This window comes from Myxococcus sp. SDU36, assembly GCF_030168875.1.
In the GTDB taxonomy this organism is placed as follows: domain Bacteria; phylum Myxococcota; class Myxococcia; order Myxococcales; family Myxococcaceae; genus Myxococcus; species Myxococcus vastator.
In genome coordinates this window covers 6431477-6544393 of sequence record NZ_CP077414.1, presented here as the reverse complement: position 1 = coordinate 6544393, position 112917 = coordinate 6431477, and the positions used below count along the sequence as shown (strand labels likewise).

Sequence of the window (112917 nt, the reverse complement as noted above, 5' to 3'; positions counted from 1 at the left end):
GAGCTGCACATCCAGCATGGGGCGGTAGTGGTCATCCACCCAGTCACGGAAGAAGCGGTCCGGAACGCCCATCACCAGGGCGCCGTCACGCACCTCCAGGGGCCGCATCCGCTCCAGCCACCTCAGCGCGTAGTCGAACTTCTCCTGGCGGATGGCGTCCAGCATCCGAGCCCAGAGAATTCCAGCACTTGGGAGGGGGGTAGCGGCTTGGGCGAGGGCGTTCACGCGTGTCTCAAACGTGCGGATGCAGGGGGAAAACGAGGCGTTCGGCGGTGCTAACAGACGGTTCCTGGTGGATCAAGCAACCGGCCAAAACCGCCGTAACCTCAAGGGATTTTCCCAACACGGATGATCCGCAACGGGCATGCCAGCCGGACCCGGTTGTGGATCATCCCCGCCCCTACCCCAAGCGCTGGGGGACCCCACCGGAGGCTTCACGCCAGGTGAAACCTCCGGCGTCCCCCCGTCACGTCCCGAGCAGGCCGCGGATGCGCATGTGGAGCTGCGCGTCCGCCGCGTCGTGAGTGAGCAGGTGCTGGAGGAGCTGGCGCACCTCCGGCGTGCGCTGGACGTAGGGCTCCACCACCGACACGAGGGTGTGGTGGTTCTCCAGGGGCACGTTGCCGGCGAGCGCCAAATCACGCAGTTGCCGCAGGGCGGAGTCGTCCAGGGGGCGGCGGCCCAGCGCCGTCAGCGCGGAGGACTGCACGGGGGCTTGAGGGTCCTCGGCCAGGGTGAGGAGCGAGCGCAGGGCCTGGGGCGTCTGAATCTTGCGCAGCGCGCGGGCCGAGGCGCGGCGGACCTGCGCGTCCGGGTCCTGGGTGTAGCGGGTGATGACGTCCACCTGCGCCTCCAGGCCCGCGTTGCCCAGCGCGAGCAGCAGGTGGGCCTTCGACTCGGGCGTGCGCGCGGTGTGCAGCTCGGACTCGAGCCGCTGGACGGCGGCCAGCGCCTCCCCGTCCTGCTGCTGCCGGTAGAGGGCGCCCGCGGTGGCGCCCAGGGCGTAGGAGGTGGCCACGCGCGTGTCGTCACGGGCCGTGAGGTGGGCGCGCTCGATGAAGCGCACCGTGTCCGGCGTGGGGCTGGTCAGCAGTGAGAGGCGGCTGAGCAGCATGCCGTAGCCGGGCTCGGCCAGCGCCTGGGGGCTGGACAGGGCGCGCACCAGCGCCGCCTGCGCGTCCGGCGTGCCCGCGCCCGCCAGCAAATCCAACACCAGCGCCCGGCCGCGCGGCTTCAGGGTGGACTGCTGGAAGAAGTCGGCCAGCCGCGCGCACAGCTCGGGCTGCTGCTCCAGCAGGCCCGTGGCCTGGAGGAGGAAGTGGTTGTGCTCAGGGAAGGTGCCGCCGTTGGCGTACTTCTCCATCAGCTCGAAGAAGCGCTCCGGGGTGAGGCCATCCACCTGCTGCGCCAGCATCCGCTCCTGCACGCGGGCGTCCGTCACCAGCTGGCCCGGCGCCAGCCGTTGGAGCGCCACGTCCGCGGGCGCCTGGGCCACGGTGAAGCGCCCCCGCGCGCCGGGCTCCAGGCGGAGCTGGACGTGCGCGGTGGCGGTGGGCTCGCCGCCACCGGCCGGGCGGCGCAGCACGCGCTCCTCGCCCACGAGGCGCTCCAGGACGCCGCTGGCGTCCAGCGTCACCTCGAAGCGCGAGTCCACCTCCACGTCGCCGCCTCCGGTGCCCAGGCCCCGAGGCTCCGGGTAGGCCAGGCGCCGCTTGAGGAAGCGCGCGGGCAGGGTGTCTCCCTCCAGCCGCGTGTACTCCGCGCGCGCCACGCCCCGCGACGTCGTCTCGTCCACCTGGAAGGTGTCTCCGTCGCGCAGCGCCCACTGGAGCTCGCCCGCCAGCGCCTGCACGGTGTTCTTGAAGAGGGACGGGTCCGCCTCCTGGAAGGCGACGGCGCGCAGGGTGCCGTCGGCGTCCAGCTCCAGCAGGGCCTCGCGGCCGGCGAAGGTGGCCTCCACGGCCGCGGCGTCCGGCAACAGCGCGTGGCCGAACAGCTCCAGCGAGTGGGTGCGGAGGTTCTCCAGGCTCAGCCCCACGCGCAGGGCGGTGCCCTGCGCGGGGTGGCTGCGCAGGACCAGGTCCCCGGCGAAGTGGGCCTGGCCCGCCATGGCGGCGCCGTCCCGAGGTGCGCCAGCGAGGCGCACCTCGGTCCGGGCCGTGTAGTCCAGGTGGTACGTCCGGCGCTCCCCCACCGGGAAGCGGAGGTGGAGGGGCGTCGTCGCGGGAGACGCCCCGGTGACAGGGGCCTGGGCCAGGTGGAGCCAGGTGGCCCCCAGGAGCAGCAGTGCCAGCAGGGCACCGCCAGTGATGACCTTGCGTGCGTTGTTCATGGGGCGTCTCCAGCGGGTGGGTTACAGCAGCGAGCGGATGTCCACGAGGTCGACGTTGAAGGCGTGGTCGAACAGCTTCACGTCCTCCTTGATGCCGTTCCAGCTCACCAGCGTCTGCTCGAACTCCACCTCGAAGGGCCAGATGCCCACCTCCACGTAGGCGGAGATGCGGCCGGCCAGGAAGGTGAAGCGCAGGTGGGAGTTGCCCTCCATGCGCAGCTTCAGCCTGCCGCCGGAGGACGTCAGATATGCGCTGGCGTCCAGCGGGACGGCGGCGTGGACCAGTTGGAGGCGTCCCTTCACGCCGGCCTCGATGATGAAGAGGTCGACGGCCGCGTACATCTCCCCGTCCACCCGGGCGAAGGGCTCCAGGTGTCCGGCGACGCCCAGGCTCGTCACGCTGCACTGCGTGGTGCCCGTCACCTGGTGCTCCGCCGTCAGCCGGTAGTCGAGCCCCACCACGCCGGCCACCTTGGCCCCGAGCGTCACGGGGACCACGACGATGACGAAGGTGGCCTGGGCGCTCACCAGCGTGGCGGACTTCTCCTGCTTGCCGGACACGATGTTGAACTGGCCCAGCGCCAGGTCGCGGTGGACGTCCACCAGCGGCACGGTGTTGTCGAGCACGTCCAAATCAATGTCCGCGCGCTTCTGCGTCACCTGCGTCTGGGCGTGGATGAGGTTGGCGCTGATGCCCAGGGCGCTGCCGGTGGCGTCGAAGCTGCCCGTCACCTCCGGGGAGAGGCCGCAGTCGGGCGTGTTCTTCACGTTGTTGATGGCGACGGCCACCTGGTAGTTCGCGGTGGCGCCGAAGGTGTCATTGCCCAGGCTGTAGCTGTCACCGGACTCCCACCGCAGGCGGGGCTGCGCCGTCTTCGGGTCCAGCATGGTGCCCACCGTGGTGGACAGGGCGCGCAGGTACTGGTCGCGGCGGGTGAAGTACGTCTCCAGCCGAGAGGGGCTCGTCGTGTAGTTCTGCGCGGGGAAGTTGACGCCGCCGTGCACCAGGGCCTTCGCCTTGAGGTCGGCGAAGTCGTCGCGGGTGTAGCGCGCGCACTTCTGGAAGTCCTGCTCGCGGGCGCCCTGGTAGAGGTTCATCACGCGCCGGGCGAAGCGCTTGGGGGACCAGTCGCAGGGGGCGGGCATCTTGCCCGTCTGGAAGGCGAGGCAGCCGCGCGCCTGGGCCTGCTGGAGCGCCGCCTCGATGACGTCATCCAGCGCGGCCAGCTCGTAGGCGCGGGTGATGATGGGGTCCTGGGGCTCGTCGCCCGACAGGTTGCTGGACGTGTCCGTGGACGGGGCCTGGAGCATCCCCGGAATCGGGCGGAAGCGCAGGGCCAGCTCCGACTGGATGGCGGCGACCCGGTCCTTGCGCTGCTGGATGAGCGCGGCGAAGTCCTCCTGGAGCTGGTCCAGCGAGTAGAGCTGTTCGTCCAGCACCGCGGCGTTGCGCGTGCTCATGGCGCGGTGCCACGACCAGCTCTCGTTGTAGTAGCTGGCGCCCTGGGACAGGGTGGTCCGCATCGCCGCGGGCAGGACGGTGCCGTAGAGGTTCAGGCTGCGGTGCAGGTCCTTGAGCTCGATGATGGCCCCGCCCATGACGCCGGGCAGCGGCACCACGCGGTCCTGGTTGCTGGAGCTGATGATGACCTTGCCCTGGGCCGGGGCGGGCACGGTGAAGAACTCGTTCTTCGGCGCGCCCGCCGGGAACTGGATGGCGGGCTGGATGGGCGTGCCGTCCTTGCCGCGCTGCACCGGGTCCTGAATCGCGCGCGTGCCAATGGCGGTGGCGGGGACGGCGCCTCCGCTGGGCGCCGCGGCGAAGGCGAGCCCATGGATGCGGCGGTAGTCGGTGCCGACGGAGGCGGTGGCGAACTCGAAGACGCTGTAGTCGTAGTACTTCTCGTGCACGTACTCCTGGCAGGAGTCGACGGTGGTGCCGCTGTTGTCCCACCCGGCGAGTTGGAGCGCGCGCAGGAACTTGATCCACCCGGCGGACTGGGACGTGGCCGGGAAGTAGGTCTGGTCGCGGTGCGCGGTGCCCAGCAGGAAGCCGGCGAGCCCGTTCATGCTGCGCCCGTTCGCGTCCTCTTCGATGAAGGCCACCGGCTTGGTGGCGACGTCCGGCTCCACCGTCTGGCCGCTCGCGTTGCGCGTGACGGGCACCAGCACGGTGCGCTCGGGCAGGCTGGCCACGGCGTCCAGCGCGGCGTCGCGCACCAGGACGTTGCAGGTGGCGTTCGGGTTCGTCTTCGCCGAACTCCGCGCCAGCTGGGCGCAGAAGGTGGTGCCGGTCTGGCAGTCCTGCAGCGTGGGCACATAGCCCACGCAGAGGTTGTAGATGGGCGGCGTGGGGATGGTGGGAATCGGCGTGAAGGCCAGGGCGGGCGCCGCGGACATGACGAGTCCGAGCACGGCGACCTGGGGTCGCGTGAGTGACATGGTGTGGACACCTTCTGTGTGGGTTTCCCGGAGAACGGTGCTCTCAGATTTCCTTCGCCGGAAAAAAGCGGTGTCGCTGGACGGGTGCGAGAGGCCCCAGGGCGCTCTCAGGTGTTGCGAGCTTGAGGCGGGCCTGGGGTGGCTGCGCGGTGAGTGCCGTGAACGTCGCTCAAGTCGACTGGTGGATGGCCGCGGGACGGCGGTTCCCCAGTCGCGCCACGGCTTGGGCCACTTTCGGTGGCGCCCTTCGGGCAGCCCTGACCCGACCGGAGAACCGTAGGATGGGCGCAATAGTCCATCAACCAGGGCGCTCGAAACCGGGCGTCCATCAAGCAACATGCGCGGCAACAGGTGGGGCCGGGCGGCTCGCGTAGGCCGCCGTTCGAGAATCACAATCCTTGATTCAGGCGCGCCGCTTCAGTGGTTTGAAGAGGCGAACCACATCGACCTCGAAGCCTTCGCAAACGCGGGCAAGCGACGTGAAGGTGAGGTTGGCTTCTTCTCCCTCCACGCGCTGGTAGAGGCGCGTCGTCATGCCGCAGCGGTGGGCCGCTTCTTCCTGCGTCCAGCCCTTCTGTTCGCGGAGGCGCCGGACCGCCGCGGCCAAACGCTGCTGGAGCGCGCGGTAGGCGTCGCTCTCGTACTGCTCCGCCCGCTCAGGCCGGCGTTTTCTGTCGACCCGGGGCCCCATCTTGCGGCGGGACCGTAGGAGCGTCTACAAGAGCTTAACCACGTCGCTAAAGACGTGTCGCTAGCGTCGTTCATTGACGCTGGGTCCAGCTGACGAGGCCGCGAATGGCTCCGGTGAAGTGCGGGAAGTGCGGCAGTCGGGTCGAAGGCTTGCTGATGAACGTGCTGATGAGGCGCTGCGAGTTCAGCGGGCTCTGACCACGTGCCCGGTTCCTTGAACCCGTTGCCGTTACTGCTGTTGCTGCTGGCAGGCGCGGCGGCCGCCCAGTCGCAGCCTGGCGGCGAGCGCAAGCTGCGGCAGCGGACCCTCTCATTGCCCGCTGCAGGTGAGGACGTGACGGTGCGGGTCGCGCGAGGAACGCTCACCACCCTCACCTTCGATTCGAACCTCGGCATGAAGGGCGTGCAGCTCGGGGGACGTGAGTCGCACTTCGAGCGAGTTGATGAGAACGAGAGGTTGGTCGCCTTCAAGCCGAAGGTCGACCTGGTGCCCGGCGAGCGGCTGCTGCTCACCGTGCGTTTCGCGGACGGCGCCGCGCCGTCAGAAGCCACGTTCGAGCTCATCGCCGCCGAGGATGAAGTGGACGCATCCGTGGAGGTGATTCGCCGCACGCGTTCCGTCGAGGCGCTCCAGGTGGAGCTGCGCGAGCTGAGGGCCAAGTACGCGGCGCTGCGGGACGGCAGTGGCGATGGGGGGCCGGAGGGCATGGTCCTCTCCGGCTGGCTCACTCAGGACATTCGAGTCCGGCGATTCGACGCTCGCGTGCCACCCGACAATTCGAGCGGGCTCAAGGTGGAGGATGGCGTGGGCTACCGCACCGGCAAGTGGGCGCTGGTGGCTGTTCGACTCCGCAGCCAGCCAGGAACACGTCGCTGGACGTTGGGTGAGGTGAAGCTGTCGTCCGTCCGCGGAGCCCCTGTGAAGGTGCTCTCCGTGCGCATGGACAGGCCGCAGTTGGCTCCCGGAGAGGAAGGGCTCCTCCTCGTACGCACCGAAGCCCCCTGGTGGGAACTGGGCGAGGAGTTGCGCCTCGAGCTGAAGGACAAGGAAGGCAGCGGTTCGCTGCCCTTGAGCGGAGTGGTTTTCTGACCGCGCCGCAGGCGGCGCAGGGGCATTGGCCATGGCGATGATTCCGATTCACCCCGACCAACTCGTGCCCGGAAGCCGCGTTGGCCCCTGGCGCGTGCTCGCGCCATTGGGCGCTGGCGGCTTCGGCCGCGTTTTCAAGGTGGAGCGCGAAGAGCAGCCAGGGAGGACCTACACGCTGAAGGTCGCGCTTCGACCTTCCAGCGCCCATCTCCCGGAAGAGGAGAACGTGGAGGAGCGCATGTCCCGCGAGGTGGCCATCCACATGGCCTACGACACGGGGCTGAAGGTTCATGCTGTCGACCACTGACCCATCCTCAGTGGCTTCCCCTACTTCGTCACGGACTACGTCGAGGGAGAGACGCTCCACGAGTGGCGCTGGCGCACCGAGCCTTCTGCCGCGCGGCTGCTCACCGTCTTCACGGAAGTGGTGCGCCAGGTCAGCGCTCTGCACCAGCGTGGGGTGTGCCACCGCGACCTGAAGAGCGACAACATCCTCATTCGCACGGAGGACGAGAAGCCGCTCGTCTTCGACTATGGCGTGGCCCGCCTTCCGGGCATGACGACGTTGACGGTGGGGGTGCCGCCAACCTCGCCGTACCTGCTCCCTCCTGAATGCGTGACCTTCTTGGGAAAGGAGACCTGGAAGCAGGGCGCTCACTTCGACCCGGGCGTACCTGGGGACCTCTATGCGCTCGGGATGCTGCTCTTCGAGGCGCTCACCGATGGCTATGCCTTCCATCCGAAGTTGCCGTACGACCTGCTGATGGTGGCCATCGCAACGCGGGTGCCGGCCGCGCCGCACATGCTCAACCCGAAGGTGCCGCGCGTGTTGAGTGACATCACCCTGCGCCTGCTGGAGAAGCGGCCCGAGGCGCGCTACCCCAGCGCCGAGGCGCTGCTCCAGGCCCTCTGGGATGCTGCCAAGGAGCGAAAGCAGCCCGAGTGGCAGACCTCCCTGGCGCTGCCTCCGCCGGAGGAAGAAGCGCCCGAAAGCCCTACCCCGGCCGCGCACCTTCATGCCGCCGAGGAATCGTCTGCGGTCGAATGCGTGGAACGGGCAGCAGCGGCGGATGAACTGGCGCAGGTGAAGGCGGAAACGCCAGGAGCCCCGATGCTGGAGGGGACCGACGGCGTCTCCGTGGAAGCGCCGGTCCTCCCACGGTGGCGTTCTGTGCTGTGGTCCTTGTGCTCCCTGCTGGTGCTTTCTCTGGCCCTCTGGCTGGGACTGAGCACACTTGCGACTACATTGGATAAAGGAAGCCCGCACGTGCCCACCGCGACCCCCGAATCCCCGCTGACTGCTCTTCGCTCTGGCCCATCCAGGTTCCTGACAGCCACGCTCTGCGCTGTCGCAGGGCTGGCTTGCTCCGCGGCCCAGGTGCGGCCTGAGCCCGCTGAGTGCCCCGAGGAGGCCCGTGAGGCCATGTCCCGAGTCCTGGCGGTGGACACCACGAAGGGGCTCAAGGCCGTCATCGACATCAACCAGCCCGGAGATCAGAGCCAGCTCGGCACGTACCGCAACGGCGCCGTGGTCGGCCGAATCGCGGGCTACTCCTGGGCGGATCCCTCATTGCCCGATGGGACCTTGCTGTACGGACGACTCTGGACAGGCCTCGTTGATGAGTACGGTCGCCCGGCGGCGATGGCCCGCTACTCCGAGGCGAAGCTTCCGGATGGGCGCACCTTCCCGGTGTGCATCGTCGTTGGGAACCCGGATGGCCGCGTCAGGACGCAGCCAGGCTCCAACCCGGATACCGCCGTGTTGCCTCGGGAGTTGCCGGTGAGCGCCGTGGAGCGCTGGCCATGACGGCCCGCCTGGCCGCCTCTCCGTGCGGGTGGAAATGCCAGCCCAGAGGGTCATGTGAGTGCAGGTAGGGCACGAGGCCGCCCGGCAGTCAGGGCGCTGCTGGAAAAAACCGCCGGGGAAACAGACGTCCGCGCCGGTCGCGATTAAACTCCCGCCGCCGTGCGTTGGGCGGTGGTCAGCACCGTTAGTATCACCCCAGCCTTCATCGCCCTACCTCAAGCAGCCCGATCGGGCCTCCTGGGGTGGTCTCCACGGTGGGCCGGGGTGATCCAACGTTGACTTACCCTGGAAATGGGGGTACGGACCCGCCCCTTTCCCTAGTTCAGGTCGCGCCGGAGCGGTAGGAGGCGCCGCCGTCATCACCAAGGAGTCAGAGCCGTGTCCAAGCGCACGTACCAGCCGTCGAAGGTCCGCCGCAATCGCGCCCACGGGTTCCGCAAGCGGAACGCCACCAAGGGCGGCCGGGATGTCCTCAAGCGTCGTCGTGCGAAGGGTCGCAAGCGGCTCGTCGTGTCCGCTCCCAAGAAGTAGGCGAGTTCGCGTGTGAGGGCCGAGGGTGCGACGCCGGGCGAGCCCCGCCCGGCAGACCAGCGCTTCCCCAAGGCCCTGCGCCTGCTTCAACGGCGCGAGTTCCTCGAGGTCCAGGAAGGCGGGCAGAAAGTCCCTTCGGACTGCCTCCTGGCCCTCGTGAAGCGCAATGGCCGGCCGTACTCGCGTGTTGGCCTCACCGTGTCGAGCAAGGTGGGCAACGCCGTCGTCCGAGCGCGCTTGAGGCGCGTCCTGCGGGAGCTCTTTCGCAAGCGCCGCATGCAATGGCCGCCGGGCCTGGACGTCGTCCTGGTGGCACGCTCCTCCGCGAAGGACGCCTCCTCTCCGGCGCTGGCGCGTGCCTTTGACGGTGTCACCCGTAAGCTGCAGCGGCTGCCCCGCGCGGAGACGAAGCCGAAGGAGCCGCCCAGATGAGCCCCCTGGCCTTCGTCCTCTCGCTGCCCATCCGCTTCTACCGGAAGTTCCTCGGACCGCTGCTCCCTCGGGTGTGCCGGTTCCATCCTTCGTGCTCCACGTACGCCATGGAGGCGCTGGAGAAGCACGGCGGCCTCAAGGGGTCGTGGCTCACTCTCTGGCGGCTCATGCGCTGCCAGCCCTTCCACCCCGGCGGTATCGACCCGGTGCCGTGACGAGGGGTTCCACCCATTGCCGCCCTCTCCCCCGTGGAGGGGGGAGTCTATGAACGATCCGCTCTCGCCCCAGTCGAACGATTCGCAGAAGCGACTGCTGGCGGCCCTGGCCCTCTCGTTCGCGGCCACTGCCGTCTACACCTTCTTCTTCGCCCCCACGCCGCCGCCCGACTCGGAAGTCCCCGACGCGGGCGTGGTGGCCGCGGCGCCCGCCGATGCCGGCACGCCCCCGGCCCTCCAGCCTCCCGAAGGCGGCCCGGAGTCGGGCGCCACCGCGGAGGCCCCGCCGCCTCCGGCGCGCAAGACGGAGATGCTCCGCGACGAGTCCGTCTACACCTTCTCCTCCGAGGGCGCCGGCCTCACCGCCGCCGTGCTCAAGGGCGCGAAGATGCGGGAGCAGCAGGAGCTCAGCGCCGCCCAGGGCTTCCAGAAGCTGGTCGGCAAGGAGATTCCCCCCGCGCCGCAGATGGACCTGGCGCGCCCCACCCCGGGGCAGCCGCTGCCCCTGGCCGTGTCCATCACCGGCCCCAGCCCGCTGCCCGCGGACCTGAACTACGCCATGGATGAAGGCGCCCCGGGCAGCGCCGACGGCGTCACCTTCACCGGCCGCCGCGGCCCGTGGGAGGTCGTGAAGACGGTGAAGTGGCCCCAGGACGGCTTCGAGCTGTCCTACACCCTCCAGGTGCGCAACACCTCCGGCCAGCCGCAGAGCGGCGAGCTGCAGGTGCACCACAACCGCGCCATCGACCCCAACTTCGAGCACGCGCCGTCCTTCTTCGGCGGCGTGGGCAACCTGAGCCGCGCCGCCTGCTGGGTGGGTGACGAGCTCCAGAAGATGAGCCCGGGGGATGACGCCCCGGACGCCGAGGAGGCCCGCGGTCAGGTGCAGTTCTTCGGCATCGACCAGCAGTACTTCCTGTCCGCGCTCTACCCGCTGGAGGGGCCGCGCGCCGGCTCGTGCTCCTTCGAGGCCACGCCCACCCTGCGCAAGGTGACGGCGTCCTTCCCGCTTACGGCGGCCCCGGGGGAGACGGTGACGCTGCGCTTCGGCGGCTACTTCGGCCCCAAGGACCCGGACATCCTGGCCCTGGTGCCCGGCGCCTCGCTGCGCGCGTCCACCGGCCTGGGCGAGACCGCCTTCCACCCGCCGCTGGCGGAGACGGTGGACTTCGGCATCTGGGCCGTCATCTGCAAGGTCCTGCTGACCGTCATGAAGTTCTTCCACGGCCTCACCGGCAACTGGGGCGTGGCCATCATCCTGCTCACGGTGGTGGTGAAGCTCGTGCTGCTGCCCCTCACCTACCGCTCCATGGTCAGCATGGAAGAGGTGAAGAAGCTCCAGCCGCGCATGGAGGAGATTCGCAAGAAGCACGCGGACAACCGCGAGCAGCAGAACCTCGAAATCATGAAGCTGTACCAGGAGGCCAAGGTGAACCCGCTGGGCGGGTGTCTCCCCCTCCTCATCCAGATGCCGGTGTGGATTGCGCTGTTCACCGCGCTGCGCAACAGCTTCGACATCTACGGCGAGCCCTTCATCGGGCCCATCTGGCGTGACCTGACCTACAAGGACCCCACGTACCTGTTGCCGCTGGCGCTGGGCGTGTCCATGGTCATCACCCAGAAGATGCAGCCGCAGATGATGGATGCGGCCCAGGCCAAAATCATGACCTGGTTCCTGCCCATCATCTTCACGCTGACGCTGCTCCAGTACCCGGCCGGCCTGTCGCTCTACATCTTCACGAACAACATCCTCTCCATCGCGCAGCAGTACGGCCTGCGGAAGTGGCTGGACCGGAACAAGCCCCAGACGGGCGGTGGGACGCCGGCGGTGGCCGGTGCGGGAGGCAGGCGCAAGTGAGCGAGCAGGTTCCCCAGCAGACGCCGTCCACCCCGGACTCCGGCGCTTCGTCCGAAGCGTTCCGGGGCCGTGTGGAGAAGCTCCTCGGCGACATCCTCGGGCTGATGGGCTTCCCGGCGCGCCTGGACATGAAGGACGGCGCCGACGGCAGCCTGTCGGTGGCGCTCCACTTCGAGCCCGCACCGCCTCCCGGTGTGGAGGCGGGACGGCGCAGCCAGGTGGTGGACTCGCTCCAGTTCCTGTTGAACAAGATGCTGCACCGCCCGGGCGCTGACCGGCGCTGGGTGATGCTGGGCGCGGGGGTGCATCCGGAGCCCCGGCAGCGCCGTGAGCCCCAGGCCGCGGCGGCGCAAGCCTCGGCTCCGGCCGCGCCCGCCCCCGCCGCGCCCCGTGCCGCGGCAGCCCAGGCGCCAGCGCCTGCTCCGGCGAAGGGTGGCCAGCGGGGGGCACAGGCGTCCGCCGCCAAGGCCGCTCCCGCCAGCAAGGGCGAGGGGGATGAGCGCTCGGTGACGGTGGAGGAGGATGCCGCGCTGAAGGCGGCCGTCCGCACGCTGGCGGAGAAGTCGGGCAGCCTGGGCCGCTTCTACGCGATTGCCGCCATGAAGCTTGAAGACCGCGCGCGCGTCCTCACGTCAGTAGAAGGAGTGGGTGGCGTGAGGGTGTCGGCGGAGGGCGAAGGCCGCAACCGCCGCGTGGTGTTCACTCCGGACAAGCCCGCCCCGCTTCCCAAGCGGAGCATGCTGCCGGACGACGACGAGGACGACTTCGACGCGTGAGCCGCTGAGCGCGCCGCGCGCGCCGGGGCTCCCGAAGCGAGACCAGGGATGGGCAAGGCGAAAGCTCTGAAGGACAAGCTGTACGGCGCGGCGGTGCTCAAGATGAGCTTCCGCCTTCGCGGGGACGAGGAGTCCCCCGCGTTCCGCTTCGTCTACCCGGGCGTCCTGCGAGATTTGGAGCTCGAGGACGAGGCGGTGGAGCGGTACATCGAGGAGCACCGCGAGGCCGTGGAGAAGGCCGCCCGCGGCTCCACGCCGCCCCTGGGCACCCGCTGACGCAGCGGGGCCCGCGCTGCTTCAGGTTCCAGGTGGCTTCGCTCCCCTGGCCGCGTATGACGTCTTCCTCCGTATGACGTCTCCCTCCATGACCATCGCCGCCCTGGCCACCGCGCCCGCCGCGGGCGCCGTGGGCATCCTCCGGCTGTCCGGCCCTGACGCGCTGGACGTGGGCCGGCTGCTGGCCCCGGGTGTGCCCGCGCAGCCCACGCCGCGCCATGCGTACCTCGCGTCCTTCGTGGACGCGGAGAAACGCGCGCTGGACGAGGGCCTGTTCCTCTACTTCCGCGGGCCCCAGTCCTTCACGGGCGAGGACGTGGTGGAGCTGCAGGCGCACGGCAGTCCGCGGCTCTTGCGGCTGCTGCTGGCTCGGGCGCTGGAGGACGCGCGCGTGCGCCACGCCGCGCCCGGTGAGTTCACGCGTCGCGCCTTCCTCAACGGGCGGTTGGACCTGACGCGCGCGGAGGCCGTGGCGGACCTGGTGGCGGCGGACTCGGAGGCCGCGGTGCGCGCCGCCGCCGCGGGGCTCTCCGGTGTGCTCGCCTCGCGGGTGCGGGCGCTGGAGGAGCCGCTGCGCGCGTTGCATGCGGACATGGAGGGCGTGCTCAGCTTCCCTGATGAGGCAGAGGGCGCGGACGAGGACGTGGGCGAGCGTGTCACCGCGCTGCGTGCTCAGGCGGAGGCGCTGCTGTCCGAGGCGGGCCGGGGCCGGCTGGTGCGCCGGGGCGCGCGGGTGGCGCTGTTCGGTCCCGTCAACGCGGGCAAGTCCACGCTGTTCAACCGGCTGGTGGGCGAGTCCCGCGCGCTGGTGGATGACGAGCCCGGCACCACGCGCGATGCGCTGGAGGCCCGCGTCGAATGGGACGGGCTGGCGGTGACGCTCTTCGACACCGCGGGGCTGCGGGAGACGCCGGGGCGCGTCGAGGCGCTGGGCATCGCGCGCACGCGTGAGCTGCTCGCGGGCGTGGACCTGGCCGTGCTCGTGCTTCCCCCGGGCGTCACGCAGCCAGAGGCCGCCGCGTGGATGCGTGACGCGGGTGGAGCGCCCGTGTTGGTGGTGGACGGCAAGTGCGACGTGGCGGAAGCGCCGGGCTCGCCGCGCCAGCGCGTGAGCGGCCTCACCGGTGAAGGTGTGGACGCGCTTCGCGACGACATGCTCGGGCGACTGTGGGGCGGGGGCACGCCCTCCGCGGTGGCCCTCGTCTCCGAGCGTCACGCGGATGCCCTGCGTCGCGCGTCCGAGGCGCTGGGCCGCGCGGAGAGCGCCTCGCGCGTGTCCACCCTGGAAGTCGTCTCCGGTGAAGTGGGGCTCGCGCTGGAGGCGCTCGGCGAAGTGTCCGGCACCGTGGTTTCGGAGGCCCTGCTGGACGCAATCTTCCAGCGTTTCTGCATCGGGAAATGACGCCTTCCGTCGAGCGGAGGACGTGTCAGACGGCTCCCTAGAATGCCCGCCTCAACCGGTGATTCTCGGAGGCGCTGTGATTGAAGGAACCATCCCCCTGGCGAACCATTCGATGCTCTCGGCCCTGCCCTCGGGCTGGGTGGGGGAGATTCTGGACGAGGAGCTGGTCGCCTCGCCTCGTCCCACCGCCGCGCAGACGCGCGCGGCCTTCATGCTGGGCGTGGAGTTGGGAGAGCAGCTCGACAAGCGCCGTGGCGGCAGTGGCCGCTGGTGCTTCCTGCGCGCGCCCGAGCTGCACCTCGGCCACGACATGCTCGTGCCGGACATGGCCGGCTGGCGCCGCGAGCGCCTGGACGTGCCCTTCGAGCCGGACGTCCCCTTCCTCACGCTGGTGCCGGACTGGGTCTGCGAGGTGCTGACGCCCTCCACCGCCGCGCTGGACCGCGCGCGCAAGCTGCCGCTCTACGCGCGCGCGGGCGTGTCACACGTGTGGCTGGTGGACCCGGCCGCGCGCACGCTGGAGGTGTACCAGCGCGTCAAGCGGGGCTGGCTGCTGACGGGGAGCTACGAGGATGACTCGCTGGTGCGGGCCGACCCCTTCCCGTCCTCGACGTTGGAGCTGGGCTCGCTGTGGCTGCCCGAGGGCTCCGAGAAGCCCTCCCTGCTGGCGGCTGTTCCGTGAGGCGTATGGGCGCCCGCGAACGCGCCGTCACGCGGCGGCTGCCACCACCGGCTTGAGGACGTAGCGGCCGTACGTCACGAAGGCGAGCAGCACCCCCATCACGAGCGACCAGAGCATCGGGTTCTCGGGCGTCAGCTTCGTCGAATGACGCGCATACAGCACGGCGAGCGCGAACGTCTCGAACGTGAGCACCGCGGCCGCGTGCGCGGTGAGGCTGGGCATCCACTTGAACGCCGCCGGGACAATCAGCAGCACGCCGCCGGCCATCTCGAGGAAGCCGAGTGCCCGCCAGGCCCCGAGGGGGACCTCGCTGAACTGGCTCGCGAGCTGCTGAAACGAGAACGCCTTGTACGAACCGCCCGCGAGGAACAGCAGCGCGAGGACGGCCTGAAGAATCCAGATGACGATGTTCATGGGGGTGGCTCGGTGTTCAGGCCTTGAGGGCCGGGTTGTTGGATTCCTTCTCGAGTGTCTTGGCGAGCTTTCCGTGCATCAGCTTCCAGCCGAACTCGGCGCCGTGGAACGCCTGGTCCTCCTTGAAGCCGGAGTGCTCGAAGAGCACGCGCGTCCCTTCGCCATCGGCTTCGAGGCGGTAGCGGACGCGGGTGTCCAGCCAGCCCTCGCCAACGACCCAGGTGAACTCGAGCTCGGACGGAGGCGCGCACTGGAGCACCTCGCAGTGCACGGTGAGTCCGTCGAATTTGGCCCGAGCGTCTGGCGGCACGCGGAACGTGAAGCGATGCCCGACGCGCGGCTCGAAGTCGTTCGGGTACATCCAGTCGGCGAGCGCCTCGCGGGTCGCGAGCGCGCGCCACACGGCGGCGGGCGGCTGGGTGAACTTCAGCTCCCGTCGGATGGTCTTGGTCGTCATTGCTGCTTGTCGCCTTTCTCGAGGTGTCGCCGCAGGCGGGCGAAGTTGTCGTCCCAGAACCGCTCGTAGTGGGCAATCCAGTCGCGCACCGGCTCCAACTGCTCCGGCACGAGGCGGTACCGCCGCTCCCTGCCATGCCGTTGCTCGGTGACGAGGCCCGCGTCGAGCAGCACGCGCAGGTGCTGAGACACCGCTGGGCGGCTCATCTCGAAGTTCTCGGCGATGGCGTTCACCGGACGGTCGCCGTCGACCAGCAGGTCGAGCATGCGGCGCCGCGCCGGATGGCTGATCGCTCCGAACACCCCTGGCTCGGTGTGCATCATCGTGCGGCCATAATGCGTAAGGAGATGCTTACGTGTCAAGCAGCAGAAGGACCCGGGCGGAGACGCCGTCGGCGACGATGAAGTTCGGGGTGCTTGAAGCGAAGCAGCTCGCCGGGGCTCAGGGCCTTGAAGCACCTGGAAGCCGCGCGGCTGCCCATGCCAGCGAGCGGTGGCCCCGGGGGATTGCCTCGGTGGGCTCGTCGAAGCGATTCACGGCCGGGCGCTCCACCGATGATGGAGCGCCGCTCGGCTATCGCCTGGCGCCTGCTTGAAGTTCACGGCGACCTGGCAGAAGCCCCCGTCGCCGTCTCTGGATGCGCCGCGTGACTTTCAGCTGGCCCGCTTGAGGTCCGCGCCCCCCGCGGCCCGCGCCAACCGCCGCACGGCGCGCAGGAGCAGGTCTGGATCCACGGGAGCGGCGAGGAAGCCCCGGGCGCCCACCGCCTGCGCACGCGGCAGGTCCTGCTCCGGCGTCTTGCCCGCCACCAGCACTCGCGCGTGAACCTGCTGGCGCAGCGCCTCCATGGACGGCAGCGGCGCCACCACCACCTGCGCCTCGTTCGCCGCGAGCAGCTCCGCCGTGCTGGCGACGCGCGCGCTCAGGTCCGCCTCGGACAGCACGCGCACGATGCCCGCGCTGGCCTCCGCGCCCCAGCCGTACACGAGCACCTGCGCCATGGGCACCGGCTGCGCGGCCGTGAGCACGGGCACCGCGGGCGCACGCGTCCTCGCGGCGAGCTGCACGGCCTGCGCGGAGAACGTGGCCTTCGGGGACAGCGGCCGAGACGCGCGGACGACGTGCGCCCCCACCTGGAGCGGAGCCGACGCGGAGCTCAGCGGCAGTGACTGCGCGAGGTGCGCTCCCACCGTTGAACCAGCAGGCACGGCCCGCGAGTCAGGCACCTGCGGCGAGGGCTGCGCCACCTCCGCGGGCATGGCGCGGATGGCCTGCACCAGCCGCTCCATCCGCGACGGCACCGCCTGCGGCTGCGCGACGACATCCTCCAGCGAGGACAGCAGCGGCAGCCCGTCATCGCCGCCAGGGTCCTCCATGTTCGTCAGCTCCGCCATGCTGCCGCCGAGCACCATGGGCATGCTCTCGTCGGCCTCGGGCAGTGAGAAGCTCTCCATTCCGGACCGCCGGGGCACCGCCTCACCGGTTTCGCCGCGGTAGAGCCGGCCAATGGCCCGGCGGATGGCCGCATCCGACGCCAGCTTCGCCACCACGCGCGGCTTGCCGGACACGCTCTTCACCGCGTCCAGGGACGCCAGACTGGCGGGGGCGGCAATGGCCACCACCAGCACCGAGTCCCGGCCCCCCTGCCCTTCCAGCTTCAGCGGCACCACCCGGTGCGCCTCCGCCACGCGCTCCGGAATCATCCACGTCAGGCTCGCGTCCGGCGGCTGGACGTCCAGGTCCACCGTCTGCATCCCCGCCTGGAGCGCCAGGGCCTCCAGGACCTGCTGCGGGGTGCTGAAGCGCTGGTCCACCACCACCTGCCCCAACGGCACGCCCCACTTGCGCTGGTACGCCAGCGCCGAGTGGAGCTGCAACGCGTCCACCACACCCCGCTCCATCAGGATGTCACCCAGTCGCTTCTTCATCTCGTCCCCCTCACGCCTTCCGCCCTGGCCGCCAGCCCCAAGGGGCAGCCCGAGTCCGGGAAGGTCACAATGTCTTCTACGCTTCCATTCGCCCGGGAGCTTCCCGGCAGGCGACAGACGCTTCTGTCGCCGCGCCACTTCCGCTCGCCGCACGCGGGCGTCTGCTACCTGATGGTCGTCCTGTCCTCAAGTGCGTTGCGAAGCGCCGGGCCGTCGCCGGCCCGACAACCCGGAAAGCACGGTGCCGGAGCGTCTCGGCGCCACGCGTCCGCGTCCTGGGAGGACGCGCTACCAGCTCGCCTCGGGCAGGGGGGCGTAGAGCTCGCCGCGCGTGCCCTCGAAGAGGCCCATCCGCGCGCCCACCGCGTACACCTTGCGCACGCCCGCCACCAGGTGGGTCCACGGGGACAGGACGCTGATGGAGGCGGCGTCGTCCTCGCTGTTGTCGCCCGTCTGGCCCAGCAGCTCGGAGAGGACGGCGGACGCGGGCTTCTTGCGCGGATACACCTCCACGTTGACGCGGGCGTCGGCCGGCAGCTTCGCGGCCTCCTTCGCCAGCGCGAGCGCCTTCGGGTAGCCGCCCAGCGCGTCCACCAGCCCGTGCGCCAGGGCGTCCTCACCCGTCCACACGCGGCCCTTGGCCAGCGACTGCAGCTTCTCCAGCGGGAGCTTCCGGCTGGCCGCCGCGCGCGTCGTGAAGTCCGCGTAGATGCGGTCCAGCGACGCGTCCATGCGGGCCTGCTGCTCCGGCGTGTAGTCCGCGTCCGTGCCGAACATCTCCGCGTTCTTCCCCACGGCCACGCTGTCGAAGTTCACCCCCAGCTTCTCCCAGAAGCCCGCGGTGACGAACTTGCCCGCGTACACGCCGATGCTGCCGGTGAACGTGCCCGGCTGCGCGACGATGCGGTCCGCCTCCATGGCGACGAAGTAGCCGCCGCTGGCGGCGTAGCTGCCCATGGTGACGATGACGGGCTTGCCCGCCTCCTTCGCGCGCTGCACCTCGCGGCGCACGGTGTCGCTGGCCACGTAGCTGCCGCCCGGGCTGTCCACGCGGAAGACAATGGCCTTCACCCGCGAGTCCTCGGTGGCCTTGCGCAGCGCCGCGGCGACGCTCTCCGCGCCCATGGACTGTCCGCCCGACAGCGGGTTGGACTGGTTCTTCCCGCGCATCACCTCGCCCACGCCGTACACCAGGGCGATGGTGTCCCCGGACACGTTCGGCCTGCCGGCGCGCTCCAGGTACTTCTTCACGTAGAGGAAGCGCGCGCCCTCGCCGGCCTGCTCCTCCAGCCCGCCGAGCACCTCGTCCCGGTAGCGCAGCCCCGTCACCAGCTTCGCCTCCATCGCCTCCTGCGCCATCAGCGGCGCCTTGTCGATGAGGCTCCGCACGACGTCCTCCGTCAGCCCGCGGTCCTCGGCGATGCCGCGCACAATCTGGCCGAAGAGGCTGTTCGTGAAGCGCTCGGTGGCCTCGCGGTGCGGCGCCGTGTAGTCCTGCTCCGTGTAGGCGTTGATGGCGTTCTTGTACTCGTAGCGGGCGAAGTAGCGCGGCGTCACGCCCAGCTTGGAGAAGGCCTCGCGCGCGAAAGGCAGCTCGAAGGCGAGCCCGTTGATGTTCACGTCACCCGACGGCTGGATGTAGATTTCGTCGAAGGCGGACGCCAGGTAGTAGCCCAGCGTGCTGTTGCCCAGCTCGCCGAAGGTGTCGGAGTACGCCACCGCCTTCTTGCCCTTGGCGCGGAAGGCCTTCACCGCGTCGCGCAGCTCCTGCGTGGCGGCCGGCGTCCCCGGATGGCCAATGCGCACCAGCAGGGACTTCACGCGCGTGTCGTCTCCGGCCTTCTCCAGCGCCTCCACCACGTCACGCACCGTGGTGGGCGCCTCGCCAAAGGCCCCCATCAGCGAGTCCCCTCCCCCGTGCTCCGACAGCGGCTCTTCCAAATCCAGCTCCAGCACGAGGTTGGAGGGCACCCCGGGCTTGCTCGCGGACGCGAGCAGCATCAATCCCACGAGGCCCACCACGAAGAGGACAGACAGCGCGCCCACGAAGGCCAGCGCGCCGATGAAGAATCGTTTCATCCGAAGGGACTCCTGATGCCCGGGAGAGACAGGGTACGGTCCTGGCAAGGGGTGCTTACTACTAACGCGCGCGGGCGACGATGCTTGCACGTCCCCACGGCTGTCGCTTCAGCGACGCCGGGTTGCTCGGAGTGCCACCGTTCGGGATGGCCCGGGGGCCAACTCGGGTTAGAAGCCGGTGCATTCCAAAAAGATTCGCGAGGACCGCATGAAGCGTCGTACCCCGCTCGCCCTGGTGGCGGCCCTGATGATGGTGGCCGGCACGCCAGTGTGGGCCCAGACTCCCGCCGCCGCCAACAAGGCCCCCGCCGCCCCGTCCGCTGTCACGAAGAGCAAGGCGAAGGGCCGCGCGCTCGCCCCCGTGACGAGCGTGGAAGGCATCTCCGAGTACCGCCTGCCCAACGGGCTGAAGGTGCTCCTCTTCCCCGACCCCACCAAGCCCACCGTGACGGTCAACGTGACGTACTTCGTGGGCAGCAAGCATGAAGGCTACGGCGAGACGGGCATGGCCCATCTGCTGGAGCACCTGATGTTCAAGGGCACGCCCACCACGCGCAACGTGCCCCAGGCGCTCACCGAGCGCGGCGCCCGGCCCAACGGCACCACCTGGCTGGACCGCACCAACTACTACGAGACGCTGCCCGCCTCCGACGCCAACCTCCGCTGGGCCCTGTCCTTCGAAGCCGACCGCATGGTCAACAGCTTCATCGCGAAGAAGGACCTCGACAGCGAGATGACTGTCGTCCGCAACGAGTTCGAGTCCGGCGAGAACGACCCGCGCGGCATCCTCTTCGAGCGCGTGATGAGCGCCGCGTACATCTGGCACAGCTACGGCAAGGCCACCATCGGCGCGCGCTCCGACCTGGAGAACGTGCCCATCGACCGGCTCCAGGCCTTCTACCGGAAGTACTACCGGCCGGATAACGCCGTGCTGGTGGTGGCGGGCCGCTTCGACGAGGCCAAGGCCCTGTCGATGATTCAGGACACCTTCGGCAAGCTGAAGAAGCCTGGCATCCCCCTGCCCGCCACGTACACCGCCGAGCCCACGCAGGACGGCGAGCGCGAGGTGCAGCTGCGCCGCGTGGGGGACACCGCGCTGCTCACCAGCCTGTACCACGTACCCGAAGGCGCGCACCCCGACTTCGCCGCCATCGACGTGCTGACGCTGGTCATGGGCAACAACCCCTCCGGGCGCCTCTACAAGTCGATGGTGGAGACGAAGAAGGCCTCGCGCGTGGGCGCGTCGAACCTCCAGCTCCGCGACCCGGGCATCATCGTCTTCAACGCGGAGCTGCGCGACGACCAGCCGGTGGCCGCGGCCCGCGAGGCGCTGCTGAAGACGGTGGAGGACGCGGCCCGCACGCCCTTCACCGAGGAGGAGGTCAACCGGGCCAAGGCCACGCTGTCCAAGTACATCGACCTCACCATCAACAACTCCGAGCGCGTCGCCATCAACCTGTCGGAGTGGGAGGCCACCGGTGACTGGCGCCTGCTCTTCCTGCACCGCGACCGCATCGAGGCGGTGACGCCCGCGGACGTGACGCGCGTGGCGGCCGCCTACCTCAAGTCCTCCAACCGGACGCTGGGCACCTTCATCCCCACGCCGAAGCCGGACCGCGCGGAGCTGCCGGCGCGGGTGGACGTGGCGAAGATGATGGACGGCTTCAAGGGCCGCGAGGCCGTGGCGCAGGGCGAGGCGTTCGACCCGTCACCAGCCAACATCGAGTCGCGCGTGCAGCGCGGTGAGCTGCCGGGCGGCGTGAAGTACGCGGTGCTGCCGAAGAAGACGCGCGGCAACATGGTGAACGTGTCCCTCACCCTGCGCTGGGGCACGGAGGAGGCGCTGCGCGGCAAGGCGGACGCGGCGCAGTACGCCGGGCGCATGCTGATGCGCGGCACGAAGCAGCACACGCGCCAGCAGCTCCAGGACGCGTTCGACGAGCTCAAGGCGCGCGTGGGCGTGGAGGGCGGCAGCACCGGCGCCTCCGCCTCCATCGAGTGCCCGCGGGAGAGCCTGCCGGAGGTCCTCGAGCTGGTGGCCGAGGTGCTGCGCGAGCCCGCCTTCGACGAGAAGGAGTTCGCCCTGCTGAAGCAGGAGCGGCTGGCGTCGCTGGAGTCCGAGCGCAGCGAGCCGCAGACGCTGGGCAACATCGCCTTCTGGCGCTCGCTGTCGGGCCACTACCCGAAGGGCCACCCCTACTACGTGGCCACGCTGGACGAGCGCATCGCCGGGGTGAAGGACACCACGCTTGCGCAGGCGCGCGCCTTCCACGAGGCCTTCTACGGCGCGTCGAATGGCGAGCTGGCCGTGGTGGGTGACTTCGAGCCCAAGGACGTGACGGCGCTGGCCGGCACCCTGCTGGGCGGCTGGAAGAGCCCCGCGCCGTACCAGCGCGTGCAGCAGGTGTTCGGCGGCGGTGAGGCCGCGTCCGTCGCGCTGGAGACGCCGGACAAGGCCAACGCGTACTACATGGCCGGCCAGTCGCTGAAGCTGCGCAAGGATGACAAGGATTGGCCGGCGCTGGTGCTGGGCAACTTCGTGCTGGGCGGCGGCTTCCTCAACTCGCGGCTGGCCACGCGCATCCGTCAGAAGGACGGCCTCTCCTACGGCGTGGCCAGCAGCCTGGACGCGAGCGACGTCGACGAGGTGGGCACCTTCTTCACCTACGCCATCTACGCCCCGGAGAACGCGGCCCGGCTGGAGACGGCCATGCGTGAAGAGGTGACGCGCGCGGTGCAGAAGGGCTACTCGGCGGAGGAGCTGAACAAGGCGCGCTCGGGCATTTTGGAGTACCGGCAGTCTGCGCGGGCGCAGGACGGGAGCCTCGCGCGGCAGCTCGCCAGCTACCTGTTCCTGGGCCGCACGCTGGCCTTCGATGCGGCGCTGGAGCAGAAGCTGACCCAGCTCAAGCCGGAGGACGTGCGCAAGGCCATGGCGCGGCACCTGGACTGGACGAAGGTGACGCAGGTGCGCGCGGGCGACTTCGCCACCGCGCAGAAGAAGGCCGCGCCCGCGGTGAAGGCCCCCGCCGCCCCGTGACGCGGTAGTCCGTCATCCCTGTGAGGGACTCGAAGCCCCGCGGTGCCTCAGTGGCGCCGCGGGGCTTTGGGTTGAGAGGCTTTCCAGAGAAGCCCTGCTTGCAGACATGCGCATCAACAGTCAGGTCTGGCCTGCCCTGTTGGCGCGTTCTTCAATCTGGCGACACCGCTCGAGGAGCGTATCGAAGGGCTCGGCGGCATCGAGCAGAAGCCCGTCGGCGACCATCTTCTGGTAATCATCCCTGAGCGCAGCGAGGACAGCATCCTTGGGCACCAGGCGAAGCCCACCGGTGACGGCTGTCGCGTAATCGATGGGCTTGCCGTCAACCTTCTCCTCGAAGAACCAGCTTTTATGCGCAGCCACCTGGTTCGCGAGGGTTCTGTCTTCCAGTGCTGAGGCGGCATGGCCGGTCTTGTCGAGTTGGACCAGGTCGTACCAGTGCCGTGAGAAACGGCCTGTTCGAATCTTGGCTCCCGAGCACATCACATGAATGGCGGTTGCTTTCTCCCAGAAGGTTCGCTCGACCCTCATGACGCGGGGTCTGGCCACGGGGAACTCAAGCGTGGGCAAGTATTGTGCAACATCACATTGCACCCACCGTTCTTCAGAGGGCTCGCCTGTTGAGCGTGCACCAAACTCCAGCAGTACGACGGGGCTCACATATCCCGAGCCGGGCGAGACGCTCTGGTACGCAATCTGGATGGCATCGGGGCTATCCGGACGAACCGACACCGTCGCTGGCACGCGCTCCACGTCAATCGCGGCACTGAGCGTGGGCAAGACTGTGCTACTGACCCATTGACCGAGACGCTCCCTGCTCACCTTCGTCCAGCGCTTCTGTTGGCTGCCATTTGGCAGTGGGTCCGTCTGGCCGTCTGTCAAATCGGGAGCAATTGCCCGGATGTCATAGGTGAGGTCCACATCCTCAGAGAAGCGGCGGATGGCACCGTAGACCTTGGACAGTGAAGTCCCACCCTTGAAGACGAGATGCTCCCCAAAGGACGCGGAGAACATCACGTTCAAGGCCCAGACAACCCAGACATCCTTCTCAAGCAGGTGAACGGGGCGCCCACATCTACTCGCTGCGACTTCAAGAGCATTCCGGCGATCTTCCGACTCAAGCCGCAGAAACGCCTCAGTCATTTGCAAATGCTCCTACCTGCTGAGCCATCCACGCCGGAAGCCGTGCGCGTGCAGCGAAGAGTTGCTGGAGCACACTTGGCGAGAGCGTTCGTCTCAGGAATGGAAGCCGCTCGCGCCCCTCCTTTGAACCGAGCCATGCCAAAGCGCGGATGATCTGCCCTGCTGGCTCATTCGGTAGAGCCAATTGCCAGGCCGGGGCATGGCGTAGTTCGATCTCCTGCGCGCCGAGCCGCAGGCGCCGGTTACTGCCTGAGGTCAAGTACACCGTACGCACCGGAACTTGGGTCGTCATGCCTAGCGCGTTGGCAGTAGCAGCTCCATGCGGAGCCCACTGCTCGCCCTTCGCCTGAGCAAGCGCTTCAACCACTTTTGGAACGGAGGGTGGGCGTACCCCAAACCTCGTCTTGACAGGGAGCACATAGATCCCCCGGCTCGCCCGCATCAGACGCTCTTGCCGAGCAAGGCGCGACAGCGCTTGATCGACGGCAGCTCGGCTTCCAAGGTGCAGGAACTCCTTCGCAAGCAAAGGCGTGCCCTCGGAACGCTCCGATGCCTCCTTCATGATGGACTCGGCAAGGGACGCCATCGCTAACCTCCGTCAGAAACGTAAGTCTACTTCTGACAAGATGCAACCTCCCCTGGGTCTGAGTGCAGCCCAGGGGACAGGCTGAAGTTTGATGAGATACGGGAAATATCTAAATAATTTCAATAGGTTGTGGCGCCGCCGCCGGAATGTCGCAATACTTGGCAGCCGAGCATGGGCCTACGTGTCCGCCAGGCTCCCTGGAGAAGGCTTTGTCCCATAGCTGTCGCTCCGCGGGCGAGCCGTGATCAGTCGGATGGGAAGAGGTGGACGCCATGCTGAGCGCCATGAGGAAGGTGCTGGCCGCGACACTCACATGGAGGATGACGGCTGCCGTCCTCTTCGCACTCGCCGAGCATCTTCGGCAGTGGGTGAGGCACGGGCAGTAGTGCCCGGGTAGGAGTTCTGCTGCGAATGGGCGGGGCTCCTCTTGCCCTTGCAAACGGCCGCATCATCGAGGTGCGGCCAATCGACCAGGTGGACTGACGCCATGGCCATGGAGCGCCTGCTCGCGGAAATCTCCCGTGCCCACTTCCCGCGGCCACCTGCGACGCTGGAAGAGGTCGCGGCCTTCGAGGCGAGGGCGGGGTGGCGCCTTGATGACGACCTGCGTGCCTTCTATCTGCACTGCAACGGCGCGGAGCTGTTCGAGCCGTCCCCAGAGTCGAACTACAGCATCTTGCCGCTCGCGAAGGTTCACCGCGCGCGCGTCGTCATGCGCGGGCGGGACGAGGACTCGGCGGGCCCTCCATCCTGGTACGCGCTCGTGGACTGCCAGGACTCCGACTACGTCCTCCTGGACGTCGCTGGTGGGCGGGGGGCTTATCCGCTGCTGGATGGCTGGCACGAGACGTACCCCCACCGGTGTCGGCGGATTGCCGCGTCCTTCAGCGAGTTCCTGGAACGAGCGCTGGATAGCGAAGACCCGCTCTTCTGGCTGAGGAAGTAGGCGCGACACAGGACGCGGTGCGAAGCGTGTGACGCGCCCTCCCCTCCCCTTCAGCGCGGCGGCAGCGTGGCGAGGAAGGCGTCCAGCGCGGCGTTGAAGCGCTCCGGCGCATCCATCATCAACCAATGGCTGACACCCGAGAACACGGTGTGCGGGGTGCCCGGGTACAGCAGGTGGTAGGCATGGGGCTGGATGAAGGCCTCCACGACGAGCGTGTGGAATGGACCCTTGTAGCGCTCCAGCACGCGGTCCGAGTTGAACGTGAGCATGCTCTCCAGCGCGCCGACCACCACCTCGCGCGGCGTGGCATGCAGCCAGCGCATCACCGACTCGTGCGTGTGCGGCTTCGCGTTCTGGAGGATGGGCGTGAACCACGTGTCCATGAAGGCGCGGTAGGACTCAGGACGTGTGCCTTCGCGGAAGCCTTGGAGCTGCTCGGGCGGGAGCGGCGGCATCGTCCCCGCGGCGTCCACGATGACGAGCCCGGCGAGCCGCTCAGGCCAGCCACGGGCGTACTCCGCCGCGACGTAGCCGCCGAAGCTGTGGCCCACCAGGACGAAGCGCTCCAGGTCCAGGGCCGTGGCCACCGCGTGGATGTCATGGGCCATGTCCTCGGCGCCGTAGCGGCCCTGGGCGTCGCGCTCCGAGTCGCCCATGCCGCGCAGGTCGAACGACACGGAGCGCTGCTTCAGGTGTGCCTGCTGCGCGGCCCATTGCTCACGCTGGGAGGCGTTGCTGTGGACGAAGACGACGGGGAGGCCGCCGCTGCCAGCGTCGGTGACGGCGAGCTGGCCCGCGGGGCCCTGGACGGTACGCGAGGGAGAGGTCATGGCGCACAGGACGATGACACGATTCGCGGCCCGCGCGCGTGGTGCCCCCTCCCCTGCCCCACGCGGGTGTCGGGCTCAAGCCGCGCCGTGCCGTGACGCCACGTCGCCCAGCGCCCCTGGCCCCTGCTGGCGCGCGCGAGCCCGGAGCCCGACGAACGCGGCGAGCCACGCGAGCAGCGCCATGGCGGCCATGACCCCGGCCATGGGCATCGCGGTGCCATTGTTGAACGTGCTCACGGCCCACGACGCGCCGGCCGCCGCGGTGAACTGGAGCGCGCCCAACGCGGCGGACGCCATGCCCGCGCGCGCGGCGTGCCGCTCCAGCGCAATCGCAGTCGCGTTGGGGGCCACCAGCCCCATGAGCGATACAAAGAAGAACAGCGCGACGGCGATGCCCCACAGGCCCATGAAGCCGGTCCACGCCACCGCGAGCACGGCCACCGCCGCGATGACACACAGGCTCAATGCCAGACGCAGCAGCCGGTGCAGCGGCAGGTGCGTCACCAGCTTGCGGTTGAGCTGCGCCACCGCAATCAAGCCCATCGCATTGACGCCGAAGAACCAGCCGAAGTGCTCCTCCGGAATGCCATACAGCGAGATGAACACGAACGGCGAGCCCGCGATGTACGCGAACATGCCCGCCTGCGCGAAGCCTCCGGCCAGCGCCGGGCCCACGAAGTCCGGGTCCTTCATCAATGCGCCCAGCCGGGAGCGCATCGTCTGCGAGCCCTCGTGCGGCGGCGCCGTCTCCGGCAGCGACTTCAGCACGAAGGCCAGCGCCACCGCGCCCACCGCCGCCAGCACCACGAAGATGGCCCGCCACCCCGAGTACTGGAGCACCATTCCGCCCAGCAGCGGCGCGAGGATGGGCGCCACGCCCATGACCAGCATCAGCCGCGACATCGTCCGCGCGGCGTCGGCGCCGGACCACAAGTCACGCACCACGGCGCGCGGAACGACCAGGGCCACCGAGCCGCCCAGCGCCTGCACGAAGCGCATGGCCACCAGCATGGACGCCGACGGCGCCAGCGCGCAGCCCAGCGAGCCCAGGACGTACAGCGCCAGGCCCGCGTAGAGCGGACGCGTGCGCCCGAAGCGGTCGATGAGCGGGCCCGTGAAGAGCTGGCCCAGCGCCAGCCCCGCGAAGCACGACGCGAGCGTGAGCTGGATGGCCGGCGCGGTGGATTGCAGGTCCTCCGCGATGCGCGGCAGCGCCGGCAGGTACATGTCGATGGAGAGCGGCGCGAACGCGGTCAGCGTCCCCAGCAGCAGCTCGAGGCCGAGCGTGCCCTGCACGGCGGGCCTGGTCGAAAGCGTGGTCATGGACTCCCTGGGCCAATGCCCGAGCCCCGGCGAATAGCCGCGTCCCCACCTCCGCGCCGTGAATGCGCCGCGCGCCCAGAAGCACGATTGCTGGAAGGGAACGCCGTGGCTGTACCCACCGTCCCCCACCCGCCGAGCAGCCGCGTGGGCCGCCACCGGCATGTCAGACCCCCGGGTTATTCCTTTTCCCGTCGCGCACACGAAGGTGTCGGGCCCTGGCGGCCCGAGCTTGATTTCGCCACTGCGCCCTCACCGCACGGAGCGAGTCCACCCATCCGTGTACGCGACACCCGATTCCCCCGCGCGCGGCGTCAGCGCTGACGTCGCGCGCGGGGGAAAAGCGTGGTGCCCTGGCCATGGGGGCCGGGGGCCGCGCCAGCGTGGGGCGGGCCGTCAGGTCCGTTGAGCGGGGAGGTGCCGTCATCCCGGGGGGGCGGGCGGCGCCATTCCTTTCTCCCCACGCGCCAACCTGGTTTTTGCCGCCCGGGACGGGGGGCGCGGTCTGGCTTGATGGCCTGGCCCGACCTTCCGCCGGGTGGCCGGTGCGCGCGAGGCAGACAGCGCCTCATCCCCTCCCACTGGCTGCCTCGCGCGCTTCCGTAAATTCTCGAACGAGGGCAGGGCAGGGCGCTCGCTCCACCGGGCGCCCTGCCTCTCTCGGGGCCTTTGCTTGCCAAGGGCCCGGGTTGGGCGCCATACGAAGGCGCGAAACGGCGGCGAGGCAGGTCAGCCTGCCCGCGTCGCCCGCGACCTTCGTGAGACATGGGACTCCGGTACGACGTCATCGTGGTGGGGCTGGGCCATGCGGGCAGTGAGGCGGCGCTCGCCTGCGCGCGGATGGGATTGGCCACGCTGGGCCTGACGCTGAAGCGCGAGCGCTCGGCGGTGATGAGCTGCAACCCGGCGGTGGGTGGCACGGCCAAGGGCCACCTGGTGCGGGAGCTGGACGCGCTCGGCGGAGAGATGGGGCGCGCCGCCGACCAGGCCGGCACGCACTTCAAGACGCTGAATGCCTCCAAGGGGCCCGCGGTGCAGGCCTCGCGCCTGCTCTGCGACCGGGACGCCTACGCGGCCGGCATGCAGGCGGTGCTCTTCTCGCAGCCGAACCTCACGGTGCGCGAGGGCGAAGTCGCCGCGCTGGTGGCCGGGGGTGGCCGCATCGAGGGCGTGGTGCTGAAGGACGGCGCGCAGGTGGCGGCCTCCGCGGTGCTGCTCACCACGGGCACCTTCCTCCAGGCGTTGATGCACGTGGGCGAGCAGAAGGAGGTCGGCGGCCGGCTGGGTGACGAGGCGGCGCGCGGGCTGTCGGAGTCGCTGCGCGCGCTGGGCTTCACCCTGGGCCGCTTCAAGACGGGCACGCCGGCGCGGCTGGCGCGCGCGAGCATCGACTGGGACGCGCTGGAGCCGCAGCCAGGGGACACCCGCGCGCGGCCCTTCTCCTGGCGCACGAAGGTGGAAGGGGAGGGCGGCCTGCCGTTTCCCCGTCAGCCCTCGGTGACGTGCGCGCTCACGGCGACGACGCCGCGCACGCACGCGGTGCTGCGCGACAACCTGCACCGCTCGCCGCTGTACCAGGGCGACATCGTCGGCCGGGGGCCGCGCTACTGCCCGTCGCTGGAGGACAAGGTGGTGCGCTTCGCCTCGCGCGAGAAGCACCAGGTGTTCCTGGAGCCGGAGGGGCCCACGTCGCCGCTGGTGTACCCGGCGGGCCTGTCCACCAGCCTGCCGGCGGACGTGCAGCTCACCTTCCTGCGCACCATTCCAGGCCTGGAGCAGGTGGAGGTGGTCCGCTTCGGCTACGCGGTGGAGTACGACTACGCGCCGCCCACGCAGCTCAAGGCCACGCTGGAGACGAAGGCCATCGCCGGCCTGTACTTCGCGGGGCAGCTCAACGGCACCTCGGGCTACGAGGAGGCGGCCTTCCAGGGCCTGTGGGCTGGCATCAACGCGGCGCTCCAGGTGAAGGGCGAGCCGCCGCTCCTGCCGGGCCGCGACGAGGCCCACGGCGCGGTGCTGGTGGATGACCTGGTGACCAAGGGCGTGGACGAGCCGTTCCGCATGTTCACCAGCCGCTCCGAGCACCGGCTGAAGCTGCGCGAGGGCAACGCGGACCTGCGGCTGGCCCGTCACGGGCACCGGGTGGGGCTGCTGCCGCGCGAGGCCTTGGAGCGGGCGGAGGCGCGAGGCCGCGCGGTGACGGAGGAGGTGGCGCGGCTGAAGCGCACCGGGTTGGCTGTGAAGCTGCGGCGGCCGGAGCTGACGTACGCGCAGCTGGGCGAAGGCCGCGAGGACTGGCCGGTGCTGTCACCCGACGTCGCCGAGGAGGTGGAGGTCGAGGTGAAGTACGAGGGCTACGTGGCCCAGGCCGCGAGGGCGGCGGCGCGCGAGGCCGAGTCCACGGACCGGTGGCGGATTCCGGAGGGCTACCGCTTCAATGAGGTGCGGGGGCTGAGCTCGGAGGCGGTGGAGAAGCTGACCGCGCATCGGCCCGAGACGGTGGGGCAGGCGCGCCGGATTCCGGGGCTGACGCCCGCCGCGGTGTCGCTGCTGCTGGTGGCGCTCAAGCGCGGGACAGGGGCGCATACAGTCTGCTCGCGGCCCGAGGACTGATCAAACAAGGGGCTGTGGACAACGTGTGGGAAACTTTTGGGATGGTTGTCTCCTGAATGATTCCAGTGGGTTGTAGGTAGGTTTGACGTGGAGGGCTTGTGGATAACGCGCGGTTCGAGGATCAGCTCGCGGCGGGGTGCCGGGCGCTGGGAGTGACGGTGGCGGCGGACCTGGGGCCGCGGCTCCAGCGATTGATGAGCGAGCTGCTCAAGTGGAATGCGAAGGTGAACCTCACGGCGATTACGGCGCCGGAGGAGGTGCTGGAGAAGCACTTCCTGGATTCGCTCGCGGTGTTGCCGGAGGTGACGGGCGCGGCGACGTTGCTGGATTTGGGCGCGGGCGCGGGCTTCCCGGGGTTGCCATTGAAGCTCGCGCTGCCCGCGCTGGGTGTCACGCTGGTGGACACGGTGGGCAAGAAGGCCGCGTTCATCAAGGCCGCGGCGGCGAGCCTGGGGTTGCAAGGCGTGCGCGGGCTGCACGCGCGCGCGGAAGGTTCGCCGGAGACGGAAGGGATTCCACGCGCCGAGGTGCTGATTGCGCGCGCGTTCATGGACCTGCCGGATTGGCTCGCGCTGGCGCCGGCGTATGTGGAGCCGGGCGGGCGCGTGGTGGCGATGCTCGGCAAGGCGCAGCCGGACGCGGAGCTGGCGGCGCGCGCGGCGGAGCGGCAACTGCGCGTCGTGTCCGCGCGCTCGTACCGGCTGCCCTTCTCCGGCGCCGAGCGCCAGGTGGCGGTGTTCGCGAAGGAGTAGGGGAGGGGAGCGCAGGCCCGTGAGTCATGCCGGGCCTGCGACGGAGTGCGTGCCGGGTGTGAGTTCGCTGGACATCCCGGGGAGGGGATGAAACTTCTGGGCGAACACCACCCCGAGCGCCTCGAACATGCGATTGTCTTTTGCTCTGTCCCACCGTGTTCGCATGCCAGCGCCCTGGAAGATTCTCCTCGGACTCGGTGTGCTCGTGTTGTGCCTGGCCGCCTTCCTGGTGACGCGCACCGCGCTGTTCCTGAGTGAGGCCGTGCGCACCGAAGGCACCGTGAAGATGGTCGTGGTGACGGAGCCCCTGCGTCGGCACTCGAATCGCGACCGCGAAATCACGACGTACCAACCCCATGTCCGCTTCGTCACCCCGAGCGGTGACGAGGCGTGGGTCACCGGCATGGCCGGTGACCCGCCCGAGTACGAGAACGGAGAGATTGTCTCCGTGCTCTACCTGGCGGAGTCACCCGAGGACGGCCGCATCGACTCGTTCATGGAGCTGTGGCTGGGCGCTGTTGGCGCGGGGGGCGTGGCTGCGCTGCTGCTCATGTTCAGCTTCGCGGCGTGGCGCTTCGAGCTCTGAGCGCCTTTGCGCGGGCTCGCGCTGCGCGAGATTGGGTGGGCGCGCGCCGGGGCCCTCGTCAGGTTTCACGGCGGAGGTTCTGTGCATGAAGCCGCTTCCGACGGACCGTCCTCGCGTCTGGTTGTTCGAGCGTCACGCTCACGCTTCGAGCGCCAGTGGGGCCCGCCGCACCGGGTGGTGACTCGCGATGAGGGCCGCTTCCAGGAGGCGCACTGGGGTTGGCGCGGTGAGTGTGGGCTCGAGCTGGTGGTCGTCTCGATGCGAGAGGCCGACCGGTTCCATGTGTTCATCGAGCCCATGGAGGTCGACCACGCCCTGGCCCACCTGGGGTTGAAGGACGAGGTCGTGGAGTGGCGAGCGGACGTGGGGGTCCGCATCCCGCGTGAAGGCTGGGCTCTCACGCGCATGGATGAGACGGGCAATCGCTACGACGTCGCGCAGTCGCCCGAGCGCGCGCATGTGGCGTGCTTCGCGCGCATCCTCGAAGCGCGTGCGCACAAGCAGTCGTGCTCCGTGGAGTTCCGCGGGCCGCCGGCCCATGAGGAGGCCGCGTGGAAGGTCTGGGCCGTCATCCGCCAGGATGAGTACGGCAATCGCGCGGAGGTGGCCCGGCTTCAGTGTGAGCAGGGGGCTCGCGCCTTCGCCGAGGTCTACGAGGCGGACCCCCGGCACAAGCAGACGTACTTCGTGGAGCCCGTGGCTCCGCGTTCCTGAGCTGTTTGCGCGGGTGCGTGGTGGGCGTGTCGAACGGGATGCGCGCACCTCGCGCCATGCAGGCTGGCGAGCGGTTGGAGGCTGCATCACCGTGCTCGGTGCATGGCCTTGCTTACAGCGCTTCGGGAGCATGCGTCGCACGGTGGCTGCGGCATGCGGGAGGACGAGTGGTTGGATGGTGCGCCAGCACGGCCGCGTCACGGGTTGCCGAGGTCCCTGTCGAGGCGCGGGCTGTGGGTTGAGTGCTGCGTGAGCAGGGGCTTCGCTCGTCCTCCGGGCAGGCATCACAACGCTCGTGCTGTCGGATGCACGGAGTCCGTGCGGCAGTGGGGCTGCTTGCTGAACGCTGCATCCGTGCTTCCTCCCGGTGCTCGGAACAGTCGCGTAGCGGGCGCGAGCGAACGTCGCGACACGGTGCCTCGGGCTGCTTGAGGCAAGTCGGGATGGGGTGACGACGAAGTGCATCCTCGACGGGTTTCGTTCACACGTAGCTGCGCGTCCGTCCTGTGTGGAGCGGTCTGCCTCCGTGAGCTTTCAAGGCATTCGAATGAATGGGGATGCAACGCATGGCCGGCTCGGCGATGCCGTCTCGTTGGGGCGCGATGCCTCCCGGTTGCGCTCAACAGAGGGCTGGCTCGCGAAAGCGTCTGGGATGGAGCTTCGCGTCCGGCCTCTTCGTGCGCGGTGCTGCGTGAGGGTCAGTCACCTTTGGGTTCGGTGGGCGCCGCGGTCCGCGTTCCTGAGGACCTCCAAGTCCTGCTTCGTGTTGGTGCCTGACGGCGCTGTTCGCGGGACCTTTGGCTCAGGCAGATGCGAGCGGTGATGCGTGATGGCCGCACCGCTTCGCGCGGGGCGTTCATCCGGCCAGTGCCTCATGCGGACCGTGGTTGCCACTGGGTTCGGCATGGAAGCGCTCCGTGCGTCGCGACGCGCGAGCGGTCGCATCGGCATGAGCGGTCGCGTGCTTGTTCTGGACGAACCGCATGTTGATGGAGGCGGACGTCGAGCGTGGATGCGCGGAGCGAGACCCGCGCGCCGACCTGGATGCGCCGTGGAGGTGATGACCGGACCGCCGCGGAGACGTGCACTGCATGTGGCGGGTGGATGTCGTTCACTCACGCGACTGGCCCAGGTCCCCGTTCCTCGTGGAACGGTGCGCTCGGCATGCGCATGCGTCGTGGTGGAAGAGCGCAGTTGGCCGCGCGCGGAGCATCGAGTGCTCCAGGTGGGCGGAGCGTGGGTGACGGCCGTCAGGTGTTCGCGGACTCAGCCTGCGCGCTCAGGTCCTCGCGGTGAACGACAGCGGATGACTTCGTCTTCGGCCTGGCGCTCGTTCCACATGGAACCGGGAGCGCCTCACCTCGGAAGAAGTCGTCGGCTGTACGCGTGCGCACCTGGGTTCCCGCACCACTCATCAATCGGAGCGTGGGGCGCTGCGAGCACATGGCATCGATGAGTGCTCATCCTCCTGGGCCTGGCCGTTCCACGTGGAACGGGATGGTGGGGAGCGCGGGCCGCCGCGCGACCGGAGTGGCTTGCTCATGCGCGGTGCCACCGTTGTTCTCCGTTGAGCAAGAAGGAGCGAACGCAGGGTCGTGTTGAACGGACGCGACGCGCTCATGCGCGGGCCCATGCTGCTTCACGTTGAACGGGGAGGGGACGCACGGGGAGACAGGTGGAACGGAGGCGGCGCGTTGCGAGTTCCTTCAACGTGCCTGGTGAAGAAGGCGCGAGCGCGTGGGCACGGTGGGTTCATGCGCAGCCCGCACCGTTCCATGTGGAGCAGGAAGGAGGCGCTGGCGCGTGGTCTTGTCTACGTGGGTGCGGCTCGTTCGTGCGCGATGGCTTCTCCGTGGTTCCACGTGGAACAGGAGGAGGCGCTGGCACGTGGCCTTGCTGCGTGAGTGCGGCCTGTTCGTGCGCTGGCCTCCGGGGTTCCACGTGGAACAGGAAGGAGGCGCTGGCGCGTGGCCTTGCTGAGCGGGTGTGACTTGTCCGTGCGCCATGGCCTCCGTGGTTCCACGTGGAACAGGCGGAGAGCGAAAGCGCGTGGCCGTGCTGCACGGGCTCGGCGCGGTCGCGCGTGCCCTCCACGGTTCCACGTGGAACAGGAGGAGACGTTGGTGCGTGGCTGGGTTGAGCGGGGGGGCTTTCCCATGCGCGGCGCCATCGCCTTGCACGTGGTGCGGGAGACATGGGTACGCGCAGGGGTCTGCTGCGTGCGCAGCTCAGCGGCCTGTCCGTTCCACACGGCGCAGCGAGATGGCGTGGACTCATCGATCCGGACACATCGCTGGGATGAGCGAGTGCTGGAGGTTCCCACGCGGAGCCGGTGCTCGTTCCACGTGGAACATGGCCGGGCTGTGAGCACGTCATGGTGGAGAACCGGCGCTGTTCGCTCAAGCGCTCACGCCATCCTCCGTTCCACGTGGAACACGAGGTCAGGAGCGAGTGGCCGCGGTGCGCGAGGCGGCGTGGACACACGCGGCGCTCGCTGCCCGTTCCACGTGGAACATGGAGCGGCGGGCCTGAGGATGATGCGCGAGCGCCTGCTTCCACGCGTGCCCAACTCGCGGCTCGTTCCATGTGGAGCGCCGGAGTGATGGGGATGTTGGCGTGTGGAGCGCAGCGGGCGCGCTCGAACGCGTCCTGGGTTCCACGTGGAACAGGCGGACGGCAGGAGGTCGCTCTACATGGTGGTTGAGCACGCTCGCGTGCGCTGCTTCGAGCCGTTCCACGTGGAACACGAGGGGGGCGCATGGGCATGCCAACACGGCGGTTGAGCGTGCTCGTGCTCAGGACCGCGCTCGTCACGTGCTCACGTGGAGCTTGGGCCCGAAGCTCGCGCCATGAAGGCGCTTGGGCGTGTGGCGGGTCCGGTGGCTTGTTCCACGTGGAACGCGGCGGCACATAAGCCCCCGGGCCGGTGCCACGCCGGGGAGCCTCGGCCATCGGCTTGCTTCACCTTCCAGATGGAGCGGCTCGCGCACCGGCCCACACGGGATGCGGGCGCCGCGTGGGCATGCCGATGCGGCAGTTGAGCGGGCCCCTGGTCATGTCCGCGCCACCTCGCTTGTTCCACGTGGAACGCGAGCACGGTGCCCGCGCTGATGCGTGTTCGCGGCGCCTCGCTTGTTCCACGTGGAACACGGACTCCGCTTCATCAGGTGGGCCGCCGCGGCGTGTCCGCGAGTTCGCGGATGCTTGTCCACGTGGAGCGCGAACTCGGCTTCATCGGGGACCGCCGCGGCGAGTTCGCGAACACCCGTTCCACGTGGAACGGAGCAGCGGCGCCTGGTGGCGGGTCGCGGTGGCTGGAGCCGCCGTGCCGCAAGCGTGCGTCGCGGAGCTGGTGCTTACAGGGAAGAAGAGACCTCGCCGGAGTGGCCCGTCGCGGTGGCAGGAGCCGCCGTGCCGCGAGCGCGTCGCGGAGCTGGTGCTTACAGGAAAGGAAGAGACCTCGCCCGGGGTGGCACGTCGCGGTGGCTGGAGCCGCCGCACCGCATGCGTGCTTCGCGGGGCTGGCGCTTACAGGGGAGGAAGAGACCTCGCCCGGGGTGGCGCGTCGCGGTGGCTGGAGCCGCCGCACCGCATGCGTGCTTGGCGGGGGCATTGATGAAGGTGGATGCCTCCTGGGCGCCGCATCGTTTCGCGTCAGCGGAGTGCTCAGCGTGAGTTCGTGCACCTGAAGAGGTGAGGCGCGCGACTCCACGAAGTGGAGGTGAACGCTCCTCCGTGGGTTGCTCAGGAGTTGCCTCTCGTAGAAGGCGATGGGAGAGGGCGCAGGCTCGTACTCGCCGCAGAAGCGTCCGCCGACTCCTGCTTCGCGTCCATGTCGCGCGGCGCTCACGCCGCAGTCACGGGTGCGTGCTCCGCCATGCGCTCATCGGGCGCGGTCATGAAGGGGAGGCCGCTGCTCATCCAGCACGCAGCGCCAGTTCCACGTGGAACGCGTGGCGAGCTTCGCGGTGCATCGGTGCTCCGCATGCGTCCGCCCAGCGGCCCGTCCGTGGCGTGGGCCGGTTTGAGGCGCTCACTTCTGATGGAGTGGAGGATGAGGCGCGGCGGCGCGCACGGCCGCATCGCCGGTCCGACGGCACGCCGTGCCAGCATGCGCCGCGCGGTGAGGCGTCCGTTCATGGGGCGCAGGTGCTGCCGAGCCGCTGCCCCCAATTGCGCGTCCCCGTTCTCCGCACCTGCATGGGGTGTCGCGCACCTTCCATGCGGATCCGGCGCAGGTGAAGAAACACCGGGGTGCGCCGCCTGCTCAAGCGCCCCATCGACCTGAAGCCCAGGCGCGTGCGCCGCGCACGCGGCGAAGCTCGCGACAGGGCAGGGACACGACGCGTCTCATCACGGCGCGGTCCGTCCGAGCGTGCGTCCCGACCCGACTCAGGTGCGTGTTGCCGGGACGCATTCGGCGCGCCCACGCCGCGCGACTCCGGGGGAACGCGCGCGCGTACGCCATGGCGCACCCCTTGCTCTTGCGCGGAAGCGGTCCCGGCGCCCGCCACCTCCGGCGGGGGCGGGCCTCCCTTTCACCCAGGAGTCAACAGCATGAGACCCATGTATCAATACGGCGCGGCCGACGTTCGCTACGGCCAGTCCATCCAGCTCGGGGGGAACTGCCCGCTCGACCTGAGTGGCACCGCGTCCTACGCCATCGGCTTCTGGCTGCGCCCGCGCGCTCCAGCCTATGACGGCAAGCTGCTGGAGTCCGGCTCGAGCTGGTCCCTGGGCCTGCACGGCCTGAAGCTGACGTTCTGCCTCCCGGGCATGTCGCCGCATCAGGTCTCGGAAATCGAACTGCGGCCCGACGAGTGGCAGTACGTCCTCATCAACTTCGAGTCGACCGGCACCCGCGCTGGCAACTACACGGTGTACGTGGACGGCACGACCCTCATCGAAGGAAGCCAGTCCAACATCACCGGCAGCACGTCACCGTTCGTGCTGGGCACGTCCTGCGACGCGCAGTTCTACAACGTCGCCTTCTGGTCCACCGCGCGGTCGGGAGACGCGCTCAAGCCGGTGTGGGACGTCCCACAGCCGGACCCGACGCTCGCCGCCTGTTACAGCTTCAGCGACGGCTCCAGCACGGATGTCTCCGGCCACAACCTGGGCCAGGCGAGCCTGGAGCACGGCGCGCAGGTGGTGATGCTGGCGCCGTCGCTGCGGCTGGTGAACGGGGCGGTGCAGCCCTCGCCCCGCGACAACCTCACGATGTCGGCGGACGGCGGCCCCTTCAGTGTGCAGGCGTGGTTCCACCTCGACGCGCCGTCTCCGTTCCAGTCCGAAACGCACACCCTGTTCGCGTGCCTGGACAGCGTCAGCAACAAGGGCTTCACGCTGGGCATGCAGTGGGACGGCACCGGGTACAACGTCCACACCACCGGATACGTCGCGGACGGCAGCTGGCGGGGCTGGGGACACACGTCGCAGTTGCCTCCCGGCGAGTGGCACCACCTGGCGGCCACCTATGACGGCAGTGCGCTGACCCTCTATCTGGACGGCGAGGTCAGCCTGAACATCCCTGGCGTCGTCCAGCCCACGCTGTCGCAGCCCGTCTGGCTCTTCGGCGCCCAGCCCAAGTCCAATGTCGCCGGCGGGGCCGCCTACGACTTCCAAGGTCACGTCCAGGCGGCGGGGCTCTGGTCCCGCGCGCTCAGCGCCAGCGAGGTGCAGCAGTACATGTCGCGGGACCCCAGCGACGTCGACGGCTGCGTGGCGTACTACGCCTGGAACGGCACCGTCCTGGGCAACCAGGTGACCGGCTATCCGGCGCTGTTCCAGAACACAGTCACCCCCAGCATCGTCGTCACGCCGCCGTCGGCCTCCACGCCGCCCCCGGGCTCGGACACCACGACGCAGCAGCTGGCGAAGGCCGACCCGCCGCTGCCCTCCGCTCAGATGCTCTTCGCGGAGCCGGTGGCCTTCCCCGACCAGAAGCTGCTGACGCAGGACCAGGCGCAGAACGTCCTCGCCTCGCTGGAGCCCCTGCTGGCCACGCTCCCCGAGTCGACCCTTGAGCGGATGCGGTCGCTCTCCCGAGACAACCTGTACCAGGGGCTGGCGCGGGTGGGCGGCCCCGGCGGCGCGCCCGTGGGCGCCTTCACCGGCCAGGTGGAAGGAAACCACTTCGTCTATTACCACCACACCGCGCGGGGCAAGGTGGAGGCCGGCCGGATGGAGCTGAGCGTCAACACCGAGTGCGTCGGGTGGATTGTCTCCGTCGCGGCGACCGGCTTCTCCATGCTGCTGGCGGCGTTCGGCGTGGGCTTCGCGGGTGCGAAGCTCATCTCCCCCATCCAGAAGGCCGTCACGGAGAGCACCGTGTTGCTCAACACGGTGAAGAGCGTGGCGGAGAGCTCCGTCGTGGACGCCGACAGCATCATCCGAATCATCAAGGCGTTCTACACGGCGGGGACCCTGGGGAAGATCTTCGGCGCCGTGCTGACGGGGAGCTGGTTCACCATCGCCGCCAACTGCGCCATGCTCCTGTTGCAGGTCGCCGCGCTATGGGCGACGGGCGGCGCCTACGTGGCCATCGTGATGCTCCAGCTCGTGGCCAACTTCGCGCTCTTCCTCTACGTGCTCGACCACAAGCCCGCCGGCTGCTGAGGTCCGTACCGCAGCTCCGCGTCCCGGGGCTCCCTGCTCACCTGGGAGCCTCGGGCGCGTGAACGGCGGCCCCACGCGGCGCTCCTGTCCGTGAGGCGCGGCGGGCGAGCACGGCGCCCGCGCGCGGATGTGCCGCCTGGGCGCCGCACGAGGACACCGCGGAGCCACGCCGGCTCCACGCGAAGTCCCTCGCCGCCGACCCCCTGAAAACTGGCACAAAGGTCCGTGGAGACTCCGCGCCGGTCGTGCCGAGCCCATTCCCCCGCCCGGATTCCCGCTCGCCCGGCTGCTGGCACACCGCCCGCGCGCGCCCGAAGCGGTTCCACGGGGAACAAGCCGCCAGGCGCGTTCACCCTGCAGGGTCACGAGCCAGGCCCAGGCACCGACGGGCCCGCGGCGCTGGCCGCATCATTATATACGGGGCTGACGCTGGCACCCCGGCGCGCCGCCTCCTTATATAAGGAGGCACACCCGGCCCGCCTCCAGGCTCCTTCCGGGGACCCGCCGCCGGCCTCGGGCCGCGTAACCCCGTGAAGAGAGCAGGGGAGCAAGGCTCGCCGTGAATTTGATCCGGTACCAAACCGCGTGCTAGCAGCGTGGATCAGCGCGCAACCGTGCACTGCATCACGCACGGGCCCTGGCCAGCGGCCGGGGAGAGAGAGGATGGGCCACCGTGGGTCGTATCATCTGCATCTCCAACCAGAAGGGCGGCGTCGGGAAGACCACCACCGCCATCAACCTCGCCGCGAGCCTGGCCTCCGCGGAGCGCCGCACGCTGCTGGTGGACATGGACCCGCAGGGCAACGCCGGCAGTGGCCTGGGCATCAAGCAGGACAACATCCACGGCACCATCTACGAAGCGCTGCTCAATGACCGGCCCATCACGGAGCTGCTCCACCCCACGGAGCTGCGCTACCTCCAGGTGGTCCCCGCCACGCCGGACCTCACCGGCGCCGAGGTCGAGCTCGTCAATCTGGAGAACCGCGAGTTCCGCCTCCGTGACGCGCTCCGCCCGCTGGCCCCCGAGTACGACTACATCATCATCGACTGTCCGCCGTCGCTCGGCCTGCTGACGCTCAACGCGCTGGCCGCCGCGGACTCCGTCCTCATCCCGCTCCAGTGCGAGTACTACGCGCTGGAGGGCCTCTCCCAGCTCACGCACACCATCGACCTGGTGAAGCAGGGCCTCAACCCGGACCTGAAGATGGAGGGCATCCTCCTCACCATGTTCGACTCGCGGGCCAACATCGCCCACCAGGTCGTCGAGGAGGTGCGCGGGTACTTCAAGAAGCAGGTGTTCGAGGTCATCGTGCCGCGCAACGTGCGCCTGTCCGAGTGCCCCTCGTTCGGCAAGCCCATCATCCTGTACGACATCAAGTCGAAGGGCTGTGAGAGCTACCTCGCGCTGGGCCGCGAGCTGATGAAGCGGGACACCCCCAAGAGCCCTCGCAGGCGCGTGGCTTGAGCCGCGCCCTGGCTGGAGTCACGACGTGGTGAAAGCAGACATGCAGAAGCGGGCCCTGGGGCGCGGGCTGTCCGCCCTCATCCCCCAGGCGGGCGCCACCGGGTCCGGCAAGGGCGAGCAGGCCCCGAAGGCCGGCGTCCTCAAGCTCCCCATCGAGTCCATCCACCGCGACAAGGACCAGCCGCGCCGCTACTTCGACGAGGAGAAGCTCAAGGAGCTCACCGAGTCCATCAAGGCGCAGGGGGTGCTCCAGCCCATCCTCGTCCGCAAGGCCAGTGACGGCTACCGCATCATCGCGGGCGAGCGCCGCTGGCGCGCGTCCCAGGCCGCCGGCCTCAAGGAAGTGCCCGCCATCGTCCGGGACGTGACGGAGGTCCAGGCCTTCGAGCTGGCGCTGGTGGAGAACCTCCAGCGCTCGGACCTCAACCCCATTGAAGAAGCGGAGGGCTACAAGCGCCTGGTGGAGGAGTTCAAGCTCACGCAGGAGCAGGTCAGCGTGCGCGTGGGCAAGGAGCGCTCCACGGTGGCCAACGCCCTGCGCCTGCTGGCGCTGCCCGCGGACGTCAAGGGCATGGTGGCGGACGGCTCGCTCAGCATGGGCCACGCGCGCGCGCTGCTGGGCGTGCCCCGGCTGCCGGAGCTGCAGAACCTGGCCCGGCAAGTCGCGGAGAAGAAGCTCTCCGTGCGTGACACGGAGCGGCTGGTCCAGCAGAGTCGCCCCAGCGGGAAGAAGGACGCGGGCAAGGCGGCACCGAAGCAGAGCCCGCAGGTGAAGGCACTGGTGGAGGAGCTTCAGCGGCGACTGGGTACCAAGGTCCGGCTCACCGAACGAAGCCCCGGAAAGGGCACCATCGAGGTGGACTTCTTCTCGTACGATGACCTCGACCGGCTCTTGAAGCTTCTCAGGAAGGAGTAGGACGTGGCGCTCCTTGGCGGGAAAAAAGACGAAGCATCCAGCAAGCCTCTGTTCAGGCGGGAGGAGGAATCCGTGTCGCAGCGTTCTGGTGAGGTCCACACGCTCCTGGGCAAGGGGAGCGAGTTCGAAGGGAAGCTGACCTTCGAAGGGCAGGTCCGTATCGACGGCAAGTTCCAGGGGCAGATCATCACCAAGGACGTGCTCGTCATTGGGGATGGCGCCAAGGTCCAGGCCGAAATCCAGGCTGGCACCGTCATCATCAACGGCCAGGTCGAAGGCAACGTGAAGGCGACGCAAATCATCGAGCTCAAGACGCCCGGCCGCGTGAAGGGCAACCTGGAGACGCCGTCGCTGTCCATGGACCGCGGCGTCATCTTCGAGGGCTCGCTGAAGATGGAGAACCTGGGCACCACTGGCGCCCGGCCGCCTCCGCCTCCGGGTGGCGAGAAGAAGTAGGCGTGCGTTCCTGGAAGCACATGGCGCCAGCGTCACTGCTGGCGCTCTCCCTCCTGGGCGGCTGCAAGGGTTGTGGCCAGGAGGATGCTGCTTCCGGCACCGGAGAGGATGACGGCCGTTCGTCCTCCATCCGCTCCGGTGTGAAGGTGCCGCTGCCGGACGGCTGGTCCGCGCTGGTGGCGCCGGATGAGAGCTTCCAGGCGGGGCCGCCCGGCCGGCCCGTGCTGCGAGTGGACCTGCGGCGCGGTGAAGGCGAGCAGCTGCCCACCGTGGAGACCCTGGTCGGCCGCGTCCGCGAGGAGCTGAGGGACTTCGAGCTCTCGCTGGACCAGGAAGAAGAGACGGAGCGCTACTCGCTGCTGCGCATCACCCTGGCGCCCCGGCTGGCGGATGGGGGCGTGGGCCAGGAGGCCCCCGGCTTCTTCGGCGCGCGGCGCGTGGGCAACGACTTGTTCCTCTGTGCCAGCCTGCCGGGCGCGTCCGCCGAGGACGTGCTGCGGGCCACCGAGGCCTGCCGCGAAATCCAGGTCCAGGGCGCGCTGCCGTAGCGAGCCGCACCACGCGTCCCAGGCCCTCGCACGTCGAGGCAGGTGGGAGTGTCACCTCCTGACGGAGTCGAGGCAGGCGGGCAGGCGTGCGTTACCACCTCGTGAACATCTGGCGCGGCTCGGGTGTCCCAAGGTTATGCATTTTCAGGGTGCACTTCCGTGCACACCGCGCCGGCATTGACGCCCGGGGACTTTCCCTGGTCGTCACGAATCTTTAACCTGACCCTCCCGGACTGCGTTGGGTGCTCGTCTCGGACCCATCCAGGACCTCCACGCAGTGCCCTCGCAAGGAGTCCCCGCATGTCGTTCTCCGGAATGCTCCCCCTCCAGCTCGCCACCGTGGACATCGCACCTGTCGGAGAGCAGCTGATCGCCGTGGGCGGCCTCGTGGTCGCCGGGCTGGGGGCGCTCTGGGCCGCCTGGACGCGGCCGGCGCCGGTGCCGGTGCCCATTCCCGTGCGCGGCGGCTCGTCGCGCCGCAACCCGCGCCGCTGAAGCACCGTGAAGGGCGCGAAGGCGGGTGAGTCCCCGCCTTTGCGCCCCTGAAAGCAGCACCCCTCCTCAGCGCTTGAAGGCGAGGGAGAGGGCGAAGTCGCCCGCGGCGTCCGTCCACCACTCGGCCAGCGTGAGTCCCGCGGCGGAGAGCTCGGAGGCCACCTGCTGCTGGTGGAACTTGCAGCTCACCTCCGTGCGCAGCACCTCCCCTTCGGCGAAGTCCACCTGCTTGCGCAGCGTGGACAGCCGCACCGTCTGCGCGCGCCGGGACACCAGGCGCATCTCAATCCAGGCGTTCTTCTCATCGAAGGGCGCGAAGTGATCGAAGGCCTCCGGGTCGAAGTCTCCGCCCAGCTCGCGGTTGAGCACCTTGAGCACGTTGCGGTTGAACTCGGCCGTCACGCCCGCGCTGTCGTTGTAGGCGGCGTACAGCCGCTCGCGGTCCTTGATGAGGTCGGTGCCCAGCAGCAGCCCGTCTCCCGGCTGCAGCCCGGCGGAGAGCTGGCGCAGGAAGAGCGCGCGCTGCGCCGGCTTCAGGTTGCCGATGGTGCCGCCCAGGAAGGCCACCAGCCGCCGGCCGCCGCCGGGAATCTGGCCCAGGTGCCGCTCGAAGTCCCCCACCACCGCGTGCACGGTGATGCCCGGGTACTCGCGCGCCAGGCCCGCCGCCGCGCGCCGCAGGAAGGCCTCGCTCACGTCGAAGGGGACGAAGCGCGCCAGTTGGCCCGCCGCCTCCAGCGCGTCCAGCAAGAGGCGCGTCTTCTCGCTGGTGCCGCTGCCCAGCTCGATGAGCGTGTCCGCGCCGCTCAAGCGGGCGACGTCCCCGGCGTGGGCCAACAGGATTTCCCGCTCGCGCCGCGTCGGGTAGTACTCCGGCAGCCGGGTGATGTCGTCGAATAGCTGGCTGCCGCGCTCGTCGTAGAGCCACTTGGGAGACAGCTCCTTGGGCGCGCCGCACAACCCCTGGAGCGCCTCTTCCCGCAGGGCGCGCTTTGCGTCGCCCGGCTTCACGTAGACGTCCACCTGGACTCCTGGCGTGTGCTGCGCCTCTTCACCCGGAGTCGCCACCGTCGGTACCGTTGTTACCCGCATCGCCTCACCTCACCTCACGTTCCGTGCACAGCGGAAGCCGGCGAAAATCTGCCGGCGGTTGGGGAAGTCCCAGTTGCGAAAGCCGTTGCGCACCGCGACCGGTGCGCTGGCCCACGCGCCTCCCCGGAGAACCTTGTAGGACTCGCCGAAGAACACCTCGGAGTACTCGGGGTAGGGGAAGGCGCTGAAGCCCGCGTACGGGCGGAAGTCGCTCGCGGTCCATTCCCACACGTCACCCAGCAGCCCCCAGACGCCGTCCTGGCTGACGCCCTGCGGGTAGCTGCCCACCGGCGCCGGGCCCCAGGTGCTCCCGTCCAGGTTGGCGTGAGCGCGGGTGGGCGGCGCGTCGCCCCAGGGGTATTCGCGGGGGCGGCCGTCACTGCCGCGCGCGGCCTTCTCCCACTCGGCCTCGGTGGGCAGCCGCTTGCCGGCCCAGCGCGCGTAGGCGTCCGCCTCGTACCAGCACACGTGCTGCACCGGCTCGTCCTTGGGCAGCGGCTCCACCTGGCCGAAGCGCCGCCGCAGCCACGCGTGGCCGCCCTGGGGAAGCCAGAAGCCCGGGTGCTTCAGCCCCTCCGCCTGGACGACCTCCCAGCCCTGGGGGTGCCACCAGCGCGCGTCCTCGTAGCCACCCGCCTCCACGAAGACGAGGTAGTCGCCGTTGGTGACGGGGTGCGCGTCCATCAGGAACGGGGCGACGTGCTGGGAGAACGCAGGCCGCTCGTTGTCGTAGGCCCACGGCGACGTGCTGCCCAGCCGCACCTCGCCGCCCGGGATGAAGACCGCTGCCTGCGGCACGGCGCCGGGCCGGGGCCGCGGGCGCGCCGAGGGCACGGGGTACTCCGGCGACGTCATGAGCTGCAGCGTGGCGGCCAGCGTCTCCGCGTGCTGCTGCTCGTGCTGCGCCACCATGCCGAAGACGTAGCCGCCCGCCAGCAGCGGCGCGGCGCTGTCCTGGGGCAGCCGGCGCAGGTGCTCGCGCACCGCCTCACGCACGCGCCGCGCATAGGCGAAGGCGGCCTCGGGCGGCAGCAGCGGCAGCTCGGCGCGCGTGGCGCGCGGGTGCCGGAAGGCGTCATAGATGGCGTCGAACGCCGGGTCGGTGATGGCCGGCGCCCCCAGCGCCCGCAGCAGCCACTGCTCCTCGTAGTTGGCCACATGCGCCACGTCCCAGATGAGCGGCGACATGAGGGGCGAATGCTGACGGCGCAGCTCGTCCGCGGGCAGCCCGCCGAGCATCGCCAGCACGCGCGCGCGCGCCGTCTCCAGCTCGGTCCAGGCACGGGACTTCCAGGGTGGATGGGGCCCGCCTTCCTCTCGCGGGCGACGCCGTTCCTCGGCCATATGGAACATCACCCGTCCAAGGTAGGGAGGCGCCCGGCGTGGAGGTAAGCCCCCGCCCCACCGGCGCCCGAGCGGCTCGTAAAGGACCGCACGTTGCCCGTGCGCCCCCCACGCCTTGTCTCTACGCCGGGGGTAGCGCCTCGTCCCGCGACCAAACGTGAAATCCGAAGTGAAGGTTGAAGCTCAAACACTATACCCATCCGCGCGCGAAGCCACTCAGGGCGCGCTGGAGACGCGGGCCAGTCCGAGCAGGGTGAGCGTGCGTGAGCGTTCATCCCACGCGTACTCCAGCTCCAGCCCGTGCTGGGGCAGGACATGCCGCGCCACCAGGCCGTCGGCGGACTCGGGGGGGCGCAGGGTCGGGTCTCCCAGCCGCTCCAGCACCTGCTGCAGTGCGTGGAACGTCTCCGCCGTCATGCGGCCCACCTCGCGCCACGCTTGTGGCGCGTAATGCACGCGGTGAGGGCCCTGTCTCTGGCGGAGCTGCGGCATGTCCCGGTGACCTTCGTCCTTTCCGGGAGCGTTCGTATGCCAACGGCGTGCCCACACCCCGGCGCTTGGATTTTCAACAAGCTGGGCAGGTGCCAGGCGACCCGTGCTGCAGGAGTTACAGGCGGGCGACCGCGGAGGCGGAAGAAAAGACAGGCTCGAAATCCCGGGAGTCACGGGGCAACTGCCTCCCGGGGCCGCCTGGCCAGGACCCATCCAGGGGTGCGTGACGCGAATGCCCCGGCGGTGAGGCGCGCCTTGGAAATGCGAGGCCGGCCCGGTGGCCGGCCGGGGAGACGGCGCCGTGGGCCCCTGGCGCGTCCTGGCTGCCCGCCGCAAGCGGGCATGCCCAGGTTGAGCGCAGGGCCGCGCATGCGGTAGCCCCTGGCAAGGAGGAAGGATGGCTCGGCGGAGGTACACGCCCTGGTCCGCCACCAACGGCCTGCTCTTTGGCATGGCCGCGGGCGTGGTGCTGGCGTTGGCGGAGGTGGTGCTGGCGGTGGCGTCGGGGGACCCTCCGATGCGGCCGGTGCGCATGTCCGCGGGGGTGCTCCTGGGGCCGCGGGCCTTCACGGCCGCAATCTCCGACAGCACGGCCCTGCTGCTGGGCGTGGGCGTCCACCTGGTGATTTCCGCGGGCGTGGGGCTCTTCTACTCCGTGCTGGATGCGTTCCTGCCGCCGGACGGGCGCAGCCGCTGGGAGTTCCAGGCCGCGGTGGGGATGCTCTACGGCATCTTCGTGTGGCTGGTGAACTTCCAGTTCATCGGGCGGGGCTCCTATCCCTGGTTCCTGGACGTGCCGCAGTTCCCCCAGATTGTGATGCATGCCTTCTTCCTGGGACTGCCGCTGGCGTCGCTGTTCACCGCCGCGGAGCGTCGCCGGCTGCTGCTGGATGCGGCGGAGAGCACCCCCGCCGGCTGAGGCGCGCGAGCGCTTTGAAAAAACGCGGAAGGTATGGTGAAAGTACCCGACCTTGAGGGTTAGCTGGGTCGGCCCTCCTTCCGTGGACTGACACACGTATGGACACAGAGCTGGCGAGCATGCTGGGGGCCGCGTCGAGAGCCGCCCGGGTGCGGATGGGGCTGACGCAGGCGGATGTCGCCGACCGCATCGGCATGGCGTCGGAGGTGTACGGGCGGCTGGAGCGCGGCCACATGCTGCCCAGCGTCCAGAACCTGCGCCGGCTGTGCGTGGTGCTGAACGTGCCGCCCCACGAGCTGCTGGGCCTGGGTGAGGGCTTCACCGCCCCGCCGCCGGTGAAGGAGAAGGTCGCGGCGAAGCACCGCGAGGACGACACGCCGGAGATGCGGCGGCTGATGCGCAGCCTGCGCAAGCTGACGTCGGTGCAGTTGAAGCTGATGAACCTGGTCGCGTCGGCGATGCACCACAAGAAGAAGTAGGCTACGGCGGGTTGCGGGTGGCGAAGGGGAACGTCTGGATGGCGAAGTTCCCCGCCGGGTCATCCATCCACACCTCCACGGTGTGCTCGCCGTCCACCAGCTCGCGCGTGTCCAGCTCCGCCGTCCAGGTGCCGTCCGGCTGGAGCGTGGCGGCCCGGATGCCGGAGCCATCCCGCGTGAAGGCCACCCACCGCACGCCGCTCACCGCGTCCGTCACCCGCGCGGTGAGGTGAACCACCCCGCTGTACGTCTGCCCCGGCACTGGCAGCAGCAGCGTGGCCTGGGGCGCGGCGTCGTCGTAGCGCACCGTGCGCGACAGCGTGGCGCGCATGCCCGTCTCGCTCGTCACGTCGATGGTGAAGGCGTTGTCCCCGGGCACCAGGTCCAGCGTCGCCTGCACGCCGCCGCCGCCCCGGGGCAGCGTGTACGTGCGCCCCGTGGACAGCGTCACCGTGGTGGCGGACGCGGAGTACACGCCAATGTCATAGGGCAGCGCGTCCCCCGGCTGCGGCCCGACGAGCCACCCGTCCGGCAGGCCCGTGGACACCCACGGCGCCTCCGCGTCCACCCACACCGTCAGCATCCGCTCCGTGACGTGGCCCACCGAGTCCGTGGCCCGCACCAGGATGAGGTTCTCCCCCGGCCACAGGTCCACCCGGTGCGTCACGTCTCCGCCGCCCGCGGGCACGTCCGTCACCTGCACCCAGTTGGTCTCCACGCGCACCGGGGACCAGTCACGCACCACCATCCGCACGTCCACGCTGTAGGCCGCCATGGCCTCGCCATTGGCCGGTGAGAGGAAGGTGAGCTCCGGCGCGGTGTTGTCCACCATGACGACGGCCTCCTCGCTGGCGATGCCGCCGAACGAGTCCGTGGCCACCAGCCGGATGACGTTGGGCCCGTCCACCAGCGGCAGCATCGTGTCCACGTAGCCGCCGCTGGGGTCGGGGGCCACCGGGTGGCTGACGCCCTGGATGACGAAGGTGGCCGAGTCGATTTCCGCGCCCGCCGCCAGCGGGGTGACGAAGCCGCACACCTCCAGCGTCAGCGCGTCCGTGAAGCCCGGCAGGCCGCACAGCGTCACCGACGGCGCGGGGAAGGGGGAGGGGTGCACCTCCACGGAGAATGACGCGGCGCTGCCCAGCCGGTTCTCCCGCGCGGGCGAAAGCGTCACGCCGGAGTACACCGCGCGCAGGTCCTGAACGCCCAGCTCGCTCCAGGTGGAGGCGCGAGGCCGCCACACGAAAGCGTAGACGCCGTCCCCGTCCGCGTCGTTGTCCGCGCCCACCGTGACGCCCGCCACGGAGAACGTCACCACGCCCATGCCGGGGCCTTGTGCCTCCCAGCCGCGGTCATCCACCACGCGCGCGGACAGGGTGTTGTCCAGCGCCACCGTGAGCTGTCCGTCCTCGGGCGACAGCAGCGTGGTGGTGGTGGGCACGCCGTCGGTGGGCGGCGGCGGGTTGGTGTAGGTGGTGACGCGCACCGAGCCCTTCACCCCGTCCGCCTCCTGGGAGGCCGCCACCACCATGACGTCCGAGCTGAGCGACGGCGCCAGCCCCTCCGGCGCGGTGATGGTGAGGGTGAGGGTGGCCTCGGTGTCGGGCGCCAGCTCCAGCGTGGCGCGGCTCAGCGTCGCCGTCCAACCGCTGAGCCCGCCCTGGGTGCTCAGCCGGTAGCTGTCCGTCTGGTAGCCGTGGTTGCGCACCGTGACGGGGTAGGTGACGGACTGCGCGCGCGGCAGGTCATGCTCGAAGGGCCGGCGCGTCTCGCCGCTCACGGTGACGCCCACGCTGTAGTCGCCGAAGCACGCCAGCCCCAGCGAGGCGAAGGTGGTGGGGATGTCCGGGTAGCGCGTGTCCGCGCCCCAGCTCCCGTTCACCGCCTGCCGCGCCTTGAGCCACTCCAGCGCCTCCGACATGCGGCCGTCCGCGCCAGGCTTCCGGCCCGCCAGGCACAGCGCGTACAGGGAGATGCCGGTGGCGAACTCGTCCGGTACATCGCCCTCCAGCGAACCCCAGCCCGGCGCGCCTCCGCCCGCGCGCGTGGACAGCAGCCGCGTGGCCATGCGCTCCAGGGCCTGGGTGTTCACCGCGTTGGCGCCGGGGCCGGCGGCCTTGAGGCCCACCATGGCCCACGCCACCTGGTGCGTGTAGCGCTGGCCGTCGGTGTCCGGGCCGTCCGTCCAGTCATTCATGTGCGCGCGCACGTAGTCCGCCGCCCGGTCCAGCGCGGCCTGGTACCGCGAGGCCCTGGCCGGGTCCACGCGCTGCCGGGCCTGGGCAAGGGCCGTCATCATCCGCGCGGTGACGCCGACGTGGCCGTAGCCCACCGGGTAGAAGGGGAAGTCCTCGCGCCAGCGGCCGGTGGCCTCCTGCCGCGTCAGCGCCCAGTCCGCGGCCAGCACCAGCGCGTCCGAGTACCGCGTGCCCAGGTGCGCGTCGTAGCCCGCCAGTCCGAAGGCGGAGTAGCTCGTCTTCGCGTTGGGATAGAAGATGCCCTCGTGGAACCACGAGCCGTCCGCGCGCTGCTCGGAGACGAGCCGCCCGGCGATGAACTCCAGGTTCTCCCGGTTGGTGCGCCCGTTGTACGTGAGCGCGTCCAGGTCGTAGCCGGTGGTGCGCGCGTTCGCGAGGCCGAACATCGCCGCGCCGTGGCGGTGGCACGACGTGCAGCCGAAGCGCACCGACCAGTTCGCCGCGTCCGCGCTGAGGTAGTTGATGGCGCGCTGCGCGGACTCCGCGTTGGTGGCCGCCCGTGCGGGCCCGGCGAAGAGCAGCCCCGTCAGCGTGACGAGGAAGAACGTGACGCGCGCGAGCGTCGCGCGCGGCAAGACAAAAGAAGCGGCGTGTGAGGGCATGGGGGCTCGCGTGAAGAATACCTCGCTGGGCATTCATGCAAGCAAAGCGCCCGAGGAAGTGAGCGCATGCCTGTCATGGAGACATGACAGCCCTCACCTTCGCGTGAGGGTCGCGCATCACCCCGAGGCCACTTCACCCCGAGGCATTCAAGACACATGCGCAATCCCTGCTCATCGCGCTGACGCGCCGCGTGTGCGACTCCCGCGCGATTGACAGGACACGCCAGACCTTCGCTGGATGCCGCGTTGGCGGTGAATCACACGCATTCACGCGACAGGCATTGCGTGGCGTCATCGCGGTGCTGTGTCTCCCGGGACGGGCGTCTCCGACGGTGGGCGTGGCGAAGGCCCGCCTTCGAACGGGGGCCACGCGCGGTACCTGGACTGGCGCACCCTGCGCGCGCCGGTCCTCGCCGCATCCGCCTGTCTTCCACGCCGCGTTATTCGGAGGAGCCGTCCCGGACGTCAGCTCCCGATGATGTCGAAGGCCTGGCCGAGTCCGCGGGCGAGCGCGGCGTCGTAGAGGGCGCGGGCCAGGGCCACGTCCTGGAGGGCGAGCCCGGTGGAGTCGAAGACGGTGATTTCGGTGTCGCGGGTGCGGCCGGGCTTCTTGCCGGCGACGACCTCGCCCAGGGTGCCGGCGATTTGCTCGGGGCGGAGGAGGCCATCATGGAGCGGCACGTTGACCTCGCCGGAGTGGAGGGCCTGCTCGGAGTCGTCGATGAAGACGCGGCCCTCGGTGAGCAGGCGCGCATCCAACTCCTGCTTGCCGGGGGCGTCCGCGCCCATGGCGTTGATGTGGGCGCCGGGCTGGAACCACTCGCGCTTCACCACGGGGGCGCGGGCGGGGGTGGCGGTGCAGACGATGTCGGCGCCGCAGGCCTCCTGGGTGCTGACGATGCGGCCACCCTTCTCGGCCTGGAGCGCCTTGGCGGCGGCCTCGGAGGTGTCGGCGAGCAGCAGCTCCAGGCCGTCGCCGAAGAGGGCGCGGTGCGAGTCGATGAGCACGCGGGCCTGCACGCCGCAGCCGACGAGGCCCAGGGTGCGCGGCTGCGGCTTCGCGAGGAACTTGGAGGCCACGCCGCCAGCGGCGCCGGTGCGCCAGGCGGTGAGCAGGGTGCCGTCGAGGATGGCCAGCGGGGAGGCGGTGTCCGGGTCGCTGAGGATGTAGAGGGCGCGGACGGTGGGCAGGCCGTGCTTCTCCGGGTTGCGCGGATGGGCGTTGACCCACTTCACGCCCGCGGCGCCGTCGAGGAACGCGGGCATGGCGCGGAAGTCGCCGTCGTAGGAGGGCAGGGACAGGTACACCTTGGGCGGCATCAGCGACTCGCCGAGGCCGTGGGCACGGAAGGCCCGCTCGACGGCGGTGAGGCCGAGCTCGACGGTGTACAGCCTGCGGAGGTCCTTCGCGCTGAGGATGAGGGTGGGCATGGCCGCGCTATATAGCGCTGGAGGCGTCGTGGCTGACATTGGAAGGAATCAGGGAATGGACCTGTCTACTTCACCGCTGTTCGAAAGGCTCGCACGGGCGCGGCATGTGCTCATCGCGGGCGCGGGCGGTGGCTTCGACGTGTTCAGCGGGCTGCCGCTGTTCTTCCGCCTGCGCGAGCTGGGCAAGCAGGTGTCCCTGGCCAACCTGAGCTTCACGCGGCTGGAAGCCGTAGAGGGAACCTGGCTGGCGCCGGGCCTCATGGAGGTCGAGGCCCATACAAAGGGGCCGGTTCATTACTTCCCGGAGGGGCTCCTGGCGCGCTGGTTCCAAGGCCGGGGTGAGCGCGTCCCGGTGTACTGCTTCGAGCGAACGGGCGTGGCCCCACTGCGTGCAGCGTATGCGTTGCTTTGGGAACGGCTCGGCTTCGATGCCGTGGTGCTGGTGGACGGAGGTACCGACATCCTCATGCGCGGGGATGAGGTGGGGCTGGGCACGCCCGAGGAGGACATCAGCAGCCTGTCCGCCGTCGACGCGCTGCCACTGGAGGACAAACTGGTGGTGTGCCTGGGCTTCGGCGTCGACCGGCACCATGGCGTCTGCCATGCGCACTTCCTGGAGTCCGTGGCCGCGCTCAGCCAGCAAGGGGCCTACCTGGGGGTCACCGCGTTGTTGGAGCCCATGTCCGAGGTCGCCCTGTATCGCGACGCAGTGACGTACGTGTGCGAGCGCATGCCACGCGCGCCCAGCATCGTGTCCTTGTCCGTGGTGAGCGCCGTGGAAGGGGCATACGGAGACGTCCACCGCACGGTCCGGACCGAGGGCAGTCAGCTGTGGATCAACCCGCTGATGAGCATGTATTGGGCCTTCGACCTGGCGGCAGTCGCACGGCGATGCCTCTATCTGGACGCGCTCCGCGACACGCAGACGGCGTGGGAAGTGGCGGACCGCATCGAGACCTTCCGAACCCAGTGCCAGACCATCCGACCGTGGAAGGACGTCCCCGTGTGAGCGTCGCAGGGTGGGCCGCGTCAGTGGTGCGCGTCCACCCACTCCGCCAGGATGTCCGCGTGGCAGGGACCGGGCTTGCACCAGCAGCCCAGGCGTCTGCCACGCAGCGTCAGCACGGCGGCGCGGTAGTCCGCGTCATGCCGGGTGCGCAGTTCCAAGTACCAGCGGAACGCGTCGAAGGCGTCCTCGTCCGGCCCCATGCGACGCAGGGCCTCCTCACGGATGCGCTCCTGCTCCGCCTCCGGAAGCATCCCCAGCCACGGCGCGAAGTAGGTGCGCAGCATGGCGCCTGGAGTGCGCACGCCCCCGGGCTTGAAGGGGTTGCCGAAGCGGCCGGGCACCGGGTTGAGCGGGCTCGGCTTCGCATAGGCGCGGAAGGCCCGGCCCACGTACACGTCGCAGCCGTCGTGGACATGGACCGCCGTGGTGCGCGTCACGGTCATCGGCGTGGCCTCCCGAGCGCTACTTCTTGCGCTTCTTGCCCGCGGCGGGCGCGACGACGGGCTCCGGGGGCTTCTCCGCGGCGGCCTTCAGTGTGTCGCGCTCCTCCACCACCTTCGCCACTTGCTCCTCCAGCTCGCTGACGCGCTCCTTCAGCGTCGCGTTCTCGGCGCGCAGTGTGTCCGCGTCCTTGCGCAGCGTGTTCGCCTCCACTCGCGCCCGCGTCAGCTCGCGCGACGACGTGCAACCCACGGCGAGGGGAACCACCGCCAGCGACACCACCGTCATCCATGCCTTCATGTGACTCAGCTCCTGGACGCCCGGACCCAGGGCCTTGAGCCCCGTCGGACCGGCGTCGTGGCGCGGAGCGTAGACATGGAGCCCGTGTCACAGGAAGCCGCGTCAATTGGTTGCATCTCCAATGACGTTGTCGCTGAGCTCTTGAATCCAGACGTGCTCCGGTCCCCAGGTGAAGAGGAGCCGGTGCTTGGAGATGACGGTGAAGCCCGGGGCCTCCACCGGCCGCGTCACGGTGAGGATGCGCGTGCCGGGGCGGCAGGTGCGGAAGCGCTCCACCAGCCGGGCGCGTGTCTGGGGCGTCAGCGCCGTCCAGTTGGTGAAGACGTGCGTGGCGTCCTGGAGGTCCGCCTGCGTCGCATCGCCAAGCACGAGCTGCGCCCCAGCCTTCTCCACGGGCTTCCGGGCCAGGTCGACGTGGTGCTGCATCAGCTCCACGCCGCGAGCCTCCGCGCCCAGCCAACGCGCGGCCAGCAGCGTGCGGCCCCGCCCCGCGCCCAGGTCCACCAGCCGCGAGCCACGGCCCAGCCCCGCCTTCCAGAAGAGCCACACGCCCGTGTGCACCGGCATCTCGCCGTACATCAGCTCCTTGAAAACCTGCCCGCTCGCCTGGAGGACGCGCGTCGTTTCGAAGGAGCGCTTCAACCGGTAGGGCGAGACGCGCACCTCGCGCAGCCACAGGCCCAGGTAGGGAGGGAGGAGCCGGGGGTGGCGCAGCAGCACCAGGACGTCACCGAGCCGGGTGAACAGCTCGATGAACACGATGCTGATGCGCAGGACGACCAGCGCCGGCAGGGACATGCCGTAGTCGTCGTCCTGCTCGGGCGGAGGAGAGGGGGGCGCCGTCACGGTTCCTCGGAGCTCGTGAGGATAGCACCCCGAGGAACCGCGCCCGTTGCTTCGCGTCAGCGCAGCCGCGGCAGCGTGGTGCCGGTGCCTTGTTTTCGGTGGCCCCCCAGCTCCAGCATGTCCCGCGTCACCACGGCCATCCGCGTGGGGCCGCTCATGGCCTCCCCACAGAAGGCGTAGACGAAGTTCGTCTGGGCCTTGCCGGTGAAGGCGGGGTGCTGGAAGAGGTCGTACTCGAAGTGCCCCGTCACCAGGGAACCCTCCTCCAAGGGAGCGTCCTGGAAGCAGGGGACGCGGAGGGACATCACCTCGGCCTCACCGGTGCGGCTGCCAATCACCACCAGGGAGACGGGGACGATGGCCACCGGGCGGGGCTCGCCGTAGCCGTCGTCGTCACCCTGCTCCGGCCTGTGCGGAACCCGCTCGTGAGCCAGCACGGGCACCTGGAAGGTGCCGCGGATCCACGCGGGCCGACCGGGCTCGTACAGGAACACGCGCTCACCGTGCACGGCGATGCCTGGGGCCTCCGGCGGGGGAGGACTGCCGGGCCGGGCCTGGAACGGGCGTTCGTCTTCACCGGGCGCGTACCGCACGGGCTCGGGCGGAGGTGGCTGTTGCCTCAGTGCCTCCAGGAAGCGGGCGACTTCTTCGTCCTGGTAGCCGGCCGTGGGGCGGGTGACGTGGACCTGTACTCGGTTGGACGTGCGGTCCAGCATCAGCGCCGTCAGCAGGTAGTGCCCGGGCTGTTGCAGCGAATCCAGCCGGAGCGCGTCCGTCTGCTCGACGATGGCCAGGGCGCCAGGGCCCGGGGGCTCGGAGGGCGGCGGGTCCTGGTCGAACAGCCCCGGCTGCTCCGGTGGGGCGAACAACGGGGTGAGGTCGAGCGTCCGGTCTTCCAGCCGCACGGCCACGAGGTGGCCGGCGCTCCAGGGGTCGTAGACGCGCAGCTCCTGCTGTGTAGCCGCGTACAGCGCCAGCAGGGGGATGCGCTCGCTCCGCGCGAGGTCGGCCTCCGCTGGCGCGTCCAGGAACAGCCCATACCGTCCCTCGGGGAGGAACTTGCGCAGCACCCGCGAGCTGAACTTGAACGGGTCCGTCCAGTAGTCCTGGCCCTCGATTTCGAAGATGCCCGGTGCCATGTCCGCTAGGCCTTCCAGTTCGTCGTGATGTCGAGCGCGTCGCTGGCCCGGATGTAGCGCGTGCACTCCGGGCAATAGTTGAACTGCACCGTCTTCATCTGGTCCCCCTGGCCGAAGAGGACGCAGTTGGTGTCGAGCTGGAAGTCGATGGAGGCAAAGCTCCTGGCGCTCAGGTCCTTCCCGCCGGTCTTCAAGCCATGCGCGCAGTGCGCGCCCTTGTGGCCGCGGCCCGCGTAGAAGAAGCCCGCGGGGATGAAGGCGTCGAACGGGATGCCTGGAATCTGGTGCCTGGGGATGCGGCCGCGCTTGTCGGTCGCTTCACCTTTGTTCTCGATGTACGCGTGGCCCAGGTTGTGGCCCATCTCATGGCACAGCGTGCGCGCGACGCCTTCCGCGGAGCCCAGGCCCATGCACGGCGTCATCCGAATCTTCCCCTGGAGGGCGTTGGCGTTCGCGCCCATTTGGAAGTGACGGAGCCCCACGGTGACCACGATTCGGTGCTCGTAGCCGTTCCATTGCAGGTACTGCCCGGGGTCGGTGGGGTCCGTGTTGGGCAGCTTGACCTTGAACTTCTGTGCGGAGACGAAGTCGACCCACTTCGAGGCCTCCGCCTCGCTCGTGGGAAGCACCTCCGTGGGCGCCTCCCAGGAGTCCCAGAGGGAGTTGAGGAGGCCTTGTCCTGGCTCGGGCTCCCTCCAGATGTCCGTCTTGTCCAACCAATCGGTGTCGCCCTGTTGGCGGAAGCCGGTGATGCGCCAGTAGACCTTCTCCACCCCCCACAGGTCCGCGGCGCTCTTGCACACGGGGTTGCGCAGGGAGGTGAGCTGCCCTTTGGCCGTCGAGTGCGCCACCGGGGTGTCGTTGGCCTCGAACACGGCCACGTACTCACCGGGTGTCGCGTCGGCCACGTTCGCGTCATCGTCGGACAGCGTCTTGGGCAGCATGTCCGTCCAGACGAGCATGAGCCTCCGAGGGTCCGGCGCCGGATTGTGGAGGGCGCGGTCCCTGAGCGCATCGAGGTCCGCGGGGGACAGGAACGTGCAGTTCTTGTCCGGGGTGAGCCTGGGGTGGACGTACGCGCCCGGCATGATGAAGGTGTCCTCGCCGCCTCGGGCCGACAGCAGGGCATTGATGTCGGCGGCCGTGTAGACGGCGCGGAAGGCATCCGGGAACTTCAGCTCGATGAACAGCGGGTCGAGGATGCGCTTGAGGGCGGCCTCGAAGTCGGGATGCGGCCCGGGGGCCACGTCGTCGTTGTTGACGATTTTGTCCCAGCCCTGCCGCAGGCTGCTGTGGGGGACGACGAACTCGGACTCCAGCCGCCGCCAGTTGCACACCCAGAGCTCGTCGTCGCCCGTGCCGTCATCGAAGCCGACCTGGATGTGACAGCTGTCGCCGCCGGCGTAGCCGAGCTGGACATGGAACACGCAGCTGCCGCCATTCGCGGGCAGGGCGAGCTGGGCCTTGTAGACGAGGTCCGCCGTCCCCGGCGCCGCGCCCGGGTCCGTGCTGGTCTGCTCCGCGCCGTTGAGGATGAGCGCCGGACGCGGCGTGGTCCGCTTGCTGTTGGTGGCCTTGAAGGTGACGCACACGCTGAGCTTCTGGTCCTTCAGGCCGAGCGCCCGGTCATGCGGGGCCACCTCCACCTTCATGATGTTCCCGGCGTCCGTGCCGTCGACGAGGGGGAGGTTCACGTACTGCTTGAAGGGGGCGTCCTCGGCCTTCCCGTCACCGTGCGAGATGATTTTCGCCGTCCACGGGAGCTGGGAGACCTTGAGCGTGTAGCGCGCGGCCTCTTCCGTGGAGGCGAGCTTCTCCTCGAGCTTCCAGGGCGAGACGGCGTCGAGGCTGTAGGCCATCTGCTTGAGCGGGCCGGTCCAACTGCCGCCGGTCACCGTGGGCTTCTCAATCTCCCCCCCTTGCTCCAGGGAGAAGGTGAAGCCCTCCGCCGAACCCTTGGCGCCCTCCTTCATCTGGACGTCGAGCTTCAGGTTCCTGGGCCAGACGCGGAAGGTGTCCTTGCCAGAGAGGAGGTCCTCCTGGTCCGGCAGCTTGTACTTCCACGAGATGACGTAGTTCTCCTTCCCGGCGGGGACCTTGCCGCAGGTGTGCTGGTGGCGCTTGGCGGTCGCCTTCTCTTCCTTGCCGTTGCCATCCGTGTTGAGGAGGGTGAACTCGACGTCTTCCTCGGTCTCGACGCCGGCCAGGTCGAGCGGGTCGCCCTCATAGACCTCGTATTGCACGTGGAACTCCTTGTCGGGAGATGGGCTCAGTCACGCTTGGACTGAGGGGAAAGGGCGGCCCTGGCGGAGCCCGAGGGCTTCGAAGCGGAGGTGGCCTTGGCGGTGCTCGGAGGCCGTGAGGTGACGGAGGCCTTGGCGGAGGTGGGGGGGGGCGTTGCGCCTGGGGCCTGGGGCTCCCCCGAGCGGGACGTCACCTGGGCCTTGGCATGGAGCGGAGGCCGGCGCTTCACGGTGGCGACGGCCTTGGGAATCACGCACCGGACGGGGACGATGAGGCTCTTGGTTTCGCTCTCTCCCAGGGAGAAGGGCTCGGGAGGCGCATCGATGCGGTAGTTCCTGGCGTGCGCGCCCGTGAGGGTGAGCCGCAGCGAATAGGCACCGCCTTGCAGCGGACGGAAGGTGACGGCGCCCGAGTCCACGGCGGTGGCGCCCTGCTGTCCCGTGGGGCCGGTGAGCTGGACGGACGTGTCGCCGATGAGCTGGCCGTTCTCCGGGCACCACACCTGGACGATGACGGTGGCCGCGGTGGCGGGGCAGCGCATGACGGGGGCGCCCGCATCCGGGGGAGCGTTGGCGACGTCCTGGGTCGCGCGGTCGGTCCAGTCAGCGGTGGGTGGCATGGGGGACCTCGCTGTCTTGCTGCTTCAGCATGCGGAGAATCATCCCGGCCTTCTCCTCGGAGGGAATCGACGCCGAGCGCAGGAGGGCGCCGCTCCAGGCCATGGCGGGGGTGTCCTCGAAGCCAGGGCCCTTCGCCACGACGAGGTCGGTGAGCAGGGTGATGCTCTTCGCGTCCTGGATGCCGTGGCGCTGGGCGGTGGCGAGCCCCGCTTCGACGAGCGCGAGCGCGGCGGCGGGGCTGAGGGCGCGCATCCGCTCGGGGAAGACGCGGCGCAGGTGCGCGAGCAGCCGCTCCTGGACGCTGGGCTTCGCGGGATTTTCGAAGGCCTGCATCTGGGCGGCGCGGATGGTCAGCGCGCCCTTCCACGGGCCCTTGGCGACGCCGTGGCCGGGGGCGGAGCGGCGGCAGGTGGTGGCCCAGGACGCTGCGTCGTAGCCGGGCGTGGTTGAGTCCGCGAGCACCTGGCCGAGCGCGAACAGCACGGCCTGCGGCGTCTCTCCCAGTCCCTGCCGGTGCGCGGTGGAGAGGCCCTCTTGAAGTCTCCGGAGGGCCTCGGCTTCGCCCAGGGCGCGGTACTCCCAGGCGTAGTGTTGCTTCAGCGAGGCCAGCGCGTGCCGCAGCAGCGGTAAAGGCACTGCTCCCGCCACGCGGTTCCAGGAGGACATGGAGGTCAGGTATCGCACGTTCGGCGGGGTCGGCGTGAGGACCTGGCTGGCAGGTCGAGCTCGCCTGACGTGCGGGCGTGCCTCCAGATTCACTCAGGCATTCGCCCAGGCGACGACGGCGCGCTCCAGCCGGTTCTCGGCGAGGTCCTCGGGGTGGATGAGCACGTAGGGCCAGTTCGTTCCCCACTGGAACCCGGAGGCGTTGTCGAAGTCGATGCGCAAGAGCTGTGCGTACGCCTGCGGGGCGCTGTCTCGCCCGGGAGGCGGTACGAAGGAGTAGGGCGCATCGAGCCCCGCGCCGCGGTGCCCGGACAGGCGGTGGGTGCCCGGACTCCGCTCATCCTCCAGGTAGCCTGAAGGCGCCCAGGCGTTCCAGGTGTCACGGAGTTGCGCATCGCCCGAGGACAGTGGCGCTTCCCACGCGTCACCTCCCGGGAGTGACCAGCCAGCGGAGAACCGCATCCGCGTCTCCCAGCGTCCGACGCAGGGAGGCGGTGAGACAGGGAGGGCGCGCGCTTCGGTGGGCTCGGGATACCAGCGCACACGGAACGAGTTGGCGGAGCAGTCCGGGGCACGAAGGTCGCGGTCGAGCGCGAAGAGACCCCGCCGAGGCAACACGGCAGGAGCCTCACTCAGTTGGGTGAAGTTGAGCTGCCCGAGGAAGTGGAAGCCCTCCCACGTCAAGCCCGCCTCTTCGACGTAGGGGATGCCGCCGAACTTGCTGTCGAGCGTGGGGAGCACGGGCTGCGCGGCCCTGTGGCCCATCAGCCTGTGGAGGAGGGAGGGCCGGAGGGGCGAGCGAGAGACGCGCTCCGAGCGGATGTACAGGCACGGGGAAGGTGCCATTTCGAGGAACCGCTCGATGTCGGACTCGAGTTCCGGTGAGTGCGAGCGGAGCCTCCGCCGGAGGTCCTCGGGGAGTTCGAGCGGAGGTTTCATGACATCGAGCCTACTGAGCCTGCCACCCACGGTACCGAGCGGAGTGAGGGAGAGGCCCATGACGCGGGGACCTCCGGCCGGTGTCGCGTCAATGTACGTGACGGGGCCACGCCGCCCCGTTGTCGAGGCTCACCTTTCGCGAAGTCGAGGCACAGTCCCTCCGTCCTGAGAGAACAGCCTACGTGTCCTCTCCGCGCCGGGACGGAGGCCACAGCGCACCGAGCTTCAGCTCGAAGTCCTCGAACGGCGCGGCCCGGATGAAGTCCTCGTCACCATGGACGCCCAGCTCGACCCAGCGGTCATTCATGAGCTCGCTCACGGTGAGCGTGCGCGCATCCAGGTCGATGAACCAGAGATGGCGGATGCCGATGCGCGCGTAGAAGGGGCGCTTGATGCGCTGGTCGTACGCACGCGTGCTGGGGGAGAGAATCTCGCAGGCCCAGTCCGGAGCGAGCGTCCACCGCCTGGCGGGGAACTCGGGGACGCGCTCGCGACGCCACCCGGCCAGGTCCGGAACGAACTCCGGCGAGCCCTCTACCTGGGCTCCAGGCTCAGCCAGCAGCCACCAGCCATCATGCCCTCCGCGTCCCCGTTGAAAGGGCCCGTCCAGCTCGGCGATGAGCCTGCTCTCCAAATAGGAGTGCCCTGCCATCGGACGCGGATGCGCATAGAGCGTCCCATCGATGATCTCCCCCACGACCCCCTCCTGAAGCGCGTCGATGTCGGCGAGGGTGGCAGGATGGTCCAGCTTTCGAGCGCCGTAGCCCATGCCGACAGTGTGGGGATAACACCGGACGCTGACAAGCAGCCGCCACCGGTGCTTGCTTCTTCGTCGGAGGACGCTTCATCAGCGGGAGGATGAGGTCCGAGCCGGCGATGCGTTCGGGCAGCGGCACGTCCATGGCGCGCGAGGCCCAGACGATGGGCCTCCCATCCACCACCGACTCCTCGAGGGCGAGTTGGCTAATGCGCAGGCGCGCCCCAGCCGGTTCTCGGCGAGGTCCTCGTGTCACGCCTGGGAGCTAGGTTTGACGGGGCGCCTCGCACGGACTCGAGGCCACGGGGGTGCCTATGCGGCTGATTTGGATGCTCTTGCTGCTGCTCATCGGGCCGGCGTGCGCGACGGTGCGTGTGGTTCGGCTGGACACGGGAACCGCGGCGCCCACCGTACACACACCGCGCGGCGTGGAAGGCGCCAGTTCCGTGGAGCTCGACGACGAAGCGTTCGAGGCCACCGTGGTGTCGTTAGCCCGGGAGGTGGAGCCTTCGCTGCATCCCCTGCGCGATGCGCGGCGGCGCTTCGGTGTACCGGACAGGAGTGGCGTCTACGCATACGAACGCCGAAGCCAGCGGCTGATTCCCATGGAGGAGCGCGCGGACGGCCCCCGCTTGTTGATGGCTTACGCGGACGAAGAACTGACGCGCGACTACGGCCGATGGTGCGCGCGGAAGCGGCAGCCAGGGGACTGTCTTCGACTGTTGGATGAAGGCCCGCTGCTGGCCAGCGATGGGAAGTACACGCTGGCGATGGCCATCGCCATGGACTCGGTGTGGGAAGAGACGGCCGAGGCGCTGGAGGACATGGCCGACCCGCAGGCACTGCTGGCGACGGTGAGTGCCTCCGTCAGCATGTACCTGCTCCTCTGGTCGCTGCCCGAGCCCGTGAGCAAGGGCGCGGCCGCCACCCTGACCGCCATCGCCATTGCCTACCTGGGCGTGGACACGGTGTGGCGCTTGCTGGATGGGTGGATTGCCCTGGTGCGCCAGGTGGACCGGGCCACGTCTTTCGAGCAGGTCAGCGAGGCGGGAGAGGCCTACGGCGAGGTGCTCGGAGAGAATTCCGCGCGCATCTTCGTCATGCTGGCCACGGCGGCCATCGGGAACACGGCGGGGCTGGCGGCGAAAGCGCCCAGGCTGCCGGGCTCCTCACAGGCGGCGCTGAACGTCGAGGTGCAGGCGGGCTACCGGTACGCGGCGCTCGGGAGCGTGGAGTCGGTGGCGATGACGGCTGAGGGCTTCACCGTCGCGCTGGCACCGCATGCCGTGGCCATGACGGCTGGTGGCACGGACGGCACGCGCCGCACGCAGAAGCACCACATCGCCACGAACAAGAACGATGTTTCGAAGGCGCGGGGTGGGCCGTGGACGCCGCGATTCAAGGCCATCTTCAAACGGGCTGGGATGAAGCTGAAGGACCCTGAGAACATTGTTCCCGTGGCAGCGCACCGAGGGCCGCATCCTCGCGAGTACCACGAACAGGTCCTCTTCACGCTCGAAGAGGCCACGAGCACCTGTCGGACCATTGTCCAATGTCGCGAGGCGCTGACCCGGGCGCTGAACCGCCTGGCTCGAGAGGTCACGACACCCGGCACGCGGCTCAACGCACTGGTGACTTCGGGCTCGCGGCGCTAGGAGAGTTCCACCATGGCGAAGCGGTACTTCCAGCTCACGGATGACATGTATCTGCCCAAACGCTGGGAGCTTGGGGCCCTCGTCGGACCCGATGCAGCCGAGATGCAACCGGCGCTGCTCAGGAGCGGAGCCCCTCTCTCAATGACGGGCCGGTTGGAGGTTTCCATTGAGGAACCCGGCCGTCCGCTCGACTTCACCCACGCGCCGTACAGCATTCCCATCGTGCACGTCCGGGTGGCGTCCCTGCTTGCGGAGCGAGTCCCAGACGAGGTCCAACTCCTACCGGTAGACATCCCAGCACAGCCCGACCAGTACCTCGTGCTGAATGCCCTTCGGCTCATCCGGTGCATTGATGACGCCCACTCCTCAGAGGTCCGTTACTGGGAGCCCGAGGACGGCATGCCGGAAAAGGTCGGGACCTACTTCTCCATCTCGGGCTTGCGCATCGACCCCACCCAGGTCGGCGATGCGCGGCTGTTCCGCACCTGGGGATGGACGGGGGCCCTCATCGTCTCCGAGGACCTCAAGGTCGCGCTGGAGCGGTCCGGCGCCACGGGGATGAAGTTCACCCCCGTGTGACGTGCGCGGCTACTCCGGCTTCTTCGTCCCCGTCCGCTCCCAGAACTCGCGCAGCAGAATCGTGGCGAAGCGGGAGTCATTGGGCTCGTGAAGCCTGCGCGTGAAATTTCATCAGCGGGAGTAACGCGCGGATCCGAAATGAACAGACTCCTGACCCGGGGGAAATGAGGCAGAACGTTCACCATGCCGAGCCGCTACTTCAAGCTGACCGAGGACAGGCACGCGGGAAATTGGGACCTGGGTGACCCCTTGGACGAGCAGGGGCACGAGGTGGAGGACCCGTGGGTGTACGCCGCCGGTCAACCCATCCACAGCCCCAGCGGTCGTCTGACCATCCCCGTCGACGCGCCTGGAAAGCGGTTGGACTTCTGCACGGCGGGCGTTGGCGTGACGCCCGTGGTGCACGTCAAGGTGGCCTCGCTCTTCGCGGAACTGGCCCCAAATGACGTGCAGCTCATCGCCGTGGACCTTCCGGGACAACCGGACTCGTACCTCATCCTCGTCGCCACCCAGCTCATTCGCTGTATCGACGACCATGCAACCCGGGAGGTGCTGTACTGGAAGCCCGAGGACGAAAGGCCAGAGAAGCTCGGCCTGTATCGCTCCGTGGCGGGCCTGCGCATCGACCCCTCGAAGGTGGGCGGCGCCAAGGTGTTCCGCACCTGGGGCTGGCCCATCGCCCTCATCGTCTCCGAGGACCTCAAGGTCGCCCTGGAGCGGTCCGGTGCCACGGGGATGAAGTTCACCCCCGTGTGACGTGCGCGGCTACTCCGGCTTCTTCGTCCCCGTCCGCTCCCAGAACTCGCGCAGCAGAATCGTGGCGAAGCGGGAGTCATTCAGGATGTACCGCCGCCACAGGCGCTTGGGCTCGTTGACCAGGCGGTACAACCACTCGAAGCCCGCGCGCGAAATCCACACGGGCGCGCGCTTCGCCGTCCCGGCGATGAAGTCCAGCCCCGCGCCAATGCCAATCGCCGTCGTGGGGCCCAGCTTGGACGTCACCTGCGAAATCCACACCTCCTGCTTCGGGCTGCCCAGCGCCACCAGCAGCAGGTGCGGGTCCTTCTCGCGAATCCTCGCGACAATCGGGTCGTTCTGCGCGTCACCGCCGTCCACGCGCACCATGGGCGAATCCCAGCCCACCACCTCCACGCCGTACTGCTCGCCGACGATGCGGCCCACCTTCTCCGCCACGCCGGGGCCCGCGCCCAGCAGGTACACGCGCCACTTGCGCTCCGCCCCCAGCTTCATCAGCGGGAGGATGAGGTCCGAGCCGGCGATGCGCTCGGGCAGCGGCACGTCCATGGCGCGCGAGGCCCAGACGATGGGCATCCCATCCACCACCGAAATCGCGGCGCGCGAGTACGCCTCGCGGAACTGCGGGTGGTCCTCGGCCAGCACCACGTGGTCCACGTTGGCGGTGAACACGTAGCCACCCTGGCGCGAGTCCACCAGCCGGCCAATCTCCGTCACCGCCTCCTCGAAGGTGAGCTGGTCGATGGCGAGCTGGCCGATGTTCAGGCGCGCACGGCCAGTGGTGAACGGGGTCTGCGGGGACACGGGAGTCGCGGCGGAGCTCATGGCTTCTTCACCGTCAGGTCGAGCACGGTCATGGAATAGGGCGGCAGCCGCTGTGTCAGGGAGCCCGCGGCCTTCGCACCGGGAGTCTGCTCGGTGAACCCCCCAGGTGCGCCCGAGTAGCCCAGCACGCGCACGCTGTCGAGTGTCCCGCAGCCCTTGAGTTGAATCTGCGCCTGGGCGGCCTGGTCCGGGTCGAAGTTGAGCACCACCGCCACCAGCTTGCCGGCCGCCTCATCGCGCGAGGCGAACACGCTGGTGCCCTCGGCGGCCTTCGCGGGCACCCACCAGTCCTGGAAGCGGCTGCCCTTGCCGTCGAAGTTCCGGAACGCGCGGAACGCCCAGAACACCGGCGAGCCCTCGGTGGGGTACTGCCAGAAGTAGGCGGAGTAGATGTTCTCCTGCGCGAAGCGGCCCAGCGCCTCGGCCTGGGCCAGGCCGCCGCTCATGTGCCGGAAGGCGCCGAAGTTGTACTCACCAATGGAGACGCGCAGGCCCGGGTAGTTGTCCGCAATCCATTCCTTCATGCGCGGGATGAGGCGCACGGGCTCGCCAATCCAGGACTCGTCCTTGTACGTGGGGTCCCACAGCCCGCGCGTGGAGCGGATGCGGCGCGCGTTGGTGGCCGGGTCCGTGTTGCCCTCCAGGCCGACGCCCACGTTCGTCTGGGGATAGAAGTGCAGGTCCACGATGTCGAGCAGCCGCACGCCCGTCTTCTTCTCGTGCTCGCGCAGCTGCCGCAGGTACCAGGGCAGCAGGGGGACGTTGCCGTGCGCGCGCCGGTCGGAGTGCGGCATCTTCCCCGGCGTGAAGTCCGCCGCGGACCACAGGTAGTTCGTCCAGCCCCACTCGGCCGGGCCCGCGATGAGGCCCTCCGGGTCTTCCTTCCGCACCACCGTGGCGTAGGCAATCGTGCGCTCCAGCAGCCCGTCATACGACAGGGGCTCCGGGTGCACGTCGCGGTGCGTGGAGTTCCAGAGCATGGGCTCGTTGTCCAGGATGTACATCTGGACGCTGCGCTGGCCCCGCGCCTGGTCCTTCTTCCGGATGGCGCGGATCCACTCGGCGACGAACTCCGGGGGCGCCTCGGTGCTGGTGAGCGTCGGCGCGCCGGGCTTCAGTGGCGTGCCATCCCGGGCCAGGCCGTTGCCCGCGCCGTTGTCCTCCTGCTGCTGCGGGCCGAAGCGCGTCACCGGGAAGCCCACGGACTTCGTGTCCTTGGCCACCCAGCCCAGGATGGGCACCGTCAGCGCGGACGTCATGCCGTGCTTCCGGTTGGACTCCAGGAAGTCGTCGTAGCTCAGGCCGATGTCGACGTTCTGGTAGAACCAGTCGTTCGCGGTGTTCCACGCGCCGCCCAGCTTCCAGTTGTAGCGGGACGTGGGGTTGCCGCCCCAGCGGCGCGTGGTGGCGCCGACCTCGTACTGGTGCGTGTCGCGCTTCTCCGTCAACCCGTCGAAGGCGATGCCGTAGATGAGCGGGCTGATGCGGTGGCTCGGCGCGGTGCAGTCGATGGTCATCGGCGCCTCGCGGCCGCTACCCTGGCCCGTGCGTCCGCCCCCCGCGGCCAGCGCGGCGGCCAGCTCGGGCGGCAGCGGCACCAGCGCCACCTTGTCGAACAGCACCCACTCCCGGCCCACGCTCTTGGACGCGCGCAGCACTACGCGGTCGAAGGGCTGGCCGCTGGGGTTGAGCTGCTCCATGGGGATGACGATTTCAGACCACGCGCCGTCCTTGCGGACCTGGAGCTCGGGGATGATGGGGACGCGCGGGAAGCTGGCGGCGCCCGGGGCGTCCAGGCGGACCTCCAGGAACTCGCCGAAGGACTCCGGCGCGCTGAAGCGGAACGACAGCGCGCCGAAGGTGCCCTCCAGCTTGGGCCGGTAGAGAATCCACCCGGCGTAGTTGAACAGGCGCATGCGCGCTGGCGCGCCCTTGGGCAGCTCGCGCTGCGCCCAGCCGAGGTCCTTCCAGTCGGGGGACAGGCCGCCGTCGTACAGCATCACCGGCGCGGTCTTCTCGGTGTCGGTCGCGCCCGTGCCCGCCGCGTCGCTCGTGCCCGCCGCCGCCGCGGCGGCGCTGCTCGCTCCTGGCGCGTCCGCACCGACGGCCCGCGCCACCGTCACGGTGCCACCGGCCAGCAGCGCACCCGAAAGGACAGCGACGCCAGCCTTCGTCCGTGAACGCATCACTCCGTCCTTCCTGAAGCCGCTGCCGTCACCGCGCCAGCGCGCGACTCCATCCGCGAACGCTTCACACCATCCTCCATGGGCGCGTTGGCGCCACCGCACGAGTTCGTCCGCGAACGCATCACACCCTCCTCCACGAGCCGCCCGCCTCGCCTCGTCGCGCCACCGCGTGACTTCGTCCGCGAACGCCTCACTGCGACTCGAAGGACGCGCTGCCGTCACCGCGCCCGTGGCGCTAGAGCGCGACTTCGTCCGAGTCCTTGCGCGGGAAGATGCGGGCGGGGATGCCCACTGCCACGCTGTCCGGCGGCACGTCCTGGAGCACCACCGCGTTGGCGCCGATGCGCGAGCGCGCGCCGATGCGCACCGGCCCCAGGATGCGGGCCCCCGCGCCAATCCAGACGTCATCCTCGATGACGGGATAGCCGTTGTCCTTCGCGGTGCCCACGGTGTTGTTCCCGTAGAAGCGCACGCGGTCGCCAACGCGCGCGTCGCCGCCGATGACGACGCCCAGGCTGTGCACGAAGTACACGCCCTTGCCGAGCGTGACGTCCTTCCCAATCTCAATCCCCATCACCGCCGTCTGCGCCACGCGCAGGACGTGGTTCAGCAGGGGGATGTGGTAGGCCAGCGCGGCCTCGCGGGCGCGGTTGAGCGCGGTGATGCGGTACGAGTCACTGGTCAGCACCACCTTGGCAATGGACTTCGCGTCCGAGCTGCCATTGGCGGCCTTCGCCAGCTCCAGCGCATCCGTGACGAGCGAGCCAATCATCGATTCCCTGGCCTTCCGCATGGTGTGTGACTACTCCCCCCGGCCTTGCAGGTAGCGAGCGACCTCGCGGGCGATGCCCGCCCAGCCGCCGGCCTCGCCGCGCGCGCCGCGCAGATACTCCATCCCGTACACCACGGAGGTGCCAGCGAAGGCGGCCTTCTCCAGGCCCAGCTTGTCCGCGGCGTTGGCGGCGTGCATCACCGCGCGCGTCAGCACGCGCGACGCGTCCGGCGCCACCAGCGTGGCCGCCAGCAGCGGGCGGGTGAGGGGGTTGGTCTGGAACAGCAGCCGCCACGGATTGACGTCGCGCACGTCCGGGTGCTTCCGGGCCACCTGCGTGTCGAACATGCCGTAGCGGTGCGCGCGCTTCAGCCAGCGCTCGAAGGACACGTGGTCGCTGCCGTGCAGCACATGCGCGTCACGCGCGAAGACGAAGGCGCAGCCGGCTTTCTCCAGCCGCACGCCCAGCTCCACGTCCTCCGACTGGCCCAACGACTTGTCGAAGCCGCCCACGCCCACGTAGTCCGCGCGGGGGAAGGACACGTTGCCGGTGAACAGGTGGACGCCGCGGGCCCGGGCGCCGGGGGTGGAGAGCTCCTCCGCCATGCGGTTGTTGAGGTACGCGTACCAGCGCTCGAACAACGGCATGTCGCCAATGGAGGGGTCCGGCCGGATGCGACCCAGCACCACGGTGCGCGAGCCCTCCGGATGGTGCGCCAGGTGCCGCTCCAGGAAGTCCGGGGCCACCTGCATGTCGTCATCCGTGACGAGCACCACGTCGCCCCGGGCGGCCATGACGCCCCGGTGCCGGGCGGCGGCGGCGCCCGCGTTCTGCTGCACCTCCACGCGCAGGGTGTAGGGCAGGGCCAGGGCTTGCAGCGGCTCGCGGGTGGGTTCCTGGGAGCCGTCGTCCACCACCACGACTTCGAACTGCTCGGGCGGCAGCGTCTGCCCGGCCAGCTGCCACAGCAGCCGGGTGATGAGGGGCAGCCGGTTGTACGTGGCGATGACGACGCTGAGCCGGGGCGCGGAGGTGGAGCTCATGCCTTCTTCTTCTGGGAAGACGCCCGGCGCTGCTTCTTCGTCAGCCGGGGAAAGGTGACGCTGCCGAGGAAGCGCTCGCGGCCCACGAACTCCAGCGTCTTGTTGGCGGCGCCGAAGTCCGTCTCGCCCAGGGTGACGCAGAGGAGGCAGCCGTCCGCGGCCAGCGCCAGGGGCAGGCTGGCCGGACGGGTCATCAGCGAGTCGATGACGGCCACGACACGCTCACCCCGGGACACGCGCTCGCGCAGCTCCTGCACCTTCTGCGCGGCGGCCGTGGGCGACAGGCCGGTGGCGTCCTCCAGGTGGATTTTCTGCGTGTAGGCGTAGGGCGCGCCCGCCTCCAGCACGGCCGTGGCGGCCTCGAGCCCCGGGGCGCCCGGGTGGGCAGGCACCACCGTGAGGAAGGTCCACGCGTGGCGCTCCAGGGCGAACCACAGCCGTTGCAGCGCCGGGGACGGAATGGCGCTGTCGGTCGAGGTGGCGTCGGCGGGAGGTGCGCTGGAATCGGCGGCCATGGGGAGGGGCTCGGTATAGCGCAACGCGTGGCGGCGGCCCAACGGCCTCTCCGGGCAGTCCGGGGCGCGGTGGCCCGCCTGGCTGCCAGGGTGCGTCGCCGTGACAGACGGAGGTCACGGCCTCCCGTGCCGGGCGTCGCGTGGCGCGCGCCTCGGGCGACCCGGCGGGGCCCGCGAAGCCCCTCCCACCGCGCGGGAAGGCCGCGTGACAGGCTGGGTACACCCCCACCCACGCCGTGTCGGGGGCGGGCAGGCGTGTTATGCCATCCGCTGTGCAGAAGATTGGCTATTTGATTCCCGAGTTCCCCGGACAGACGCACATCTTCTTCTGGCGCGAGCTGCAGGCGTTGCCGGGGAAGGGCGTGACGCCGGAGCTGGTGTCCACGCGCCCGCCTCCCGCGCGCATCATCTCGCACAGCTGGGCGCGCGAGGCCATGTCGCGCACGGAGTACCTGGCGCCGCCGGGGCCCCTGGGGGTCGCCAAAGCCGCCGCGGAGGTGGCCCGCGCCATGCCCACGGGCTGGGCCCGGTGCCTGGCCTCCATCGCCCGGGCGGAGGGGCTGGACGCGAAGGGCCGCGCGCAGCTGCTGGCCTTCGCCGTCATGGGCGGCCGGCTGGCGTCGCTGGCGCGGGAGCGCGGCTGGACGCACGTCCACGTCCATTCGTGCGCCAACGCCGCGCACGTGGCGCTCTTTGCGCACCTCCTGTCGGGGCTGCCCTACAGCCTGACGCTGCACGGGCCGCTGGACGACTACGGCCCCAACCAGCGCGAGAAGTGGCGCCACGCGCGGTTCGCCTTCGTGATTACGAAGAAGCTGCTCCAGGAAGTGAATGACGCGCTGGCAGGCGCCCTGCCGTCGCGCATCGAGCTGGCGCCCATGGGCGTGGAGCTGGGCAAGTTCAACCGCTCCGTGCCCTACGCGGCGTGGACGGGTGAAGGCCCGCTGCGCATCTTCTCCTGCGGACGCCTCAACCCCTGCAAGGGCCACGCGGACCTCATCGACGCGGTGGGCATGTTGCGCGCGAAGGGGCTGGACGCGCGGCTGTCCATCGCGGGCGAGGACGAGGCCGGAGGCACCACGTACCGCAAGGTGCTGGAGGCTCGAATCCAGGAGGCGGGCCTGGGCGACGCGGTGACGCTGCTGGGCGCGGTGAGCGAGGACACGGTGCGCGGTGAAATCGAGCGCGCGCACCTCTTCGCGCTGGCCAGCCTCCAGGAGCCGCTGGGCGTGGCCATCATGGAGGCCATGGCCATGCGCGTGCCCGTGGTGGTGACGGGCGCGGGCGGCGTGCCGGAGTTGGTGGATGACGGCGTGGATGGAATCCTCGTGCCTCCACAGCAGCCCCGCGTCCTGGCGGACAAGCTGGAGGCCGTGGCGCGCGACGCCCAGGAGGCCCACCGGCTGGGAGAGGCGGGCCGCCGCAAGGTGGAGACGACGTTCAGCAGCGAGCGCAGCGCGGACATGCTCGCGCGGATGCTCCAGCGGGCGGTGGTGTAGCGGGCCACACGGCAGGGCCTCCCGCCCGCGCGGGGAGGTGTTGTCGGGCCGTCACTGGCCCGGTGCGGGCCTTGGGGCGGACTGGTGGGCGCCCCGGGACGGCACCATGATGGGGGCGTCCTGACCGGGGGCCGCTGAGGCCGCCCGCCTGCCAGAGCCCCGCGGCACGGCCGCCCGGATCCGTTGCCAAATCGCCGGAGGCGCATTACCGCCAGGGGTCATGCACGAAGGGAGGCGTCGCGGGTGACCATGCCCGAGCAACCCACGTTCCATGCGCCCACCCGGCTGGAGCCGCTCGCCACGAGTGTCCTGCTGGTGGACGACAACGCGGCCAACCTGCTCGTGCTGGAGGCCGTCCTGGAGCCGCTGGGCCAGCGGCTGGTGAGGGCGTGCTCCGGTCCCGAGGCCCTGCGGTGGCTGCTGCGGGAGGAGTTCGCCGTCATCCTGCTGGACGTGCAGATGCCCGGCGTGGACGGCTTCGAGACGGCCCGCCTCATCCGCCAGCGCCAGCGCACCCGCTACACGCCCATCCTCTTCCTCACCGCGCACAGCCGCGACGAGGCGCACCTGATGCACGGCTACACGGTGGGCGCGGCGGACTACGTGGTGAAGCCCTTCCACCCGGACGTGCTGCGCTGGAAGGTGGAGGCCTTCGTCGGGCTGTACCTCCATCAGCAGCGGCTCCAGCGGCACGAGTCCGCGCTGTGGGAGCACGAGCGCCGGATGCTGGAGCAGCAGGGCGAGCTGCGCTTCCGCCGGCTGGTGGACACCATGCCCCAGTTCGTCTGGGAGCTGCTGCTGGACGGCACCATCGGCTACGCCAACCGGGGCTGGCTGGACTACGCGGGGCTGTCGCCGGAGCAGGGGCGGAAGTGGAAGGACACGCTGTCCCGCCTGCACCCGGAGGACATCCCCAGCCTTCGGAGCGCCTGGCAGGTGGCGCAGTGCGCGGGCGCCTCGCTGGAGCACGAGTGCCGGCTGCGGGGGGCGGATGGCGCGTACCGCTGGTTCCTGACGCGCACGATTCCCGAGCGCGATGAGCAGGGCCAGCTCGCCGGCTGGGTCTCCACGGCGACGGACATCGACGACGCGCGCCGCGCGGTGGAGACGCTGCGGGCGGTCAGTGAAGCGAAGGACATGTTCCTCACCATGGCGGCGCACGAGCTGCGAACGCCGCTGCAGGCCGCGCGGGGGTATGCGCACCTGGCCTCGTTGAAGGCGGGCGACACGCTGGCGCCGGGCGTGGACAAGGCGCTGCAAGGCGTCCACCGCAGCGTGAATCGCATGGCGAAGCTGGTGGAGAACCTGCTCGACGTGAGGCGCATCCAGCGGGGCGAGCTGCACCTGGAGCCGAAGGCGCTGGACGTGGGCGCGCTGCTGCGCGACGTGGCCGGGCACTTCGAGCCGCTGCCCGAAGGCCAGCACATCGAGCTGGACGCCCCCGAAGGACTGGTGGTGCCCGGAGACCGCGAGCGGCTGGACCAGGTGTTCACCAACCTGGTGTCGAACGCGCTGCGCTACTCACCGGAGGGCGGGCGCATCCGGCTCGCCGCCCGCGAGGAGGCGGGGCGCGTCCACGTGGAGGTGGTGGACCACGGGCTGGGCATCCCCGGCGAGAAGCTGGAGGACATCTTCGAGCGCTTCAACCGCGCGCACGGGATTGCCTACGGCGGCCTGGGCCTGGGCCTGTCGATTGCGCGCGGCATCGTCGAATGCCACGGCGGGCGCATCTGGGCGGAGTCCCCTGGTGGCGAGGGCGCGGGCAGCACCTTCCACGTCGTGCTGCCAGTGGCGCCAGACGCGCGGACCCCATGACGCCGCGGCGCCGGGCTCAGGACTGGCGCGCAGCGGGGGCCTTGGCGTCGTCTTCGTTGGGGTAGGTGATGGCGCCCGGCGGGGGCGCGGGCGCGGCGGGGGCGGGGCCCAGCAGCCGGCTGTGCGGCATGGGCCACGCGCCGGTGTGCACGGCGAGCTTCCCCGTCATGGCCACGGCCAGCGATATCTGGAACGTGCAGATGTACGAGATGATGCCCATGTCCCCGAACACCTGGTTGATGTACGTGGCCACCAGCCCGACGATGATGAGCGCGGCGGCGCGGTACTCCGACTCCGTGGCGCGGTGGTACGAGCGCACCACCAGGTAGACGGTGACGGCCAGGTACAGCCACACGCCCGTGTAGCCCAGCATCCCTCCGAACGCGAACAGCCCCAGCAGCGAGTTGTGCGGGTGGAAGCGGTACTGGGGGAAGACGAAGGCGATGTCCGGCAGGGGGATGGGCTCCAGGAACTCGTGCCCGTAGCCGGTGCCCAGGATGGGGAACTGGGCCCACGTGGCGATCATGTCCAGGTTCTCGATGTCGCGGTAGTCCAGGTTGCCTTCGCCGCCCTGGCCTTCAATCAGCGAGCGGATGGTCTGCACGGGCGCGAAGACGGACGAGCCGGAGCTCCACCCCGCCGCGATGTACACGACGACGAAGGGCGCGAAGAAGGGCAGCGTCCGCACCAGGAACCGCTTCAGCGGCGTCCACGGGTTGATGAGGAAGGCCGCCAGCAGGCAGCCGGCGAAGCTGACGTAGGCCAGGCGCCGGTCATTGAAAATCATGCCAATGCCAATGAAGGCGATGATGGCCAGGCCGCGCAGCATGTGCGCGGACTTGGGCTTCTCGATGAAGCGCATTGACGCCACCAGCAGGGCGAAGACGAACGTCATCGAGTCCGAATGGGACGTGGTGTACTCCACCTCCACGCCCAGCTCGTGCACCACCACCATGGCGAAGTAGGTGCTCACCGCGGACTTGGTGATGCCGGCCAGGATGATGGTCTTCGCGAAGGCGGGCCAGTCCTCCGGGCCCCGCATGGCGTAGTGATACATCGCGACGATGAAGGGCATCATCGCGGCCTGGTGCCATTGCCACAGCGAGTTCTTGATGTCCCCGCCCCGGGCGATGCCGCGCACCTCCATCCAGAGGATGGCGACCAGGGACAGCGCCACCACGGCGATGAGCGGCCGGGGCATGGGCAGCGGCACCGGGTCGATGGTGGACTTCGTCACCCGCCGGTACATCGCCAACCCCATCAACCCGAGGATGAGCACGTCCACCAGCGGGAAGCGCAGCGCCCCGATTTTGGTGATGTAGCTGAGCTGCGCGAACAGCAATTCGCCCAGCGGGTGGAGCGGTGAGGGCCACAGGCCCGACTGGGGCCGCTCTGGCACGTAGTCCACCGCGAGGACGAGCCAGGTCACCACCAGCACCGGGTACTTCACCGGCACCTTCAGGATGACCCACACCACCCCCAGGCACAGCACGGGGGCCAACGCGACCACGGGGTGGATGACGGCGCCGCCCACGGTGGCCAGCACCAGGATGGCGAGCAGCGCGCCGTAGCGCAGGTAGGGCGGCCGGTCGGGGGCGTACATCGAGAGCCGGAGGAGGCTACATCCGGAGCGCGGGTTGGGATAGATGGAGTGGCACGTATGCCTGCTCCCCGCCCACGCGTCCTCCTGATTGCCGAGCTGTGCAACCCTGACTGGGTGAGCGTCCCGCTCGAAGGCTGGTCGCTCTACCGGGCGCTGGCCGACGTGGCGGAGGTGCACCTGGTCACCCACGTCCGCAACCGGGAGAACATCCTCAAGCAGGGCGTGCAGGAGGGCTCGCAGTTCACCGCGCTGGACTCCTCGCCGGTGGAGAAGCCGCTCGACAAGGTGGGCGAGGTGCTGCGGGGGCGCACCGGGGTGGGCTGGACGACGGCCACCGCGCTGAGCGCGCTGCCCTACTACTACTTCGAGGAGGTGCTCTGGCACCGCTTCGGCCCGCGCATCGAAGCGGGTGAGTTCGACGTGGTGCACCGCTACACGCCCATCAGCCCCACCACGCCCAGCACGCTGGCGGCGCGGTGCAAGAAGGCGGGCGTGCCCTTCGTCATGGGGCCGCTCAACGGCGGCCTGCCCTGGCCCAAGGGCTTTGGCGGCGCGCGGCGGCGGGAGAAGGAGTGGCTGAGCTACATCCGTGACGTCTACAAGCTGATGCCCTTCTACAAGTCCACGCGGGAGAACGCGTCCGCCATCATCACCGGCTCGCGCGCCACGCGGGGGCAGGTGTCGGGGCAGTGGCAGGGCAAGACGGTGTACGTGCCGGAGAACGCCATCGACACCCGGCGCTTCGGCACGGCGAAGTCGGAGGGCCCGGTGGAGCTGCCCCTGCGCGTGGCCTTCGTGGGCCGCTTCGTGCCCTACAAGGGCATGGCCATGCTGATGGAGGCCGCCGCGCCGCTCATCCGCGAGGGCAAGGTGGTGCTGGAGTACATCGGTGACGGCCAGGAGATGGCCAACCTCCGGGCGCAGGCGGCGCGCGAGGGCATCGAGTCCGGCGTCACCTTCGCCGGCTGGGTGAAGCACCAGGAGCTCCAGGGCCGGCTGGCCCAGAATCACGTCTTCGGCTTCCCCAGCGTGCGCGAGTTCGGCGGCGCGGTGGTGTGCGAGGCCATGGCGCTGGGGCTGGTGCCCATCGTCATGGACTACGGCGGCCCGGGGGAAATCGTGAGCCCGGCCACCGGCTTCGCCATTCAGATGGGGACGCCGGAGGAGATTGTCCTGCGCGTGCGCGAGGTGCTGACGAAGCTGGCGGCGGACCCGTCCGTCATCCGCCCCATGGGCGAGCGCGCCCGGGAGCGCATCTTCAAGTACTTCACCTGGAAGGCGAAGGCGGAGCAGGTGCTGGAGGTGTACCGCTGGGTGAAGGGCGAGCGCGGTCAGCCGGACTGGGGCATGCCGCTGGCGGACTGAAGGCGCGGCCGTAGGCGGGGCGGGAGCCTCCCTGCGTCCAGGCCGTGATTCGACTTCCATGACGCAACAGGTCATGCTGCGCGTGGAGGTGTTGAATGACGACTTCGGAAGTACCTGAAGCCCCAGGCTCCGAGCCTGGGTTCCCGGTGGTCTCGGCCTCTCCAGTCGAAGCGGCGCTCCCCGCTCCGCCCAGGCCTCGCGTGGGCAAGGTGGACCTGGCGCTCGGCGTGCTCAACGGCGTGCTGGGCGACTACCTCCACCGCCAGAACAACGCGCTCGCCACGCCCATGGGCCTCTTCCACGAGGGCCGCCCCCTCCCCGTCGAGCGCGAGGCCGTGCGCGCCGCCCATCCCCACTCCACGGGGCGCGTGGCCCTCTGGGTCCACGGGCTCGCCGTCACCGAGGCCGTCTGGGCCTTCCCCTCCGAGCCCACCACTGACTACGGCTCCCTCCTGGAGCGCGACGCGGGCTTCACGCCGCTCTACCTCCGCTACAACACCGGCCTGCACATCTCCGACAATGGGGAGGCCCTCGCGCACCTCCTCGAGCGCCTCGTCGCCGAGTTCCCCGTCCCCATCACCGAGCTCGTCCTCGTCGGCTACAGCATGGGCGGCCTCGTCCTGCGCAGCGCCTGCCACATCGCCTCCGAGACGTGCCTGTCCTGGCTCTCCCTCGTGCGGCGCTCGTACTCCATCGGCGTGCCCCACTTCGGCAGTCCTCTGGAGCGCATGGGCACCGTCGTCGCCCAGGTGCTCCGCGCCGTGCCCAATCCCTACACGCGCCTGGTCGCCGATGTCGTCGACCTGCGCAGCAGCGGCGTGAAGGACCTGGGCGTCGCCCGGCTGCGCCGCCAGGACTGGGAAGACACCACGTCCCCCTGCACGCCCCTGCGACCTCCGCCGGGCATCGCCCACCACCTCATCGTCGGAGCGCTCGGCGAGCAGGGAAAGTGGCTGTCCGCGATGTTCGGCGACGGCGTCGTCCCCCTGGCGAGCGCTTCCGGACGCACCGGCCCTCGGGATACGAGCCCGCTGTTCCCCCCGGAAAACGTCAAGGTGGTCGCCGGTATCGACCACGTCTCCCTCGCCCACCACGCGGAGGTCTACGCGCGGCTGCGCGAGTCGCTCGCAGTGGAGGTCGCATGACTCGCCTACGGGGTTTGAAGGACCTGGTGCACGATGCCGTGGAGCAGGGCGCCACGGCGGTGGAGCGCATCCACCGCTCCACCGCCGCGAAGCCCTTCGAGGTGCTGCGGCTGATTCCCGTCCTCGAAGCCCCCGTGGGCACCCTGCAATCCCTCCACGACGCTGCCCTCGCCGGCACCTATGGAATGGTCCGCTGGGTCAATCGCGCCGTCGACGGGACGCTGGACGTGGCCCTGGACCGCTTCGAGCAACGCCAGCTCCTCGCGACCGACTCTCAGGGCCATCCCTCGAGCACGACCACTTCGTGACGGAGCTCGGTACCAGGGACGCGCGGAGGCGTTCGTGTCCCTGGGGCGCGCTTCGAGATACCCACCAGGGTTGACGTGAGCATGCGCCCGCGTGACAACGCCTGCGCGCAATCCAACGATGTGCTACCGGTCCTCCCCCTCACGCGACGTCCGCACCCACTCGCCGCGCTTCTCCGCGCCGGGGCCGCGCAGCATGAGCCACACCTTCCACACCACGTAGACAGGCGCCCAGGCCAGGTCCAGCAGGCCCCGAGCCCCCACGCCGGACACCCACCAGCCGCGCAGGACATACGCGCCCAGGCTCGCCACGCTGAAGCCCGCCACGCCCAGCGCCCACGGCATCGGCGCGCGGGTCCACCAGGCGCACGCCCCGGCCAGCACCGCGCAGCCCACCGCGGCCAGCACCAGCTGGCTCAGCGGCGGCACCAGCACGTCCATGGCGATGTCCAGCAGCGTCCCGTCCCGCTTCCGCAGGCCGTCCTTCAGCAGCGGCCACCCGTGCAGCTTGCGCATCTGCGCGCGCCCGCCCTCCCAGCGCTGACGCTGCGAGCGGCTCTGCTTCTCCGCGGACACCATCTCCCCCAGCACGTCTGCCTCCCAGACGTAGTGCACGCGGAAGCCGTGGCGGGCCAGGCGGATGCCGTACTCCAGGTCCTCCACCACGCTGAAGGCGTCATGCGGCACCTGGGCCAGCGCGTGGTGCGTGAAGCACATGCCGTTGCCGCGCAGGCCGCACGACACGCCCATCGCCTCGCGGCCCTGCGAGCGCACCTTGTGGAACATGCCCAGGGCGATGGTCATCAGCCGCGTGCGCCAGGACGCCGTGGGGTTCATCACCCCGTAGTGCGCCTGCATGGCGTGCGCCCCTTCAAGCCCGCCCTCCTTGCCCTCGATGCGCATGGCGAACGCCGTCAGCAGGTTGGGCGTCACCACCGTGTCCGCGTCCACCACCACCACCGCCTCGGCGAAGCCGTCCTGCTGGCTGAACTCGAAGGCGTGGGCCAGCGCGTAGCCCTTGCCCCGCTTCTCCGTGTCCTGCCGCTCCAGGACGAAGGCGCCCGCCTCACGGGCCTTCTGCGCCGTCGCGTCGGAGCAGTTGTCCGCCACGACGATGATGCGCCGCAGGTGCGCGGGGTAGTCCACCGCGGACAGGTTCGTCACCGTCCGGGCGATGCCCAGCTCCTCGTTGTGCGCGGGGATGATGATGTCGAACTTCCGCGGCCCGACGCGCGTCGCCGGCGGTGGGGGCCGGTAGGAGCGCAGCGTCAGGGTCAGCAGATAGCCACACGCCACCGCCACGGGAAGCTGCGCCACGCACAGCGCCACGTCCAGCCACGTCCACGATGTCACGACATGCACCCCCGAGCGCGCTGTTCAGCGCCGCTCCAGCTCCGCCAGCACGGGGAGCTTCAGAATCCGCTCGACCTGCCACTTCTCCAGGATGCGCCGGCGGATGATGTCCAGCGCCAGCGCCGCGAAGATGCCCATGCCGATGCCGCCCACCACGCCCGCGGCGACGATGAGCTGCACCTTCGGCTTGGACGGCCGCTCCGGGAAGGTGGGCGGCGACAGCACGCTGAAGCGGTGCTTCATGGACGCGCGGGAAATCTCCAGCTCCGTGCGCGCCTGGTCCAGCCGCCGCATCTTCTCCTGGTGCCGCATCACCAGCATGCGCACCCGGTCCGCCGCCACCGACACCTCCGGGTCATCCGACGTGGCCGGCCCGCCGAACGTCGCGCCGCCCAGGGCCGCCGTCGCCAGCCCGGACTCCAGCTCGCCCGGGTCGCCGCCGTTGCGCACGTACTCGTTGATGAGCTCCGTCATCTCCGAGCGCAGCGCAATCAACTGCGGCGAGTCCTCCTGGAGCGCGGAGATGCGCTGCTCCAGGTCGGTGATGATGGGGTGCTGCGGCGAATAGATGACGCGCTGCTCGGAGAGCTGGTTGCGCAGCTCCGTCAGCCGCCGCGAGCGGAAGTCCTCCACGTCGCCAATGGCCCGGCGCTTCGTCTGAATCATGAAGCGCATCTGCGCCAGCAGGTGGTCGGTGTTGATGCCCAGCGCGGCGTTGGCGGCGGCCGCGGGGCCTCCCCGGCGGCCCTGCTTCGCCTCTTCCTTCTTCCGCCGCGCCTCCACGCGCTTCACCGCCGCGTTGAGCTGGCCAATCGCCTGCTGGATGCCCTCGGCCTCGTCCACCACCTGCTTCTCCAGGATGGTGATGGCCTCCTGCACCGCGCCCATCTCCGCCGCCTGGCGCATGTCGAGGAAGTTCTGCTGCGCCTCCTGCACGATGTTGAGCGCCAGCTGCGGGTCGCTCCACTCCACGCCGATGGAGACGGTGCCCGTGCCGCCCTCCACGCCGACAATCATCGCCTGCTCCAGCATGGCGGTGAGCGCGTCGCGCTTGTCGTCGTCCGACATGGGCGCGGGCGGCTTGCGCAGCACCTTCTCCTTCAGCCGGTTCAGCGGCGAGCGCTGCAGCTCCCAGTACTCCACCAGCTTCGCCTTCGCGACGATGGACCGGAGGTTGTCGTGCTTCATCACCATCTCCCACGCGGCGCGCGTGGGCTGGTCCGCGTCCACGGGGATGGAGCGCCCGGGGTTGGCCAGCGAGGAGATGATGAAGTTGCGCTGCGTCAGCATCCGCGTCTCCACGCGGTACTTGCGCGGCATGATTTTGCTGACGCCCACCGCCATGGCGGACACCGCGCCCATCACCACGAGGGCGAGGAACCAGTGCCGCAGCACCGCGTTCTTCAAATAGAAGACCGCGTCAATGGCGAAGCCCCAGTCGATGAGGTCCGCGGGCGCGTTCGTCTCCGGGCGCTCCGGAGTGAACGCGGCCCGCGGCGGCACCAGCTGGGGGCGCGGCCCGGGAGCCCCGGGCGCGGGGTGCGTCACGGCTTCCTCCGGGCCCCGGTGCTCTTGAGGAGCGACTGCACCCGGCGGGTGAACTCCTCCTGGGTGAAGGGCTTGCCCAGGTAGCCGTCGGCGCCGGCCTCCTCGGCGTGCGCCTTGTCCTCCGGCAAGTCCCGGGCGCTCACCACCAGCACCGGCACGTCCGCCATCAGCGGCGTGCGGCGGATGTGCTCGCACAGGTCATACCCGGAGATGTCCGGCAGCGTCAGGTCCAGGCAGACGAGGTCGGGACGCGCGGCCGTCTCCAGGTGCTTGAGCGCGGCGCGGCCACTGGGCAGCTCCACGACTTCCTTGAACCCCATGTCCCGCAGGTAGTCGCCCAGCATCTTCCGGAAGAAGGGGGCGTCCTCCACCAGGAGGACCGTGTGCAGGTCGGACTCCATCCGTCGTCAACCTTTCTGAAACTCGCTCAGCCGAACCCGAGCCGTGGCACCCAGACGAGGACGCCATACGTGTATGCCGCGTTGAAGAGGACGAACCAGAGGATGGCCTTCTTCAGCCCCCGCACCGGATGCGGATCCCTCGCCGCCTTGGCGGGCAGCGCGATGGTGAGGATGAGGACGGACATCAAGATGAGCTTCGCCATGGCGCCAGCCCTCAGAGACTACCAGTTTGTCGCACGGACAGGCCCAGCGTTGCAGCCCAGGTCAGCCGGGCCGCCGGGAGCTCGGGCGAGCGGCTCCACGTCCCTCGGAGGTCGGTATCCACGGACACCCACCGTGTGAGAATCCAGGAGCCGGTGAAGCCGCCGGAGAGGATGCTGTCCCCGCTGCTTCCGCCCACGGCCGCGGCGCCGCCGCCAACGGCGGACACCCGCACGCGGGGCCCCAGCGCCCACGTCCCCGTCAGCGTCAGGTCCGCCCGGGGGTAGACGCGCGCCGTCAGCCGGTCCGTGAAGGGGACGACTCGCAGGTCCGCCCGGCCATTGAAGTCCGCGGTGCGCGAGGGAATCCGGTGGCTCACCCCGACATTCAGGTTGGGGAGCAGCTCCGTCCGGGGCGCGTCCAGCGGGCCGGGCTCGGGCTCGCCTTCGCCGGGGGGCACGGGGATGGAGCGCACCACGCTCACGCCCGCGCCGGCCTCCAGGGCGGTGCGTCTGTCCACCCGCTGACCCCAGGCCTCGCGCAGCGTGACGATGGTGTTGTTCGCCCCGGTGGAGAAGCGCGCGGCGTTGAACGCCACGGAGGTGGTGAGGGCGCTCAGCGGGGACAGCGCGTGGCTGAGGGACACGTCCGCGCGCGGGCCATACTGCAGGGGCACCGCCTCGCGGGCGGGCCCGTCCAGGCCGCCGCTGATGGAGAAGCCGCCGGAGCCGGTGAGGTTCCACCGCCGCCCCAGCCAGCCGGTGTCCGCCGTCAGCGTGGTGGCCGACGACAGGAAGTAGACGGTGTCCGCCTGGGGCAGGGGCTGGAGGGGACCGCCACCTCCGGGAGGCCGCAGCGGCCCGTCCGGGTCCACGCCCGGCGTCCCACCGGGCAGGGCGCCCAGGTCCGTGGTGAGGAGGTTGACGCTGCCCAGCACCAGTTCCTCCGACAGGCGCAGGGACAGGCCGCGCTCGGGGCGCCACAGGCCGGCCAGGCGGCCCATGTGCTGGACTTCCGTGCGCGCGCGGGCGGTGACTTCGCGCAGGCTGATGCGCGGGGCGTACTCCACCTGGAGCGCGGTGTTGCCGTCGCGCAGCTCCAGGCCCAGCAGCGGGGTGATGTCGGTGTCACCCGCGACGCTGGGGGCCTCGGGGGCGGGGTCCTCGTTGGAGCGCAGGCGCGAGTCGACGCGCGCGGCCGTGGCGTAGCTGACGGAGGCGGAGGACACCTCCAGCCACGCGACGGTGAGGACCGTCCCCAGCACGGGTTACTCCACCACCACCACGTCACCGGGGCGCAGGCGGAAGGTGGGCGCGCGTCCCTCGGCGTGGATGAGGTCGTCGTAGCGGAAGCGGATGCGCTCGGGCGCGGCGCCGTCTTCCTGGCGCATGACGAAGATGCGGTCCTTGTGGGCGTACTCGGTGAAGCCGCCCGCGCCGGCCAGGGCCTCCAGCACGCTGGCGCCCGGGTCGATTTCCAGCGGCCCGATGCGGTTGACCTCGCCCACCATGGTCACCTTGATGGGGCGCGCCATCTCCAGCGCCACGGTGACGACGGGGTGGTTGATGTAGTCCTTCAGCCGCGTCTGGATTTGCTGCGACAGCATGGCCGGCGTGTGGCCGGCGGCCTCCACGTCGTCCAGGAAGAGCAGGCTGATGCGGCCGTCCTCGCGCACGCGGGCCTGCGTGGTGAGCGACTCCTGGTTCCACACGCGGATGTTGAGCAAGTCGCCCGCGGCGATGCGATACGCCGAGTCCACCGGGGGCGGCTTCTCCTGGTAGTCATCCACCCAGGTGTACGTGCCCAGGCCCCGGCAGGCGGGCGCCAGCAGCAGCAGCGCGGCGCAGGCGGCGAACGAGCGCCAGGGGCGGCGCGGGGCGGAAGGCGGCTGGCGGTGCGGAGACGGCATGAGCAGCGGAACTCTCCTCAGGGGGTGGGCACGGCCTCGGGCGCGGGGTTTCCACGGCGGCGGGCGATGCGCACCACCTGGAGCACCTCGCCGGGGCGCACTGCGCCGGTGGCCAGCACCGCGACGAGGTACAGCGCGGCCTCCACGGTGATGCGCAGCCACGGGTTCAGGAAGGCCAGCAGCGTCTGGTCCAGCGCGACGATGGCCGCGCAGATGGCGGCCGTCTTGGCCATCATGGACAGCAGGCGCGCGTCGAAGGCCGCCTTGCCCATGCGGCCCAGCAGGCTGATGGTGACGCAGACTTCCATGAGCAGCATGGCCAGCGCCGTGCCCGCCGCGCCGCCGCCGTTGCCCAGCGCCGAAAGCATCAGCGGAACCAGCGCCAGGTTGAGGAGGGGAATCAGCACCACGCTGCCAATCACGCTGGTGATGGTCACCCACCACTCGCGGTTCGTCATGGTCAGCCACAGGCCCGCGTTCATCGTCACGAAGGCCAGCACGAACAGCGGCGACATCAGCCGCAGCGGCATGGCGGACTCGGAGAACGCGCCGCCCATCAGCCCCACCCACAGCGGGGCGCCCAGGACGATGAGCATCATCATGGGCACGGTGACGGCCAGCGTGCCCTCCAGCGAGCGGCGCGTCAGGTTCGTCAGCTCCGCCTCGGAGCGCTCGGCCGCGCGCGACGCCAGCGGCATCAGCACCCAGCCGAACACCGGGTTGAGGAAGAACGTCAGGCCCGCGATGTTCCACGCCGCGCCGTACCAGCCCACCTCTTCGTGGCTGGAGACCATGCCCAGAATCATCACGTCCAGGCGCCCGTTGGCCGCCAGCGCCGCGCCGGTGATGAAGAAGGGCAGGCTGGCCTTGAGCACCTTCAGCGTGGCCGGCACGTCCACCTTGAAGGTGAGGCCCATGTGCTCGCGGGCCAGGTACCAGCCCACGCCCAGCTTCACCGCCTCCGACGCCACCAGCGGCACCGCCAGCCACGGCAGCGGCAGGCCCGCCACGGCGACGGCCAGCAGGCCTCCGCCCCACACCAGCTTGGTGACGATGTTGGAGACGGACAGCCCCGCCACCTTGCCCTTGGCGTGCAGCAGCGCGGCCACGGAGGCGTTGATGATGATGAGCGACTGGGCCAGCGCGAAGGCGTAGACGAGCTGGCGCACCTCGGGCGGCTCGTCGAAGTGGGCCATCACCAGCGCCATGGCGCCCATCAGCACCGCGGTGAGGCCCAGCCGCAACAGCAGCGTGCTGCCGAAGAAGTCGCTGGCGTGCTCGGGCCGGCGCGACACCTCCTTGCGGATGTACATCTCCAGGCCCAGGTGGGTGGCGATGAAGAAGACGGCGGAGAAGCTGTCGGCGTAGTTGAAGCGCCCGAAGCGCTCCGGCCCCAGGTGGGCCGGCAGCAGGAAGCGCACGCCCATGGCGATGGCGTACGTGATGAGCAGCGAGCCGCCGAGCTGCAGCCCGTTGCGCACCGCGCCCATCGCCTCATGCGAGCGCTCGCGCTCGCCCGCGTCCTGCGAAATGGAAGGGCTGGGACTGTTCACGGTGGGAGCGTGCGGCCCCGGCGCCGGCCAGGACTGCCCGGGTGCATAGAAAACGAGCGGGGGCGGCACGTCAATGCCGCCCCCGCAAAGGTTGGGTCGCCTGAAGGCTTGCTAGCTGGCGCCGCGGCCCGTGAGCACCACCGGCACCGTCTGCAGCAGCAGGCGCAGGTCGCTCGTCAGGCTCCAGTGGTCGATGTACTGCATGTCCAGGTACATCCAATCCTCGAAGGAGATCTGGTTCCGTCCTGACACCTGCCAGATGCAGGTGAGTCCCGGACGCACCGACAGGCGGCGGCGCTGCCACGCCTCGTACTTCGCCACTTCGGTGGGCACCGGCGGGCGCGGCCCGACGATGCTCATCTCCCCGCGCAGCACGTTGATGAACTGGGGCAGCTCGTCAATGGAGAACTTGCGGATGAAGCGGCCGATGCCGGTGATGCGCGGGTCGTGCTTCATCTTGAAGACGGGGCCCGTCTGCTCGTTGTGCGCGGCCAGCTTCTCCTTCAGCTCCTCCGCGTTCACCACCATGGAGCGGAACTTCAGCATGTAGAAGGGCTTGCCGTTCTGCCCCACGCGCAGCTGCTTGAAGAAGATGGGGCCCTTGGAGGTGAACTTCACCGCCAGCGCCACCACGCCCAGCAGCGGCAGGAGCGCCCACAGCGCCGCCGCGGACACGCAGATGTCGAACAGGCGCTTCATCGCCATCTGGTGCGGCTTGGGGCTCACCGCCGCGAAGTGCAGGAAGCCGTCCGCCACCGCGCGGCGCTCCACCGGGCGGGCGCGGTCCAGGCGGAAGCTGTGCGCGGGCAGCGCGAAGGGCACGCCGAAGCGCTCGGCCAGCTTGATGGCCGCCTGCATGGATTCGCCCTGCTTCAGCGTGTTGCCGGCGATGTACACCTCATCCACCGCGGTGTTGCGGAGGATGCGCTCCAGGTCGTCCACCGACCCGATGACGGGGCCCGGCAGCTCCCCCGTGGAGCCGTTGTCGTCGTGGAAGCGCACGTAGCCCAGAATCTGCCGGCGGCCGCGGTGGGCCAGGTCCTCGCCGGTGTAGCGGCCCATCGCGCCCGTGCCCACGATGAGCACCGCGTCCATGGGGCGCTCCTGCGAGGCCACCGGGCGGAAGACGCACAGGCGCAACAGCAGCGTCACCGGCCAGAAGATGAACAGCAGCGGGCCCACCACCGGCGCCGTCACCACCGTGGGCAGCGCCACGCTGCCCAGCGTCAGCACCGTCACCACCGCCAGCGTCGTCACCGACACCAGCGCCACGTGGTCCAGCTTGCTGCGCTCGGCGAAGCGCGAGTCGTACAGGCACAGCGCGGTGCCCGTCACAATCCACACCACCCACGCCGCCAGCACCAGCCCCGACACCTTCCAGCCAGACTCCGCCGACAGCTGCCCGCTCAGCCACGCCGAGCCCACGAGCACCGACGACAGCAGCATGAGGTCCACCGTGAGGTTCAGCTTCGCCGCGAACCCCGGGGCCAGCTTGGGCGGCCCCTGCACCTCTTCAATTGCTGGTCCCTGAGCGTTGGCCGACCCAGGAACACCGACCACCGCCGCACTTGCCGTTGCGCCGCTCATCGTGTCCACCCCCCTCTGCTGCCCACTTTCGTGCGGTTGAAGCAGAGGTCGCCGTTGAGGCTAGAAATGTTTAAGTCGGAAGGAAACCAGTTTTGCCCGATATCGCGGCGCGTTGCAACCCCTGCCGCGTCAGTAAGACGTGACAGCGGGTGAAATCTTGTGACGGCCCTACCGAGGTTCGAGCGCACCGAGCGTCACCAACACCTTGTGTTTCACCGCGGCTTCCCGCACGTTTCCTACGTCACGGTTTCTTTGCATATACGATGCCGGTCTGACGTGAAGGCACGGAGGCTGTCAGAAGCCGGGGTGTCTCGGGAAGGGCACCAGGAGTTTCAAGGGGTTATACCTGTAGCAGGCGTTCGGGCCCGGTGTAGACGTTGAAGCGCCCGTTCCGGACGAACGTGGCCAGCGTCATTCCAGAACGCAGGGCCAGGTCCACCGCGAGGGAGCTGGCGGCGGAGACGCCCGCGACGATGGGAATCCGGGCCATGGCGGCTTTCTGGATGATTTCGAAGCTGACGCGTCCGCTGACGGCGAGCACCGCGGGATGACGCGTCAGCGCGAGGCGAGGGGCCCGGAGGCCCCGCACGGTGCCGGCCAGCACCAGCGTCCCTACCGCCTTGTCCACGGCGTTGTGGCGGCCCACGTCCTCATGGGCGGCCAGGAGGTGGCCGTCGGCGTCGAGCACGGCGGCGGCGTGGACGCCTCCGGTGCGGGCGAAGTTGCGCTGCACGTCGCGCAGGCGCTCGGTGGCGCGGGCCACGGCGTCGGGGTGGAGGACCGGGCCGGGCTGCAGGGGCGGACACACGGCGATCAGGTCAGCCACGCTGCGCCGGCCACACACCCCACAGGCGGAGGTGGTGAGGGTGCCCCGGCGGGCGGCGCTCACGCGCTCCACGTCGAGGAAGGCGCCGGGGGCGGGGGTGACTTCGATGACGTTGCCGAAGCCCTCCTCGCCCGGCCGTCCGCAGTGCGCCAGCCCGCCCAGGTCGTCCACGCTCTGGAGGATGCCCTCGGCGAAGAGGAAGCCGGTGGCCAGCTCGCGGTCATGTCCTGGCGTGCGCATGGTGGTGGCCACCAACTCTCCGCTGACGCGAATCTCCAGCGGCTCCTCCACCGCGAGGTCGTCCTCCTGGGCCGGGAGCAGCGTGGCGCCGTTCCATCGCTGGACGGAGCGGCGCGTGACGCCGCGGGCCTCCACGGGGGGCAGGGGCGCGGGGCGGCTCGGGCGCAGGTGGGCCTGGAGGAGGTCCGCCACGGCGCGCACGTCGTCGGGGTGCAGCACGCGCAGGTTGGGGGGAAAGCCCGAGGGGAGGGCGGGCTCGGAGGAGAGCACCGCGAGGACCTCCGGGCGCGAGGGCGCCAGCGGCGGGCCCAGGCCCTCCCGCCATACCTCCAGCTTGGGGAGGGGGCCGTCCTTCCAGCCTTCGACGAGCACCAGGTCCACGGCGCCCGCGGAGCGCTCGAGCAGCGCTGGCAGCGCGTCCGAGGGCGCGGTGGTCGTCGTGAGCTGGACGCCCGCGGGCGTGGCGAAGCCGGAGAGCGCGGCGCCCGCGTCGTGGTAGCGGGCGGTGTCGCTGCCGGGCCGGTGCAGCGGATGGGCGTCGGAGGAGTGCTTCACCACGGCCACGCGCAGGCCCCGCGTGACGAGCTCGGGGATGAGCCGGGTGAGCAGCGTCGTCTTGCCGGCGCCGGACCAGCCCACCACGCTGAGCGCGGGAGCGCGGCTCATGCTGGTGTCTCCACCGTCGTGAAGGTGGGCCGGTCGAAGAGCTCGACGTCGACGAGGTCGTCCTCGGCGAAGTCCGCGCGGCCCGGTGGGAGGAGGGCCCAGCCCTCGCCGTGGACGTTCTGCAGCGTCTGCCCGGCGCCTTGCGGGCGGAGCACGGCGCGCGGCGCGAGGCCGTCCCGGGCCTCCAGGGTGGTGGTGATGAGGTAGGTGAGGCCCGCTTGCTTGTGACGCGCTTCGGAGAGGTGGGCGCGGACGCGGCGGCGCGTCTCCAGCACGCCCTGGTGCTTGAGGAGGAGCGGGCGGGCGAGCTGGTCGAACGCCACGGTGGCCGCGCCGGGGTTGCCGGGCAGCACGACGACGGCGGTGTCACCCAGCCGGGCCACGGCCACGGGCTTGCCGGGCTTGAGCGCGACGCCGTCCACGAAGAAGCGGGCGCCGAGCGCGGCGAGCACGCGCTTCACCAGGTCCTTGTCCCCCACGGAGGCGCCTCCGGTGGTGATGAGGACGTCCACTTGCGGCGCCAGGCGGGTGAGCGCGTCGCGCAGGGCGCGCTCGTCATCGCGGGCGCGGGCGAGCTGGCGGACCTCCGCGCCGGCCTCCCGGGCGAGCGCGGCCACGAGGACGAGGTTGCTCTCATACACCTGGTGGGGCAGGGCGGGCGTGCCGGGCGGGACGAGCTCATCGCCGGTGGCGAGCACGGCGACGCGCGGCGCGGGGCGCACCCAGACGTCCGTGGCCCCCATGGACGCGAGCACGCCGAGCACGGCGGCGCCCACGCGCTGGCCCGCGTCGAACAGCGGTGTGCCGGCGAGGACCTCCTCTCCAGCGCGGCGGAGGTCGTTGCCGGGCGGCACGGTGATGAAGACGTCCACGCAGGCGCCGTCCTCGGTGGCGCGCGCGGCCTCCTGTCGGACGACGGCGTCGGCGCCGGCGGGCAGGGGCGCGCCGGTGAAGACGCGCGCGGCCTCTCCGGGCTGGAGGGGCGTGGAGGGGAGGGCGCCGGCGAAGACGGTGCTGGTGACGCGCAGGCGCGCGGGCCGGGCGCGGGAGGCGCCTTGGGTCTCCTCGGCGCGCACGGCCCAGCCGTCCATGGCGGAGTTGTCACAGCCGGGCAGCGAGCGGGAAGCGGTGACGGGGGCGGCGAGGAACCGGCCCTGGGCATCGAGGAGCGGCACGCGCTCGGGCGCCGCCGGGGCGATGGCGTCGAGCGCGGCCAGCCGGGCGGAGTCGAGGGGCATGAGGGGCATGGAGGCGCCGCAGCCTATGACGTGGAGCGCGCGCCGTGTCCACGGGGGCAAGGGACGCTTCGTCTGCTTTCTTCCTCTGGGGGCGTGCGTGGGCGGAAAGGTAAGGTGGCCGCGGCGGGCGCGCGAACGGGGCACGGGCATGGAGCGGAGCCACACGGAGTTTCCGGAGGTGACGCTGGCCATCCTCGCGGGAGGCCAGGGTCGGCGCCTGTCTGGCGTGCCCAAGGGGTTGTTGGAAGTGGAGGGGCGCACGGTGCTGGAGCGGCTGCTGGCGCTGGCCCCGTGCTTCGAGGACGTCTTGTTGGTGGCGAACGTGCCCGGGCCCTACGCGCGCTTCGGGCTGCGCACGGTGGCGGACGTGGTGTCAGGGAAGGGCGCGCCCGGTGGTGTCCATGCGGCGCTGGGGGCGGCGCGCACGCCGTGGGTCGTGGCGGTGGCGTGCGACATGCCGTTCATCACGACGGAGGTCCTGCGGGTGTTGCTGGGCGCGCGGGACGACGGTGTGGACGCGGTGTGCTTCGAGGTAGGGGGGCGGCTGGAGCCGTTGCTCGCGGTGTACCGGTCGGCGCTCGTGCCCGCGTGGGGGGAGGCGCTGGCGGCGGACCCGTCAATGCGGGAGCTGTTGTCCGGCGTGCGCACGCGGCTGTTGTCCGAGGACACCTTGCGCGCGGTGGATGCGTCCCTGCGGTCCCTGGCGAATGTGAACACCCCCGAGGACCTGGCGCGCTACGCCGTGGCGCTGCCGTCGTGGCGGGGGTGAGGGCTCAAGGCCTGTGAGGGTATCGCTCCACGCGTCCCTCTGGAGAAACGGCATACAGCTCGAACCAGTCGTATTCCAGGGTCACGCCTGGGTCGAACTCCGGGCACTTGTCGACCCTGCGGTTGACCCGGACGAAGTACCACCCGGACTGGTAGCCAACGACGAACTCCAGAGCGCGGGGTGAGAAGGCACACGACTTCGTGGCGGTCTTCGGAAAGCGCTTCATGACCTCCTGAAGCGCTGCATGCGCGGCCAGGACCGCCGGACCCTCCAACGTTCCAAGAGGCTCCAGCTCCGTTTCAGGCCAGGGGATGGTGGCCGACGTGGTGGGCACAGTGCCTGCGTCGGTGGCGGGCCTGGGATGGACTCCCCCGTCCGCGAGCAATGAGACGAACACGAGCAGGTGATGCGGGCTCATCATGTGGCACCTCTGGGACCCGAACCTCATTCTGATGGAGGAGACACCATTCTCTGGCAGTGTGCTGTAACGACTCCTCTTATCCGAGCAAGCAACCAGGCAGCCCCCCCTGCGTCACCATGACTCATGGACCACGGCGCCCGGGAGTGGGAAACAGGCGGGGGAGAACCTCATGCTGAAGACCCCTCTTGGACGTTTCCGCGCCATCGCCCTCGCGGAGGGCCTGTCTGTCATCGCGCTCTTCTTCATCGCCATGCCGTTGAAGTACGCCCTGGGCATGCCGCAGGCGGTGAAGTTCACCGGCTGGGTCCACGGCCTGCTCTTCGTCCTCTACCTCTTCGCGCTCATGGAGATGGCCATCACCTGCCGCTGGTCCTTCGTGCGCGTGGTGGGCGGCGTCATCGCGTCGCTGCTCCCCTTCGGCACCTTCGTCTTCGAAGCGCGCCTGCGCCGCGAAGCGGCCGAGCCGGCCGTCGAGCCCGCGCGCTGAGGCGCGTCGCGCACCGGACGTGACAGGTGGGCCGCCTCGCACCGAGGCCGCCCGGAGTTCGCGTGGGTGGCCAAGCTGTGCCAGCATCCCGCGCGTTCTCCGACCGGAGGTCAGCATGGAGCGCGGCAAGTGGGACACGCCAGAGGATGTGGAGCGCGAGCTGAGCTCGCGGCTCGCGCTCGTGGAAGCGTCCGAGGGGATTCGCGGCATGCACTTCGCCGCCGTCCTCGACACAGTGCGCTTCCTCGGCGGTGAGCAGGCGGTGGCGCCCATCCAGCGGGGCGGTGACTACCCCGCCGACCTGGACACCACCGAGCTCTACCCCGTCCCGCCCTTCATGCGCGTGTTCTTCTCCGCGGCCCGGCTGCTGGCGCCGCAGCTCGGCGGCGTCGAGGAGGCCATGCGGCAGATTGGCGTCCAGGGCACGCTGGCCTTCATCAACTCCATGTTCGGCGCCGAGGTCCGGCAGCAGGTGGGCGGCGAGCCCAAGCGCCTCATGGAGATGCTCCCCGAGGCCTACCGCATGGCCATCAACTTCGGAGAGCTCCAGGTTTCGTGGACGGGCCCGCGCTCGGGCCGCATCCACATGCGCCGCATCTTCACCCCCGTGGCCTACAACGAAGGCATGCTCGAAGGCGCGCTGCTGGCCGTGGGCGCCCAGGACATCCAGGTGCGCGGCGGCCAGACGTCCCTGCTGGACAGCGAGTACACGCTGTCCTGGGACCACTGATTCGCCGCGGGACATCGACGCGACTGTTCACAACCATGACGAAATAAATGATGTTCCTCCGCGCCCATTGGCTAGAAGTGGTCGCCGAGCGCCCGGACATGTGCACCGGGCCAACGCAACGGAGGGACGTCTCATGAAGGCAGACAGCTGGAAGAGCCTGGCCGCGGTGGCGGGCGTCATGATGTCGGTGAGCGCTGGCGCGCAGGAGTCGTCGGGGAGCTTCGGTTCGGAGGGGCAGTTCGTCATCAGCACGGATGCCTCGGCGAGCCTGGGGTACTCCACGCAGGGCAGCGGCGTGGGCTACATCTTCCTGGAGCCCGGCGCGGACTACTTCCTCAAGAAGAACCTGTCCGTCGGTAGCGGCCTCCAGGTCCGCGCGCTCTTCGGCGGCGGTGACACGGTCGCCGCCTTCGGCCTGAACGCGCGCATCGGCTACAACATCCCGCTCACCGAGCGCATCTCCGTGTGGCCCAAGGGCCAGGTGTCGCTGTACATCGGCGACAACATCCTGCCTTTCGCCAACCAGTCGCTCCCCGCCGACGTCACCGTCATCCTGGAAGGCTACGCGCCCTTCCTCTTCCACGTGACGCCGCACTTCTTCGTGGGCGGTGGCCCGCGCCTGGCCTTCGGCCTGGGCGGTGACGTGGAGGTGAACTTCAGCGTCGCCTCCACCATCGGCGGCTACTTCTAGGCTCCGCCCGGCCGCGTCCCCACAGGGCGCGGCCGTGTGTGGGCCACCCGGGGCCCGCTTCATTTCCAGGCAATGGCCCCGGGCCGCCGCCGCCGTCAGTGGCTCCGCTGCTGACCGGGCCCGCCCTCTCGCGACAGGTTCAGCGCGGTGCCCACCAGCGCGAGGTGACTGAAGGCCTGCGGGAAGTTGCCCACCATCCGGTGGGCCACCGGGTCGTACTCCTCGGACAGCAGGCCCACGTCATTGCACAGGCCCAGCAGGCGCTCGAACAGCTCGCGCGCCTCGCCCTCGCGGCCCATCAGCGCCAGCGCGTCCGCCAGCCAGAAGCTGCACGCCAGGAAGACGCCTTCTCCCGGAGGGAGGCCGTCCCGCGTCTCGTGCGTGTGGTAGCGGCGCACCAGTCCGTCGTGGCACAGCTCGCGGCGGACGGCCTCCACGGTGCCGCGCACGCGGACGTCGTCGGGAGGGAGGAACCCCACGATGGGAATCAACAGCAGGCTGGCGTCCAGGGCCTGGCCGCCAAAGGCCTGGGTGAAGGTGTTGCGGCGCGCGTCGTAGCCCCGCGCGCAGATGTCCGCGTGCATCCGCGCCCGCAGCGCCTTCCAGTGCTCCACCTGCGCGCCGCGCATGCCGCGCAGGTTCGCCGTCTTCACCATCCGGTCCATGGCCACCCAGGCCATCACCTTGGAATGGGTGAACTGCTGTCGTCCGCCCCGCACCTCCCAGATGCCCTCGTCGGGCTGCTCCCAGTTTCGCTCCACGAAGCGCAGCAGGTGCACGCTCACGTCCCAGGCCTCGGTGTCCGAACAGACGCCGTGGCGGAGCGCGTGGTAGAGGCAGTCGGCAATCTCGCCGAAGACGTCCAACTGGAGCTGGCCCACGGCGGCGTTGCCGATGCGCACCGGGCGCGAGCCCGCGAAGCCCGGCAGCCAGGGCAGCTCCAGCTCGGTGGCGCGGCGCTCTCCGGCCACGCCGTAGAGGATTTGCAACTCGTCGGGCTCTCCGGCCACCGCGCGCAGCAGCCAGTCCCGCCAGGCCTGGGCTTCCTGGGTGTAGCCGGCGTCCAGCAGGGTCAGCAGCGTCAGCGTGGCATCGCGCAGCCAGCAGAAGCGGTAGTCCCAGTTGCGCACGCCGCCCATCCGCTCCGGCAGGGACGTGGTGGGCGCGGCGACCATGCCGCCCGTGGGGGAGTAGGTGAGCGCCTTGAGGGTGATGAGCGAGCGCATCACCTGCGCGCGCCAGGGACTCTCGTGGATGCAGCGGAACGCCCAGGCGCGCCACCACCGCTCCGTGTCCTCGCGCGTGAGGAACGGGTCCGGCGGCTGCCGGGGTGCAGGCAGGTGGGAGGGATGCCAGGACAGGACGAAGGCCCGGCGCTGTCCTTCCGGCACGCGGAAGTCCGCCAGCACGTGGCTGTGCTCCAAGCGCAGCGGCAGCTCCGTGGACAGGTAGAGCGCGTCCGGGCCGGCCTTGGTGCTCACGCCGCCCGGAATCAGGCGGGCCCAGGGCGTGCGGTCGCCGTAGCCGAAGCAGGGGGCGAACTCCAGTTGGAGCGGCACCTGTCCGGCGCGGGCCTCCACGATGCGAATCAACCGCGGCGTGTCCGTGTCCTCGCGCAGCGGCATGAAGTCGCACAGGCGCACGATGCCGGTGTCGGTGTGGAACTCCGTCTCCAGCACCAGCGTGTCGCGCACGTAGCGGCGGTGGACGCGCCGCACGGGCGCGGTGGGGGCGATGCGCCAGAAGCCATGCCGCTGCTCACCCAGCAGCGCCGCGAAGCACGCGTCCGAGTCGAAGCGCGGCCAGCACAGCCAGTCGATGGCGCCGTCATTCGCCACCAGCGCGGCGCTGTGCGTGTCTCCAATGAGGGCATGGGCTTCGATGGGCAGCGCCATGCGGGAAAGCTAGGGACGTCCCCCGTGGCGTGTCCCTCCGGGGCACTCGGCCCGGCGAGCCGTCCACGGGCCCCGCGGAGGGCGGAGGCGCGGGCAGCCGCTCGCTCGCGACGCATCGGCGCCATGCGACGAGACATGGGGGACATGAGCAGGGAATGTCGCGATGCGCGAACCGGCCCCGGTATGGGGTTGCCCGGACATGCCTGTCCATGCGGGCCAGTCCGAACGCGGTGGGCGTGGGTCCTGACGCGCAGGTCTCCATGAGGGCGCGCGGTCTGGTGTTTCATCCGCATGTTTCACCCGCACGCGGGCCTCGCGCGGGCCCCGCACGCCATGCGGGAAGGCACGTACCGCTTCCTACCCACGTACCAGGTTGCGCAGCAGGAAGCCCAGATTGGCGGGGCGCTCGGCCAGCCGGCGCATGAAGTACGGGTACCAGTGCCGTCCGTACGGCACGTAGATGCGCACCGGGTGACCCTCCCTCACGAGTCGTTCCTGCAAGTCCCTGCGGATGCCGTACAGCATCTGGAACTCGAAGGCGCCGCGCGGCAGTCCGCGCTTCGCCGCGTGGTCCAGTGCCGCTTCAATCATCCGTTCATCGTGCGTGGCGATGCCGTGATACACGCCGCTGTCGAGCAGCACCCGCAGGGTGCGAACGAAGCTGGCATCCACGTCCCGCTTGTCTGGGAAGGCCACGTCGGGCTTCTCCAGATAGGCGCCCTTGCACAGACGAACGCGGATGCGCTGTGCGCACAGCGCCTTCGCGTCCTGCTCCGTGCGCCGCAAGGCGCTCTGCAACACGGCGCCGACGTGGGGCTCGCCGAACTCCGCGCGCAGCTGACGCACGATGTCCAGCGTCACCTGGGTCACCGAGCTGTCCTCCATGTCGATGCGCACGAAGGAGTCGCGGGCTGCGGCCTCGGCCACCACCGCGCGCGCGTTCTCCAGGGCCAGGGCTTCATCGAACAGCAGCCCGCACTGGGTGAGCTTCATCGACACGTTGGCCCGCACGCCCACCCGGTCGATGCGGGCCAGCAGCCGCTGGTACTGGCGCACCTCCTCCCGCGTCTCCCCGGGCGTCTGGACGGCCTCGTTGAGGTGGTCGAACGACGCCATGAGCCCGCGCGCGGACAGCGCCTTCACGGCGTCCACGGCCTCCTCCAGCGTCTCCCCGGCGATGAAGCGCGAGGCCAGCCGCCGGAAGGGGCGCAGGCGCATGGCGGCGTCCTCCAGGCCAGGGCGGCGGGCCAGGAACAGCAGGGCGGAGCGGGACAGGTGGGTGGTGTCGGTGGTCATGGCGTGGGTGGCGGCTTCAGTCCAGGTGGTGCCGGAGGAAGTCCCCGGCCAGCGTGTTGAAGGCCTCGGGGTGGCTGATGTAGGGCAGGTGGCTGGCGCCCCGGATGAGCGCCAGCCGGGCCCCGGGGATGTGGCGGGCCACGTCGCGGGCGGCGCGGGGTGGCACCAGCACGTCCCGGCCGCCCTGGATGACGAGCGTGGGCACCTGGAGCTCATGGAGCCGGGGCATCAGGTTCGTGGTCAGGATGTCTCGCAGCCGGCGCAGCAGCTCCACCGGGGACAGCCGCCGGGCCTCGCGCACGATTTCGGCCCGGCCCTCCGGCGGCAACCGGCGGCCTCCCAGCACCCGGGCCACGGTGGGCGCCAGCAGGTACGCCAGGGGCCGGGGCGCGCGCACCAGGGTGGACAACGTCAGGGCCAGCCGGCGGCCGCGGTGCACGCTGGCCACCGGTGACACGAGCACCAGCGCCTTCACCCGCTCCGGGTGGGCCAGGGCATAGGCCATGGCCAGCAGGCTTCCGTAGGACGACCCCAGCAGGGCGAAGCGCCCCGGCAGCAGGGACTCCGCGTGCTCCAGCACCGCCAGGTTCCACAAGAGCGGGGTGTGGGTGGCGGGGGTGCGCAGGGGCGGCGTCCACAGCAGCAGCCTCAGCGCGTCCGCCAGCGGCTCCATGGGCGCGAAGGAGCGGCCACTGGCCCCCAGCCCCGGAAGACACACCACGGTGCGTGCTTCATCCCTGTTGCTGTCTGGGAAGGTGAACAGGCGTACCGGTGTGCCTCGCACGGGACGCTGTTCACAGGGCAGGTGGGCGTAACCCGTCTGGATGTCGTCCACCTCCGGGACGAGCGGCGGGCTTCGAGGGTGTCCCCCGGGGCGGGATGACAGGGCTTCACGCATGGGAATGCCTCGTCAGGAGCCGCCGCACGCTGGCGGCCACGGTGTCCCGGAAGGCCCGGAGGCTGGTTTCACTGGCATCCGGAGGCGGCGGGGCGTGGGGTGTCCCCAGGTGGAAGGTGAGCCGCACGGGCCAGGGCAGGGGCCCCAGGCCCAGCACCAACGGCATCCGGTATTTGTCATCGTCCGTCAGACGCACGCACAGGCGCTCCTCGCCCAGGGGCCACCGGAAGGTGTCATCCACCCCCTGGCCGGCGAAGGGCACCACCGGCACCCCGGCGCGGGCCGCCAGCCGCGCGAAGCCCAGCGCCCGCTCCCAGCGCAGCCGGTAGCGCCCCTGGCTGCGCTTGAAGGTCTCCCACGCGCCCCCCGGATAGCAGACGACCAGCGAGCCCGCCCGCAGCGCCGTCAGGGCGTTCTCCCGCGTCCCCTCCACGCCGCCCAGCCAGGGCAACACCGTGCGGATCAACGGGATGCGGAAGAACCCCCGCTCCGCCAGGCCCAATGGATAGCGGCCGGTGCGCTGGTGGAGCAGATGAAAGAACGCCGGTGTCTCGTAACCCCAGACGCCGTGGTTCCCCACCAGCAACACCGGGCCTTTCACGGGCAGGTGCTCGCAGCCCACCAGCCGCGCCCGGTGGTACAGGGCCGACAGCGCCGCGCCCTGTTCGGCGAGGCGGAATACAGCCCGGCGCAGGCTGGCGAGCGGGGCATCCATGGTGGAAAAACATGGGGATGCGCGGCGCCCCCAGCAGGCGGCGCCTTCCTCCTGGCCGCCGGGCAGCCAGGCCCCCCTGAGACAGGGACGGCTCTGATAGTGGGGGCTCGTAGGAGTTTGAGTAATGCCAGCTTGCAGGCATACTCAGGTTGTCTGCTTCCGGGTGCATGCCGAACGTTCCGGCATGGGCAGCCCGTTCGACATCCTCATCGACCCGCATCGGGAACTGGAAGCGCGTCTCGAGCGTCTGGCATCGGGTGTGGAACCCGATGAGCTGAGGGGATTGACGGCGGAGTTGCTGACATTGCTGAGGCTTCACTCCCGACTGGAGGAGCGCTGCCTCTACCCGGTGATGGCGCGGGTGGAGGGCCGCGAGTCTTGCCGTGAGCAGACGGAAGACCCGCTCACCCTGCGCGAGCTGATGGCTGAGCTGGAGGAGCTGCCCTCGGGTCATCCCGAGTGGCAGGCGCGTCTGTTGACACTGGGAGACCTGGCGGTGGCGCATTTCCAAGAAGAGGAGAATGCACGACTGCCCCAGCTCATGATTGCCCTGGATTCCCTGTCGCTGGACGACCTGCGTCGTGATTTATCGACCACCTGGGACGACCTGTTGCCACGCCCCCAGGTGTTCCAGGTGGCGGGGGAGGCCCCCCTGCTGGAGCCCCTGCGCTGGGACGGTTAGGCCCCGGAGGCCGCCCGGAAACAGGTGAGACCTGCGACAACGGGGCGAATGGTCCGTTGCTCAGTCACAACTTTTATCTCTTCCTTTAGACAAAACCTTTTTTGGAAGGTAAGGGTATGGGCAGCATCACAAGCATCGAGCATCAGCCCCCCCCGTACTGCATGACTCTTGTCGTTCCCAGGTGAGGATTCAACGAATGTCCGTGGATAAAGCGTTTCGCGACATGATCCGCAATGAAATCGAGGTCCAGCTCAAGCCGCTGCGTGACGTGGTCGCGCGCCTGGAGGAGGGCACGGCGGACCTGGACGCGCTCCGCAACGTGGCCGAGCGCCTGGCCCCGCTGGCCGAGGTCGTCGGGCCCCTGTTCGGCGCCCAGATTCCCGCGTCCGCCAAGGCGGTCCGTCGTGGCCCGGGTCGTCCTCCCGCGGCGCGCAGCTCCGTGACGGCGGCTCCCGCGGCCGCGGGCGGCAAGCGTCGTGGCCGCAAGCCGGCGGCGGCGGGTGCTGACGGCGCGCGCGCGTGCGCCATCATCGGCTGCGGCAAGCCCAGCCGCACCAAGGGCTACTGCGCGGCCCACTACCAGAAGCTCCGCATGCTGGAGAAGACCAACCGCCGCCCGAGCGACTGGAAGGACTACGCCGACCCGGACAGCGTGGACGACATCAAGCTGCCGCGTGGACGCGCCGCGTCCAAGGCGTTGGCGGCTGCCGCTCAGGCTGGGCACGCAGGCTAGCCAGCGGCACGCTGCCCCGGCCCGGGCAGAGAGTGACCGCGCCCCCGTCGTTCCGCTCTGTCGTCGGGAGGGGAATCGGGGTCCGCCCATGCGGGAGAGACTTGCCCGTGGGGGCTTGCACGAGCATGAATGCCCGGGCCCATGAACAAACGCGATTTGGAGCCTGGAATCATCACCGACCTGGCCGGAAGGACCACGTACGGTGATTATCTGCAGCTCGACCGGCTCTTGTCGGCCCAGGTGACGCGCTCGCAGCCGCCTCACCATGACGAGCTGTTGTTCATCATCCAGCACCAGACGAGCGAGCTGTGGATGAAGCTGCTCATCCACGAGCTGGGCGCCTGCATCCGTTACGTGCAGGCGGACCGGCTGGAGCCGTCGTTCAAGATTTTCGCGCGCGTGGCGCACATCCAACGGATGCTCTTCGAACAGTGGAGCGTATTGGAGACGCTCACGCCGAACGAGTACCTGGAGTTCCGCGACACGCTGGGCAGCTCCTCTGGCTTCCAGAGCTTCCAGTACCGCGCGCTGGAGTTCCTGCTGGGCAACAAGGACGCGCAGGCGCTGACGCCCTTCCGCCACGTCCCCGCCATTCACGGCGAGCTGGAGCGGCTGTTCGAATCCCCCAGCCTGTATGACGAGTTCCTGCGCCATCTGTCGCGCATGGGACATCCGGTGCCGCAGAGCCACGTGCAGCGTGACTGGCGCAAGCCCTACGAGAAGAGCCCGGAGGTGGTGGAGGTGTTCCGCCGCATCTACCAGGACGCCGAGGCGCACTGGGACGCGTATGAGATGTGCGAGAAGCTGGTGGACACCGAGGAGCGCTTCCAGCTCTGGCGCTACCGCCACATGATGACGGTGATGCGCATCATCGGCTTCAAGCAGGGCACGGGCGGCTCGTCGGGCGTGGGCTTCCTGCGCAAGGCGTTGGACCTGCGCTTCTTCCCGGAGCTGTGGGACGTGCGCACGGAGCTGGCGCCGCCTCCGCCGCGCCACCGGCCCTGAGCGTCCGCGCGGCCGAAGACAGTCCCGCGCCTCCCGGGGCCGTCCCCATTCCGGCACGGCTCCGCGGAGGCAATGACGACTGTCTGGCATGCCAGGGTGGCCGGCCACGGATTGTCATGGGCGCGGGTTAGGCTTCACGCACCATGGACGCTGCTGAACCGCTGCTCTTCGACAAGGCGTACGTCCTCTGCTACCGCACCTTCGACATCGCGGAGGAGCTGGACCTGGAGCGCGCGCGCCGGGTGCTCACGGAGGACTCGCGCCGGCTCAAGCTGTCACGGGAGAACAGTCAGTACATCCAACTGCCCAACCCGCCGCTGGCCTATGAGCTGGGCCGCCGGCCCCTGGCCTTGCGGGATGGCCCCGTCACGGTGGATGTCACCGCGCGCCTGTTCGACCACGGCGCCGTGTCCATCATCCTGCAGGTGCCCGTCGTTCCGGGCACCTCGCTGGAGGTGCTCACGCGCATGGCGGACGAACTCTATGACAGCCAGGCGTTGGAGGACCTGGCGTTGGAGCTGGTGGAGGGCGTGCGCCGCACCATCGCCCCCGCCGCGCAGGCGCCCCATCTCTGGGAGCAGAGCGAGAGCTACACCGTCATCTTCGCCGAGCACATCCGTGGCAATCCCACCGCGGAGGAGCTGATGTCGCGCGCGGACCTGGCCCGGCTGCTCCTGGGGGAGAGCGGCACGGTGCCGCTGTCCCCGCGTGAGAGTGAGTCCGTGCTCCAGTCGCGCTTCAGCTACACCATCCACGACCTGGTCGTCATCGACTGGAACAGCGCCTTCGTCTACGAGCCGTCCGGCTCGAGAGACATCCCCGACCTGCTGGAGATTGCCAACGCGCAGTTGCTGGAGTTCCGCTACTACGACGACCGGCTGGACGCGCACATCACCCGCATCCACGAGAAGGTGCAGTCCGCGCGGCACGGTTGGGCCACGTTGTTCCGCAGCCCCTACCGCAACCTGGCCCGGCAGACGCTCTCCACGTTGGTGGACCTCAACGAGTTCATCGAGCGCGTGGAGAACAGCCTCAAAATCATCGGCGACTTCTACCTGGCCAAGGTCTACGAGAGCGCCGTGCGCCGCATGCGGATTCCTCCGTGGCAGGCCGCCGTCACCCGAAAGCAGCAGTTGCTGGCGCAAACGTATGGCCTGCTCAAGGGCGACGTGGACATCGACCGCTCCCACACGCTGGAGGCCGTCATCGTCCTGCTCATCGTGCTGGAAATCTTCTTCGCCTTCTTCCGCGTCTTCGAGCGCTGAGGCACCCACGGGGAACCCCGTACTCCCGGGCAACGCGCTGTGCGGTTTCCACGCTTCGTCCGGCATGGGAGAATGAGGCTTCGAGGCAGGGAGCCATGCGTCCGTGCCGGGGGGAGTGGGGCATGAAGGTGCCCGGAAAAAACGTGGGAGCCGCGGTGGACCGCATGTCGCGGGCCCTGGAGCGGCTGTCCGCAGCACCGCCGGTGGTGGCGGTGCTGGAGGAATTGCTTTGCCAGGCGTCCGCCACGCTGGGGGCCTCAGGGGCCTTCCTGTGCTGGTGGGGCGGGACGGGCGACTTGAGCACGCTCACCACGCACGGCGTGGACGCGGAGGCGGCCGCCCTCTGCGCGCAGCAACTGCTGGCCCAGGCGCCCCCGCCCGGTGAGCCGCGTCTGCCCCGGGTGCTGGAGGACGTGTCGCAAGACGCGCTGCTGGCCTCGGAGCCGGACGCCTTGCGGCGACTGGGGGCGACGGCCTTGCTTTCCCAGCCGCTCTACTTCGCCTCCGGCCTGGGCGCCGCCGGTGTGCTGGGCGTGCTCTTCCGCGAGGCGTGGCGGCCACGGGAGGAGGACCTGCGGCGCTTCGGTCTCTCGGTGAAGCTGGCGGCGCTGGCGCTCGAGCGCGAGCGCATGGCGGAGACGCTGCGCCAGTCCGTGCTGTCCGCGCGGGCGGAGGTGGAGGAGTCGGAGGTGCTGCGGCTGCGACGATTCCAGGCGGTGACGGAGGCCTTTGGCCGTGCGCTGTCCGGGGACGAGGTGGCGCGCGTGGTGCTGGAGCAGGGCCTGCCCGCGGTGGGCGCGGGCGTGGGCCTGGTGCACCTGGTGGAGCCGGACGGGACGCTGGCGTTGAAGGCCGCGCTGGGGGTGTCCAACGCGGAGCGAGAGGCGCTCCGGGTGCCGCCCTGGCGAAGCAGCGGTGTGCCGGGTCACGACGCGAGGGCGCCGGTGCGGCTGGCGACGCCCGCCGCGGCGCGGGACGTGGTGCTCGGCTCGCCAGTGGGGTCGGAGACGCCGGCCGCGGTTCAGGAACTGGTGCCCGCGCTCGGCGCGCCGGAGCGGCTGGAGACGCCCGCCGCGGCGCGGGACGTGCTGCCCGTGCCGGGCGCGCCGGTGTGGCTGGAGACGCCCGCCGCGGTGCGGGACGTGGTGCCCGCGCTGGGGGCGCTGCGGGCGTTGGTGCTGCTGCCCTTGCACGTGGAAGGGCAAACCTTCGGCACGTTGTGCTTCGGCTTCCTGGAGGCGCGGCGCTTCTCCGCGCTGGAGCGGGCCTCCATCACCGGCCTGGGCCACGAGTGCGGCCAGGCGCTGGAGCGCGCGCGGCTGTACGCGCGGGAGCGCACGGCGCGGCTCCAGGCGGAGGCCGCGGGACAGCGCCTGCGGCTGTTGGCGGATGCGAGCGCGCTCGTGTCGGCGTCGCTGGACTGGGAGGAGACGGTGGCGGGCGTGGCGCGGCTGGCGCTGGGCCACTTCGCGGATGGCTGCGCGGTGGACTCGTACGAGGACGGCGTGGTGCGGCGGCTGGCGGTGCTCTATGAGAACCCGCGGTCGGCGCCGCGCGGGTTGGAGCTCCTGCGCTTCGCTCCGCAGGAAGGCAGCCCCACGTTGCTGGCGGAGGTGCTCGCCTCGGGGCGCCCGTGGATGATGGCGCGGCCCACCGCGGAGCCCGGGGACACCCGCACGGCGGCGGCGCGGCTGTACGCGGCCGCACGCGAGCTGGGCGTGGGCTCGCTCATCCTGACGCCGCTGGTGGCGCGGCAGCGCACGCTGGGGGTGCTCACCTTCATGCGGAGCGCGACGTCCGCGCCCTTCGACATCCCGGACCTGTCCCTGGCCGAGGAGCTGGCGGGGCGCGCGGCGCTGGCCATCGACAACGCGGACCTGTTCCGCAAGGCCCGCGCGGCGGAGGAGGAGAGCCGGCGCGGCGCGGCGCGGCTCCACGTCCTGGTGCAGGTCAGCCACCTCATCGCGGAGGCGGGGCTGGACTTGTCCATGGTGCTGGAGGTGCTGGTGCGCAAGGTGTCGGAGGCGCTGGGGGACGCGTGCGTGCTCCAACTGCTCTCCGAGGACAAGACGCGCCTGGAGCTGGTGTCGGTGCACCACCCCAACGCGGAGGCGCGCGTGGTGCTGGACGCGTCCATGCGGCGCTGCCCGGGGCGGGTGGGGGAGGGGCTGCCGGGCCGGGTGGCGGCGACGGGGCAGCCGCTCTTCGTCCCGCGCCTCCAGGCGGAGGACCTGCGCGATGAGCGCGTGCCGGAGGGCATGTCCTTCCTCCAGCGCTACGGGCCCCACAGCGTCATCGTCGTCCCCCTGGGCGTGCGCGGCCGGGTGCTGGGCACGCTGGGGGTGATGCGCGAGGCGCGGGGCCGCGAGTATTCGGTGGAGGAGCGCGCGCTGCTGGAGAGCCTGGCGGCGCGCGCGGCGCTGGCCATTGAAGACGCGCGGCTGTACGGCGCGGCCACGCAGGCGGTGAAGGCGCGGGACGAGCTGCTGTCGGTGGCGGGGCACGAGCTGAAGTCGCCGCTGAACGCGCTCCAGCTCCAGATTCACCTGCTGGCGCGCATGGCCCGGGACGCCATGGCCGTGGACGGGCTGGCGGAGCGCGCGGAGCGGGCGGCGAAGGCGGGCCAGCGGCTGGGGCTGCTCATCGATGACCTGCTGGACGTGTCGCGCCTCAGCTCGGGGCGGCTGGGGCTGAAGCGCGAGGAGGTGGACCTGGCGGCGCTGACGCGCGAGCTGGTGGGCCGCATGTCCGAGGAGCTGGCGCTGGCGGGCAACGAGGTGCGGCTGCTGCTGGACAGGCCGGTGTCGGGACAGTGGGACCGGCTGCGCCTGGAGCAGGTGCTGGTGAACCTGCTCACCAACGCGGCGAAGTACGGCGCGAGCCGGCCGGTGACGGTGGAGGTGGACGCGGTGGGCCCGGTGGCGCGGCTGTCCGTACGCGACGAGGGCATCGGCGTGTCGCCGGAGGAGCAGGAGCGCATCTTCGAGCAGTTCGAGCGCTCCGCGTCGGTGCAGCACTTCAAGGGCCTGGGCCTGGGCTTGTGGATTACCAAGCGCATCGTCGAGGCCCACGGCGGCCGCATCCGCCTGGTGAGCGAGCCGGGCAAGGGCTCCACCTTCACCGTGGAGCTGCCCCTGCCAGCGTGAGCGTCTGGACAGCCCGCACTCGCTGCGCTCTGGTTCCGCGGATGAAGACGCGCGCACTCCTCCGACGGGCCCTGCTCGCCGCCGTGCTGGCGGCCGTGGCCGCCCCGGGCTGTCGGCACGCGCCCGAACCGGGCCTGGACGCGGATGGGGACGGCGTCCTCAATGGGGAGGATGCCTGCCCCACCGTCCGCGGGCTCGCGAGGCTCCAGGGCTGCCCCATGAAGGACACGGACGGGGACGGCGTGGAGGACGCGCTGGACAAGTGCCCGCGTCGCGCCGGGCCCGCCTCGCGGGACGGCTGCCCCATCCGCGACTCGGACGAGGACGGCGTGGAGGACGCGAAGGACGCCTGCCCGCGGGTGTTCGGCCTGCTGGAGCGGCGGGGCTGCCCCATCGACGACCCGGACCGCGACGGGGTGGAGGGCGCGGCGGACAAGTGTCCGGACGAGCCCGGGCCCGCCTCGCGCGAGGGGTGCCCCATTCGCGACGCGGATGGGGACGGCGTGCCGGATGAAGAGGACGCCTGTCCCGACGAGGAGGGCCTGCCCTCGCTGCGTGGCTGCCCGGAGCGGGACGTGGATGGGGACGGCGTGGCGGACCACCGGGACAACTGCCCGCGCGAGCGGGGCGCGCCGGACAACCAGGGCTGCCCGGCGGCGCGCAGGCAGCGCGTCGTCATCCGCCCGGACCGGCTGGAGCTGCTGGAGCGCATCACCTTCGCGCCCGGCACCGCCACCCTCCAGCCGCGTGTCCAGCCGGCGCTCGACAACGTGGCCGAAGTCCTGCTGATGCACCCGCGGCTGGGCGTCATCGCCATCGAGGGCCACACCGACAACCGCGGGGAGGCGGACGTGCAGCGGGAGGTGACGCTGGCGCGCGCGGAGGCGGTGCGGGACTACCTGGTGGCGCGGGGTGTCCCGCCGGACCGGCTGGAGGCGTGGGGGTTCGGCCCGGACAAGCCCGTCGAGTCGAATGAGACCTCCCACGGACGCGAGGCCAACCGCCGGATGGACCTCCGGGTGGTGGCGCCGCGCGGCCGCCCGTAAGTCCCGGACTCCCCGTGGGTGGGGGGGGTGGGGTACGCTCGCCCACTATGAGTGCTCCCAGCCCCCTGTTTGGTGACTTGCTGCTCAAGCTGGGGGTTGTCTCGCCCAGCCAGGTGCAGGAGGCGCTCGCCCTCCAGGCCCTCACCGGGCAGCGCGTGGGGGAAGCCCTCATCTCCCTGGGCTACGTCACGCGGGAGCAGATTCAGGACGCGCTGGGCGAGGCGCTCGGGCTGCACCAGGACAAGAGCCCCCTGCAGCCCGCGCTGGGCGAGCTGCTGGTGGGGCTCAAGTACGTGACGCTGGCGCAGCTCGACGAGGCGCTCGCGCGTCAGCGCCGCGACGGCCGCAAGCTGGGCGAAATCCTGGTGGAGCTGGGCCACTGCACCTACAAGCAAATCTACGAGGCGCTGGGGCTGCAGAACCGCATCGCCGGGCGGCAGGATTTGCCGCGCCCCGCCTCCGACGGCCGCCGCCGCGTGGTGGTGGTGGACGACAGCCCGCTGGCCTGCGCCTTCGTGCAGGAGGGCCTGGTGGCGCTGGGCTACGAGGTCCTCTGCTTCCAGGACCCGTTCGAGGCCCTGGAGAGCATGGGCCGCATCCAGCCCGTCATCGTCCTCAGTGATTTGGAGATGCCCGGCCTGGACGGCGTGGAGCTGTGCCGCCGCCTGAAGGAAGGCCCCAGCCACGCGGTGCCCGTCATCATCCTCACCGCCAACGACGTGGAGGCGGAGCGCGTGCGCGGCCTGCGCGCCGGCGCGGATGACTACGTCAACAAGTCCGCGTCCATGGACGAGCTGGCCGCGCGCATCGAAAGCGTGGTGCGCCGCACGGGTGAGACGGAGCGCATGCGCAAGCTGTTCGCGCGCTACACGTCCGACGCGGTGGTGGAGGAAATCCTCAAGAGCGCGGACGCGGTGGTGCTCACGGGCGAGAAGCGCGAGGTGACGCTGCTGTTCGCGGACATCCGCAACTTCACCGGCCTGGCGGAGAGCCTGCCTCCGGAGCAGGTGGTGGGGGTGCTCAACCAGGTGCTCGGGCGGATGTCGGACGCGGTGCTCACCTGCGGCGGCACGCTGGACAAGTTCCTGGGCGACGGGCTGATGGCCGTCTTCGGCGCGCCGGTGGCCCGCCCAGATGACGCGCTGCGCGCGCTCCAGTCCGCGAAGATGATGATGGACGCGCTGACGGACCTGCGCATCGAGGCGGAGGCGGAGTGGGCGGCGGGCGGGCGCGAGGGCCAGCCGCTGGTGCTGGAGCTGGGCATTGGCATCAACTCGGGCGTGGTGGTGGCGGGCAACATCGGCAGCACCGTGCGCGCCGAGTACACCTGCATCGGTGACGCGGTGAACGTGGCCGCGCGGCTGTGCTCGCTGGCGGGCCCGGGGGAAATCCTGGTGGGGGAGCGCACCCGCGAGCTGGTGGACGCCAACGAGACGGCCTTCGAGGACCTGCCTCCCGTGCGGCTGAAGGGCAAGCAGCAGCCCGTTCCACTGTTCCGTGCCCTGTAAGGGGTGAAGTCCACGCGCGCCTCGCGAGCGGAAAGGGGCTATAGGAAGGGGTCATGAACGCCTCGTCTGACGAGCCCCCTCCGTCCCGCCGCTCCCCCGTGCTGTTCGTGGGGCTCGTCTTCGGACTCGGGTTGGTGGTCGCCGTCCTGGTGGGTGCGCTGAGCGGCTCCAAGGCCGTGCACGCCGACCGCATCCACCAGGACTTCGCCGTGCTGGAGGAGGCCCTGGGCCGCTACCGCGCGGACAAGGGGACCCTGCCGGAAGAGGCGGACGTGGAGGCGCTGCTGGTGCCCGCGTACCTGCCCTCCGTGCCGCTGGACCCGTGGGGCCGGGGGTACCGCTACACGAGCAACGGCGACGAGGTCTTCCTGGCCACCTTCGGCAAGAGCGATGACCGGGGCGGCTCGGGCGAGGAGCAGGACCACACCAACCACGACGGGCACGCCGCGCCCAAGGTGGCGCGCTAGCGCTGGGGCGTGTCCATGCCCCGCGAGCCCACGTCCGCGGTGCGCGCCGGGCCCCGGAGCGAGCCAGCGTGGCGCGGGTGCCCGCTCCCTGGCGTCGCCATGGCCATTGTTTCCTTCACGGGGAAGGGTTTTCCCGAACCTGGAGGGCAGCCATGGCCATCGTGTGTGTCACCAACCTGTCCCCTGAGTCCCTCGCGGCGGCCCACGTGGCGGCGGCCGTGGCGGGACGGCTGCAAGAGCCGCTGCTGCTCCTGGGCGTCGCGGAGGGCGACGCCTTCCTCGACGACGGCTCCGGCGCGTTGACGCTCACCCAGCAGCGGCTGGAGGCGGAGGCCGCGCGGCTCGAAACGCTCGCGCGGGTGGTGCGCTACCGGCTGCAGACGGGCACCTCCGCGGACGAGGTGCTGACCGACGAGGAGTGCCGGCAGGCGCGGTGGATTGTGGTGGCCGCGTCCGGCTGGCGCACCTCGGCGTGGCGGCGGGCCACGGTGCCCGAACGCCTGTCCCGCTACGGCTGCGCGCCGGTGCTGGCCGTGCGCAGCGACACCGCGCTGACGGACTGGGCCCGGGGCCGCAGGCGGCTGCTGGTGCTGGTGGGCGTGGACCCCGGCTCCTCCACCACGGGCGCCGCGGTGGCCTTCCTGCGTGAGCTGCGCCGGGTGGGGCCGTGTGACGTGCTGGCCACCTACGTGTGCTCGCCCATGGACGAGCGGGAGCGGCTGGGCATCCACAGCCCCGTGCACGTGGAGCTGCTGGAGCCAGGGCTGCAGGACATGGAGGCGCTGGACCCCATCGTGGAGCGCGTGCTGCAACGCGAGGTGCGCGAGCAGGTGGGCGAGCTCGTGGGCGAGGGCAGCGTGGAGGTGGTGCTGGAGCCCGGCTTCGGCCGTCCGGCGGACCACCTGATGCACGTGGCGCACACGCGCGGCGTGGACCTGATGGTGGTGGGCACGCACCAGCGCAGCGGGGTGAAGCGGCTGTGGCACGGCTCGGTGTCCGCGGGCGTGCTGCGGCACGCGGCGCACTCCGTGGTGTGTGTGCCGCCCATGGTGCGGGCCCGGCGCGCGGACCGCGCGCCGCGAAGCGTGCTGGTGCCCGTGGACTTCTCCGAGGCCAGCGCCAAGGCCATCTTCCAGGCGCGCGCGCTGGTGGGGCCCGGGGGGCGGGTGCACCTGCTGCACGTCCACCGCCGCAAGCTGGAGGACCGCGGCTTCGCGGACCACTACGGCGTGCTGCCCGAGCCCGTGAGGGACCGGGACGGGGTGCTCCAGCGGCTGTGGGCGCTGGTGCCGCGCGACGAAATCGCCCAGGCCGTGCGCTGGAGCGTGGAGGGGGTGACGGGCGAGGACGTGACGCTGGCCATCTGCCAGGCCACGGAGCGCGAAGGGGTGGACCTGGTGTGCGTGGGGACGTCCCTGGAGCCCTCGCGGCTGCGGGACGCCCTGGAGGGCGAGGTGGCCCATGAGCTGGTGGCCCGCTGCCGCCGGCCCGTCGTGGTGGTGCCCTCCGCCTGAGGCAGGGGCTCCTGACAGCGGGAATACCTGTCATCACCTGAAAGGATTGTCAGGTGGTCCCGGCTCCGACGTGCCCGGGAGGGCACGTCTGCATTAGCATCTCGAAATCACGCATTTCCAGACGCAGGGGGGCCGCCGGTGACACCGCAGGGTTATCGTGAAGTGGAGCTCGTCTGTAACCGTTCCTCGCTGCTCCTGCATGGGGGCACGGAAGAGGAGCGGCGAAGCTGGGCGCAGGAAGCCGCGCGCAACTTCAACGTGGAGCTGGCGGAGGTGCGGCAGGCGGCGGAGCTGCCGCAGGCGCTCCGGCAGCCCAACGGGGTGGTGTTCATCCCGGACGTGGCGAAGCTGGGGCGGGACGCGCAGTTCGTCCTGCTGCAGTGCCTGCGGACGCAGGAGGAGCGGCCGAAGCTGGTGCTGGGCGTCTCCGGCTCGGCGGACGCGGCCCTGGCGCGCGGCACGCTGCGCGAGGACCTGCACTACCGTCTGCACAAGGCCCAGGTGGACCTGCAGAAGGACGGGCTGCGGGACGTGTTGAAGCACCGCTGGGCACAGCAGGCCGAACAGCTCGCGCTGAAGGCCGCCGTGGCCCGCGCCGCCGAGGAGGCGGCCCGCGAGGCGGCCATTGCCCGGCGTCCGGGCACGGTGACGCGCATCGCCCCCAAGCAGAAGAAGGTGAGCGGCGGCGCGCGCGCGAAGGCCGTGTCCAGGAACGCCGCCCGCTGAGGCCTCGCCTCAGTGCCGGTGCTTCTGTCCGCGCTTCGTCTTGACGGCGGGGCGCGCCTTCTTCGCGGTGCCGCGCTTGGCGGCGGCGGGCTGGGCGGGCACGGCCTTGCGGCCCACCTGAGCGTTCGCTCCCGCCGCGGAGGCCGTCCTGGCGGACGGTGACTTGCGGCGCGCCGGGGCCTTCGTGGGCTTGCCGCTCTCGATGACGCCGCGGGCCGCCTTGGCCGCGCGCCGCGTCCCCGCCGCCTTCACGCGGCCTCGGGTCGGCGTGCCCCGAATCCTGGACTGGAGGTTGGCCACCCCCCGAGCCGTCATCACCGCGGTGCCCAGGAGGACCCGCGCTCCGCGCGTGCCGGCCTCGACGGCCACCTCCTTCACCCTGTCCACCAGCCCCCGCTTGGAAATCGCCATGGCGTGCCTCGTCTCTCTGGCTGTCCTTCGCTGCCGCCAAAGGTAGTCACGGGCAGTCGGGCGTGAAGCCGTCTCCCGCACTCCGGCTCCCGCGTTCCAAGGTGGGCGGGAATGTGTGAAGCGGGGAAACTGGGCTAGAGTCCGGCGCACTGTCCCATTTCCTTCTCGGAGCAAGAGCATGTCCCAGGACAACACCGGAAAGCCGAAGCGCGGCCTGAAGCGGCCCATCGAGGTCGTTCGCGCGGAGCTGCTCAAGGACCCGGAGACGAAGAAGATCGCCGAGGCCGTGAGCATGAAGCTCGAGGACTACGTGGAGCTGGTCCTCAAGTACGCCCAGGACAAGGACAAGGAGGCCGAGGTCGCCGTCATCTCCGACGAGGAGCTGCGCCGCAACGGCTTCAACCCCCTCTCCTCCGAAGAGGCCGCCAACATCCTCATCAAGGGCATGAAGGGCGAGCTGCCCGGCTCCCCCCCGGACTTCGAGGCCTCCAAGTTCACCCAGGACAAGGCCTCCACCGCCGGCAAGCCGTCCCTCACCGCGCCCCCCGTGGGCGGCGCCGCCCCCACCGGTCCGCAAGATCCTGCCGCCCGCCAGGAGCTGATGGATCAGCTCAAGAAGGGCAGCAGCGGCGGTAACCGTCCGTAATCCCTGGCACCACGGGCGGAGGCCGGAGGGGAAAATTCGACGGAAAAGGTGGGAGGAAACAATTCCCCACACGCACCGAGAATCCCTTCGAGCTTTCCTTCCGGCACAAATCTCCGCCTTCCAGGCATCTAGAATTCAAGGGGCACGACCATGGGCAGCGCACTCAAGTCCGTTACGAAGGTCATCAGCAACGTCGCCAGCACGGTGAGCAAGATTGCCGGTGGCATCGCGAACATCGGCGGCAAGGCCATGGAGTTCCTCCAGAAGCCCCTGAGCTCGCTGGTGGACCCCATCGCCAAGTTCATCGGTGAGAAGGTCGGCAAGCTGCCCCTGGTCGGCAAGTTCCTGGGCCCCACGGTGGAGAACCTGGTGAAGCAGGGCGCCTCGTCCTTCCTGGGCGAGGGCACGCTGGGCAGCCTGGGCTTCCTGTCCAAGATTGCCCCCAAGGTGCAGGACATCACCAACATCGCGCAGACGGTCAAGGGCGCGGCGGACAAGGTCGGCGCCTTCGCGGAGAACCCGCTGGGTCAGCAGAACTTCCAGAACATCATCGCGCAGAACCACGCCCGCTTCGTGGAGTGATGCTCCGCGCCGCTGGCGCGAACTGGTAGCGAGCCCCAGGGCCGGTCTCCCGCGAAGCTGCGGGGCCGGCCCTTCGGCTTTGCGGGCTCGCGCGGCCACCGCCGCGGTGCTCAGTGTCCTGTCTGGGCCAGGCGCCGGGTGTCGCGGATGAGGCGCTCGGTGGAGTCGCTGTCCGCGCTGTCGTAGTAGCCGCGAATCTGCCCGGCGTCGTCCACGAGCACGAAGTGCGTCCCGTGGAAGATGGAGAGCAGGTCGTCCTCGGGCGCGCCGGGCTCACGGCCCATGCTGACCTTGAAGCCCTGGACGATGGTCTCCTTCAACTGCTCGTAGTCGCCCGTGAGGAAGCTCCAGCGGGAGAAGTCCGCCCCGTGGCGCTCGCCATACTCGGTGAGCCGCTCCGGGGTGTCGTACTTCGGATCCACGGAGAACGACACCAGCTGGAGCCCGGCGCCGGAGGACGCGGTGGCGTCCTGCACGCCCACCATCTTCCGCGTGAAGGCCGGGCAGATGGTGGGGCAGCGCGTGAAGATGAAGTTGGCCACGAAGGGTCTGCCCCTCAACTGCGTGCTCCCGAAGGGCTGTCCGTCATGCCGGGTGAAGGTGAAGTCCGGCAGCGTGCCCAGCTGGGGCAGGGCGCCACTGCCCTGGCCACGCATCAGCATGCTCCCCGTCGCCGCGGTGACGCCAAGCGCGGCCACGGCGACACCTGCCCAGAACCCCGGGCGCTGCGTGAGACGGGCCCCTGGGGCCGGAAGGACGGAGTCAGCGGACATGGCCCCGGAGGTAACGGAACCCCCGGAGTCACACAAGCGCGGCTGCGGGGGTGCGACATCCTGGCCGTCACAATTCCGTGATTTCAGTGATTTTGAATTAGTTTATACATAAATAACAGTTCTTCCGGGGAAACATCCTCTCAGTCGTTACGAAAATGTAGGCACGTCGCCTCTCTGTTTTCAGGAGTCTGCCCCCCCGTGACGACCTACTCCGTTCGCCGTGGCGATACCCTCAGCGCGCTGGCCCAGCGCTTCAACACGTCCGTGTCGTCGCTCGCGAAGAGCAACGGCATCTCCAACCCGAACCTCATCTACGCGGGGCAGCAGCTCCGCATCCCGGACGGCTTCGACGCGCCTCGCGCCTCGGGTGGGGGCCGGGCGGCTTCCAGCTACACCGTGAAGTCGGGCGACACGCTCAGCGGCATCGCCGGTCGGCATGGCACGTCGGTGAGCGCGCTGGCCAAGGCCAACAACATCTCCAACCCGGACCGCATCTACGCGGGCCAGAAGCTCACGATTCCGGGGACGGGCGGCGCGGCGCCGAGCAGCCCGGCGCCTTCCTCGGGCGGCGGTTCGTACACCGTGAAGTCGGGTGACACGCTCAGCGGCATCGCCGGTCGGCATGGCACGTCGGTGAGCGCGCTGGCCAAGGCCAACAACATCTCCAACCCCAACCTCATCTACGTGGGCCAGCGGCTGACGATTCCGGGCGGGGGCGGCGCGTCGCCCACCCGGCCGACGCCGAACCCGCCGCCGGTGGGGGGCGTGGGTGGCCCGAAGCCGCCGACCGGTGGCTCCGCCGGCGTGACGGTGCAGCAGCTCCGGGCGGTGATGCCCAACCTGTCCCAGGCGAAGGCGGAGCAGTACCTGCCCCACCTGAACCGGGCCATGGCGGAGGCGAACATCACCACGCCCATTCGCAAGGCGGCCTTCCTGGCGCAGCTCGCGCATGAGAGCGGCCAGCTCCGCTACATGGAGGAGATTGCCTCCGGCGCCGCCTACGAGGGGCGCAGGGACCTGGGCAACACCCAGCCGGGCGACGGCGTCCGCTACAAGGGCCGTGGCCCCATCCAGCTCACGGGCCGCGCCAACTACCGCGCCGCGGGCCAGGCGCTGGGCATCGACCTGGAGGGCAACCCCCAGCGCGCCAAGGACCCGGACGTCGCGTTCCGCATCGCCGGCTGGTACTGGTCGTCGCGCAACCTCAACACCTACGCGGACGCGGGCAACTTCCGCGAGGTCACCCGCCGCATCAACGGTGGCTACAACGGCCTGGCGGACCGCGAGATGTACTACCGCCGCGCGCAGAACGTCTTCTGAGCCCGCGCTCCCAACGCGCGGCGAGGTGAAGCGGGGACCGTGGCCAGCAAGGCCCCGGTCCCCGTCGCGTTTCGGGCGAGCCCCATCCCACCGGGGAGATGCCACGTCCAACCGCGGCGACCACCGGAGCCGAGTGGCCCTGGGAGGCCCCCTGGTGCGCTGGCTGCATCGGACAGGCCGTTCCTTTCCGGAGCGCGCCCCATGCCTCGTATCGATTCGTCCGGCGGTTCCTCGCTGTCCACCATTGACACCCCCGCGGAGGCCACAGCGGCGCCCCCGTCTCCGTCACGCGCCGCGGAGCCCCGCGCGCAGGCGTCCCCCCAGCGCAACGAGGTGCGCGCCTTCGACGGCTCCACCGCGAAGACGCCGGAGCCCCCGGCTCGCGGAGCCCCACCCGCTGATGCGGGCCCTGCCCGGTCCGCGGGGGAGCTGGCCGTGCTGGGCGGCTGGTCGCGCCCGGACGTCCTCGAAGGCCTCCGCGCGCGCCTGACGCGGGGCCTGGAGAACTGGACCGTCGGCGCCGATGACGTGCGGGCGGTGCACACCGCGCTGGGAAGCCTCCCGGCGGGCGCGTACCGGGCCGCGCTGGAGCGCTTGCAGCAAGACGGGCTGCTGGCCGCATACGTGAAGGCGCAGGACGCGGGCTCGCGGCTCGCGTTCCTGGAGCAGGCGGAGTCGAAGGGCGTGCTCCAGCGGCGCAACGGGGAGTCAGGCCCGGTGGGCCCCCTGGGCTACCCGGCGGTGCCGGACGTCTTCGTCAACGAACGGCGGCTGCCGGGGGCGCTGCGTGACGCGGTGAACGCACACGCCACCGACGTGGGCGCGGGCTTCTACCGGGCGCACGCCGACTACCTCGGCCGGTATGCCCGCGCGGTGGAGGGGGCCCAGAGCCTCCAGGCGTTGGGCGCGCTGGGGCCGCCACGCGCCGCGCACCTGCCTGAGTCCTTCCTGGGCCTGGAGTGGAAGGACCCGTCGCGGCGGGACTACGAGGCGGCGTGGAAGGCGGGCATCGGCCAGCCGAAGACGCTCAACCTGCCGCTGCAACACGTCAGCGCCCGGCAGCGGGAGCTCTCCGGGGAGCGCGCTGCGGGGACGGTGCGGCTTCACGGCAAGGTGGGTGTCAGCAGCGAGCATGCCCAGTGGAGCGCGAAGGCGGCGCTCGACACCCGGGGACATGGCGCGCTGAAGGGGGACGTGGGCGTCGCCGCGCGCGCGGGCCCCGTGGGCGTCGAGGTGTCACATGACAGCTCGGGCGAGACGGAGGGGAAGGTCAAGGTGAACCTGGGACTCGTGGAGCTCAGCCTCGGCACGGACGGCGAGCAGCGCGTCGCGGTGGGCGTCGGCACGCTGCTTCAGGTGCACGCGACGCTCAACTCGAAGCAGGCGGAGCTCGGGGGCGGCGTGTCCGCGAAGCTCAAGGCGGATGGGAGCCAGGCCAGCGTCGAGGCGGGCTTCTCCATGAAGGGGCTGACGGCGGAGCGGGCTCGACAGGCCGTCGGCCGCGAGCACCGGGGCGTCTTCCAGCCGCCAGCCGAGCTGGCCTCCCGCACGACGTGGGACGCGCTGCCTGAGGCCACGCGAGCGGCCT

General features: G+C 70.2%; 104 protein-coding genes (2 of these 104 only partly in view). 53 read left to right on the top strand and 51 right to left on the bottom strand.

Annotation, left to right across the window (positions count from 1 at the left end):
* The 4 genes from dnaA to KGD87_RS26575 all read right to left on the bottom strand — a co-directional run.
* Positions 1–225, bottom strand: partial view of a chromosomal replication initiator protein DnaA gene (dnaA, locus tag KGD87_RS26590; protein WP_284663557.1) — the beginning only. Its footprint begins 1128 nt before the window's first position; 225 of the gene's 1353 nt are visible here — the first part of the coding sequence; it begins with the start codon at positions 223–225; its stop codon lies off the left edge, out of view.
* A gap of 241 nt (positions 226–466) precedes the next feature.
* Complete coding sequence (locus KGD87_RS26585) at positions 467–2332, bottom strand: HEAT repeat domain-containing protein (protein WP_284663556.1); 1866 nt, start codon at positions 2330–2332, stop codon at positions 467–469.
* 21 nt (positions 2333–2353) lie between these two features.
* Positions 2354–4774 (bottom strand): hypothetical protein, encoded by a 2421-nt coding sequence (locus KGD87_RS26580; protein ID WP_284663554.1) that lies wholly within the window; start codon positions 4772–4774, stop codon positions 2354–2356.
* Between the two features lie 403 nt (positions 4775–5177).
* Positions 5178–5465, bottom strand: coding sequence for a helix-turn-helix domain-containing protein (locus tag KGD87_RS26575; protein ID WP_176418209.1), 288 nt, complete (start codon positions 5463–5465; stop codon positions 5178–5180).
* 201 nt (positions 5466–5666) lie between these two features.
* Between KGD87_RS26575 and KGD87_RS26570 the strand changes: the two genes are divergently transcribed.
* The 11 genes from KGD87_RS26570 (at position 5667) to KGD87_RS26520 (ending at position 14533) form a co-directional block, all read left to right on the top strand.
* Positions 5667–6554, top strand: a complete 888-nt coding sequence (locus tag KGD87_RS26570; protein WP_284663552.1) for a DUF2381 family protein — start codon at positions 5667–5669, stop codon at positions 6552–6554.
* 31 nt (positions 6555–6585) lie between these two features.
* Positions 6586–6861: a hypothetical protein gene (locus tag KGD87_RS26565; protein WP_284663550.1), complete on the top strand. Its 276-nt coding sequence runs from the start codon at positions 6586–6588 to the stop codon at positions 6859–6861.
* A gap of 3 nt (positions 6862–6864) precedes the next feature.
* Positions 6865–8361: a serine/threonine protein kinase gene (locus tag KGD87_RS26560; protein WP_284668695.1), complete on the top strand. Its 1497-nt coding sequence runs from the start codon at positions 6865–6867 to the stop codon at positions 8359–8361.
* A 378-nt stretch (positions 8362–8739) separates the two neighbouring features.
* Positions 8740–8892, top strand: a complete 153-nt coding sequence (gene rpmH, locus KGD87_RS26555) for a 50S ribosomal protein L34 (RefSeq protein WP_002637840.1) — start codon at positions 8740–8742, stop codon at positions 8890–8892.
* Positions 8893–8904: 12 nt separating this feature from the next.
* A complete protein-coding gene (rnpA, locus tag KGD87_RS26550; protein WP_284663542.1) occupies positions 8905–9324 on the top strand; it encodes a ribonuclease P protein component in 420 nt (139 codons plus the stop codon).
* Positions 9321–9539, top strand: coding sequence for a membrane protein insertion efficiency factor YidD (gene yidD / locus KGD87_RS26545; RefSeq protein WP_163785310.1), 219 nt, complete (start codon positions 9321–9323; stop codon positions 9537–9539). The genes rnpA and yidD overlap by 4 nt, the downstream gene beginning before the upstream one ends.
* Before the next feature lie 49 nt (positions 9540–9588).
* A complete protein-coding gene (gene yidC, locus KGD87_RS26540; RefSeq protein WP_284663541.1) occupies positions 9589–11397 on the top strand; it encodes a membrane protein insertase YidC in 1809 nt (602 codons plus the stop codon).
* A complete protein-coding gene (locus KGD87_RS26535; protein WP_284663540.1) occupies positions 11394–12173 on the top strand; it encodes a KH domain-containing protein in 780 nt (259 codons plus the stop codon). The genes yidC and KGD87_RS26535 overlap by 4 nt, the downstream gene beginning before the upstream one ends.
* A gap of 48 nt (positions 12174–12221) precedes the next feature.
* Positions 12222–12449, top strand: a complete 228-nt coding sequence (locus KGD87_RS26530) for a hypothetical protein (protein WP_284663538.1) — start codon at positions 12222–12224, stop codon at positions 12447–12449.
* A gap of 73 nt (positions 12450–12522) precedes the next feature.
* Complete coding sequence (gene mnmE / locus KGD87_RS26525) at positions 12523–13851, top strand: tRNA uridine-5-carboxymethylaminomethyl(34) synthesis GTPase MnmE (RefSeq protein ID WP_284663536.1); 1329 nt, start codon at positions 12523–12525, stop codon at positions 13849–13851.
* Between the two features lie 76 nt (positions 13852–13927).
* The gene (locus KGD87_RS26520; protein WP_176418218.1) at positions 13928–14533 is read left to right on the top strand and encodes a Uma2 family endonuclease; all 606 of its coding nucleotides are present in this window, start codon (positions 13928–13930) and stop codon (positions 14531–14533) included.
* A gap of 27 nt (positions 14534–14560) precedes the next feature.
* Here the strand turns inward: KGD87_RS26520 and KGD87_RS26515 are convergent, their stop codons facing one another.
* From KGD87_RS26515 to KGD87_RS26505, 3 genes are read right to left on the bottom strand one after another with little or no spacing between them, the layout of a single operon-like run.
* Positions 14561–14947 (bottom strand): DoxX family protein, encoded by a 387-nt coding sequence (locus tag KGD87_RS26515; protein WP_284663534.1) that lies wholly within the window; start codon positions 14945–14947, stop codon positions 14561–14563.
* Positions 14948–14963: 16 nt separating this feature from the next.
* Positions 14964–15404: an SRPBCC family protein gene (locus tag KGD87_RS26510; RefSeq protein ID WP_284663533.1), complete on the bottom strand. Its 441-nt coding sequence runs from the start codon at positions 15402–15404 to the stop codon at positions 14964–14966.
* Entirely contained in the window at positions 15401–15727 is a 327-nt protein-coding gene (locus KGD87_RS26505; protein WP_176418221.1) for an ArsR/SmtB family transcription factor, read from the bottom strand. The genes KGD87_RS26510 and KGD87_RS26505 overlap by 4 nt, the downstream gene beginning before the upstream one ends.
* Before the next feature lie 32 nt (positions 15728–15759).
* Here KGD87_RS26505 and KGD87_RS26500 point away from each other — a divergent pair, with 32 nt between their 5' ends.
* Entirely contained in the window at positions 15760–15999 is a 240-nt protein-coding gene (locus KGD87_RS26500) for a hypothetical protein (protein ID WP_284663531.1), read from the top strand.
* A gap of 58 nt (positions 16000–16057) precedes the next feature.
* Here KGD87_RS26500 and KGD87_RS26495 read toward each other — a convergent pair whose 3' ends face one another.
* Together KGD87_RS26495 and sppA are read right to left on the bottom strand one after the other, a co-directional pair.
* A complete protein-coding gene (locus KGD87_RS26495; RefSeq protein WP_284663530.1) occupies positions 16058–17332 on the bottom strand; it encodes a GspE/PulE/PilB domain-containing protein in 1275 nt (424 codons plus the stop codon).
* Between the two features lie 288 nt (positions 17333–17620).
* Positions 17621–19411, bottom strand: coding sequence for a signal peptide peptidase SppA (gene sppA, locus KGD87_RS26490; protein ID WP_284663528.1), 1791 nt, complete (start codon positions 19409–19411; stop codon positions 17621–17623).
* 208 nt (positions 19412–19619) lie between these two features.
* Here sppA and KGD87_RS26485 point away from each other — a divergent pair, with 208 nt between their 5' ends.
* The gene (locus tag KGD87_RS26485) at positions 19620–22451 is read left to right on the top strand and encodes a M16 family metallopeptidase (protein WP_284663527.1); all 2832 of its coding nucleotides are present in this window, start codon (positions 19620–19622) and stop codon (positions 22449–22451) included.
* Positions 22452–22571: 120 nt separating this feature from the next.
* On the opposite strand, the gene KGD87_RS26480 is transcribed toward KGD87_RS26485, so the two are convergent.
* Together KGD87_RS26480 and KGD87_RS26475 are read right to left on the bottom strand one after the other, a co-directional pair.
* Positions 22572–23594, bottom strand: coding sequence for a nucleotidyl transferase AbiEii/AbiGii toxin family protein (locus tag KGD87_RS26480; RefSeq protein ID WP_284663525.1), 1023 nt, complete (start codon positions 23592–23594; stop codon positions 22572–22574).
* Positions 23587–24180 (bottom strand): DUF6088 family protein, encoded by a 594-nt coding sequence (locus KGD87_RS26475; protein ID WP_284663524.1) that lies wholly within the window; start codon positions 24178–24180, stop codon positions 23587–23589. Before KGD87_RS26475 ends, KGD87_RS26480 begins: the two co-directional genes overlap by 8 nt.
* A 487-nt stretch (positions 24181–24667) precedes the next feature.
* On the opposite strand from KGD87_RS26475, the gene KGD87_RS26470 reads away from it, so the two are divergent.
* Positions 24668–25126: an SMI1/KNR4 family protein gene (locus KGD87_RS26470; RefSeq protein ID WP_284663523.1), complete on the top strand. Its 459-nt coding sequence runs from the start codon at positions 24668–24670 to the stop codon at positions 25124–25126.
* Between the two features lie 50 nt (positions 25127–25176).
* Here the strand turns inward: KGD87_RS26470 and KGD87_RS26465 are convergent, their stop codons facing one another.
* A complete protein-coding gene (locus KGD87_RS26465) occupies positions 25177–25956 on the bottom strand; it encodes an alpha/beta fold hydrolase (RefSeq protein ID WP_284663522.1) in 780 nt (259 codons plus the stop codon).
* A gap of 75 nt (positions 25957–26031) precedes the next feature.
* On the bottom strand, positions 26032–27279 hold the full coding sequence (locus KGD87_RS26460; RefSeq protein ID WP_284663521.1) for a multidrug effflux MFS transporter: 1248 nt from the start codon (positions 27277–27279) through the stop codon (positions 26032–26034).
* A gap of 762 nt (positions 27280–28041) precedes the next feature.
* Between KGD87_RS26460 and mnmG the strand changes: the two genes are divergently transcribed.
* From mnmG to KGD87_RS26410, 10 genes are all read left to right on the top strand, one after another.
* Positions 28042–29889 carry a tRNA uridine-5-carboxymethylaminomethyl(34) synthesis enzyme MnmG gene (gene mnmG / locus KGD87_RS26455; RefSeq protein ID WP_284663520.1) on the top strand — a complete coding sequence of 616 codons (1848 nt, stop codon included), beginning with the start codon at positions 28042–28044 and terminating at the stop codon, positions 29887–29889.
* A 98-nt stretch (positions 29890–29987) separates the two neighbouring features.
* Positions 29988–30641 carry a 16S rRNA (guanine(527)-N(7))-methyltransferase RsmG gene (rsmG, locus tag KGD87_RS26450; RefSeq protein WP_284663518.1) on the top strand — a complete coding sequence of 218 codons (654 nt, stop codon included), beginning with the start codon at positions 29988–29990 and terminating at the stop codon, positions 30639–30641.
* A 163-nt stretch (positions 30642–30804) separates the two neighbouring features.
* Complete coding sequence (locus tag KGD87_RS26445) at positions 30805–31227, top strand: DUF3592 domain-containing protein (RefSeq protein ID WP_284663516.1); 423 nt, start codon at positions 30805–30807, stop codon at positions 31225–31227.
* 174 nt (positions 31228–31401) lie between these two features.
* A complete protein-coding gene (locus KGD87_RS26440; protein ID WP_284663515.1) occupies positions 31402–31941 on the top strand; it encodes a hypothetical protein in 540 nt (179 codons plus the stop codon).
* A 4557-nt stretch (positions 31942–36498) separates the two neighbouring features.
* Positions 36499–38559 (top strand): LamG domain-containing protein, encoded by a 2061-nt coding sequence (locus KGD87_RS26435; RefSeq protein ID WP_284663513.1) that lies wholly within the window; start codon positions 36499–36501, stop codon positions 38557–38559.
* A gap of 673 nt (positions 38560–39232) precedes the next feature.
* Positions 39233–40024, top strand: coding sequence for a ParA family protein (locus KGD87_RS26430; RefSeq protein ID WP_284663512.1), 792 nt, complete (start codon positions 39233–39235; stop codon positions 40022–40024).
* A 25-nt stretch (positions 40025–40049) separates the two neighbouring features.
* A complete protein-coding gene (locus tag KGD87_RS26425) occupies positions 40050–40940 on the top strand; it encodes a ParB/RepB/Spo0J family partition protein (protein WP_163782932.1) in 891 nt (296 codons plus the stop codon).
* Between the two features lie 3 nt (positions 40941–40943).
* Positions 40944–41396, top strand: a complete 453-nt coding sequence (gene bacM, locus KGD87_RS26420; RefSeq protein WP_176418233.1) for a bactofilin BacM — start codon at positions 40944–40946, stop codon at positions 41394–41396.
* 2 nt (positions 41397–41398) lie between these two features.
* Positions 41399–41944 carry a hypothetical protein gene (locus KGD87_RS26415; RefSeq protein WP_284663507.1) on the top strand — a complete coding sequence of 182 codons (546 nt, stop codon included), beginning with the start codon at positions 41399–41401 and terminating at the stop codon, positions 41942–41944.
* Positions 41945–42244: 300 nt separating this feature from the next.
* On the top strand, positions 42245–42439 hold the full coding sequence (locus KGD87_RS26410; protein WP_163782929.1) for a hypothetical protein: 195 nt from the start codon (positions 42245–42247) through the stop codon (positions 42437–42439).
* 66 nt (positions 42440–42505) lie between these two features.
* Here KGD87_RS26410 and egtD read toward each other — a convergent pair whose 3' ends face one another.
* From egtD to KGD87_RS26395, 3 genes are all read right to left on the bottom strand, one after another.
* The gene (gene egtD, locus KGD87_RS26405; protein ID WP_284663504.1) at positions 42506–43531 is read right to left on the bottom strand and encodes an L-histidine N(alpha)-methyltransferase; all 1026 of its coding nucleotides are present in this window, start codon (positions 43529–43531) and stop codon (positions 42506–42508) included.
* Between the two features lie 9 nt (positions 43532–43540).
* On the bottom strand, positions 43541–44884 hold the full coding sequence (gene egtB, locus KGD87_RS26400; RefSeq protein ID WP_284663503.1) for an ergothioneine biosynthesis protein EgtB: 1344 nt from the start codon (positions 44882–44884) through the stop codon (positions 43541–43543).
* Positions 44885–45091: 207 nt separating this feature from the next.
* Positions 45092–45292 carry a hypothetical protein gene (locus KGD87_RS26395; protein WP_284663502.1) on the bottom strand — a complete coding sequence of 67 codons (201 nt, stop codon included), beginning with the start codon at positions 45290–45292 and terminating at the stop codon, positions 45092–45094.
* A gap of 472 nt (positions 45293–45764) precedes the next feature.
* On the opposite strand from KGD87_RS26395, the gene KGD87_RS26390 reads away from it, so the two are divergent.
* Together KGD87_RS26390 and KGD87_RS26385 are read left to right on the top strand one after the other, a co-directional pair.
* Positions 45765–46286, top strand: a complete 522-nt coding sequence (locus KGD87_RS26390) for a hypothetical protein (RefSeq protein ID WP_284663501.1) — start codon at positions 45765–45767, stop codon at positions 46284–46286.
* A gap of 98 nt (positions 46287–46384) precedes the next feature.
* Positions 46385–46765 (top strand): helix-turn-helix domain-containing protein, encoded by a 381-nt coding sequence (locus KGD87_RS26385; protein ID WP_284663500.1) that lies wholly within the window; start codon positions 46385–46387, stop codon positions 46763–46765.
* 1 nt (position 46766) lies between these two features.
* Here the strand turns inward: KGD87_RS26385 and KGD87_RS26380 are convergent, their stop codons facing one another.
* Positions 46767–49625 (bottom strand): Ig-like domain-containing protein, encoded by a 2859-nt coding sequence (locus KGD87_RS26380; protein ID WP_284663498.1) that lies wholly within the window; start codon positions 49623–49625, stop codon positions 46767–46769.
* Positions 49626–50090: 465 nt separating this feature from the next.
* Entirely contained in the window at positions 50091–51056 is a 966-nt protein-coding gene (locus KGD87_RS26375; RefSeq protein WP_284663497.1) for an ornithine cyclodeaminase family protein, read from the bottom strand.
* A 55-nt stretch (positions 51057–51111) separates the two neighbouring features.
* Here KGD87_RS26375 and KGD87_RS26370 point away from each other — a divergent pair, with 55 nt between their 5' ends.
* Positions 51112–52065 carry a DUF1152 domain-containing protein gene (locus tag KGD87_RS26370; protein WP_284663495.1) on the top strand — a complete coding sequence of 318 codons (954 nt, stop codon included), beginning with the start codon at positions 51112–51114 and terminating at the stop codon, positions 52063–52065.
* 20 nt (positions 52066–52085) lie between these two features.
* On the opposite strand, the gene KGD87_RS26365 is transcribed toward KGD87_RS26370, so the two are convergent.
* The 10 genes from KGD87_RS26365 to KGD87_RS26320 form a co-directional block, all read right to left on the bottom strand.
* Positions 52086–52508: a DUF4326 domain-containing protein gene (locus KGD87_RS26365; RefSeq protein ID WP_284663493.1), complete on the bottom strand. Its 423-nt coding sequence runs from the start codon at positions 52506–52508 to the stop codon at positions 52086–52088.
* 19 nt (positions 52509–52527) lie between these two features.
* On the bottom strand, positions 52528–52806 hold the full coding sequence (locus KGD87_RS26360; protein WP_284663491.1) for a hypothetical protein: 279 nt from the start codon (positions 52804–52806) through the stop codon (positions 52528–52530).
* Between the two features lie 102 nt (positions 52807–52908).
* Positions 52909–53604, bottom strand: a complete 696-nt coding sequence (locus KGD87_RS26355; protein ID WP_502888046.1) for a class I SAM-dependent methyltransferase — start codon at positions 53602–53604, stop codon at positions 52909–52911.
* Between the two features lie 104 nt (positions 53605–53708).
* On the bottom strand, positions 53709–54791 hold the full coding sequence (locus KGD87_RS26350; protein ID WP_284663488.1) for a hypothetical protein: 1083 nt from the start codon (positions 54789–54791) through the stop codon (positions 53709–53711).
* Positions 54792–54796: 5 nt separating this feature from the next.
* Positions 54797–57034, bottom strand: coding sequence for a hypothetical protein (locus KGD87_RS26345; RefSeq protein WP_284663487.1), 2238 nt, complete (start codon positions 57032–57034; stop codon positions 54797–54799).
* Positions 57035–57060: 26 nt separating this feature from the next.
* Positions 57061–57654, bottom strand: coding sequence for a hypothetical protein (locus KGD87_RS26340; RefSeq protein ID WP_284663486.1), 594 nt, complete (start codon positions 57652–57654; stop codon positions 57061–57063).
* Entirely contained in the window at positions 57638–58321 is a 684-nt protein-coding gene (locus tag KGD87_RS26335; protein WP_284663485.1) for a hypothetical protein, read from the bottom strand. The genes KGD87_RS26340 and KGD87_RS26335 overlap by 17 nt, the downstream gene beginning before the upstream one ends.
* 93 nt (positions 58322–58414) lie before the next feature.
* Positions 58415–59260 (bottom strand): DUF1963 domain-containing protein, encoded by an 846-nt coding sequence (locus KGD87_RS26330; protein WP_284663484.1) that lies wholly within the window; start codon positions 59258–59260, stop codon positions 58415–58417.
* A 178-nt stretch (positions 59261–59438) separates the two neighbouring features.
* Positions 59439–59948, bottom strand: a complete 510-nt coding sequence (locus KGD87_RS26325; protein ID WP_284668694.1) for a Uma2 family endonuclease — start codon at positions 59946–59948, stop codon at positions 59439–59441.
* Positions 59833–60198 (bottom strand): WecB/TagA/CpsF family glycosyltransferase, encoded by a 366-nt coding sequence (locus KGD87_RS26320; RefSeq protein WP_284663482.1) that lies wholly within the window; start codon positions 60196–60198, stop codon positions 59833–59835. Before KGD87_RS26320 ends, KGD87_RS26325 begins: the two co-directional genes overlap by 116 nt.
* Before the next feature lie 133 nt (positions 60199–60331).
* Between KGD87_RS26320 and KGD87_RS26315 the strand changes: the two genes are divergently transcribed.
* The 3 genes from KGD87_RS26315 (at position 60332) to KGD87_RS26305 (ending at position 63007) form a co-directional block, all read left to right on the top strand.
* Positions 60332–61672 (top strand): AHH domain-containing protein, encoded by a 1341-nt coding sequence (locus KGD87_RS26315; RefSeq protein WP_284663480.1) that lies wholly within the window; start codon positions 60332–60334, stop codon positions 61670–61672.
* Between the two features lie 12 nt (positions 61673–61684).
* Positions 61685–62251 carry an imm11 family protein gene (locus KGD87_RS26310; protein WP_284663479.1) on the top strand — a complete coding sequence of 189 codons (567 nt, stop codon included), beginning with the start codon at positions 61685–61687 and terminating at the stop codon, positions 62249–62251.
* 183 nt (positions 62252–62434) lie between these two features.
* A complete protein-coding gene (locus tag KGD87_RS26305) occupies positions 62435–63007 on the top strand; it encodes an imm11 family protein (RefSeq protein WP_284663478.1) in 573 nt (190 codons plus the stop codon).
* A 9-nt stretch (positions 63008–63016) separates the two neighbouring features.
* On the opposite strand, the gene epsA is transcribed toward KGD87_RS26305, so the two are convergent.
* The 5 genes from epsA to KGD87_RS26280 form a co-directional block, all read right to left on the bottom strand.
* Positions 63017–63832, bottom strand: coding sequence for an exopolysaccharide biosynthesis glycosyltransferase EpsA (gene epsA / locus KGD87_RS26300; protein WP_284663477.1), 816 nt, complete (start codon positions 63830–63832; stop codon positions 63017–63019).
* Complete coding sequence (gene epsB, locus KGD87_RS26295; protein WP_284663476.1) at positions 63829–66018, bottom strand: GH44 family glycoside hydrolase EpsB; 2190 nt, start codon at positions 66016–66018, stop codon at positions 63829–63831. Before epsB ends, epsA begins: the two co-directional genes overlap by 4 nt.
* 235 nt (positions 66019–66253) lie before the next feature.
* On the bottom strand, positions 66254–66811 hold the full coding sequence (gene epsC, locus KGD87_RS26290) for a serine O-acetyltransferase EpsC (RefSeq protein ID WP_284663475.1): 558 nt from the start codon (positions 66809–66811) through the stop codon (positions 66254–66256).
* A 9-nt stretch (positions 66812–66820) separates the two neighbouring features.
* On the bottom strand, positions 66821–67834 hold the full coding sequence (epsD, locus tag KGD87_RS26285; RefSeq protein WP_284663474.1) for an exopolysaccharide biosynthesis glycosyltransferase EpsD: 1014 nt from the start codon (positions 67832–67834) through the stop codon (positions 66821–66823).
* The gene (locus KGD87_RS26280) at positions 67831–68349 is read right to left on the bottom strand and encodes a hypothetical protein (RefSeq protein ID WP_284663473.1); all 519 of its coding nucleotides are present in this window, start codon (positions 68347–68349) and stop codon (positions 67831–67833) included. Before KGD87_RS26280 ends, epsD begins: the two co-directional genes overlap by 4 nt.
* Before the next feature lie 260 nt (positions 68350–68609).
* Here KGD87_RS26280 and epsE point away from each other — a divergent pair, with 260 nt between their 5' ends.
* Positions 68610–69848, top strand: coding sequence for an exopolysaccharide biosynthesis GT4 family glycosyltransferase EpsE (epsE, locus tag KGD87_RS26275; RefSeq protein WP_284663472.1), 1239 nt, complete (start codon positions 68610–68612; stop codon positions 69846–69848).
* 249 nt (positions 69849–70097) lie between these two features.
* Positions 70098–71663: a response regulator EpsF gene (gene epsF / locus KGD87_RS26270; protein ID WP_284663471.1), complete on the top strand. Its 1566-nt coding sequence runs from the start codon at positions 70098–70100 to the stop codon at positions 71661–71663.
* Between the two features lie 16 nt (positions 71664–71679).
* Here epsF and wzy read toward each other — a convergent pair whose 3' ends face one another.
* The gene (wzy, locus tag KGD87_RS26265) at positions 71680–73266 is read right to left on the bottom strand and encodes an exopolysaccharide repeat unit polymerase (RefSeq protein ID WP_284663470.1); all 1587 of its coding nucleotides are present in this window, start codon (positions 73264–73266) and stop codon (positions 71680–71682) included.
* Positions 73267–73323: 57 nt separating this feature from the next.
* Between wzy and epsH the strand changes: the two genes are divergently transcribed.
* From epsH to KGD87_RS26250, 3 genes are all read left to right on the top strand, one after another.
* Positions 73324–74631, top strand: coding sequence for an exopolysaccharide biosynthesis glycosyltransferase EpsH (gene epsH / locus KGD87_RS26260; protein WP_284663468.1), 1308 nt, complete (start codon positions 73324–73326; stop codon positions 74629–74631).
* Between the two features lie 95 nt (positions 74632–74726).
* Positions 74727–75776 carry an esterase/lipase family protein gene (locus KGD87_RS26255; RefSeq protein WP_284663466.1) on the top strand — a complete coding sequence of 350 codons (1050 nt, stop codon included), beginning with the start codon at positions 74727–74729 and terminating at the stop codon, positions 75774–75776.
* Entirely contained in the window at positions 75773–76084 is a 312-nt protein-coding gene (locus KGD87_RS26250; protein ID WP_284663465.1) for a hypothetical protein, read from the top strand. Before KGD87_RS26255 ends, KGD87_RS26250 begins: the two co-directional genes overlap by 4 nt.
* A 123-nt stretch (positions 76085–76207) precedes the next feature.
* Here KGD87_RS26250 and epsU read toward each other — a convergent pair whose 3' ends face one another.
* The 10 genes from epsU to KGD87_RS26200 all read right to left on the bottom strand — a co-directional run bounded on the left by epsU (position 76208) and on the right by KGD87_RS26200 (position 87612).
* Positions 76208–77443, bottom strand: coding sequence for an exopolysaccharide biosynthesis GT2 family glycosyltransferase EpsU (gene epsU / locus KGD87_RS26245; RefSeq protein ID WP_284663463.1), 1236 nt, complete (start codon positions 77441–77443; stop codon positions 76208–76210).
* A gap of 15 nt (positions 77444–77458) precedes the next feature.
* Positions 77459–78982: a PCP family exopolysaccharide biosynthesis protein EpsV gene (gene epsV, locus KGD87_RS26240; RefSeq protein WP_284663461.1), complete on the bottom strand. Its 1524-nt coding sequence runs from the start codon at positions 78980–78982 to the stop codon at positions 77459–77461.
* Positions 78979–79383: an exopolysaccharide biosynthesis response regulator EpsW gene (epsW, locus tag KGD87_RS26235; RefSeq protein ID WP_284663459.1), complete on the bottom strand. Its 405-nt coding sequence runs from the start codon at positions 79381–79383 to the stop codon at positions 78979–78981. The genes epsV and epsW overlap by 4 nt, the downstream gene beginning before the upstream one ends.
* 26 nt (positions 79384–79409) lie before the next feature.
* Complete coding sequence (locus KGD87_RS26230; protein WP_284663457.1) at positions 79410–79586, bottom strand: hypothetical protein; 177 nt, start codon at positions 79584–79586, stop codon at positions 79410–79412.
* A gap of 11 nt (positions 79587–79597) precedes the next feature.
* Complete coding sequence (gene epsX, locus KGD87_RS26225; protein WP_284663455.1) at positions 79598–80848, bottom strand: exopolysaccharide export protein EpsX; 1251 nt, start codon at positions 80846–80848, stop codon at positions 79598–79600.
* 3 nt (positions 80849–80851) lie between these two features.
* Positions 80852–81493, bottom strand: a complete 642-nt coding sequence (gene epsY, locus KGD87_RS26220) for an exopolysaccharide export protein EpsY (RefSeq protein WP_284663454.1) — start codon at positions 81491–81493, stop codon at positions 80852–80854.
* 17 nt (positions 81494–81510) lie between these two features.
* On the bottom strand, positions 81511–83046 hold the full coding sequence (gene wzx, locus KGD87_RS26215) for an exopolysaccharide biosynthesis flippase (RefSeq protein WP_284663452.1): 1536 nt from the start codon (positions 83044–83046) through the stop codon (positions 81511–81513).
* A gap of 111 nt (positions 83047–83157) precedes the next feature.
* Positions 83158–84642, bottom strand: a complete 1485-nt coding sequence (epsZ, locus tag KGD87_RS26210) for an exopolysaccharide biosynthesis polyisoprenyl-phosphate hexose-1-phosphate transferase EpsZ (protein WP_284663450.1) — start codon at positions 84640–84642, stop codon at positions 83158–83160.
* 331 nt (positions 84643–84973) lie between these two features.
* Positions 84974–86365 carry a formate dehydrogenase accessory sulfurtransferase FdhD gene (gene fdhD, locus KGD87_RS26205; protein ID WP_284663448.1) on the bottom strand — a complete coding sequence of 464 codons (1392 nt, stop codon included), beginning with the start codon at positions 86363–86365 and terminating at the stop codon, positions 84974–84976.
* Positions 86362–87612: a molybdopterin molybdotransferase MoeA gene (locus KGD87_RS26200; RefSeq protein WP_284663446.1), complete on the bottom strand. Its 1251-nt coding sequence runs from the start codon at positions 87610–87612 to the stop codon at positions 86362–86364. Before KGD87_RS26200 ends, fdhD begins: the two co-directional genes overlap by 4 nt.
* Positions 87613–87751: 139 nt before the next feature.
* On the opposite strand from KGD87_RS26200, the gene mobA reads away from it, so the two are divergent.
* Positions 87752–88372: a molybdenum cofactor guanylyltransferase gene (gene mobA / locus KGD87_RS26195; RefSeq protein WP_284663445.1), complete on the top strand. Its 621-nt coding sequence runs from the start codon at positions 87752–87754 to the stop codon at positions 88370–88372.
* A gap of 4 nt (positions 88373–88376) precedes the next feature.
* On the opposite strand, the gene KGD87_RS26190 is transcribed toward mobA, so the two are convergent.
* Entirely contained in the window at positions 88377–88793 is a 417-nt protein-coding gene (locus KGD87_RS26190) for a hypothetical protein (protein WP_284663443.1), read from the bottom strand.
* Positions 88794–88962: 169 nt separating this feature from the next.
* Here KGD87_RS26190 and KGD87_RS26185 point away from each other — a divergent pair, with 169 nt between their 5' ends.
* The 3 genes from KGD87_RS26185 to KGD87_RS26175 all read left to right on the top strand — a co-directional run bounded on the left by KGD87_RS26185 (position 88963) and on the right by KGD87_RS26175 (position 90701).
* Entirely contained in the window at positions 88963–89280 is a 318-nt protein-coding gene (locus tag KGD87_RS26185) for a DUF3817 domain-containing protein (RefSeq protein WP_284663441.1), read from the top strand.
* Between the two features lie 115 nt (positions 89281–89395).
* On the top strand, positions 89396–90010 hold the full coding sequence (locus KGD87_RS26180; RefSeq protein ID WP_284663439.1) for a DUF2378 family protein: 615 nt from the start codon (positions 89396–89398) through the stop codon (positions 90008–90010).
* A gap of 133 nt (positions 90011–90143) precedes the next feature.
* Positions 90144–90701 carry a hypothetical protein gene (locus KGD87_RS26175; protein WP_284663437.1) on the top strand — a complete coding sequence of 186 codons (558 nt, stop codon included), beginning with the start codon at positions 90144–90146 and terminating at the stop codon, positions 90699–90701.
* A 95-nt stretch (positions 90702–90796) separates the two neighbouring features.
* Here the strand turns inward: KGD87_RS26175 and KGD87_RS26170 are convergent, their stop codons facing one another.
* The 4 genes from KGD87_RS26170 to KGD87_RS26155 form a co-directional block, all read right to left on the bottom strand.
* Complete coding sequence (locus KGD87_RS26170) at positions 90797–92596, bottom strand: glycoside hydrolase family 15 protein (protein ID WP_284663436.1); 1800 nt, start codon at positions 92594–92596, stop codon at positions 90797–90799.
* A 357-nt stretch (positions 92597–92953) separates the two neighbouring features.
* A complete protein-coding gene (locus tag KGD87_RS26165) occupies positions 92954–93892 on the bottom strand; it encodes a proline dehydrogenase family protein (protein WP_284663434.1) in 939 nt (312 codons plus the stop codon).
* A gap of 16 nt (positions 93893–93908) precedes the next feature.
* Entirely contained in the window at positions 93909–94790 is an 882-nt protein-coding gene (locus KGD87_RS26160; protein ID WP_284663432.1) for an alpha/beta fold hydrolase, read from the bottom strand.
* Positions 94783–95505: a lysophospholipid acyltransferase family protein gene (locus tag KGD87_RS26155; RefSeq protein WP_284663430.1), complete on the bottom strand. Its 723-nt coding sequence runs from the start codon at positions 95503–95505 to the stop codon at positions 94783–94785. Before KGD87_RS26155 ends, KGD87_RS26160 begins: the two co-directional genes overlap by 8 nt.
* A 163-nt stretch (positions 95506–95668) precedes the next feature.
* Here KGD87_RS26155 and KGD87_RS26150 point away from each other — a divergent pair, with 163 nt between their 5' ends.
* The 10 genes from KGD87_RS26150 (at position 95669) to KGD87_RS26105 (ending at position 107597) form a co-directional block, all read left to right on the top strand.
* Complete coding sequence (locus KGD87_RS26150; RefSeq protein WP_284663429.1) at positions 95669–96187, top strand: hemerythrin domain-containing protein; 519 nt, start codon at positions 95669–95671, stop codon at positions 96185–96187.
* A 196-nt stretch (positions 96188–96383) separates the two neighbouring features.
* Entirely contained in the window at positions 96384–96920 is a 537-nt protein-coding gene (locus tag KGD87_RS26145; RefSeq protein ID WP_284663427.1) for a cell wall protein, read from the top strand.
* Between the two features lie 129 nt (positions 96921–97049).
* Positions 97050–97925, top strand: a complete 876-nt coding sequence (locus KGD87_RS26140; protein ID WP_176421136.1) for a tryptophan 2,3-dioxygenase — start codon at positions 97050–97052, stop codon at positions 97923–97925.
* 143 nt (positions 97926–98068) lie between these two features.
* A complete protein-coding gene (locus KGD87_RS26135; RefSeq protein ID WP_284663423.1) occupies positions 98069–99190 on the top strand; it encodes a hypothetical protein in 1122 nt (373 codons plus the stop codon).
* Positions 99191–99285: 95 nt separating this feature from the next.
* A complete protein-coding gene (locus tag KGD87_RS26130) occupies positions 99286–102336 on the top strand; it encodes a GAF domain-containing protein (RefSeq protein ID WP_502887961.1) in 3051 nt (1016 codons plus the stop codon).
* A 41-nt stretch (positions 102337–102377) separates the two neighbouring features.
* Complete coding sequence (locus KGD87_RS26125) at positions 102378–103382, top strand: OmpA family protein (protein WP_284663419.1); 1005 nt, start codon at positions 102378–102380, stop codon at positions 103380–103382.
* A gap of 47 nt (positions 103383–103429) precedes the next feature.
* Positions 103430–104890, top strand: a complete 1461-nt coding sequence (locus KGD87_RS26120) for an adenylate/guanylate cyclase domain-containing protein (protein WP_284663417.1) — start codon at positions 103430–103432, stop codon at positions 104888–104890.
* Positions 104891–104943: 53 nt separating this feature from the next.
* Positions 104944–105357, top strand: a complete 414-nt coding sequence (locus KGD87_RS26115) for a type II secretion system protein GspG (RefSeq protein ID WP_284663415.1) — start codon at positions 104944–104946, stop codon at positions 105355–105357.
* Positions 105358–105509: 152 nt separating this feature from the next.
* Positions 105510–106871 carry a universal stress protein gene (locus KGD87_RS26110; protein WP_284663413.1) on the top strand — a complete coding sequence of 454 codons (1362 nt, stop codon included), beginning with the start codon at positions 105510–105512 and terminating at the stop codon, positions 106869–106871.
* 138 nt (positions 106872–107009) lie between these two features.
* Positions 107010–107597, top strand: coding sequence for a P-loop NTPase family protein (locus tag KGD87_RS26105; RefSeq protein WP_176419910.1), 588 nt, complete (start codon positions 107010–107012; stop codon positions 107595–107597).
* Between the two features lie 9 nt (positions 107598–107606).
* On the opposite strand, the gene KGD87_RS26100 is transcribed toward KGD87_RS26105, so the two are convergent.
* Complete coding sequence (locus KGD87_RS26100) at positions 107607–108008, bottom strand: hypothetical protein (protein WP_284663411.1); 402 nt, start codon at positions 108006–108008, stop codon at positions 107607–107609.
* Positions 108009–108186: 178 nt separating this feature from the next.
* On the opposite strand from KGD87_RS26100, the gene KGD87_RS26095 reads away from it, so the two are divergent.
* Positions 108187–108654: a hypothetical protein gene (locus KGD87_RS26095; RefSeq protein WP_176411724.1), complete on the top strand. Its 468-nt coding sequence runs from the start codon at positions 108187–108189 to the stop codon at positions 108652–108654.
* A 150-nt stretch (positions 108655–108804) separates the two neighbouring features.
* A complete protein-coding gene (locus KGD87_RS26090; RefSeq protein ID WP_163779869.1) occupies positions 108805–109236 on the top strand; it encodes a hypothetical protein in 432 nt (143 codons plus the stop codon).
* Between the two features lie 110 nt (positions 109237–109346).
* Here KGD87_RS26090 and KGD87_RS26085 read toward each other — a convergent pair whose 3' ends face one another.
* Positions 109347–109934, bottom strand: coding sequence for an SCO family protein (locus tag KGD87_RS26085; RefSeq protein ID WP_350099833.1), 588 nt, complete (start codon positions 109932–109934; stop codon positions 109347–109349).
* Positions 109935–110207: 273 nt separating this feature from the next.
* On the opposite strand from KGD87_RS26085, the gene KGD87_RS26080 reads away from it, so the two are divergent.
* Complete coding sequence (locus tag KGD87_RS26080; RefSeq protein WP_284663406.1) at positions 110208–111329, top strand: LysM peptidoglycan-binding domain-containing protein; 1122 nt, start codon at positions 110208–110210, stop codon at positions 111327–111329.
* Between the two features lie 201 nt (positions 111330–111530).
* Positions 111531–112917 carry the 5' portion of a hypothetical protein gene (locus KGD87_RS26075; RefSeq protein ID WP_284663404.1) on the top strand. It continues 53 nt past the right edge of the window, so 1387 of the gene's 1440 nt are visible here — the first part of the coding sequence; the start codon lies at positions 111531–111533; its stop codon lies off the right edge, out of view.

Bases quoted from the DNA above. Each gene is read 5' to 3' on its own strand.
- KGD87_RS26460 (WP_284663521.1), bottom strand. From the start codon at position 27,279: ATGACCACGCTTTCGACCAGGCCCGCCGTGCAGGGCACGCTCGGCCTC.
- KGD87_RS26160 (WP_284663432.1), bottom strand. From the start codon at position 94,790: ATGCGTGAAGCCCTGTCATCCCGCCCCGGGGGACACCCTCGAAGCCCG.
- KGD87_RS26130 (WP_502887961.1), top strand. From the start codon at position 99,286: ATGCGTCCGTGCCGGGGGGAGTGGGGCATGAAGGTGCCCGGAAAAAAC.
- KGD87_RS26505 (WP_176418221.1), bottom strand. From the start codon at position 15,727: ATGATGCACACCGAGCCAGGGGTGTTCGGAGCGATCAGCCATCCGGCG.
- KGD87_RS26120 (WP_284663417.1), top strand. From the start codon at position 103,430: ATGAGTGCTCCCAGCCCCCTGTTTGGTGACTTGCTGCTCAAGCTGGGG.
- KGD87_RS26580 (WP_284663554.1), bottom strand. From the start codon at position 4,774: ATGTCACTCACGCGACCCCAGGTCGCCGTGCTCGGACTCGTCATGTCC.
- epsB (WP_284663476.1), bottom strand. From the start codon at position 66,018: ATGCGTTCACGGACGAAGGCTGGCGTCGCTGTCCTTTCGGGTGCGCTG.
- KGD87_RS26180 (WP_284663439.1), top strand. From the start codon at position 89,396: ATGGAGCGCGGCAAGTGGGACACGCCAGAGGATGTGGAGCGCGAGCTG.
- KGD87_RS26480 (WP_284663525.1), bottom strand. From the start codon at position 23,594: ATGACTGAGGCGTTTCTGCGGCTTGAGTCGGAAGATCGCCGGAATGCT.
- epsY (WP_284663454.1), bottom strand. From the start codon at position 81,493: ATGCCGTCTCCGCACCGCCAGCCGCCTTCCGCCCCGCGCCGCCCCTGG.
- epsD (WP_284663474.1), bottom strand. From the start codon at position 67,834: ATGAGCTCCACCTCCGCGCCCCGGCTCAGCGTCGTCATCGCCACGTAC.
- KGD87_RS26315 (WP_284663480.1), top strand. From the start codon at position 60,332: ATGCGGCTGATTTGGATGCTCTTGCTGCTGCTCATCGGGCCGGCGTGC.
- KGD87_RS26175 (WP_284663437.1), top strand. From the start codon at position 90,144: ATGAAGGCAGACAGCTGGAAGAGCCTGGCCGCGGTGGCGGGCGTCATG.
- KGD87_RS26115 (WP_284663415.1), top strand. From the start codon at position 104,944: ATGAACGCCTCGTCTGACGAGCCCCCTCCGTCCCGCCGCTCCCCCGTG.
- KGD87_RS26330 (WP_284663484.1), bottom strand. From the start codon at position 59,260: ATGAAACCTCCGCTCGAACTCCCCGAGGACCTCCGGCGGAGGCTCCGC.
- KGD87_RS26200 (WP_284663446.1), bottom strand. From the start codon at position 87,612: ATGCCCCTCATGCCCCTCGACTCCGCCCGGCTGGCCGCGCTCGACGCC.
- KGD87_RS26530 (WP_284663538.1), top strand. From the start codon at position 12,222: ATGGGCAAGGCGAAAGCTCTGAAGGACAAGCTGTACGGCGCGGCGGTG.
- KGD87_RS26360 (WP_284663491.1), bottom strand. From the start codon at position 52,806: ATGAAGGCATGGATGACGGTGGTGTCGCTGGCGGTGGTTCCCCTCGCC.
- yidD (WP_163785310.1), top strand. From the start codon at position 9,321: ATGAGCCCCCTGGCCTTCGTCCTCTCGCTGCCCATCCGCTTCTACCGG.
- epsH (WP_284663468.1), top strand. From the start codon at position 73,324: ATGCCTGCTCCCCGCCCACGCGTCCTCCTGATTGCCGAGCTGTGCAAC.
- KGD87_RS26375 (WP_284663497.1), bottom strand. From the start codon at position 51,056: ATGCCCACCCTCATCCTCAGCGCGAAGGACCTCCGCAGGCTGTACACC.
- epsW (WP_284663459.1), bottom strand. From the start codon at position 79,383: ATGGAGTCCGACCTGCACACGGTCCTCCTGGTGGAGGACGCCCCCTTC.
- KGD87_RS26365 (WP_284663493.1), bottom strand. From the start codon at position 52,508: ATGACCGTGACGCGCACCACGGCGGTCCATGTCCACGACGGCTGCGAC.
- KGD87_RS26410 (WP_163782929.1), top strand. From the start codon at position 42,245: ATGTCGTTCTCCGGAATGCTCCCCCTCCAGCTCGCCACCGTGGACATC.
- fdhD (WP_284663448.1), bottom strand. From the start codon at position 86,365: ATGAGCCGCGCTCCCGCGCTCAGCGTGGTGGGCTGGTCCGGCGCCGGC.
- KGD87_RS26380 (WP_284663498.1), bottom strand. From the start codon at position 49,625: ATGCCCTCACACGCCGCTTCTTTTGTCTTGCCGCGCGCGACGCTCGCG.
- KGD87_RS26110 (WP_284663413.1), top strand. From the start codon at position 105,510: ATGGCCATCGTGTGTGTCACCAACCTGTCCCCTGAGTCCCTCGCGGCG.
- KGD87_RS26370 (WP_284663495.1), top strand. From the start codon at position 51,112: ATGGACCTGTCTACTTCACCGCTGTTCGAAAGGCTCGCACGGGCGCGG.
- KGD87_RS26230 (WP_284663457.1), bottom strand. From the start codon at position 79,586: ATGGCGAAGCTCATCTTGATGTCCGTCCTCATCCTCACCATCGCGCTG.
- KGD87_RS26515 (WP_284663534.1), bottom strand. From the start codon at position 14,947: ATGAACATCGTCATCTGGATTCTTCAGGCCGTCCTCGCGCTGCTGTTC.
- KGD87_RS26335 (WP_284663485.1), bottom strand. From the start codon at position 58,321: ATGTCCTCCTGGAACCGCGTGGCGGGAGCAGTGCCTTTACCGCTGCTG.
- epsF (WP_284663471.1), top strand. From the start codon at position 70,098: ATGCCCGAGCAACCCACGTTCCATGCGCCCACCCGGCTGGAGCCGCTC.
- mnmG (WP_284663520.1), top strand. From the start codon at position 28,042: ATGGGACTCCGGTACGACGTCATCGTGGTGGGGCTGGGCCATGCGGGC.
- KGD87_RS26100 (WP_284663411.1), bottom strand. From the start codon at position 108,008: ATGGCGATTTCCAAGCGGGGGCTGGTGGACAGGGTGAAGGAGGTGGCC.
- KGD87_RS26470 (WP_284663523.1), top strand. From the start codon at position 24,668: ATGGCCATGGAGCGCCTGCTCGCGGAAATCTCCCGTGCCCACTTCCCG.
- KGD87_RS26395 (WP_284663502.1), bottom strand. From the start codon at position 45,292: ATGACGGCGGAGACGTTCCACGCACTGCAGCAGGTGCTGGAGCGGCTG.
- KGD87_RS26280 (WP_284663473.1), bottom strand. From the start codon at position 68,349: ATGGCCGCCGATTCCAGCGCACCTCCCGCCGACGCCACCTCGACCGAC.
- KGD87_RS26135 (WP_284663423.1), top strand. From the start codon at position 98,069: ATGGACGCTGCTGAACCGCTGCTCTTCGACAAGGCGTACGTCCTCTGC.
- KGD87_RS26310 (WP_284663479.1), top strand. From the start codon at position 61,685: ATGGCGAAGCGGTACTTCCAGCTCACGGATGACATGTATCTGCCCAAA.
- KGD87_RS26165 (WP_284663434.1), bottom strand. From the start codon at position 93,892: ATGACCACCGACACCACCCACCTGTCCCGCTCCGCCCTGCTGTTCCTG.
- KGD87_RS26340 (WP_284663486.1), bottom strand. From the start codon at position 57,654: ATGCCACCCACCGCTGACTGGACCGACCGCGCGACCCAGGACGTCGCC.
- KGD87_RS26485 (WP_284663527.1), top strand. From the start codon at position 19,620: ATGAAGCGTCGTACCCCGCTCGCCCTGGTGGCGGCCCTGATGATGGTG.
- KGD87_RS26125 (WP_284663419.1), top strand. From the start codon at position 102,378: ATGAAGACGCGCGCACTCCTCCGACGGGCCCTGCTCGCCGCCGTGCTG.
- epsC (WP_284663475.1), bottom strand. From the start codon at position 66,811: ATGCGGAAGGCCAGGGAATCGATGATTGGCTCGCTCGTCACGGATGCG.
- KGD87_RS26250 (WP_284663465.1), top strand. From the start codon at position 75,773: ATGACTCGCCTACGGGGTTTGAAGGACCTGGTGCACGATGCCGTGGAG.
- KGD87_RS26095 (WP_176411724.1), top strand. From the start codon at position 108,187: ATGTCCCAGGACAACACCGGAAAGCCGAAGCGCGGCCTGAAGCGGCCC.
- KGD87_RS26575 (WP_176418209.1), bottom strand. From the start codon at position 5,465: ATGGGGCCCCGGGTCGACAGAAAACGCCGGCCTGAGCGGGCGGAGCAG.
- KGD87_RS26510 (WP_284663533.1), bottom strand. From the start codon at position 15,404: ATGACGACCAAGACCATCCGACGGGAGCTGAAGTTCACCCAGCCGCCC.
- KGD87_RS26465 (WP_284663522.1), bottom strand. From the start codon at position 25,956: ATGACCTCTCCCTCGCGTACCGTCCAGGGCCCCGCGGGCCAGCTCGCC.
- KGD87_RS26390 (WP_284663501.1), top strand. From the start codon at position 45,765: ATGGCTCGGCGGAGGTACACGCCCTGGTCCGCCACCAACGGCCTGCTC.
- KGD87_RS26170 (WP_284663436.1), bottom strand. From the start codon at position 92,596: ATGGCGCTGCCCATCGAAGCCCATGCCCTCATTGGAGACACGCACAGC.
- KGD87_RS26185 (WP_284663441.1), top strand. From the start codon at position 88,963: ATGCTGAAGACCCCTCTTGGACGTTTCCGCGCCATCGCCCTCGCGGAG.
- KGD87_RS26565 (WP_284663550.1), top strand. From the start codon at position 6,586: ATGGCGATGATTCCGATTCACCCCGACCAACTCGTGCCCGGAAGCCGC.
- KGD87_RS26145 (WP_284663427.1), top strand. From the start codon at position 96,384: ATGTCCGTGGATAAAGCGTTTCGCGACATGATCCGCAATGAAATCGAG.
- epsA (WP_284663477.1), bottom strand. From the start codon at position 63,832: ATGAGCTCCGCCGCGACTCCCGTGTCCCCGCAGACCCCGTTCACCACT.
- egtD (WP_284663504.1), bottom strand. From the start codon at position 43,531: ATGCGGGTAACAACGGTACCGACGGTGGCGACTCCGGGTGAAGAGGCG.
- KGD87_RS26305 (WP_284663478.1), top strand. From the start codon at position 62,435: ATGCCGAGCCGCTACTTCAAGCTGACCGAGGACAGGCACGCGGGAAAT.
- KGD87_RS26140 (WP_176421136.1), top strand. From the start codon at position 97,050: ATGCCCGGGCCCATGAACAAACGCGATTTGGAGCCTGGAATCATCACC.
- KGD87_RS26495 (WP_284663530.1), bottom strand. From the start codon at position 17,332: ATGAAGAAGCGACTGGGTGACATCCTGATGGAGCGGGGTGTGGTGGAC.
- KGD87_RS26445 (WP_284663516.1), top strand. From the start codon at position 30,805: ATGCCAGCGCCCTGGAAGATTCTCCTCGGACTCGGTGTGCTCGTGTTG.
- KGD87_RS26090 (WP_163779869.1), top strand. From the start codon at position 108,805: ATGGGCAGCGCACTCAAGTCCGTTACGAAGGTCATCAGCAACGTCGCC.
- KGD87_RS26475 (WP_284663524.1), bottom strand. From the start codon at position 24,180: ATGGCGTCCCTTGCCGAGTCCATCATGAAGGAGGCATCGGAGCGTTCC.
- KGD87_RS26585 (WP_284663556.1), bottom strand. From the start codon at position 2,332: ATGAACAACGCACGCAAGGTCATCACTGGCGGTGCCCTGCTGGCACTG.
- mnmE (WP_284663536.1), top strand. From the start codon at position 12,523: ATGACGTCTCCCTCCATGACCATCGCCGCCCTGGCCACCGCGCCCGCC.
- KGD87_RS26355 (WP_502888046.1), bottom strand. From the start codon at position 53,604: ATGTCCCTGCCGGCGCTGGTCGTCCTGCGCATCAGCATCGTGTTCATC.
- KGD87_RS26155 (WP_284663430.1), bottom strand. From the start codon at position 95,505: ATGGATGCCCCGCTCGCCAGCCTGCGCCGGGCTGTATTCCGCCTCGCC.
- egtB (WP_284663503.1), bottom strand. From the start codon at position 44,884: ATGTTCCATATGGCCGAGGAACGGCGTCGCCCGCGAGAGGAAGGCGGG.
- KGD87_RS26255 (WP_284663466.1), top strand. From the start codon at position 74,727: ATGACGACTTCGGAAGTACCTGAAGCCCCAGGCTCCGAGCCTGGGTTC.
- epsE (WP_284663472.1), top strand. From the start codon at position 68,610: ATGCCATCCGCTGTGCAGAAGATTGGCTATTTGATTCCCGAGTTCCCC.
- KGD87_RS26350 (WP_284663488.1), bottom strand. From the start codon at position 54,791: ATGGCACCGGGCATCTTCGAAATCGAGGGCCAGGACTACTGGACGGAC.
- KGD87_RS26435 (WP_284663513.1), top strand. From the start codon at position 36,499: ATGAGACCCATGTATCAATACGGCGCGGCCGACGTTCGCTACGGCCAG.
- sppA (WP_284663528.1), bottom strand. From the start codon at position 19,411: ATGAAACGATTCTTCATCGGCGCGCTGGCCTTCGTGGGCGCGCTGTCT.
- KGD87_RS26190 (WP_284663443.1), bottom strand. From the start codon at position 88,793: ATGATGAGCCCGCATCACCTGCTCGTGTTCGTCTCATTGCTCGCGGAC.
- wzy (WP_284663470.1), bottom strand. From the start codon at position 73,266: ATGTACGCCCCCGACCGGCCGCCCTACCTGCGCTACGGCGCGCTGCTC.
- yidC (WP_284663541.1), top strand. From the start codon at position 9,589: ATGAACGATCCGCTCTCGCCCCAGTCGAACGATTCGCAGAAGCGACTG.
- KGD87_RS26385 (WP_284663500.1), top strand. From the start codon at position 46,385: ATGGACACAGAGCTGGCGAGCATGCTGGGGGCCGCGTCGAGAGCCGCC.
- mobA (WP_284663445.1), top strand. From the start codon at position 87,752: ATGGAGCGGAGCCACACGGAGTTTCCGGAGGTGACGCTGGCCATCCTC.